The following is a 109,408-nucleotide window of genomic DNA, read 5'->3' as shown; positions in this document are numbered from 1 at the left end:
GTCGTACCGTCGGCGCCGGCGTTGTGGCAAAGATCCTCGACTAAGCACAACCTTTTTGGGGCATGCCTGCGGGCATGTCCCTTATAATCTGGGCGCTTCGCCCATCGCTCTTTTAAGGAACAATCATGCAGAACCAGAAGATCCGTATCCGCCTGAAGGCTTTCGACTATCGCCTGATCGACCAGTCGGCCGCCGAAATCGTGGATACCGCCAAGCGTACCGGCGCGATCGTCAAGGGCCCGGTGCCCCTGCCGACTCGTATCCAGCGCTTCGACATCCTGCGTTCGCCGCACGTCAACAAGACCAGCCGCGATCAGTTCGAGATCCGCACCCACCAGCGCCTGATGGACATCGTCGATCCGACGGACAAGACCGTCGACGCGCTGATGAAGCTCGATCTGCCGGCAGGCGTGGACGTCGAGATCAAGGTATAAGTATGTGTCGGGCCAGGCTTCTGGCCTGATTCAGCAAGACGGCGAACGCAAGTTCGCCGTTTTTGTTTTCCAAATCGTCGCATGGTGTGCGAATAGTACGGAAAGCTACAGCATCGGCACGCAAAGTGCCGGATTCGGCGCCGTTTCCGACCCGCAGGCGCAAGACCGTCGAGGAAAAGCGCGCCACCGCTTGCCCTTTCCAAATTGCTGTGGTATGTTGCAAGGCTACCCATTAATCCGGGTAGTGGGGGCCATTTTGGTCACGCGCAATCCTTTTCGCGCAACCCGCACTCACACAGTTTTCGTGTATCAATCAGCCCCGGCCAATCGCAGCTGGGAATGGAGCAAACCATGAGCCTTGGCCTTGTAGGTCGCAAGGTTGGCATGACCCGTATTTTCACGGACGACGGTGATTCGATTCCCGTTACCGTGGTCGAGGTCGGCGACAACCGCGTGACGCAAATCAAGACGGACGAGACCGACGGTTATACCGCGGTTCAAGTCACTTTTGGCAGCCGACGCGCAAGCCGTGTCACCAAGCCGCTGGCGGGTCACCTCGCCAAAGCCGGCGTGGAAGCTGGCGAAATCATCAAAGAATTCCGCATCGATGCAGCCAAGGCTGCCGAGCTGCAAGCTGGCGGCTCGATTTCTGTCGACCTGTTCCAGGTTGGTCAGAAGATCGACGTGCAGGGTGTGACGATTGGTAAGGGCTATGCCGGTACCATCAAGCGCCACCACTTCGCATCCGGTCGTGCCACCCACGGTAACTCGCGTTCGCACAACGTGCCGGGTTCCATCGGTATGGCGCAGGATCCGGGCCGCGTGTTCCCGGGCAAGCGCATGACGGGCCACCTCGGTGACGCTACCCGTACCGTGCAAAACCTCGAGATCGCCAAGATCGACGCAGAGCGCAAGCTGCTGCTGGTCAAGGGCGCCATCCCCGGTTCCAAGGGCGGCAAGGTCATCGTGACCCCGGCCGTCAAGGCCAAAGCTTAAGGAGCGCATGTAATGGAACTCAAGCTCCTCCAGGACAACGGTCAGATCGGTGCTGGCGTTACCGCCTCGCCCGAAGTGTTCGGCCGCGACTACAACGAAGCCCTGGTTCACCAGATCGTCGTTGCCTATCAGGCCAATGCTCGCAGCGGTAACCGCAAGCAGAAGGACCGCGAAGAGGTCAAGCACACGACGAAGAAGCCGTGGCGCCAGAAGGGTACGGGCCGTGCTCGTGCCGGTATGTCGTCCTCGCCTCTGTGGCGTGGCGGTGGCCGTATCTTCCCGAATTCGCCGGAAGAAAACTTCAGCCAGAAGGTCAACAAGAAGATGTTCCGTGCCGGTATGCGCTCGATTTATTCGCAGCTCGCACGTGAAGGTCGTATCAACGTAGTGGACGGTTTCGCTGTCGACGCGCCCAAGACCAAGCTGCTGGCCGACAAGTTCAAGGCCATGGGCCTGGACTCGGTGCTGATCATTACCGACAGCTTCGACGAAAACCTCTACCTGGCTTCGCGCAACCTGCCGAACGTGGCAGTCGTGGAGCCGCGTCATGCTGATCCGCTGTCGCTCGTGCACTACAAGAAAGTGCTGGTGACGAAGGCAGCTGTCGCGCAGATCGAGGAGTTGCTGAAATGACGCAAGTAGCCAAGAACGATCATCGTTTGATGCAGGTGCTGCTCGCGCCGGTGGTTTCCGAAAAGGCAACCCTGGTAGCCGACAAGAACGAACAGGTTGTGTTCGAAGTGGCTCGCGATGCCAACAAGGCAGAAGTGAAGGCCGCCGTCGAACTGCTGTTCAAGGTCGAGGTGCAGTCCGTTCAGATCCTGAACCAGAAGGGCAAGCAAAAGCGCTTTGGCCGCTTCATGGGCCGTCGCAATCACGTCAAGAAGGCATACGTGTCGCTGAAGCCGGGTCAGGAAATCAATTTTGAAGCGGAGGCCAAGTAATCATGGCACTCGTCAAGACCAAGCCGACATCCCCGGGCCGTCGCTCGATGGTGAAGGTCGTTAATCGCGACCTCCACAAGGGTGCCCCGCACGCACCGCTGCTGGAAAAGCAATTCCAGAAGTCGGGTCGCAACAACAACGGTCATATCACCACCCGCCACAAGGGCGGTGGTCATAAGCACCACTACCGCGTGGTCGACTTCAAGCGCAACGACAAGGACGGCATCGCCGCCAAGGTCGAGCGTCTGGAATACGATCCAAACCGTAGCGCGAACATCGCCCTGGTGCTGTTCGTCGACGGTGAGCGTCGCTACATCATCGCCACGAAGGGCATGGTTGCTGGCCAGGCTCTGATGAACGGCTCGGAAGCGCCGATCAAGTCGGGTAACAACCTGCCGATCCGCAACATCCCGGTCGGTACCACGATCAACAACGTGGAAATGCTGCCTGGCAAGGGTGCGCAGATCGCGCGCGCTGCTGGTGGGTCCGCAGTGCTGATGGCTCGTGAAGGCCTGTACGCTCAAGTGCGTCTGCGCTCCGGTGAAGTGCGTCGCGTGCATATCGAATGCCGCGCCACCATCGGTGAAGTGGGCAACGAAGAGCACAGCCTGCGCGTGATCGGCAAGGCCGGTGCAACGCGCTGGCGCGGTATTCGCCCGACCGTTCGCGGTGTGGTGATGAACCCGGTGGACCACCCCCACGGTGGTGGTGAAGGCAAGACTGCTGCTGGTCGTGATCCGGTTTCGCCGTGGGGTACCCCGGCCAAGGGTTACCGCACTCGCAGCAACAAGCGCACGGACAGCATGATCGTCCAGCGCCGCCACAAGCGCTAATCGGTAGGTAGGAGCTAAAGATATGACTCGTTCCGCAAAAAAGGGTCCGTTCTGCGACGACCACCTGCTGAAGAAGGTGGAAACGGCGGTGAGCGGCAAGGACAAGAAGCCCATCAAGACTTGGTCGCGTCGTTCGACCATTCTGCCGGACTTCATCGGCCTGACGATCGCTGTGCACAACGGCCGTCAACACGTGCCGGTGTACGTGACGGAAAACATGGTTGGCCACAAGCTCGGTGAATTTGCGATTACTCGCACGTTCAAGGGCCACGCGGCTGACAAGAAAGCGAAGAGGTAAGGTGCCATCATGGAAGTGAAAGCGATTCATCGCGGTGCCCGCATCTCCGCCCAGAAAACGCGTCTGGTTGCTGACCAGATCCGCGGTCTGCCGATTGAGCGCGCTCTGAACATCCTGGCCTTCAGCCCGAAGAAGGCTGCCGGGATCGTGAAGAAGGTCGTCGAATCGGCCATCGCCAACGCCGAGCATAACGAAGGCGCCGACATCGACGAACTGAAGGTCACTTCGATCTTCGTCGACAAGGCCACTTCGCTCAAGCGCTTCACTGCGCGTGCAAAGGGCCGCGGCAACCGCATCGAGAAACAAACCTGTCACATCACTGTGACGCTCGGCAACTAAGGAGTCACGATGGGACAGAAGATTCATCCGACTGGCTTCCGTCTGGCCGTCAGCCGTAATTGGGCTTCGCGTTGGTACGCCAACAACACGAAGTTCGCCGGCATGCTGAAGGAAGACATCGAAGTTCGAGACTTCCTGAAGAAAAAGCTGAAGAACGCATCGGTTGGCCGCGTGGTCATCGAGCGTCCGGCCCGTAATGCACGCATCACCATTTACAGCTCGCGTCCGGGCGTGGTGATCGGCAAGAAGGGTGAGGACATCGAACTGCTCAAGGCCGAGCTGCAACGTCGCATGGGTGTGCCCGTGCACGTGAACATCGAAGAAATCCGCAAGCCGGAAACCGATGCGCAGCTGATTGCCGATTCGATCACGCAGCAGCTCGAGCGCCGCATCATGTTCCGTCGCGCCATGAAGCGCGCGATGCAGAACGCCATGCGTCTGGGTGCACAAGGCATCAAGATCATGAGCTCGGGCCGTCTGAACGGTATCGAAATCGCACGTACCGAGTGGTACCGCGAAGGCCGTGTGCCCCTGCACACCCTGCGCGCCGACATCGACTACGGTTTCTCGGAAGCCGAAACCACCTACGGCATCATCGGTGTCAAGGTGTGGGTCTACAAGGGTGATCACCTGGGCCGCAATGACGCGCCTGTGGTGGAAGAGCCGCAAGAAGACCGTCGTCGTCGTCCGGGTCGCCCGGAAGGCCGCCGCCGTGAAGGCGAAGGTCGTCCGTCGGGCAACCGCCGCGGTGGTGCCGGTGCTGGTCGTCGTGCTGCGCCAGGCGCAGACGCGAAGAGTGGAGAATAACAATGCTGCAACCGAAGCGTAGGAAGTATCGCAAGGAGCAGAAGGGCCGCAACACGGGTAAAGCTACCCGTGGCAACGCCGTGTCTTTTGGCGAGTTCGGCCTGAAGGCAATGGGCCGTGGCCGTCTGACCGCTCGTCAGATCGAGTCGGCACGTCGTGCGATGACCCGTCACATCAAGCGTGGCGGCCGCATCTGGATCCGGATCTTCCCGGACAAGCCGATTTCGAAGAAGCCTGCCGAAGTCCGTATGGGTAACGGTAAGGGCAATCCGGAATACTACGTGGCTGAAATTCAGCCGGGCAAGATGCTGTACGAAATGGACGGCGTGACGGAAGAGCTGGCACGTGAGGCGTTCCGCCTCGCGGCCGCCAAGCTGCCGATCGCCACGAATTTCGTGGTGCGTCAGGTCGGTACGTAAGGAGATTGGGATGAAAGCATCCGAACTGCGCGGCAAGGACGCCGCAGGCCTGAACCAGGAGCTCTCCGAGCTGCTGAAGGCTCAATTTAGCCTGCGCATGCAAAAGGCCACCCAACAGCTGCAGAACACCAGCCAGCTGAAGAAGGTGCGCAAGGACATCGCGCGCGTGCAAACCGTGCTGAACGAGAAGGCAGACGCGAAATGACTGAAGCTGCGAAGACTGAAACGTCGCTTCGCCGGACCCTCGTGGGCCGTGTCGTGAGCGACAAGATGGACAAGACCGTGACGGTCCTGATCGAAAACCGCGTCAAGCACCCTCTGTACGGCAAGTACGTGCTGCGTTCGAAGAAGTACCACGCACACGACGAAGCCAACCAGTACAAGGAAGGCGACAAGGTCGAGATCCAGGAAACCCGTCCGCTGTCGCGGACCAAGTCCTGGGTTGTTTCCCGGCTGGTAGAAGCTGCACGCGTCATCTAAGTACAACAGTACTGAGTTGACTTGCAAGTCCAGGATTGTGTTGCTATAATCCTGGACTTCCGCTTTATTGCATCCGCCCAAGCAGCATCACCCGGGTGGGTCTGTATAGCGAGCCAGAGCCTGGCATCCTGAAGTCTGGGGTGTCGGCACTACCGACTTCCAAGTTGATCAACCCAAACGGCGCTGGCGCAATGCCTGGCTCCGACGGGACCAAGACTGACCGGCGGCCTTCATTTGAGGGACTGGCGGATTAAGTTGGGAAGATAACACCATGATTCAGACAGAAAGCCGGCTCGAAGTGGCCGATAACACTGGTGCGCGCGAAGTGCTGTGCATCAAGGTACTGGGTGGGTCCAAGCGCCGCTACGCGAGCGTGGGCGACATCATCAAGGTTACCGTGAAAGACGCAGCTCCCCGTGGCCGCGTGAAGAAGGGCGACATCTACAACGCCGTTGTCGTGCGTACCGCCAAGGGCGTGCGCCGCGCGGACGGTTCGCTCGTCAAGTTCGACGGCAATGCTGCTGTCCTGCTGAACAACAAGCTCGAGCCGATCGGCACCCGTATCTTCGGGCCGGTAACTCGTGAACTCCGTACCGAGCGCTTCATGAAGATCGTGTCGCTCGCTCCGGAAGTGCTGTAAGGAGCCGCCATGAACAAGATTCGCAAAGGCGACGAAGTCATCGTGCTGACCGGTAAGGATAAGGGCAAGCGCGGTGTCGTCCAGGCAGTGCAAGGCGACAAGCTCGTGGTTGACGGTGTGAACGTTGCGAAGAAGCACGCTCGCCCGAACCCGATGCTGGGTACCACCGGTGGCGTGGTCGACAAGCTGATGCCGCTGCATATTTCCAACGTTGCGCTCGTGGATGCCAATGGCAAGCCGTCGCGTGTCGGTATCAAGGTCGAAGACGGCAAGCGTGTGCGCGTGCTGAAGACGACCGGTGCCGTCCTGGCCGCTTGATTCTGGGCACAGATAGGAGTTGAGCATGACAGCACGTCTGCAAGAGTTTTACAAAGAACAAGTTGTGCCGGCGCTGATGAAGCAGTTCGGCTACAAGTCGGTCATGGAAGTGCCGCGTTTCACCAAGATCACCCTGAACATGGGTCTGGGTGAGGCCATCAATGACAAGAAGGTCATTGAACTGGCCGTTGGCGACCTGACCAAGATCGCGGGTCAGAAGCCCGTGGTGACGAAGGCCAAGAAGGCCATCGCCGGCTTCAAGATCCGTCAGGGCTACCCCATCGGTGCGATGGTGACCCTGCGCGGTGAGCGCATGTTCGAATTCCTCGATCGTTTCGTGACCGTGGCCCTGCCGCGCGTGCGTGACTTCCGTGGTGTGTCGGGCCGTTCGTTCGACGGTCGTGGCAACTACAACATCGGTGTGAAAGAGCAGATCATTTTCCCCGAAATCGAGTACGACAAGATTGACGCACTGCGTGGTCTGAATATCAGCATCACGACGACGGCTAAGAACGACGAGGAAGCCAAGGCTCTCCTGAATGCGTTCAAGTTCCCGTTCCGTAATTAAGGGGTAACCGTGGCTAAATTGGCTCTGATTGAACGTGAGAAGAAGCGCGCAAAGCTCGTGGCGAAGTACGCCGACAAGCGCGCAAACCTCAAGGCCATTATCGACGACCAAGAGAAGTCGGAAGAAGAGCGTTATCTGGCGCGTCTCGAGCTGCAAAAGCTCCCGCGCAACGCTAACCCGACTCGCCAGCGTAACCGCTGCGCGATCACCGGTCGTCCCCGCGGTACCTTCCGCAAGTTTGGCCTGGCGCGTAACAAGATCCGCGAGATCGCCTTCAAGGGCGAAATTCCGGGTCTGACGAAAGCCAGCTGGTAATTACGCACAGGCTACAGGAGAAACAGTATGAGCATGAGCGATCCTATCGCCGATATGCTGACGCGCATCCGCAACGCTCAAGGCGTGCAGAAAGCGTCGGTGGCCATGCCCTCGTCGAAGCTGAAGGTTGCGATCGCCAAGGTCCTCAAGGACGAAGGCTATATCGACGACTACTCGGTGGCGGAAGATGGCGGCAAGGCGCAATTGACCATTGGTCTGAAGTACTACGCCGGTCGTCCGGTTATCGAACGCATTGAACGCGTCTCGAAGCCCGGCCTGCGCGTGTACAAGGGCCGCAGCGACATCCCCCAAGTGATGAACGGCCTGGGTGTGGCGATCATTTCGACCCCGCAGGGTCTGATGACCGACCGCAAGGCACGTGCCACTGGCGTGGGCGGTGAAGTTCTCTGCTACGTCGCGTAAGGAGCAAACATGTCCCGTGTAGGTAAGGCTCCCATCGCGCTGCCGAAAGGCGCTGAAGTGAACGTGGCGGCTGGCGTGCTCTCCGTGAAGGGCCCGCTGGGTACGCTGTCCCAGCCGATTCACAGCCTGGTGAAGGTCAACGTTGCCGAAGGCAACCTGACGTTCGAACCGGCCGACGAATCGCGTGAAGCTAACGCCCTGCAAGGCACCATGCGCGCCCTGGCGGCAAACATGGTCAAGGGTGTGACCACCGGTTTCGAGCGCAAGCTGAACCTGGTTGGCGTGGGTTACCGCGCTCAACTGCAAGGCTCCGCGCTGAAGCTCCAGCTTGGTTTCTCGCACGATGTGATTCACGAAATGCCGGAAGGCGTAAAGGCTGAAACGCCGACGCAGACCGAGATCGTGATCAAGGGTGCTGACAAGCAGAAAGTCGGTCAGGTTGCCGCGGAAGTTCGCGCATACCGTCCGCCTGAGCCCTACAAGGGCAAGGGTGTTCGTTATGCCAACGAGCGCGTCATCCTGAAGGAAACCAAGAAGAAGTAAGGGGTCCAATGATGAACAAGAAAGACGCTCGTTTGCGCCGTGCACGTCAGACCCGCGCCAAGATCGCGGAACTGAAGATCAATCGTCTGACCGTGTTCCGTACGAATTCGCATATTTACGCTCAGGTGTACTCGCCGTGCGGCACGCAAGTGCTGGCTTCGGCTTCGACCGCCGAGGCAGAAGTGCGCAAGGAACTGACTGGCAGCGGTGCTACCGTTGCCGCCGCCACCCTGGTGGGCAAGCGCGTTGCCGAGAAGGCAAAGGCCGCTGGCGTGGAAACCGTTGCGTTCGATCGCGGCGGCTTCCGCTTCCACGGTCGCGTGAAGGCCCTGGCTGATGCCGCGCGTGAAGCCGGCCTCAAGTTCTAAGCGCTCAGAGAGAGATACGTCATGGCAAAGATGCAAGCAAAAGTCCAACAGGACGAACGCGACGACGGCCTCCGCGAGAAGATGATTTCGGTCAACCGTGTCACCAAGGTGGTGAAGGGTGGTCGTATCCTCGGTTTCGCTGCGCTGACCGTGGTTGGTGACGGCGATGGCCGCATCGGCATGGGCAAGGGCAAGGCCAAGGAAGTTCCGGTAGCCGTGCAGAAGGCAATGGACGAAGCCCGTCGCAAGATGGTCAAGGTCTCGCTGAAGAACGGCACGCTGCAGCACGAAGTCGTTGGCAAGCACGGCGCCGCAAAGGTGCTGATGATGCCCGCCAAGGAAGGTACCGGTGTTATCGCTGGTGGTCCGATGCGCGCGATCTTCGAAGTAATGGGTGTGACGAACGTTGTGACCAAGTCGCACGGTTCGACGAACCCTTACAACATGGTTCGCGCCACCCTCGATGGTCTGCAAAAGATGAGCACGCCGGGCGAAATCGCCGCCAAGCGTGGCAAGTCGGTTGAAGACATCCTCGGCTAAGGTGAACGAAATGTCGCAGAAAACCGTAAAAGTGCAACTCGTGCGCAGCCTCATCGGCACGCGCGAGGATCATCGCGCCACCGTACGTGGCCTGGGCCTGCGTCGCCTGAACTCCGTTTCGGAGCTGCAGGACACGCCCGCCGTGCGCGGCATGATCAACAAGGTCTCGTACCTGGTGAAGGTTCTGGCCTGATCAGGACTCGGAGAGCAACATGCAACTTAACAACCTGAAACCGGCCGACGGTTCGAAGCACGCCAAGCGTCGCGTCGGCCGCGGTATCGGCTCCGGCCTGGGCAAGACGGCTGGTCGCGGTCACAAGGGTCAGAAGTCGCGTTCGGGCGGCTTCCACAAGGTCGGCTTCGAAGGCGGTCAAATGCCGCTGTATCGTCGTCTGCCGAAGCGTGGTTTTACCTCGCTGACCAAGGCCTTCAACGCCGAAGTGACCCTGCGTGACATCGAACGCCTGGAAGCTGCTGAAGTGGACCTGCTGGTCCTGAAGCAAGCTGGCCTGGTGGGCGAACTGGTCAAGAACGCAAAGGTCATCAAGGCCGGCGAGCTGACGCGCAAGGTAACGATCAAGGGTCTGGGTGCCACCGCTGGTGCCAAGGCTGCGATCGAAGCCGCGGGCGGCCAAGTCGAAGCGTAATTTACGCATAGCATTCGCAGCATAGGCGAAGTCACAGTCGGAGCATCGTTTGGCCACGGCGAAACCCAATGCAAGCTCGCAGGCCAGGAACACAGCTAAGTACGGCGATCTCAAGCGTCGGCTGATGTTCCTGGTGCTGGCTCTGATCGTCTACCGCATCGGTGCACATATTCCGGTGCCGGGGATTGATCCGGACCAGCTTGCGAAGCTTTTCCAGAGTCAGTCGGGTGGCATCCTCGGGATGTTCAACCTGTTTTCGGGCGGTGCGCTGTCGCGCTTTACCGTCTTCGCGCTCGGCATCATGCCGTACATCTCGGCGTCGATCATCATGCAATTGCTGACGATCGTGTTGCCGCAGCTGGAAGCGCTGAAGAAGGAAGGGCAGGCGGGGCAACGCAAGATCACGCAGTACACGCGTTACGGTACGGTGATCCTCGCTACGTTCCAGGCGCTGTCCATCGCGGTAGCGCTGGAGTCTCAGCCGGGTCTGGTCATCGATTCGGGGCTGATGTTCCGGGCGACGGCCGTGATCACGTTGGTGACCGGTACGATGTTCCTGATGTGGCTGGGTGAGCAGATCACCGAGCGAGGTCTGGGCAACGGTATCTCGATCATCATCTTCGGCGGTATCGCGGCGGGGCTTCCCAATGCGATCGGCGGGCTGTTCGAACTGGTTCGTACGGGGTCGATGAGCATCATCGCGGCAATTTTCATCGTCGCGATCGTGATCGGTGTGACATTCGCTGTGGTCTTCGTGGAGCGCGGCCAGCGAAAGATTCTGGTGAACTATGCCAAGCGTCAGGTCGGCAACAAGGTGTACGGCGGTCAGTCGTCGCACCTGCCGCTGAAGCTGAACATGGCAGGGGTGATTCCGCCGATCTTTGCATCGTCGATCATTCTGTTCCCGGCGACGATTGCAGGCTGGTTCACGTCGGACTCGACGGGGTCGGTGGGGCGGGTCATCAAAGACCTCGCCGCAACGCTGTCTCCCGGCCAGCCGGTGTATATCCTGCTGTATGCGACTGCGATTGTTTTCTTCTGCTTCTTCTACACGGCTCTTGTGTACAACAGTCGGGAAGTGGCAGATAACCTGAAGAAAAGTGGAGCCTTCATTCCGGGCATCCGTCCGGGCGAGCAAACGACGCGCTATATCGACAAGATCCTGGTGCGCCTGACGCTGGCTGGTGCGATTTACATCACACTGGTCTGCCTGTTGCCGGAATTCCTGGTGCTGCGCTGGAACGTTCCGTTCTACTTTGGCGGAACCTCGCTGCTGATCATCGTGGTCGTCACGATGGACTTCATGACGCAGGTACAGTCCTATGTCATGTCGCAGCAGTACGAGTCGCTGCTGAAGAAGGCGAATTTCAAGGGTAACCTGACCTTGCGCTGATAAAGCCGAGGTTGGTGGATTGCACCAGGTATGGCAAAAGACGACGTCATCCAGATGCAAGGGGAGGTCCTGGAAAATCTCCCCAACGCGACGTTCCGCGTCAAGCTTGAGAATGGCCATGTAGTACTCGGCCATATCTCCGGCAAGATGCGAATGAACTACATCCGGATTCTTCCGGGTGACAAGGTGACGGTTGAGCTGACTCCATATGATCTGTCACGCGCACGGATCGTCTTCCGGACGAAGTGAAGCGAACAGGAATTGAAGGAAGAGGAAAATCATGAAAGTGCTGGCTTCTGTGAAGCGCATTTGCCGCAACTGCAAAATCATCAAGCGCAACGGTGTCGTGCGCGTGATCTGCTCGTCGGATCCCCGCCACAAGCAACGCCAAGGCTAATCGGAAAGAGGATTGACGAATGGCACGTATCGCAGGGGTTAACATCCCGAACCATAAGCACACCGAAATCGGTCTGACGGCCATTTATGGTGTCGGCCGCTCGCGCGCCCGCAAGATTTGCGAGGCTACCGGTGTACCGTTTGACAAGAAGGTCAAGGATCTGACCGACGCCGACCTGGAAAAGCTTCGTGACGAAGTGGGCAAGGTCACGGTCGAGGGTGACCTGCGTCGTGAAACCACGATGAACATCAAGCGTCTGATGGACCTTGGTTGCTATCGTGGCATGCGTCACCGCAAGGGTCTGCCGATGCGCGGTCAGCGTACCCGCACCAATGCACGCACTCGCAAGGGTCCGCGCAAGGCCGGCGTGGCACTGAAGAAGTAAAGCCGAAGGCATAGGAAGAATCGAATGGCAAAAGGTCCGAATAACGCCGCTCAGCGCGCGCGTAAGAAGGTCAAGAAGAACGTTGCCGACGGCATCGCACACGTCCACGCTTCGTTCAACAACACCATCATCACGATCACCGATCGCCAGGGCAATGCCCTGTCGTGGGCAACTGCCGGTGGCCAAGGCTTCAAGGGTTCGCGTAAATCGACCCCGTTCGCAGCCCAGGTCGCAGCAGAAAATGCCGGTCGCGTGGCGCAAGACCAGGGTATCAAGAACCTGGAAGTGCGCATCAAGGGCCCGGGTCCGGGTCGCGAATCGGCTGTCCGCGCGCTGAACGCGCTCGGCATCAAGATCGCTATCATCGAAGACGTGACGCCAGTGCCGCACAACGGCTGCCGTCCGCCGAAACGCCGTCGTATCTAAGCGTCGAGGCTAACCGGAGGTGAGGTTGGGGGTTTTCCCCCTAACTCCGGTACTGTGGTAGTATCGCGCGTTGACCTGCTGCAAGTTCATTGCGGCAGGTTTTCGTTTTGCGCTCGCACAACGAAAGCGTAGCTTTCCTGCGGGCGATATCGTCATGCTTTTGCGTTGCCTCCGCTTGCCTTGGTGCTGGCGGATGAAGAACCATAAGCCCACCGTCTGTCACACAAGTGACGGACTCGCGGCGCGTCCTGATGGCGTCGCGATCGATCAAAGGAAGATAAAGTGGCACGTTATACCGGCCCGAAGGCCAAACTTTCCCGCCGCGAAGGCACTGACCTGTTCCTGAAGAGCGCACGCCGCTCGCTGGCTGACAAGTGCAAGCTGGACAGCAAGCCGGGTCAGCATGGCCGCACGTCGGGCGCCCGTACGTCGGACTATGGCAACCAACTGCGCGAAAAGCAGAAGGTCAAGCGCATCTATGGTGTGCTCGAGCGTCAGTTCCGCCGCTACTTTGCCGAAGCCGATCGCCGCAAGGGCAACACGGGTGAGAACCTGCTGCAACTGCTGGAATCGCGTCTGGACAACGTCGTGTATCGCATGGGCTTCGGCTCGACCCGCGCTGAAGCGCGTCAGCTGGTGTCGCACAAGGCGATTCTGGTGAACGGTCAGACCCTGAATGTCCCGTCGGCCCAGATCAAGTCGGGCGATGTCGTGACGATCCGCGAACAATCGAAGAAGCAAGTCCGCATCGCCGAGTCGCTGTCGCTGGCCGAGCAATCGGGCTTCCCGACCTGGGTGAATGTCGATTCGAAGAAGTTCGAAGGCACGTTCAAGCAAGTCCCGGATCGCGCCGATATCTCTGGCGATATCAACGAAAGCCTGATCGTCGAACTGTATTCGCGTTAATCGCGGACCGGTACTCGCACGGTTTAGCGCTTGCCTTTCGTACAAGGCTTCGCTTTCAGCCCGACGCGCTCTGTGGCGCGTCGGGCTTATTGCCCATCATGCGATGGGCTTTTTCAGGTTCCAAACGTCAGCCTTATCGGTGTAACGAGCCGAGGGTATTGAAAAGGACAACCTAATGCAAACAGCACTCCTCAAACCTAAAATCATCGCCGTCGAACCGCTGGGCGACCACCACGCCAAAGTCGTGATGGAGCCGTTTGAGCGCGGTTATGGGCATACGCTTGGTAACGCCCTGCGTCGCGTCCTGCTGTCGTCGATGGTCGGCTATGCCCCGACTGAGGTCACGATCGCTGGGGTGGTCCACGAGTACTCCACTATTGATGGCGTGCAGGAAGACGTCGTCAATCTGCTCCTCAATCTGAAGGGCGTGGTATTCAAGCTCCACAACCGCGACGAAGTCACGGTCTCGCTGCGCAAGGACGGTGAAGGCATTGTTACGGCTGCCGACATCGAGCTGCCGCACGACGTCGAAATCATCAACCCGGGTCATGTCATTGCTCACTTGTCCGCAGGCGGGAAGCTGGACATGCAGATCAAGGTCGAGCAAGGCCGCGGCTATGTGCCGGGCAACGTGCGCAAGTTTGGTGACGAATCCGGCAAGGTTATTGGCCGCATCGTCCTGGACGCATCGTTCTCGCCGGTTCGCCGTGTTTCGTACGCCGTGGAATCGGCGCGTGTGGAACAGCGTACCGACCTGGACAAGCTCGTGATGAACATCGAAACCGACGGCGTCATCTCGCCGGAGGAAGCGATTCGTCAATCGGCACGTATCCTGGTCGACCAGCTGTCGGTGTTTGCCGCACTGGAAGGCACGGAATCGGCTGCCGAGGCTGCTTCGAGCCGCGCACCGCAGATCGATCCGATCCTGCTGCGCCCGGTGGACGATCTCGAACTGACGGTGCGCTCGGCCAACTGCCTGAAGGCCGAAAACATCTACTACATCGGCGACCTGATCCAACGTACCGAGAACGAACTGCTCAAGACCCCGAACCTGGGTCGCAAGTCGCTCAACGAGATCAAGGAAGTCCTGGCTTCGCGTGGTCTGACACTCGGCATGAAGCTCGAGAACTGGCCGCCCGCAGGTCTGGAGAAGTAATTGACGGTGCGGAACGGCCGCGAGGCGGTTCCGCATGTCATTCGCGTCCCGTGCAATGTCGTACGGGGCTGGGAAGCACTACCGGCCCGCGCCGTAGCTGCGTTGTGCATGCGGCGGCGATAGAAGAGCTGGTCAAACACTGTAATCGAAAGGAATCATCATGCGTCACCGTCATGGTTTGCGGAAACTGAACCGCACCTCGTCGCACCGTCTCGCGATGCTGCGCAACATGTCCAACTCGCTGTTCCAGCACGAGCTGATCAAGACCACGCTTCCGAAGGCCAAGGAACTGCGCAAGGTTGTCGAGCCGCTCATCACGCTGGCCAAGAAGGACACCGTTGCAAACCGCCGTCTGGCATTTGCCCGTCTGCGCGACCGCGACATGGTCACGAAGCTGTTCAACGAACTGGGCCCGCGTTACAACGCTCGCCCGGGCGGCTACACCCGTATCCTGAAGTTCGGCTTCCGTCAGGGCGACAATGCGCCGATGGCACTGGTCGAGCTGGTGGATCGTCCGGAAATCACGGAAGCTCCGGCTGACGAAGCCGCAGAGTAAGTGAACGCCGCAGCCCGTCGCTGACGGGTTATCGGACACCGCACTACAATCGAGCCAGGCAATTGCCTGGCTCGATTGTTTTGTGCGCACCACACGACCCACTCGTCATGAAAGATTCAGAATCTGCTCATGTTGCATCGGCTGCGGCCCCTTCAGAATCGGTCTGGATGGCGATGACCAACCTGCCCGATGAAGCCTCTGCGGCGCGGGTAGCGCGCGCCGTGCTCGAGGCTCGCGTGGCGGCGTGCGTGAACCGGCTGGCGCCCTGCCAGTCCCAATACTGGTGGCAGGGCAAGCTGGAACAGGCGCAGGAGTATCCGCTGCTGATCAAGACGACGGCAGGCCAATACGAGGCGCTTGAAGCCGTCATCAGCGCCGTGCATCCATACGACGTGCCAGAGGTCGTCGCGTGGCCGCTGGCGGCTGGCTTGCCAGCCTATCTGGGCTGGGTCCGGGGCGAGGCCGCCGGCAATGCGGCAGTGCCTCCTACAAACTGAACGGAATGATTCATGGGAATGTCGGGTAACTGGGTCGATGCAGACATGCCGAAGGCTGCGACGTCATTCTTCGCATGGCGAAGCCTGCGTCATATCACCGCACCATCGGCTGCGTTGCTGATCGCGATATTGGCGATGCTGGTCTGCCTGTTCGCATGGAGCCCGGCACACGCAGCGAGCGAGGATGATTTCCTGCCACCCGATCAGGCATTCCGTTTTTCAGCGAAGCCGCTCGATACGAAGACCGTCGAGATCCGTTTCGACGTCGCCGATGGCTACTACCTGTATCGGGAGCGCTTCGCGTTTGCCGCAAAGCCACAGGATGTCAGGCTCGGCATACCGGAATTGCCGCAGGGAAAGGTCCATTTCGACGAGACGTTCGGCAAGGACATGGAAACCTACCGCGGCACCGTGGTGATCAAGGTGCCTGTGCAGCAGATTCCCGCCGACGGGCAATGGAGCCTGGTCGTGACGTCGCAAGGCTGTGCCGACAAGGGCTTGTGCTATCCGCCGATGGAAAGCGTCTACAAGGTTGGCGGCTCGGTACTTGGCAAGCTGTTTGGTGATCGCAGTGCGGCGCCTCAGTCCAACCCCGGCGAGTCCAGCGCAGACGCCGCAGTTGGCTCTGCCGTCCCGCCGGATGTACCCGGATCAGCGGCGGCACCGGTGAGGCGCAACCTGACGGCTGACGACGGTGACCGTATTGCCGGAGCACTGGCTACACGCAACCTTGCCTTGATCGCCGGCCTGTTCTTCGGCCTTGGCCTATTGCTGACCTTTACGCCCTGTGTGTTGCCGATGGTGCCAATCCTGTCGTCGATCGTCGTCGGGGAACATGTGACGCGTGGCCGGGCCTTCGTCGTGTCGCTGGCGTATGTGCTCGGCATGGCCGTCGTCTATACGGCGGTGGGCGTGGCGGCAGGGCTGGCGGGTGAAGGACTGTCAGCCGCGCTGCAGACACCCTGGATACTGGGCGCATTTGCCTTGCTGATGGTCGCGCTGTCGCTGTCGATGTTTGGCCTCTACGAATTGCAGTTGCCGCAACGCTGGCAGAGTGGGCTTACAGCCAGTTCGAACCGGCGCCAGAGCGGACAGATCGCCGGCGCAGCGGCAATGGGCGCTATCTCCGCGTTGATAGTCGGACCTTGCGTCACCGCGCCGCTGGCCGGTGCGCTGGCCTACATCGCACAAACGGGGGACGCGTTGACTGGCGGTGCCGCACTGCTGGCCATCGCCCTTGGTATGGGTGTGCCGTTGATCCTCGTAGGCGTGGGTGCGGGCAATCTGCTGCCACGCGCAGGGAGGTGGATGGAGGCGACCAAGCGCTTCTTCGGATTCATGCTGCTGGGTCTGGCGATCTGGATGGTGACGCCGGTACTTCCGTCGTGGATCGTAATGCTCGCGTGGGCCGCGTTGTTGATCGTGGCGTCTGTATATCTCGGTGCGTTCGATGCGCTGGCGCCGGACGCGCGCGGCTTACTGCGGCTGGGCAAAGGGCTTGGTCTCGTTGCTGCACTGGCCGGTGCGATCCAGGTTGTGGGTGTAGCGTCAGGTGGGCGCGATCCGCTGCAGCCGCTCTCGCATATCGGCGCAGTGACGGGAGCGGTGGGTAGTCGACAGTCCAAAGATGAAGTGCGCTTCGAGCGCGTGCGCAGCGTAGCGGAGCTCGATGCCCGCGTGGCACAGGCTGCAATTGCGGGTCGACCAGTGTTGCTAGATTTCTATGCGGACTGGTGCGTCAGTTGCAAGGAAATGGAGAAACTGACGTTCCCCGATCCCAAGGTGCGAGCCCGACTGGCGAACGTCGTGTTGTTGCAGGCCGATGTGACTGCAAACAACGCCGATGACAAGGCGCTGCTGAAGCGCTTTGGTCTGTTTGGGCCACCCGGCATCATCCTGTTCGGTGCGGATGGCCGGGAGCGACCCGTTCGGGTGATTGGCTACCAGTCGGCGAATCGCTTCCTCGATAGTCTTGAGCGCGCCCTCGGCAAAGCGCCGCAGACCTGAGCCTGAGCTCGGGCTATCGCTCCAGCCAGCGGTTGAGTGCCCAGATCCCGCCAATTGTGGCAACCACGCCGCCCATCAGTCCGATGGTCCACCAGAAGCCATTGGTTTCCTGCAGCCATGGCATTCGCGCGAAGTTCATTCCGAAAATGCCGGTAATCAGCGTCAGCGGCATGAACAGGGCCGTGATGACGGTGAGTGCGCGCATCGTCCGGTTGGTGCGGTGCGCCACGGCGGAGAAGTGAATCTGCACGGCCGATTCGATGGAGTCTTCAAGCCGACGTGCGTGGGCGAGTACACGCAGAATGTGCTCCATCAGATCGGTCAGACGGACGAGCAGCACTTCATCGCGACTGGCCGTTGTGGCGTTCTCGCCATCCTCGGTGCTGTAGCGATTGTCCAGCAGGCTGTCGCGAAACTCCTGTAGCGCATCGCGTTGCTCCTCGCTCAGGTGCTCAAGCCGGCGTAGCTGGATGCGGGCGTCGAGCAACCCTTCCCAACTGGAGAAGCTCCGGCGCGTGCTGAGCAGCGCGCGCTGCCAGCGATCGAGTTGGCGGGTCAGTGGCGCCCGCAGATCCAGGTAACGATCGACCATGGCATTGAGCAGCCGCAGCATCAAGTCTTCAGGCCGCGTAGGCGGGCGCACGCCATGCACCAGCGCACTGATACCGTTGGCACGCGGTGCGGCGATGCGTGGCGCACCGCAGGTATCGAGCAGCCGTTGCCGGACCTGATCGACCGTACGCGACGGCGACGGCCGTACGGTCACCAGCACGGTGTCGAATACGAAGAAAGTGATTGGCTGGGTGTCGATCCTCGCCAGCGCGGGCAGGAAGCCGGGTGCGTACTTGCGAGCTGCCTTCTGAGGCGCCGGCATTGGCGTTACCGGTGTTCCTGACGGCTCGACCGCGGTGGGCGTGGCGCCCGAAGATGCCTGCGCGGCGGCATCGCCTGCATGCTCCGCTTCCTCTTCCGCAAACTGCCGACTGGTTTCAAACGTCAGCTTGCGGAAGATGACCATGTCGTACGCATTGGTCGTATCGAAGAATGACGGATGCGCCGGATTGGTGGCGTCGGAGAGGTGCAGGTCGAGGATCGGTGCACCTGTCAGCGCCACAAGGTTGTCACGCCACGCCGCAGGCGCAGCAGTGACTTCTTCCGTGGCGAAATCCGCCCAGACAAAGCGCGCGGCCGCATTGTCAGCCAGGAAGTCACGCGCCGCGTCCAGGGTGGCCAGCGGATGCACCTGGCTGGCCGAGAACCCAAGTAGTTGCATGCAGGCGATATCGGGGCCGGAGCCTCAGGCCGTCAACAGACGCGCCGCATCGCGGGCGAAATAGGTGAGGATGCCATCGGCACCGGCTCGGCGGAATGCGAGCAGCGACTCCATCATGACCTTGTCGTGATCGAGCCAGCCGTTCTGCGCAGCGGCTTTCAGCATCGCGTATTCGCCGCTGACCTGATAGACATAGGTCGGATAGCTGAACTCGTCCTTCACACGGCGGACGATATCGAGATACGGCATGCCCGGCTTCACCATCACCATGTCCGCACCTTCCATGATGTCCTGGGCCACTTCGCGCAGGGCTTCATCGGTGTTGGCCGGGTCCATCTGGTAAGTCATCTTGTTGCCCTTGCCCAGATTGGCGGCCGAGCCTACCGCATCGCGGAACGGGCCGTAGAACGCGGAGGCATACTTGGCCGAATACGCCATGATGCGCGTATGGATGTGGCCCGCCTCCTCGAGCGCGGTACGGACTGCGCCGATGCGGCCGTCCATCATGTCGGACGGTGCCACGATGTCCACGCCGGCTTCGGCCTGGACCAGTGCCTGTTTCACGAGAAGCTCGACGGTGATGTCGTTGATCACGTAGCCGTTCTCGTCGAGCACGCCGTCCTGGCCGTGGCTCGTGTACGGGTCGAGCGCCACATCGGTCAGCACGCCCAGTTCGGGGAAACGATCCTTTAGCGCGCGCACGGCGCGGGGCACCAGGCCGTCGGCGTTGGTGGCCTCGATGCCGTCCGGCGTCTTCACGGACGGATCGATGACGGGGAACAGGGCGATCACGGGGATGCCGAGCTTGACGCAATCTTCGGCCACGGGCAGCAGCAGGTCCACCGAGACGCGCTCGACACCGGGCATCGACGCCACCGCTTCGCGCTTGTTCTGGCCTTCCAGGATGAACACCGGATAGATCAGATTGTCAGGCGACAGGCGGTTTTCTCGCATCATCCGGCGCGAAAAATCGTCGCGGCGCATGCGGCGCGGGCGGTACTCGGGGAAAGTGGACATGGCTGAATCTAGGGGAGTGAGTCGGGGGACAAATGCGCGACGCAAGTCACCAGAACCTCTCGCGGCCGGTGACCCGGAAACAGCGTCGAAAGAAAAAAGAACTTTTGTGCCTGCCCGCTATCATACTCGCGGACACCTTGTGTTGCTTCGCGCAGCGCGGTGTCCCCCGCTACTCCTCCCTGAGCGGGTACCCGCCCTGAACCGGTGGGAAAGTTTGTCCCCGTTGCTTGCAACGGGGCTTTTTTTTGTCCGGCCAATGCGGGGATGGCTGCGGGAATATGCGCGAGGGAATCAGGGTTGCGGCGTGACCGTGCCCTGCTCGGGCGGCTGGGCTTCCGGTAGCGCCAGCCATCCGGCTACTACGCGCTGGGCTTCCTCGATACCGCGCCTTTTAAGGCTGGAGAACAACTGCGCAGTCAGAGGCGGCGGGTTGTCCATCTGCTGGGAATAGTTCGCCAGGATGCGCCGCGTTTCCCGAAGCGCATTGGTGTTGTCGTTTTGCGTCAACTTGTCGGCCTTGGTCAACAGCACGTGGATCGGCTTGCCCGTGGGCAGGAACCACTCGACCATCTGGCAATCGAGGTCCGTGAAAGGGCGTCGCGCGTCCATCATCAAGATCAGGCCCATCAGTTGCTGTCGCGTCTGGACATAGTCCGACAGCAGTCCCTGCCAGTGGAACTTGGCACTCCCCGACACCTGCGCATAGCCATAGCCGGGCAGGTCCACGAGGAAGGCAAGCGGATCGGTGGCCTTGACCGGTGCCACCGTGAAATAGTTGATGTGCTGCGTGCGGCCAGGCGTGCGCGACGAGAAAGCCAGGCGCTTCTGGTTGCACAGCGTGTTGATGGCCGTCGATTTGCCGGCATTGGAGCGGCCGGCAAACGCCACCTCGGGCACTGCCGTGGCGGGCAGGTCGCGCAGATGGTTGACGGTATCGAAGAAGCGGGCCTGATGAAGAAGGGACATGCGCGAATGCGGTAAGGAGGGCGAAAAGCCGGACTTGGCAAGCTGCCAGTGCAGACGTCGCCACAGAGAATGACCTAAGTCAATCCGGAAAGCGATTTATTGTACAATAACCCGGTTTACGGTCTCCTGAGCAGGTGGCGTGTGGCATTCTTGCCGGATGTCATCGGCAATGCTTTAAATCGATCGCTTGAGCTTGAAGTTGTTCGCGATCAATTCAAAGGCTTGCGCATACGCGGTACCAGGCTCTCTGTTTTTTCTGCTCACATAGGCGCTTCCTCACCGCCAGGCAGGACAAAGGCAGGGGTCAGGAAAGGGACGACCGGCGGCATGCATTACGGTGTTCATAACAAATCTGACAAGGTGTACTAATGAACCGCATTGCGAAACTTTTGGGTGTCATGGCGCTGGCTGTTCCGCTTGGCGCAATGACTGGGCTGGCAACTGCCGCAGAGCAGGCCGCCACCACGAAAGCTGATCCCGCCAAGGGCGAAACGCTTTACACACAGGGCGTCCCTGATCGCAATGTTCCCGCCTGCTTCTCCTGCCACGGCGCCGCTGGCAACAGCAGCGCCGCAGTCAATCCCAAGCTGGCTGGCCAGCAGGCCGACTATACACACAAGCAGCTTGTCGATTTCAAGGCCAAATCGCGCGACAACCCGATCATGTCGCTCTACGCTGGCGCGCTGTCGGATCAGGACATGCGTGATATTGGCGCCTACCTGGCCAAGCAGCCACTGAAGCCTGCCACGGCCAAGAACAAGGATACGATCGAACAGGGCCAGAAAATCTACCGTGCGGGTATTGCCGCGAAGGGTATCCCGGCTTGTGCCGGCTGCCACGGACCGACCGGCGCCGGGATTCCGGCGCAGTATCCCCGTATCGGAGGCCAGTATTCCGAGTACACCGAAGCACAACTGGTGGCATTCCGCCAGGGCACCCGCAAGAACAATTCGGTCATGACCACGATTGCCGCCAGGATGTCGGATGCCGAGATCAAGGCGGTGGCGGATTACGTCGCCGGCGTCCGTTAAGTCGTATCGCGCGCGATCCGGTATATCCCGTAGTGGGATGAACCGGAGACGCGGGCAACAATCGAAGAGGGTGGCCTGCTTGCCGAAGCATGTCCACCCTTTTTCATTTTTTGCGCCGCACCGTGGCGTCACACCGGCGCGAGAGACTCGCGCCACATGGATTTCAGGCGTTTCCGCACATGTCGAACCCTTCCACTTCAGGGCTGCACCTGAAGACCTCCCACCGCGTCCTGCGCGATACCGTCGAGTTGCTGTCCTCGATGCGGTTCGCCATCACGCTGCTGACGGTGATTGCCATCGCCAGCGTGATCGGCACGGTGCTCAAGCAGAACGAGCCGTATCCGAATTACGTCAACCAGTTCGGACCGTTCTGGGCTGATCTCTTCCACACGCTGTCGTTGCAGAAGGTGTACGGCTCGTGGTGGTTCCTGTTGATCCTGGCCTTCCTGGTGATTTCCACATCGCTGTGCATCTCCCGCAACGCCCCGAAGATGCTGGTCGAGATGCGTTCGTGGAAAGACCATGTGCGCGAGCGCAGTCTCCGTGCGTTCCATCATCGCGGGGAATATGACGCGCCACGCGGTCGTGCGGAAGCGGTCGGCCGCGTGGCCGCACTGCTACGCAATCGGGGTTATCGCATCAAGCCGGTGGAGCATGAGGGTGCCACGCTGCTGGCGGCGAAGGCCGGGGCTGCGAACAAGCTTGGCTACATTCTTGCCCATACAGCCATCGTCGTGATCTGTATCGGCGGTTTGCTCGATGGCGATATGCTGATTCGCGCGCAGATGTGGTTTGGCGGCAAGTCGCCGATCAGTGGCAACGCCCTCATCAGCGAAATCGGGGCCCAGCATCGTTTGTCGACGAGCAACCCGGGATTCCGTGGCAATGCGTTCGTGCCCGAGGGCGCTACCGTGTCGACGGCCATTCTCAACGTCGCGGACGGCGCGCTGGTGCAGGACCTGCCGTTCACGATCATGCTCAAGAAGTTCACGGTCGACTACTACTCGACCGGCATGCCCAAGCTGTTTGCGTCCGATGTCATTGTGACCGACCGTGCAACAGGCAAGCAGACTGAGGCGACGATCAAGGTCAACGAGCCGCTGACGATCGATGGCATTGCGATTTACCAGTCGAGCTTCGAGGATGGCGGCTCGCAATTGAAATTCGTGGGCTATCCGATGGCCGGTAGCAGCCATGCCACCTTCGCGCTCGGTGGCACGGTGGGCGGTAACGTGCAGCTTGCGGGTACGGGTCCCGACGTCGACGGCCTGACCGTCGAGTTCAGCGATTTCCGGCAAATCAATGTCGAGACGGTGACCGATGGCTCGGGCAAGGCCGATGTGCGCGGCGTCGCGCGCAAGCCGCTCGGCACGCTGGATCAGCACCTGGGCTCTGCGGTAAATCTCGACAAGGAAAAGAACCTGCGCAACGTCGGCCCCTCGGTCCAGTACAAGCTGCGTGATCGCAACGGTCAGGCGCGCGAGTTCAACAATTACATGCTGCCGGTGCAACTCGAAGGACAGACGGTATTCCTGGCTGGCATGCGCGAATCCCCTAGCGAGTCGTTCCGTTACCTGCGGATTCCCGCGGATGACCAGCGCAGCCTGAATGACTGGATGCGGTTGCGTGCGGCACTGCAGGACAAGGCGATGCGTGAACAGGCCGCACGCCGGTTTGCGGAAGCCTCGATGCCCGGGGCCGGCAAGGAAGCGCTGCGTGGCCAGCTTGCCGAAAGCGCCTTGCGTGCGATGGATCTGTTTGCCGGTGCCACGCGTCCTTCGCCGGACTCTCCGCCGGGCGGCTTCACGGCCATTGCGGCGTTCCTGGAGAAGTCCGTGCCGCAGGGCGAGCAGCAGAAGGCCGCCGATGTATTGCTGAAGATTCTGAATGGTTCGATGTGGGAATTGTGGCAACTGTCGCGTGAGCAGGCCAAGCAGCCGACGATCCCGAATGATGCGCAAAGTGCGGCATTCCTGCAGCAGTCCATTAACGCGTTGTCAGACAGCTTTTTCTATCTGGCACCGGTATTTTTGCAGCTTGATGACTTCAAGGAGGTCAAGGCAAGCGTGTTCCAGATGACCCGTGCGCCGGGCAAAAACATCGTGTATCTTGGCTGCCTGCTGTTGACGCTGGGCGTGTTCGCGATGTTCTACATTCGCGAGCGCCGGGTCTGGGTCTGGGTGCGCGACAGGCGCGAAGACGAGAGCGACGCGACAGGCAGTCACGTCATGATGGCGATGTCCACGCAGCGACGCACGCTCGACTTCGAGAAGGAGTTCACGGCACTGCGCGACGATATCGGACGCGCGGTAGGTGCCGGCGCCACGGTAGCGATGCCGTCCGCAGCACATCGATCCGAAGCATCAGCGCACGATGATCAACGCGGCGCGTCGCTATAGTAGAAAGTCAGCAGAGTCAGCAGATATAACAGGCGCGCAAGCGTCGCATAGCAGGAATGCCATGTCCTCCAATCTGAACCACGCCAATCCCGGGCTGCCCGCGCGACAGAACGTCGCAGCCCACGATATCCCTCCGGCCGATGCATCGTTCGATGCCGAATATCTGGAGCCGTCGTTCCTTCGCCGGCTGACCTGGGTTGACTGGGCCTTTGCGCTGCTGCTGGTCGTGGGTGCCGGCTTCGCGCTGGCGCAGTACGGACACTGGATGAACGTCTACGACAAGGCCGTGCTGATTGCGTCGGTGCCGACGTTCGCGCTGCTTGGCTGGCACTGGAAGGCGGTGCGGCCGTTGATGGTAGGCATCGCCGTACTGTCGCTGCTGGCGATCCAGATGTACCAGGGCAACCTGGCGCGTGCCGAAGAGGCATTTTTCCTGAAGTATCTGCTGTCGAGCCAGTCGGCCATCCTGTGGATGAGCGCGCTGGTGTTTCTCTCGACGGCGTTCTACTGGGTGTCGTTGATCACGCGATCCGAAACGGGCGCGAGCATCGGCAGCAAGCTCTGCTGGGCCGCCGTGGTCCTCGGTTTTACCGGTTTGATGGTGCGCTGGTACGAGTCGTATCTGATCGGCGCAGACATCGGTCACATTCCCATCTCGAACCTCTACGAGGTCTTCGTCCTCTTCACGCTGATCACGTCGCTGTTCTACCTTTACTACGAGCGTCGCTACGCCACGCGCGCGCTGGGCGCCTTCGTCATGCTGGTAGTGTCGGCAGCGGTGGCGTTCCTGCTTTGGTACACGGTGTCGCGCAATGCGCAGGAGATCCAGCCGCTGGTACCTGCGCTGCAAAGCTGGTGGATGAAGATCCACGTGCCGGCGAACTTCATTGGCTACGGCACGTTTGCACTGGCTGCAATGGTGGCGGTGGCCTACCTGCTCAAGCAGCGCGGCATCATGGCGGAGCGCCTGCCATCGCTCGAACTGCTCGACGACGTGATGTACAAGGCGATCGCCGTGGGCTTCGCGTTCTTCACGATTGCGACGATCCTGGGCGCACTGTGGGCGGCCGAAGCGTGGGGTGGCTACTGGAGTTGGGACCCCAAGGAAACCTGGGCGCTGATCGTGTGGCTGAACTATGCGGCATGGCTGCACATGCGCCTGATGAAGGGGCTGCGCGGCACCATGGCGGCGTGGTGGGCGTTGGTGGGCCTGTTGGTCACGACCTTTGCGTTCCTGGGCGTCAACATGTTCCTTTCGGGGTTGCATAGCTACGGCGAACTCTGAGACGCGCCGACGCTGGACCCGAGCTTGTCGATCGAAGAGCCCGTCCAATACGACGGGCTCTTTTTCGTTGGTTTTGTCGAGTAGCGCCCGCATCACAGGCGACATTTATTTGAACTCGACGGCGACAAACGCATCACATTCGGTGTTTACTGAGGGTGAACGGCACCGGTTGTCGGCGCCGACCGAGAAGGGAGACTTGAAGATGACTATTCGTCACAACGCCATGTCTGCATTGCGACCGGCTGCCTTGGCACTGGGTACGGCAGCGCTGCTGCTGGGCGGTTGCGCGAGCATGGGAATGGGAGGTGGAAACATGCCGCCGACCGTCAAGGTCACCAACGGCGTACTGACCGATCCGCAGGGCCTGACGCTTTACACGTTTGACCGCGACACGGCGAGCAGTGGCAAGAGCGTCTGCAACGGCGCGTGTGCCACCAACTGGCCGCCGCTGTTGGCAGAGCCCGGCCGTACGGCATCGGGCGATTATTCGATCATCACGCGCGACGACGGCGCACGCCAGTATGCGTACAAGGGCAAGCCGCTCTATCGCTTTGCCAAGGACGCCAAGGCTGGCGATCGTGCAGGCGACAACCTGAACAACGTCTGGCACGTCGCAAAGCCCTGAGCGGGCACGGCGACCCGCCAGAAGGCCGCGCCGGCTCCCGGGTAGAAGGGGCGGGCGCGGCCTTTTGTCGCAATGTCGGGGGCGGCATCGCACGTTTGAGACCGTTTTCGTGTCCAATGCAGCATTGTCCAGAATAAATGCTGCCCATCATGCTGATTCCTTCCCCCAAATGGCTGCGCGGTGATGACATTGCCGCATCCGAGATCACGCCTCGGGAGACATATCTTTCGCGTCGGCAGTTGCTGGCGCTCGGCGGCGCTGGGATGGCGGGTACGTGGCTCTCGCGTTCAGCGCTTGCGCAAGGCGCGCCCGGCAAACTGGCGCGGCTGCCCGCCACGCCGAACAACGCCTATGTCGTGACCGAGAAGCGCACGCCCTACGAGGACGTCACCACCTACAACAACTTCTACGAGTTCGGCACGGACAAGTCCGATCCCGCCCGCAATGCCGGCACGTTGCGCCCGCGTCCGTGGCAGGTGGCAGTGGAAGGCTTGGTCAAGCATCCCAAGACCTACGACATCGACGAGCTACTGAAACTCGCGCCGATGGAGGAACGTGTCTACCGGCTGCGTTGCGTGGAAGGTTGGTCGATGGTGATCCCGTGGATCGGATATCCGCTGGCGGAACTGATCAAGCGCGTGGAGCCGCAGCCCGGCGCGAAATTCGTGCAGTTCATCACGCTGGCCGACAAGAAGCAGATGCCGGGCTTGGGTAGCAGTGTCCTCGATTGGCCGTACAGCGAAGGACTGCGCATGGACGAGGCGATGCATCCGCTGGCGCTGCTGACCTTCGGGCTGTATGGCGAGGTGCTGCCCAATCAGAACGGCGCACCCGTGCGGATGGTGCTGCCGTGGAAATACGGATTCAAGAGCGCAAAGTCGATCGTGAAGATTCGTTTCGTCGACAAGCAGCCGCCGACGAGTTGGAACCTTGCCGCCGCCAATGAGTATGGCTTTTATTCCAACGTGAACCCGGATGTCGATCATCCGCGCTGGAGCCAGGCCACGGAGCGTCGCATTGGTGAGGACAAAGGCGGTGGTGGTTTCTCCGCGCTGTTCGCGCCCAAGCGCAAGACGCTGCCGTTCAACGGCTATGGCGCGCAAGTGGCATCGCTCTATCAGGGCATGGATCTGAGGAAGAACTTCTGATGGATGGGCGCGGTCCGTCGGCTACCCCGACGCGTGCGGGCGAGGCGCGCGGGCTGGCGATGCCCACGCCAGCGCAACTGCGTGCCGTGAAGGTCGTGGTGTGGTTGCTGGCATTGCTGCCGTTCGCGCGATTGATGTACCTGGGCGCGACCTCGCAGTTCGGCGCCAATCCATTGGAATTCGTGACGCGGTCCACTGGGACGTGGACGCTGGTGATGCTCTGCGTGACGCTGGCTGTCACTCCGCTACGCAGGCTGACCGGTTGGAACTGGTTGCTTCGGCTGCGTCGCATGCTGGGCCTGTTCACGTTCTTCTACGCGCTGCAGCACTTCCTGCTGTGGCTGGCCGTGGATCGAGGATTCGAACTGGCGGCCATTCTCAAGGACATCGGCAAACGCCCGTTTATCACGGTCGGGTTTGCGGCGTTCGTGCTGATGGTGCCGCTGGCTGCCACCTCGGCCAATGTTATGGTGCGATGGCTCGGCGGCAAGCGGTGGCAGAGCCTGCATCGGGCAATCTATGCCATCGCCGTGCTGGCGATCCTGCACTTCTGGTGGCACAAGGCCGGCAAGAACGATTTTGGTGAAGTGTCGATCTATGCTGCCGTGGTGTTTGTGCTGCTGGCAGCGCGGGTGTGGTGGCGGGGCAAGCGGGCATAGCGGCTTCTGCACGTCGTCCCGGAGTGCCATGAAAAAACGGCGACGTGCGGTAGTCGCAGCATCGCCGTTTTTGGCGTGCCGATGCAGGGCGCATCGGGATGTCTGAGGCGTCTTCAGTCTTTCAGGAGGCACTCATTGGCGAACAGGTCCGCCGGCAGTTCGCGCTCGCGCACGAGGTGCACGGTGTTGCCATCGACCATGACTTCGGCGGCGCGGCCACGCGTGTTGTAGTTCGAGCTCATGACGAAGCCATAAGCGCCAGCCGACATCACCGCCAGCAGATCGCCCGGCTGCACAGCCAGCGCGCGATCACGGCCCAGCCAGTCACCTGATTCGCACACGGGGCCGACCACATCGTAGGTGCTGGCGGCGTCGTCGCGCGGCGCCACGGGTTCGATGCGATGGAACGCCTCGTACATTGCAGGGCGGGCCAGATCGTTCATGGCGGCATCGACAATGCAGAAATTCTTTGCCGCGCCCGGCTTCAGGAACTCCACTTGGGTGAGCAGCACGCCAGCATTGCCAACTAGCGAACGGCCCGGTTCGAACAGCACTTCGCGGTGACCGTGACCTCGCGCCGCCACGCGGTCGATCAGCGTCGTGGCGAAGCCGGTGATGTCCGGCGGCGTCTCGTCGTCGTACGTGATGCCGAGACCACCGCCTACGTCGATGTGTTCGAGCTTGATCCCTTCGGCTTCGAGCGCTTCCACTACGTCCAGCACCTTGTCCAGTGCTTCAAGGTACGGGGCGACTTCCGTGATCTGCGATCCGATGTGGCAATCGATACCTGCCACGTCGATGTGCGGAAGTGCGGCGGCGCTGCGGTAAGTCGGCAGCACGTCTTCAAATGCGACACCGAACTTGTTGCCTTTCAGCCCCGTGGAGATGTAGGGGTGGGTCTTGGCATCGACGTCGGGGTTGATGCGCAGCGACACGCGCGCGCGCTTGCCCAGGCGTCCCGCCACGGCGTTGAGCCGGTCGAGTTCGGGAATCGATTCGACATTGAAGCCACGCACGTCATGTTGGAGTGCCAGCGCCATGTCGGCCTCGCTCTTGGCGACGCCGGAGAAGACCACCTTGCGTGGGTCGCCGCCAGCGGCGATCACGCGCAGTAGTTCACCGCCCGAGACGATGTCGAAGCCCGCGCCCAGCTTTGCGAAGACCTGCAGCACGGCCAGATTCGAGTTGGCCTTGACCGCGTACTGCACGTGCGCATTGCGGCCCTTGCAGGCAGCGGCGTAGGCATTGTAGGCGGTGGTCAGCGCGGCGCGCGAATAGATGTAAGTCGGCGTACCGAACTCGGCGGCGATACGGGCCAGCGGCACCTGTTCGGCGGCGAGGGTGCCGTCCGGACGGCGGGAGAAGAATTCAGTCATGTTCGTGGCGTGCAGCACTCAGCGTGCGGAGGGGGCGGAAGCGCCGGTGGCCGGCTGGACGGGTACTGGCGAGGTGGCCGGTTCGCCCATGGGTTGGGCCGGCGTCACGGCACCCGGCTTGCCCAGGCCCGGATCGGGCACGGTCGGCGGGGTGGGTTCGCCCGGCACCCGGGGCATGTACAACGGGCCGCGGATGCCGCAGCCGGCGAGGGTCATCGCGAGAACGGCGGCAAACGCCGATACAATCGCACCACGACGCAGCATCGGGGAGTCCTTCATTTGTCTGGATGGGCTTTCGGATGGCTGGGGGAGGCGTGCTGCTTCCCTGATTTCCATCAATTGATGCCGGCCCAAAGCCTGTCGGAAACGGGCCGCCGGCGGTCTTGGAGTGTAGCATGCCCCCCCTCAATGAAACGGAGTTCCTGGCGCTGGCCGGGGCCGCGCTGGACAAGCTGGAAGCCGACATCGAGTCCGCCGCGGACGCGGTCGACGCCGATGTCGAAATCAACCGCACCGGCAATGTCATGGAGCTCGAATTCGAGGATGGCTCCAAGATCATCGTCAACAGCCAGGCGCCGATGCAGGAATTGTGGGTGGCGGCCAAGGCAGGAGGCTTCCACTTTCGCCATGACGGCGCCAAATGGATCGATTCGCGCAGCGGGGCGGAGCTGTACGCGGCGCTGTCGGGTTACATGAGCCAGCAGGCCGGTGCGACGCTGACGCTGAAGTAAGCGCTGGGGCGCTTCGGCGCCATGATAAAAAAACCGGCCGCCAGGGCCGGTTTTTTTCGTTTTGAAGCTGGAGGCCGCACATCATGCGCCGCCGAACATCTCCAGGATCTTCTTCTTTTCCTGCTCGGTGTCCTGGATCGGACGCGAGCTTTCCTCGGGCTTGCCCGGCCACGGATCGCCCAGGCCCACGGAGGCCACGCCAGCGCCGCCCGCGTTCTCCTCAAGCGTCCAGTCGCCAGCCACGTTGACCACGCCTTCCGGCGCCTGGCGATCCGGGCTTTCCGGTACGCCCTTCAGCGCCTTGCTCATGTACCCCACCCAGATCGGCAGGGCCAGCCCGCCGCCGGTTTCGCGCACGCCCAGGCTCTTGGGCTGGTCATAGCCCATCCAGGCGATGGCCACGAGCTTCGGTGTATAGCCTGCGAACCAGGCATCGACCGCGTCGTTGGTGGTACCGGTCTTGCCGGCCAGATCGTTGCGGCCCAGCCGCTGCTTGGCCGGATTGGCCGTGCCACTGCGCACCACCTCCCGCAGCATACTGTCGGCGATAAAGGCGGTCCGCGCATCCAGCACACGCACCGCATCGGCACCGGCCGTCTGCGGATGGGTTTCCGAGATGACCTTGCCGCGCGAATCTTCCACACGCTGGATCAGGTACGGATTCACGCGGTAACCGCCATTGGCGAAGACCGAGTAGGCGCCGGCCATCTGCAACGGCGTCACGCTTCCCGCGCCCAGTGCCATTGGCAGGTAGGCCGGATGCTTGTCGGCTTCGAAGCCGAAGCGTGTGATGTAGTCCTGGGCGTACTGCGTGCCAATGGCGCGCAGGATACGGACGGAAACGAGGTTCTTCGATTTGGCCAGCGCGCGGCGCATCGTCATCGGACCTTCAAACTTGCCGTCGTAGTTCTTCGGTTCCCATACCTGGCCGCCAGTGTCCGGGCCAATCGTCAGCGGCGCGTCATTGATCACCGTCGCCGGCGAGAAACCCTTTTCCAATGCGGCCGTGTAGATGAACGGCTTGAAGCTCGAGCCGGGCTGGCGCCACGCTTGCGTGACGTGGTTGAACTTGTTCCGGTTGTAGTCGAAGCCGCCCACCATGGAGCGAATCGCACCGTCCTCCGGATTCAGCGAGACGAATGCCGCGGCTACCTCGGGCAGCTGCGTCACGGACCACGAGTTGGACTTCTCGTCCTGCGTCACGCGGATGATTGCGCCCGGGCGGATCTTGACCTTGGGCTGGGCATTGGCCGACAACGACGGCGCGATAAAGCGCAGCGCGTTACCTTCGATCGTTGCCACCTCGCCGGACAGCAGCGTGGCCTTGACCTGCTTGGCCGTCACGCTGGTCACCACGGCGGAGCGCAGGTCGTCACTGCCCGGATGCTCGACGAGTGCATCGTCGATGGCCTGCTCGCGCTCGGCGGAGTCCGACGGCAGGTCGATGAATGCCTCCGGACCGCGGTAGCCGTGCTTGCGCTCGTACGTCATGATGCCGCTGCGCACAGCCTCGTATGCGGCGTCCTGGTCGGTCTTGTTCAACGTGGTGTGGACCGTCAGGCCGCGCGTGTAGGTTTCCTCACGATACTGCGCGTACATCAGTTGCCGCACGATTTCAGCCACGTACTCGGCGTGGGTCGAGAACTCGTTGCCCTCGCTGCGTACCTTCAACTCCTCGCGTACCGCCTGATCGTACTGTTCGGGCGTGATGTAGCCGAGGTCGCGCATGCGCTGGAGAATGTATTCCTGGCGCACCTTGGCGCGGCGCGGATTGACCACCGGGTTGTACGCCGACGGTGCTTTGGGCAGCCCGGCCAGCATCGCGGCTTCGGCCGGCGTCACGTCCTTGATCGACTTGCCGAAATACACGCGTGCGGCGCTGGAGAACCCGTAGGCGCGCTGGCCCAGGTAGATCTGGTTCATGTACACCTCGAGGATCTGATCCTTGGTCAGATTGGCCTCGATCTTGTACGCGAGGAGCATCTCGTAGATCTTGCGCGTGTAGGTCTTCTCGCTGGACAGGAAGAAGTTGCGTGCCACCTGCATCGTGATCGTCGATGCGCCTTGCGACAGGCCGCCGCGCAGGTTGGCCAGGCCAGCCCGCAGCACGCCTACGAAGTCCACGCCGCCGTGTTCGTAGAAGCGGTCGTCCTCGATCGCGAGCACGGCCTTCTTCATCACGTCGGGAATTTCGCCGATCGGCACGAAGTTGCGGCGCTCCTCGCCGAACTCGCCAATGAGGATGTTGTCGGCCGTGTAGATCCGCAACGGGATCTTGGGACGGTAGTCGGTGATGGTGTCCAGCGACGGCAGGTTCGGGGCTGCCACAACCAGCGCATAGCCTACCAGCAGCGCCACCGCAACCATGCCGGCAACAAGCAGTCCGAGCACCCAGAACATGATGCGCGTCCAGAGCGGACGGCGGACGGGGAGGGACGGCTTCTGTTGTGCTGTGGCCATAAGGGGTTTACCTGACAAGAGTGCCCGGATTATATCGTCGGCGCCTGGCCACACAGCGCGCCCGGTGGCGCGGAAGGCGCTATCGCGCTGTTACAAGATGTAATGACGTTGAGGTCTGCCTGTCACGCGGTGCAGATCGCTGACGCAGCGCGGGTCAGCGGGAGGTCTCGCAGCGTTGGTGAAAACGACCCGTCTGACGTGACGTCGGAAGGGGCGCGTTGCCGGGAAACGACGCCCTGCGACGGCGATGTTTCGGAGCGTCGGATTTTGGCAACGGATTCGCGACGACCTTCTGAAAATGGATGCGTGGTCAAACCGGCACATTGCCAGCGCCCATGGTTTGAGTGAGAATCCACGAACATAAAAGAGCAAACGTTTCATCCAAGAAACTGGCTCGCACCATTAGAGCAAACAAGCCGTGGGCGAGTTCAAATGTCAGGGGGTCAACCTTGCGACGGGGCATCTTGTCGGGTCTTCTACGCCGTACTACGGTCGGCGTAGATATTGGGTCGTCTAGCGTCAAGGTCGTCGAACTGTCCGTCGGGGCAGGGAAGAACGACTTCAGGCTGGAGAAATGCGCCAGCGAACTGCTGGATCGCAATGCCGTTGCCGATGGCAACGTGGTCAACATCGAGGCCGTGGGGATCGCGCTGAAGCGTGCCCTTGGCAAGGCCGGCATCCGCACCAAGGACGTAGTCCTGGGTGTGCCGTCCATGCTGACGGAATCCCAGACGGTCAGTCTTCCGGACAACCTGTCCGAGGACGAACTCTATTCGCAGGTCGAATCGGAGGCGCACCGCCTCTATCCGCCTTCCCAAGCGGTGAATTTCGACTTCGCGGTGATTGGTCCCAGCGAAACCGAAGGTGGTATTGGCGTACGCGTCACGGCCGCCAACAGCGATCGTGTGCAGGAGCGCGTGACGGCTGCCGAAATGGCCGGCCTCAAGCCGCAGGTCATGGACGTGGAGGAGTACGCCGTACAGCGTTCGGTCGTGCAGATGCTTGGCGTTCCGGTGGGTGTGACGGAAACCGACGCCAAGGATCTGCCGGTCGTGGCGGTCGTGCATCTTGGCGGCAGCCGTTCCAAGGCCATCTTCTACCAGGGCTGGAAGGAACTGTACGAGCAGCCTCTGAACAGCTACGGCGACCAGCTCACGCAGAGCGCCGCTCGCATGTTCACACTGGACGCGCTCAAGGCCGAGATCAAGAAGCGCAAGAACACGCTTCCCGAAGCGTGGCGTGCGCAACTGCTCAAGCCGTCGCTCGATGCACTCGCCATGGAAGTGCAGGGTGCCATCGGCAACTTCATCGCCAGTTCCAGCCTGGGACGTGTCGACGAGATCCTGCTGTCCGGCGGCCACGCTTCGCTGCTGGGTGTCCAGGCGGCGATCCAGCAGCAGACGCAGATCACGACCACGCTGGCCAATCCCTTCGCCAACATGATGACCGCAGGCAAGGTCAACGAACGCTATCTCCAGCGTGACCTGCCTGCGTACATCGTCAGTGCGGGACTGGCGCTGCGCGGACTGCAATAACCCACCTTGGGGGACACGCATGTCCACGACGACGAATACCATTCCGTCGGTCAACCTGCTGCCTTATCACGAGGCGCGCAAGGCAGCCCGACGCAAGAAGGTCTACACGATGCTGGGCGGTGCGGCGGGCGCAGGTGCGCTCGTGGTGCTGGCTGGCGGCTTCTACATTGACGCGCAGATCGAGGATGTCAGCCGTCTGAATCAGACGCTTTCGACCGAGAACGCCCGCATGGACGGGCAGATCAAGGAAGTCAACTCGCTCAAGAAGGATATCGAGGCACTGCTCGACCGGCAGCGCGCCATCGAAAGCTTGCAGGCCCAGCGCAACCTGCCGGTGCAGTTGCTCGAGGAACTGGTTCGCCAGGTACCCGAAGGCGTGTACCTGACAAGCCTCAAGCAGACGGGCGACAACTTTGTCATGGCCGGCATCGCGCAATCCAACGAGCGTGTCTCCGAACTGCTTCGCAACATCGACCAGGTGCAATGGCTCGATCGAGCCGAGTTGGTCGAGTCGAAGGCCACCGTGATGACGAACAACCTGAAGGAGCAACGCAGGCTGTTCGACTTCTCGATGCGCTTCTCGTATCGCGTGGAAGAACCCGCCGTCAAGAAGGGCGCCGGCGGCGCATCGGCGGCCGCGGCCAAGCCCGCGAAAGGCAAGGTCTGACCATGGCGCTGAATTCCGATATCTCCCTGCAGGATCTGACCGCGCAGTTCCGCGGCCTGAACCTGAACGAGCCCGAAACGTGGCCTACCGCCCCGCGCCTACTGTTCTCGGTTCTGGCCGCGGTGATCGTGCTGGTACTCGGCTGGCAGTTCTATTGGAGCGACAAGACCGCCGATCTTGATCGCCGTCATGCCGAGCACGAGACTCTCAAGACACAGTTCCGAAGCAAGGTGGCGCAGGTGGCCAACCTTGAAGCATTGCGCAAGCAGAAGGTGGAAGTGGAAAAGCGCGTAGCGCTTGCCGAACGCCAGTTGCCCAACAGTACCGAGATGGACGCGCTGCTCGCGGACGTGAACCACGCTGGTGTGGCGCGCGGCCTGCAGTTCGAACTGTTCAAGCCACAGGCGGCCATCATCAAGCCGTACTTTGCCGAGATTCCGGTCAACCTCAAGGTCACCGGCCGCTACCACGACGTTGCGTTGTTCAATGCGGACGTGGCGGCCCTGTCGCGGATCGTGTCGATGCGTAACCTGAACATGTCGGTGGCCAAGGACGGCACGCTTTCGATGGAAGGTGTGGCGATGGCCTATCGTGCGCTGGACCCGGACGAGCAGGCTGCACAACGCAAGGCGGCTGCCGATGCCGCGGCGAAGAAGAAGGGAGGTGCCAAGTGAGTCGCCTTCTCGAACGACGCCCCCCGGTTGCGCTGCATACCTTGGCGGCCGCGGCACTGGCGGTGCTCGCGCTGACCGGATGCGGTCCCAGCGAGGACGACGGCCTGAGGCTGTGGATGGACCAGACGCGTGCCGCGAAGGCGCCAGCGCCCGAGCCGCTGCCCGACGTCAAGCCTTACACGCCGCGCGAGTATGCCGGCCGCAGTTCGCCGGAGCCATTTGCGCAGACCAAGATCGGCGAGCTGAACAAGTCGATGACCGAGTCGCCGGAGGCCGGACGGCGACGCGAGCCGCTTGAAGACTATCCGCTGGAGAACTTCAAGATGCTCGGCATGCTGAAGAAAAACGGCGAGACCTACGGTGTCGTACGCGTAGATAACAAGATCCACCACGTCAAGGTGGGTCAATATCTCGGCCAAAGCTATGGCCGGGTCGTCCGCATCAACGATCAGGAGATCGTGTTGCGCGAATTGGTTCGGGAAGGGGTCTCAGATTGGAAAGAGAAAATGACCAGCCTGAAGCTGGAGGCATCCGCATGATCACCGCACGTTGGGTCAGGACGCTTTCGGGCGCGTCCGCTATGGCGCTGATGCTGGCCGCTCCGGCCGCATTTGCACAGAACAACCAGCTCAAACAGGTGGACGCCAACGTGGTTGGCGAGCAGACCGTGTTCACGGTCGACCTCAAGAGCCCGCTGGCGCAGAAGCCGGTGGATTTCACGACGCAGAATCCGTCGAAGATCGCGATCGATTTCTTCGATACCGGGTTTGTAGGGGGCCGGGCACAGTATGAGTACGCCGGCAAGCTGCTCAAGAGCGCCAACGTGATGCAGATCGGGGACCGCACCCGCGTGGTGCTGAACCTGAGTCGCAACGCGACGTATCGCACGGAAATTCGGGGCACGCAGTACGTGGTGTTGATGGACAACGTCACGCAGTCGGCTACCGCCGCCGCACCGACGTTCGCGCCATCGCCGACCGTGACCGCCGCCGTGGCGGCGAACCGTCCGTCGGTACGCAATATCGATTTCCGTCGCGCTGGCGAGAGTGCAGGCCGCGTGGTGGTGGACTTGTCCTCGCGCGATACCGGCATCAACATCCAGCAGCAGGGCCAGAACCTGGTCGTGGATTTCATGGGCACCTCGCTGCCGGCCGATCTGCGCCGCCGCTTCGATGTGACGGATTTCGGCACGCCGGTGCAAGGTCTGCGTGCCAACGATGCCAACGGCAGCGCTCGCCTCATCATCGAGCCGCGCGGCAACTGGGAATACAGCTCTTACCAGACCGACACCCAGTTCGTGGTGGAGGTGCGGCCGGTCAAGAACGATCCGAACAAGCTGATCGCCGGTCAGGGATATCGCGGCGAGAGGTTGTCGCTGAACTTCCAGAACATCGATATCCGGTCGCTGCTGCAGGTCTTTGCGGACTTCACGAACCTGAACATCATCACGAGCGACACGGTTCAGGGCAACCTGACGCTGCGCCTCAAGGATGTGCCGTGGGACCAGGCGCTCCAGATCGTGATGGACTCGAAGGGGCTGGCGTCGCGCCGCAACGGCAACGTGCTGTGGGTGGCGCCGAAGGCCGAGCTGGCCACGAAGGAAAAGCTCGAGCTTGAGTCGATGCAGCAGATCAACGAACTCGAGCCGATCCGCAGCCAGGTGTTCCAACTCAACTACCAGCGTGCCGACGATGTGCGCCGCATGCTGCTGGGGTTGCCGGTTGCGGGCAGTGGCGGCGGTGCTGCACCGGCGGGTGGTGCAGCGGGTGCCGCGAGCGTGACGCGCATGCTGTCGAAGCGCGGCTCGCTGACGGCGGATCCTCGTACGAACCAGCTGTTCGTGTCGGACATCGGCAGCAAGCTGGAAGAAGTGCAAGGCTTCCTGCAGAAGATCGACATTCCTGTACGCCAGGTCATCATCGAGGCGCGCATCGTCGAGGCGAGCGATACGTTCAGCCGCAATCTCGGTGTGAAGCTGGGTTTTGCCCTGCCGCGCTCGGGCAGCGCAATCGGCAATTCCTATCAGAACGTGGCCTCGCCATTCACGGCCGACAGCAAGTGGACCAACGCGCCGGCGCTGAGTTTGCCGGCAGCGGCGATCAATGGCGTGGACCCGGCATCGGTGGCGTTCAGCATCTTCAACGCCGGCGCAGGCCGCTTCCTGGATCTGGAAATCTCGGCGCTGGAAGCTGACGGCAAGGGCAAGATCATCTCCAGCCCGCGTGTCGTGACGGCAAACAACATCAAGGCGCTGATCGAGCAGGGTACCGAACTGCCGTACCAGTCGGCTACGTCGAGCGGCGCCACGTCGATCCAGTTCCGCAAGGCCAACCTGAAGCTGGAAGTCACGCCGCAGATCACGCCCGAAGGCAATGTGCTGCTGGACGTCGATGTGAACAAGGACAGTGTCGGTATCCAGACCGTCAACGGCTTTGCCATCGACACCAAGCACGTGCAGACCCAGGTGCTGGTCGACAACGGCGGCACGGTGGTGATTGGCGGTATCTACAGCCAGGACGAAAGCAACAACGTCAACAAGGTGCCCTTCCTGGGCGATATCCCGGTGATCGGCAACCTGTTCAAGAACAACGCCAAGGTCAACAACCGGACCGAGCTCCTGGTGTTCCTGACGCCGCGCATCCTGAACGATAACGTCTCCCTGAAATAGCCCGGTCCGGGTGCAGCACCAAGCCCGGATGCAGTAAACTGGCAGGCCGCGTCGCAACCCGACGCGGCCTTTTTCCTTTTGGCGGCGTCGTGGGCGGTATCGATGGCTGGCCGGGACGGGAGCCATGCAATGATGCACAATGGCGTTTGCATCACGTCGCGTCCCCTCCCAGGCGACCGCGCGTGCCCCGAGCCTTATCGTGCAAGACAGTCTCCTGTGACAGCCAATCGCCCGAACCTATTCTTTGTTGGCCTGATGGGCGCCGGCAAGACCACCGTGGGCCGCGCCGTAGCCCGACGCCTGAACTATCCGTTCTTCGATTCGGACCATGAACTCGAAGCGCGGTGTGGCGTGCGCATCCCGGTAATTTTCGATCACGAAGGTGAAGCCGGATTCCGGGACCGCGAGGAACACGCCATTGCAGAACTGACGTCGCGCAGCGGCATTGTGCTGGCAACCGGCGGCGGCGCCGTGCTGCGCGAGGCCAACCGGGCGGCCCTGAAGGCCAATGGCACGGTCGTCTACCTGCGCGCCAGCCCGCATGACCTGTGGCTGCGCACCCGGCATGACCGCAACCGTCCACTGCTGCAAACCGCCGATCCCAAGGGGCGCCTGGAAGCGCTCTACGCCGAGCGCGATCCGCTCTATCGGGAAGTGGCGGACTTCATTATCGAAACCGGCAAGCCGACCGTGGCACAGCTTGCTAATATGGTTCTCATGCAACTTGAAATGGCCGGCTTCACGCTTCCGCCCGTCGATACTGCCGCCGATTCGATTTCGGAAACGGACGAGCCAGACGGGCGCCCGGCCCAGGACACCCATTCATGATCACGCTGGAAGTCGATCTCGGGACGCGTAGCTACCCGATCCATATCGGCGGCGGCCTGCTGGACCGCGCCGAACTGCTGCAACCGCATGTGCGGGGGCAGCACGCTGTCATCGTCACCAACGAAACCGTGGGGCCACTGTACGCGGCGCACGTCGAGGCCGTGCTGGCGAAGCTCGGCAAGACCGTACGGACGGTGGTACTGCCCGACGGCGAGCGCTTCAAGCAGTGGGAAACGCTGAACCTTATCTTCGATGCGCTATTGCAGGCTGGCGCCGATCGCAAGACGACACTGATCGCACTGGGCGGCGGCGTGGTGGGCGACATGACGGGGTTTGCAGCCGCCTGCTATATGCGTGGCGTGCCGTTCGTGCAGATGCCGACTACGCTGCTGTCGCAGGTGGACTCGTCCGTGGGCGGCAAGACTGGTATCAACCACCCGCTCGGCAAGAACATGATCGGCGCGTTCCACCAGCCGAATGCTGTGATCGCCGATATCGACACGCTGCGAACGCTGCCGCCGCGGGAACTCGCAGCGGGGCTGGCCGAGGTCATCAAGCATGGTGCCATCGCCGATGCGGACTACTTCGGCTGGATCGAATCGAATATCGCCGGACTCAATGACTGCGACGTCGTGCTGATGGCCGAAGCCGTGCGCCGCTCGTGCGAGATCAAGGCAAGTGTGGTGGCGCAGGACGAGCGCGAAGGCGGCCTGCGCGCCATCCTCAATTTTGGGCACACGTTCGGCCATGCCATCGAAGCCGGCATGGGCTACGGCGAATGGCTGCACGGGGAGGCCGTGGGCTGCGGCATGGTGATGGCAGCGGACCTGTCGCATCGGCTGGGCTTCATCGACGTGCAGACCCGCGCGCGCATCCGCACGCTGACGCAAGCGGCCATGCTGCCCGTGGTGGCGCCGGACCTGGGCGTGGATCGCTATGTCGAACTGATGAAGGTGGACAAGAAAGCCGAAGCCGGCAGCATCAAGTTCATCCTGTTGCGCAAGCTGGGCGAAGCATTCATTACCACGGTGCCGGACCCCGATCTGCGCGATACGTTGCGCCACGCCGTCCTGAAACCGCCTACCGAGGCACCGGTCGCGTGAGCGACAGGTTATGCCTTGCAACCCCGAACCAGCCACGGATTAACGGATTGCCCGCATGACCACCGCTCCCCTGAAAGTCACACCCGCCGACCTCGACGCCCACCTCGCCCCGTATGCCGCGCTCTCTGCGCGGTCGCGCGGGCGCGTGCATGCGGAGCCGGCCTCGTCGTCGCGCAGCGAATTCCAGCGCGACCGCGATCGCGTCATCCACAGCACGGCCTTTCGCCGGCTCGAATACAAGACGCAGGTTTTCGTGAATCACGAGGGCGACCTGTTCCGCACGCGGCTCACGCACAGCCTGGAGGTGGCACAGATCGCGCGATCCATCGCCCGCAACCTGCGGCTGAACGAGGATCTGGTCGAGGCCATTTCGCTGGCGCACGATCTTGGGCACACGCCATTTGGGCACGCCGGACAGGATGCGCTCAATGGTTGCATGAAGAACCACGGAGGCTTCGAGCACAATCTGCAGAGCCTGTTGGTGGTGGACGAGCTGGAGGAGCGCTACGGGGGCTTCAACGGGCTGAACCTGACGTTCGAAACGCGCGAGGGCATCCTGAAGCATTGTTCGCGCGTGAACGCCGCTGCGCTGGGTGAGCTGGGGCGCCGCTTTCTGGAGGGGGCGCAGCCCTCGCTGGAGGCGCAACTGGCCAACCTGGCCGACGAGATCGCCTACAACAACCACGATATCGACGATGGCCTGCGGTCGGGTTTGCTGACCCTGGAGCAACTCGACGAGATCCCGATGTGGGGACGCCATCGCGCGGAGGTGATGGCGGCGTTCCCGGGTATCAACGGCAGGCGTGTGATCAATGAGACGGTGCGCCGTATGATCAACACGCTGATCGTCGATCTGATCGAGACCACGGGGCGCAATATCGTGGCGGCCAACCCGAAGACGATCGATGACGTACGCGCCGCCGGCCCGCTGGTGTCGTTCAGTCCGAAGGTGCATGAAGAGGCCCAGGCACTCAAGCGTTTCCTGTTCCGCCATTTGTATCGCCACTACCTGGTGATGCGGATGTCGGCCAAAGCCCAGCGCATTATTACCGACCTGTTCGGCGCATTCATTCAGGATCCGCGCCTCCTGCCGCCGCAATACCAGGCGGCGGGCCACGGCACCGATCAGCCACGGTTGATCGCGCACTATATCGCCGGCATGACGGACCGCTATGCCATCCGCGAGCATCGCCGCATCTTCGCAGTCAGCGAAAGCAACTGACTCGCCGGGGATGCATTGAAATAAACGGGGACAGATCAGGCTATCATTGGGGCCACCCAAGATCAGATAGCCGGATTGCCCCATGGCTCGCCTTCCCCGATTCTCTCCCCCTGACATGCCTGTGCTGGTGTTGCAGCGCGGGAACAACCGCCAGCCGGTGTTCCTCGGCACAGACGACTACCTGCATTACCTCGATTGCCTGCGCATGGCAGCCCGCGAACACGAGTTGTCGATCCACGCCTATGCATTGCGGCCCAACCATATCCACCTGGTCGCCACGCCCAAGGGGGCTGATTCGCTGAGCTTGACGATGCAAGCGGTGGGCCGGCGCTACGCTCGGCATTTCAATCGGGTGGCAGAGCGTACTGGCACCCTCTGGGAAGGACGGTTTCGCTCGGCGGTCATCGAACCCGGCCTCTGGATGATGCCCGCCATGCTCTATGTCGAGGGGAATGCGGTTCGTTCTGCCGATGTCTTGACGCCTGACGCCGACCGCTGGAGCAGCTATCGCCATCATGCCGGCATCGAAGCCAGTCCGCTTGTAAGCGATCACTCCGTGTATTGGGATCTCGGTAACACGCCATTCGAGCGTCAATCCAACTACCGGGCGCTGATGGCTGACGGCCTGTCCGGCAAGGCGCTCGCCACTCTGCAAAAACATGCCCATAGCGGCTGGCCGCTGGGTAGCGATGCGTTCCTGGCGCAGTTGGAGCGGCAGTCCACCCGGCGCGTGCAACCCCTTCCCAAAGGCCGGCCGCGCAAGGTGGGGGGCGAGGACGCGTTGACGGCGCCGTCGGAGCACGCACCAAGTTGAGGCATTTGTGCGCGAAATTTAATGTGTCCCCATTAATTGACCCTACAAAAATGGTGCGATTTTTAATGTGTTCTGACCCCATTTAAAAAATCTGCACGGTTAAGTCGATTCTCTTATAGTTGCCCCACCCACACAGTCATTGTGCGGCGCGTCACGCTCGTGTACGCCGCTGCGGTGCCTGCTTGCCACGCCCGATAAAGAGGCCCTGCAGCAGCCACCCCTACGGTCTGCACGCGCGCTGATTGCGCAGCCTTCACCGGAATTCAGCCCGTGGACCATACGCAACACCCCACCGCTTCTGATGCACTCGCCGCCCGCCCGCAGGCCCAGGGCCTGTATGACCCGACCAACGAGCACGACGCCTGCGGCGTCGGCATGGTCGCGCACATCAAAGGCAAGAAGTCCCACGAAATCGTTTCGCAGGGCTTGAAGATCCTGGAGAACCTGGATCACCGGGGCGCCGTGGGCGCTGACCCGCTGATGGGCGACGGGGCCGGCATCCTGATCCAGATTCCGGACCAGTTCTACCGCGAGGAAATGGCCAAGCAGGGCGTGACCCTGCCGCCGAACGGCGAGTACGGCGTGGGCATGATCTTTCTTCCGAAGGAACACGCGTCGCGTCTGGCCTGCGAGCAGGAACTCGAACGCACGGTGCGCCTGGAAGGCCAGGTCGTGCTGGGCTGGCGCGATGTGCCGGTGGACGCCAACATGCCGATGTCGCCGACGGTGCGCGAGACCGAGCCGGTCATCCGCCAGATCTTCATCGGTCGCGGCCGCGACATCATGACCACCGACGCGCTGGAACGTAAGCTCTACGTCATCCGCAAGACGGCCAGCCACGCCATCCAGGCGCTGAAGCTCAAGCACGGCAAGGAATACTTCGTGCCGTCGATGTCGGCCCGTACCGTGGTGTACAAGGGTCTGTTGCTGGCCAACCAGGTGGGCGAGTACTACCTGGACCTGCAGGATTCGCGCGCCGTGTCGGCACTGGCCCTGGTTCACCAGCGCTTCTCGACGAACACCTTCCCGGCCTGGGAACTGGCCCACCCGTACCGCATGGTTGCCCACAACGGCGAAATCAACACGGTCAAGGGCAACGTGAACTGGGTGAACGCGCGGACTGGCGCGATCTCGTCGCCCGTGCTCGGCGATGACCTGCCCAAGCTCTGGCCGCTGATCTATCCGGGCCAGTCGGACACGGCATCGTTCGACAACTGCCTCGAACTGCTGACGATGGCCGGCTACCCGCTCGTCCACGCCATGATGATGATGATCCCGGAAGCCTGGGAACAGCACACCATGATGGACGACAACCGTCGTGCCTTCTACGAATACCACGCCGCGATGATGGAGCCGTGGGACGGCCCCGCCGCCATCTGCTTTACCGATGGCCGCCAGATCGGCGCCACGCTGGACCGTAACGGCCTGCGTCCGGCCCGCTTCTATGTGACCGAGGACGATTTCGTCGTGCTGGCTTCGGAAGCTGGCGTGCTGCCGTTCCCGGAATCGCGCATCGTCCAGAAGTGGCGCCTGCAGCCGGGCAAGATGTTCCTGATCGACATGGAGCAGGGCCGCATCATCGACGACAAGGAACTCAAGGACAACCTGGCCAACGCCAAGCCGTACAAGAGCTGGATCGACGCCGTCCGCATCAAGCTGGACGAGATCGACGCCAAGCCGGAAGACGTGGCGGCCGAGAAGAAGCCGGTGTCGCCGCTGCTGGATCGCCAGCAGGCATTTGGCTACACGCAGGAAGACGTCAAGTTCCTGATGGCGCCGATGGCGCTGGCCGGCGAGGAAGCCACGGGCTCGATGGGCAATGACTCGCCGCTGGCCGTGCTGTCGTCGAAGAACAAGACGCTGTACCACTACTTCCGCCAGCTGTTCGCACAGGTGACCAACCCGCCGATCGACCCGATCCGCGAGAACATGGTGATGTCGCTGGTGTCGTTCATCGGTCCGAAGCCGAACCTGCTGGAACTGAACAACATCAACCCGCCGATGCGCCTCGAAGTGTCCCAGCCCGTGCTGGACTTCAAGGACATCGCCAAGATCCGCAACATCGAGCACTACACCGGTGGCAAGTTCCGTTCTTACGAACTGAACATCTGCTACCCGGTGGCGTGGGGCAAGGAAGGCATTGAAGCCCGCCTGGCATCGCTGTGCGCGGAAGCCGTGGACGCCGTGCGCTCGGGCTTCAACATCCTGATCGTGACGGACCGTCGCGTGGACGGTGGCGAGGTGGCGATTCCCGCGCTGCTGGCCACGTCGGCTATCCACCATCACCTGGTGGAGAAGGGCCTGCGTACGTCCGCCGGTCTGGTCGTGGAAACGGGTTCGGCCCGTGAAGTCCACCACTTCGCACTGCTGGCCGGCTACGGCGCGGAAGCCGTGCACCCGTACCTGGCGATGGAAACGCTGGCCGACATGGCCGCGGGCCTGTCGGGCGACCTGTCGCCGGAAAAGGCAGTCAAGAACTTCGTCAAGGCGATCGGCAAGGGCCTGTTCAAGGTGATGTCGAAGATGGGCATCTCCACGTACATGTCGTACACGGGCGCCCAGATCTTCGAAGCCATCGGTCTGTCGCGCGAACTGGTGCAGAAGTATTTCCACGGCACGCCGTCGAATGTCGAAGGTATCGGCATCTTCGAGGTGGCCGAGGAAGCGCTGCGCCTGCATCGCGATGCATTCGGCAACAACCCGGTGCTGGAGAGCATGCTCGACACGGGCGGCGAATACGCCTACCGCGTGCGCGGCGAAGAACACATGTGGACGCCGGACTCTATCGCCAAGCTGCAGCACTCGGTGCGTGCGGACGATGGCAAGGGCCAGTACCAGACGTACAAGGAATACGCGAACATCATCAACGACCAGAGCCGTCGCCACATGACGCTGCGCGGCCTGTTCGAGTTCAAGGTTGACCCGGCCCGCGCGATTCCGCTGGAAGAAGTGGAGTCCGCCAAGGAAATCGTGAAGCGCTTCGCCACGGGTGCGATGTCGCTCGGTTCGATCTCGACCGAAGCGCACGCAACGCTGGCCGTGGCGATGAACCGCATCGGCGGCAAGTCCAACACGGGCGAAGGCGGCGAGGACGAGAAGCGCTATCGCAACGAATTGCGCGGCATTCCCATCAAGCAGGGCGACACGTTCAAGAGCCTGCTGGGCGATCACGTCATCGAGAAGGACCTGGAACTGAAGGCTGGCGACTCGCTGCGCTCGAAGATCAAGCAGGTGGCGTCGGGCCGCTTCGGCGTCACGGCCGAGTACCTGGCTTCCGCCGACCAGATCCAGATCAAGATGGCGCAGGGCGCCAAGCCGGGCGAAGGCGGCCAGTTGCCGGGCCACAAGGTGTCCGACTACATCGGCAAGCTGCGTTACTCGGTGCCGGGCGTTGGCCTGATCTCGCCGCCGCCGCACCACGACATCTACTCGATCGAGGATCTGGCACAGCTGATCCACGACCTGAAGAACGTGAACCCGATGTCGGACATCTCGGTCAAGCTCGTGTCCGAAGTGGGCGTGGGCACCGTGGCGGCCGGCGTGGCGAAGGCCAAGGCTGACCACGTGGTGATCGCCGGCCATGACGGTGGCACGGGCGCATCGCCGTGGTCGTCGATCAAGTACGCCGGATCGCCGTGGGAACTGGGTCTGGCCGAAACGCAGCAGACGCTGATGCTGAACGGCCTGCGCAACCGCATTCGCGTGCAGGCTGACGGCCAGATGAAGACGGGCCGCGACGTGGTGATCGGCGCGCTGCTGGGCGCCGACGAGTTCGGCTTTGCCACGGCACCGCTGGTGGCCGAGGGCTGCATCATGATGCGCAAGTGCCACCTGAACACCTGCCCGGTGGGCGTGGCCACGCAAGACCCGGCGCTGCGCAAGAAATTCCAGGGCAAGCCCGAGCACGTGGTGAACTTCTTCTTCTTCGTTGCAGAGGAAGCCCGCGAGATCATGGCGCAACTGGGTATCCGCACGTTCGACGAACTGATCGGCCGCGCTGACCTGCTCGACACGCGCGGTGGCATCGAACACTGGAAGGCACGCGGCCTGGACTTCAGCCGCATCTTCTACCAGGCACCGTTCCCGGCGGATGTGCCGCGTTACCACACCGACGTGCAGGACCACGGCCTGTCGGTGGAAGCCGGCAAGGCGCTGGACCACACGCTGATCGCCAAGGCGCGTCCTGCCATCGACAAGGGTGAGCGCGTCTCGTTCATTCAGCCGGTCAAGAACGTGAACCGCACGGTGGGCGCGATGCTGTCCGGCGTGATTGCCAAGCAGTACGGTCACGAGGGCCTGCCCGACGATACCGTCCACATCCAGTTCCAGGGCACGGCCGGCCAGTCGTTCGGCGCGTTCCTGGCGCACGGTGTGACGATCGACCTCGTCGGCGATGCCAATGATTACGTGGGCAAGGGCCTGTCCGGCGGCCGCGTGATCGTGCGTGCCCCGCACGAGTTCCGTGGCGACCCGACGCGCAACATCATCGTCGGCAACACGGTGCTGTACGGCGCGCTGGCTGGAGAAGCATTCTTCAACGGCGTGGGCGGCGAGCGTTTCGCGGTGCGTAACTCGGGCGCCACGGCAGTTGTGGAAGGCACGGGCGACCACGGTTGCGAGTACATGACCGGCGGCACGGTGGTGGTGCTGGGTGGTACGGGCCGTAACTTCGCGGCTGGCATGTCGGGTGGCCTGGCCTACGTCTATGACGAGGACGGCCTGTTCGACAAGCGCTGCAACACGGCGATGGTGGCACTCGATCCGGTGCTCGCCTCGGCGGACCAGCAGAAGGAGCAGCCGGAATCGCAGTGGCACAAGTTCGATGGCAAGCGCCAGCTGGACGAAGTGATCCTGCGCAACCTGATCGAGCAGCATTTCCGCTACACCGGTTCGGAGCGCGCCAAGGCGCTGCTGGCCGACTGGGCAACGGCACGCCGCAAGTTCGTCAAGGTCTTCCCGACCGAGTACAAGCGCGCGCTGGGCGAGATGTACGCCAAGGAGCAGGCCGCACGCGACAACGATCGCGAAGCGGTAGCCGCCTGATCGGGCAGCCCCACGAGAGGGCGCCTGCGGCCACGGGCCGCGGCGCCGACAAGATACTGACCCCACGCGAGGCTGGCCCGGCCGCCTCGCGCCAAGCAAGACCAAGGATGCAACATGGGTAAGGCGACTGGCTTTCTCGAATTTCCGCGCCAGAACGAAGGCTACGAACCGGTAGTCAAGCGGGTGAAGCACTACAAGGAGTTCGTGTTCGCGCTGTCGGACAACGAAGCGAAGCTCCAGGGTGCGCGCTGCATGGACTGCGGAATTCCGTTCTGCAACAACGGCTGCCCCGTCAACAACATCATTCCCGACTTCAATGACCTGGTGTATCGCCAGGACTGGAAGTCGGCGATCGAGGTGCTGCACCAGACCAACAACTTCCCCGAGTTCACGGGCCGCATCTGCCCGGCACCGTGCGAGGCAGCCTGCACGCTCGGCATCAACGAACTGCCGGTGGGCATCAAGTCGATCGAGCACGCGATCATCGACAAGGCCTGGGAAGAAGGCTGGGTCGCACCGCAGGTAGCCAAGCACAAGACCGGCAAGACCGTGGCCGTGGTGGGTTCGGGCCCGGCGGGCATGGCCGCTGCGCAGCAACTGGCGCGCGCCGGTCACGACGTGACCGTGTTCGAGAAGAACGACCGCGTGGGTGGCCTGCTGCGGTATGGCATCCCCGACTTCAAGATGGAAAAGACGCTGATCGACCGCCGCATCGAGCAGATGCAGTCGGAAGGCGTGACGTTCCGCACGGGCGTGATGGTGACCGATGGTGACAAGCTGCCGGCCGGCATCAAGAACTACGCTCGCGAAACGGTGACTGCGCAGGCGCTGATGGACCAGTTCGACGCCGTGGTGCTGGCGGGCGGCTCCGAAGTGCCGCGCGATCTGCCGGTGCCGAACCGCGATCTGGATGGCGTGCACTACGCGCTGGAATTCCTGATTCCGCAAAACAAGGAAGTGGCCGGCGACGGCGCCAACGAGATCCGTGCCGAAGGCAAGCACGTGATCGTGATCGGTGGCGGCGATACGGGCTCTGACTGCGTGGGTACGTCGAACCGCCATGGCGCGGTGTCGGTGACGCAGTTCGAACTGCTGCCGCAGCCGCCGGAAGAAGAGAACAAGCCGCTGGTGTGGCCGTACTGGCCGATCAAGATGCGCACGTCGTCGTCGCACGACGAAGGCTGCTCGCGCGACTGGTCGGTGGCCACCAAGGAATTCATCGGCGAGAACGGCAAGGTCACGGCGCTGAAGGCGTGCCGCGTGGAATGGAAGGACGGACGCATGCAGGAAGTGCCGGGCAGCGAGTTCGTGCTCAAGGCCGATCTGGTGCTGCTGGCAATGGGCTTCACGAACCCGGTAGGTTCGGTGCTCGAAGCGTTTGGCGTGGATACCGACGCTCGCAAGAACGCCAAGGCATCGACCGAAGGCGAGCGCGCGTATCACACCAACGTGCCGAAGGTCTTCGCCGCCGGCGACGTCCGTCGCGGCCAGTCGCTCGTGGTCTGGGCCATCCGCGAAGGCCGTCAGGCCGCGCGTTCGGTGGATGCGTTCCTGATGGGATATTCGGAACTGCCGCGGTAAGCATCAACCGGTGCCTCCGGTTTTCGCCCCTCTCCCACCGTGTGGGAGAGGGGAGCCAGACGGCGGGTGATGAATTTACAGCCCACACTCCATCAACACCGCCCCCTCCCCATACGTCGCCAGCTTCGCGCCAAGCGAATGCCTCGCCACCGGCGCGTACCCAAGCTTGCGCCAGAATCCATCGGCATCCTGTACGGCGACCAGCCGTGAAGACCGCAGGCCCGCATTCCACGCCACCTCGCGCGCCGCCTCGTAGAGCTGCGCCGCCAGACCCGCCCCACGCCCGATCGGCGCTACGGCCATGTCATGCACGAACCACGTCAGCGATTCGCTATCGCGCCAGTCCCGCGCGAGTGCGCCATTCCATGGCGGCAACGATGTCTCGGGCCAGGCGTGCGTGAACAGATAGGCGGCCAATGTCCCATCGGGCAATCCGGAGATCCAGCAAGTGGAGGGCGAGAGGTCCAGTCGGCTCGCCAGCGCCGCGGCAGTTTCCACGAGCGCGGCGCCATAGCATTGCGCCTGGATATCGAGCACGGCGGGCAAGTCGGCGGCGCGCATCGGCCGCAGCGTGAATTCTGACTTCGGATGCATCGGCGGATTATACGAGCGCTCACATTGGGGTCCGCCCTGAGAGCGTTTACGTGTCTGTGCCGCGCCCGCTCTTCTTCTTAGAATTTCCACAGAACATAACAAAAGAAACTGCCTCGAGAATCCCTTTCAGCCGAACTGGTGCCGCTGCGGTGGGCTGCGGCCCGGAGGAAATTGATGACCGAAGTACGCGTTTGTATGCGGCTTTGGCGAGGTCAAGCGAAGTTGCCAATACTCGCTGCCAAGTGGTTGGGGTGTGCAGTTGTCTGCCTGAGCGGCATGACGACGGTCCTCGCTCAGCCTCCTGCTTTCGCCCAGCTTGCGAGCATTCCGCACAGCTCCCGCGCGGAATTGCAGAATCGCCAGATATCTTTCCCGGCGCGGTCGCTGCGCATGATCGTGCCATTCCCGGCCGGCAGTGTGGCCGATGCCGTCGCGCGCCTGCTCGCCGAGCGGCTGGAGGTACGGCTGGCGGTGCCTGTCGAAGTGGATAACCGTCCGGGTGCATCGGGCACCATGGCCGGCGACCTCGTGGCCAAGGCCAGTTCCGATGGGCACACGCTATTGTTCCATCAGGCCAACATGCTGATCCAGCCAGGGCTGGAGCCCGTGCCTTACGACGTGATGCGCGACTTCACGCCCGTGGCCCGGGTGGCTGCCACGCCGCTGTTTCTCGTCATCGACGGACGGCTGCCGATGACGACGTCGCAGCAGTGGGTTACCGCTGTGCGCTCGAATCCGGCGTCGTACAGCTACGGCTATGGTCAGCCCGGGAGTCCATCCCATCTCTATGCCGAGTACGCGGTGCGCAGCGTCTCGAACGGTGTGCCGCTGGTCACCGCCAAGGGCGAGAATGCCGTCGTCCAGGAAATGCTGGCGGGCCGCATCAGCGCCTGTTTCTGTTCGTGGACGGCCGTGCAGAGTCATGTGCGATCAGGCGCACTCAAGATACTTGGCGTGGCTGGGCCGCTGCGGTCGCCGCTGGCGCCGCAAGTGCCCACGCTGCAAGAGTCGGGCCTCGATGGCTATGGCGCCCTGGCGTGGTACGGCGTCATGGCCCCTGCCAAGACGCCACGAGCCATTGTCGCCCGCCTGGCCGGCGAGTTGGACAACGTGACAAACGAGCGGGACGTGCAGACCCAGTTGCTGGCTGCCGGGCTCACGCCGGTGCGGGATTCGCCCGAGGCTTTCGCCACGGCCATCCGGTCGGAATCGGTACAGTGGCAGGTCATCATGAGGCAAGGCGGGACACGCGCTGAACCCTGAATGCGGCCCGGCTGGTACGCCTCCCGAGGGCAGGTGGCGCGTAGTCCGCATCTGCAGATGCCACCTCGTTTCCCACCGGATGCCGATTGTTGTCGTGCTGGCAATGGTGAGATCACCACACGGGACAGTGACCGGTAGGTAGTAGCCCTTATAATGGCGACCTGCCTAAAACCGGTGACATTGTGAGCGCTACCGTGCCGAACCCTGCTGGCCAGCTTGCTACCGGCCCGAACATCGTCGAACTCACGGACGTCGATTTCGCGTATGCCGATGGCGCCACGCCCATACTTTCCGGGCTTTCGATGCGTTTTCCGCGTGGAAAGGTCGTAGCGGTCATGGGCGGATCGGGCTGCGGCAAGACCACCGTGATGCGGCTGATCGGCGGCATGGTGCGCCCCCAACGAGGCCGTGTGACGTTCAATGGCGCCGATATCGACACCATGGATCAGCCCGGTCTCTATGCCGTGCGGCGTCAGATGGGCATGCTCTTTCAGTTCGGGGCCCTGTTCACTGACCTCTCCGTCTTCGATAATGTGGCGTTTCCACTACGCGAGCACACTGATCTGCCCGCGTCGATGATTCGTGATCTGGTGCTGATGAAGCTGAATGCCGTAGGGCTGCGCGGTGCGCGGGACCTGATGCCGGCACAGATCTCGGGCGGTATGGCACGGCGGGTGGCGCTGGCCCGGGCGATTGCCCTGGATCCGGCGCTGCTGATGTACGACGAGCCGTTCGCCGGACTCGACCCGATCTCGCTGGGCCTGACGGCCAACCTGATCCGCAACCTGAATGACGCGCTGGGCGCCACCACGATCATCGTCTCGCACGATGTGCAGGAGACGTTCCAGATCGCGGACTACGTGTATTTCATTGCCAACGGCGGTATCGCGGCCGAAGGCGTGCCAGAGGAGCTGCGCCGGTCGGAAGATCCGTTCGTGCGCCAGTTTGTCCGTGCCGAGGCGGACGGCCCGGTGCCATTCCACTATGCCGGCCCCTCGTTGGCCGAAGATTTTCTCGCCGGAGGCTCGCGTTGACCGGCTTCTTCATCTCCATCGGCGCCGCGCTGCGCCAGTTCGTGGGTGGCCTGGGCCGAGCGACGCGCATGTTCGTGGCATTGCTGGCGCTATCGCCTGCGCTCTTCCGCCGTTTCCGGCTGGTGACCGATCAGGTGTTCTTCGTGGGCAACCTGTCCCTGCTGATCATCGCGGTGTCGGGGCTGTTCGTCGGATTCGTGCTGGGCTTGCAGGGCTACTACACGCTGAACCGGTACGGCTCGGAACAGGCGCTGGGGCTGCTCGTGGCGCTCTCGCTGGTGCGCGAGCTGGGTCCGGTGGTGTCGGCGCTGCTGTTTGCGGGCCGCGCCGGTACGTCGCTGACGGCCGAGATCGGCCTGATGAAAGCGGGCGAGCAACTTACGGCCATGGAAATGATGGCCGTGAATCCGCTGCAACGCGTGATAGCGCCGCGCTTCTGGGGTGGCGTGATTGCCATGCCGGTCCTGGCGGCCATTTTCAGCGCCGTGGGCATCCTGGGCGGCTATGTCGTGGGTGTGCAGTTGATCGGCGTGGATGCCGGCGCGTTCTGGTCGCAGATGCAGGGCGGTGTCGATGTGCGCGCCGACGTGCTCAATGGCGTGATCAAGAGCTTCATCTTTGGTGTCGCGGTGACGTTCATTGCGTTGTACCAGGGGTTTGAGGCCAACCCGACGCCTGAAGGGGTATCGCGCGCCACGACGCGCACCGTGGTGATGGCGTCGCTGGCCGTGCTGGGGCTGGATTTCCTGCTGACCGCGCTGATGTTCAGCTAAAGCATTCCAAAAGAGACTCGCATGAAGAAAAATTCGCTCGATTACTGGGTGGGGCTGTTTGTGGTGGTGGGCTTTGCTGCACTGCTGTTCCTGGCGCTCAAGGCCGGCAACCTGAGCAGCTTTTCGTTCCAGGACACCTATACGGTAACCGCCAACTTCGACAATATCGGCGGCCTGAAGCCGCGCGCACCGGTCAAGAGCGCGGGTGTGGTGGTGGGCCGTGTGTCGTCGATCACGTTCGACGACAAGGAATACCTGGCCAAGGTGACGATGCACCTGGACAAGCGCTTCGAATTCCCGAGAGATACCTCGGCCAAGATTCTGACCTCGGGCCTGCTGGGCGAGCAGTACATCGGGCTCGAAGCGGGCGGCGACGACAAGATGCTGGCGCAGGGCAGCAAGATCACGATGACCCAGTCCGCCGTGGTGCTCGAGAACCTGATCGGTCAGTTCCTCTATAACAAGGCCGCGGATGCGGGCGGCGGCAGCTCGCCGGCCCCCGCCTCGACGCCGGCCACCCCTTCTTCTTCGACGGATACGTCCGGCTCGGGCGCGGCAGCCTTGCCTGCGGCGCCGGGGCTTGGCGGCAGCAAATGAGTTCCTATCAACGCCTGATCGCGGCCTCCGTTGCCGCCTTTGCCCTGGCGGGTTGCGCCACGGGTCCCCAAGCCAACCCGGCCGATCCGCTGGAACCCTTCAATCGCGGCGTCAGCACGTTCAACGACAACCTCGACCGCTACGCGCTGAAGCCGGTGGCCGAGGGTTACCAGAACGTCGTGCCTTCGCCGGTGCGCACGGCAGTAGGCAATTTCTTCTCCAACATCAGCGATGTCTACTCGGCCGGCAACAACCTGCTGCAGGGCAAGCCGACGCGTGCGATGGAAGACACGATGCGCGTGGCCATCAACAGCGTGCTGGGTATCGGTGGCCTGATCGACATCGCCACGCCGGCTGGCCTGCCCAAGTACAAGGAAGATTTTGGCCAAACACTGGGGGTCTGGGGTGTGCCGACGGGCCCATACCTGGTGCTGCCGCTGTTCGGGCCGAGCAGCGTGCGCGACGCGTCGGGCATGGTGGTGGACCGTTTCATGGATCCCACCTTCTATATCTCGCCGTGGACCGCCAGCCTTGCAGTATCGGGGGTTCGCGTGGTCGACGGCCGGGCACAGTTGCTGGGTGCGTCCAACCTGATCGAGGCCGCGGCGCTGGACAAGTACTCGTTCCTGCGCGATTCGTACCTGCAGCGCCGCCAGTACCTGATCTATGACGGCAATCCGCCGAAGTCCAAGGACGACGAGGATGACGGAGACGACAAGCCGGCACCGAAGGACGATGGCGCGGCACCCACCACGACGAGCGCTGGCTGATCCGGCGCCAGCCCAGTCTAGTCAAGGACGTGCGGCGCTGTGAGCGCGCTGTCAGCCCTGAAACAAAGTGTTTGAAAGTGGTGTCTCAGGCATGATTCGGGCAGCGCCCCGACGGCGCCTATGTTTCAATGAGCCCGTCCCGGCGCCGTGTCTGGTGTACCGGGAGGGCGTGGCCCTGCCGATATTGCAGTGTCACCACAATGAAAAGAGGAAAATTCACATGCTCAAGCGAGTTCTGCTTCCATTCCTGACTGTCCTGGCATTCTCGGGCGCCGCACAGGCCCAGGCCATCGACACTGCCACGCCGGACGGTCTGGTCAAGACCGTCGTGAACGACGTGATGGCGACCGTGCAGGCCGACAAGGACATGCAGGCTGGCAACATCGGCAAGATCACGCAACTTGTGGAACAGAAGATCCTGCCGCATGCCGATTTCACGCGCACCACGCAGATCGCCATGGGCCGTAACTGGTCGAAAGCGTCGCCCGAGCAGCAAAAAGTGATCGCCGACGAGTTCAAGACGTTGCTGATCCGTACCTACGCAGGCGCCATCGCGCAGATCCGCGACCAGAAGGTGCAGTTCCGTCCGTACCGTGGCACCGCAGAGGACACCGACGCGACGATCCGTACGCAGGTCATCAACAAGGGCGAGCCGATCCAGATGGATTACCGCCTTGAGAAGACCGCTGCAGGCTGGAAAGTCTATGACATCAACGTGCTGGGCGCGTGGCTGACCGAAGCCTACAAGGGCAGCTTCAACACGATTGCTACCCAGCAGGGTATCGACGGCATCATCAAGACGCTGCAGGACCGCAACCGCCAGTTGGCCAACGCCAAGGGCTGACTGTCCATGTGACGCTGGAAACCGTTGCGCCGCAACATGGCGCGCGGATCTGGTCTACAATGGCCGCTCGCTCCCGCCTGTTGCACTTTTTTGTTTGCAGGCGGGAGTTTCGATTCCTCTCCCGAAGCCTCCCTGATCCCATGCCAGCCTTTGGCTCCTCGCTGACCAACCGCAACGCCGCCGACGTGCTGCGTGACGGGCTGTCGCATGTGCGGCAGGGCGACGTGACGGTGGATTGCAGTGCGCTGACCCACGTCGATTCGTCGGCCGTGGCCGTGCTGCTGGCGTGGCAGCGTGCTGCCGAGCAACGTGGCCAGACACTGGCGCTCCAGGGTGTGCCACCGCAGTTGCAGTCGCTGGCCAGCCTTTACGGCGTCGACACCCTGCTGGGTCTGTCCGCCGGCGCCACCCTCCCGCAGCACCACCACCACCGACATTGAACCGGCATCCGTTGCCGTGCGCGGACTCAAGCGCGCGGTCATGCGATGCCACGGCGTCGGGCCTGGCCCGCCGTCGCGCAGGTCAGAGCGGGAGAACCCCCGCATCCCCTATAATTCCGGGTTGTTCGTCCCCAAGTCGCCCCCAACTGCCCTGAGACCGTTCCCTCAGGTGCTTCGCGGCTAACCTCAGGGTCGCTTCCCAACTCCAAGAGAGGCCCGGCCGTGCAAGCGGCCCCGTCCCAACATCTGGCCATGAAAGCCATCGAAATTACCGATGTCCGCAAGCGCTACCGCAACTTGCAGGCGCTCAAGGGCGTCAGTTTCAGCGTCGAGCGTGGCGAGTTTTTCGGCCTGCTCGGTCCCAACGGCGCCGGCAAGACCACGCTGATCTCGATCCTCGCGGGCCTGAATCGCGCCGATTCGGGGGCGGTCAGCGTGCTGGGTCACGATGTGGTGGACGATTACCGCATGGCGCGGCGCATGCTGGGCGTGGTACCGCAGGAACTGGTGTTCGACCCGTTCTTCACCGTGCGCGAGACGCTGCGGCTGCAGTCGGGCTATTTCGGGTTGTCGCGTAACGACGACTGGATCGACGAGATCATGGCCAACCTGGATCTCACCAACAAGGCCGACAGCAACATGCGCCAGCTCTCGGGCGGCATGAAGCGCCGCGTGCTGGTGGCGCAGGCGCTGGTGCATCGCCCGCCCGTGATCGTGCTCGACGAGCCGACGGCCGGCGTGGACGTGGAACTGCGCCAGACCCTGTGGAAGTTCATCTCGCGCCTGAACCGCGAAGGCCACACGATCATCCTGACCACGCACTATCTGGAAGAAGCCGAGGCGCTGTGCGATCGCATCGCGATGCTCAAGTTCGGCGAGGTGGTGGCGCTGGACCGTACCAGCAGCCTGCTGAACCAGTTCGCCGGGTTGCAACTCGTCCTGACACTTTCGAAGGGTACGCTGCCGGCGGAACTCGAAGCACTGCGCACGCAGGGCAACCCGGGCGAGCGGGCGCATCGCCTGCGCCTGTCGGGCTATGAGGCCGTGGAGCCGATCCTGGGCGCGCTGCGCGCCGCCGGATGCGAAATCGAAGACATGGAAATCAGCAAGGCCGACCTGGAGGATGTATTCGTGCAGATCATGCGCCGTGAGGGCGAGATGCCCGGCAGCCTGCCGAATTCCGCCATGGAGGCCGCGGCATGAAGAACCCCGTCGACGTGGATGTGACCCAGCAGCAACGGCTGGATGCGATGGCCGTGGGCGGGCTGGTGGGCTTCCGCACGCTGCTCTACAAGGAAGTGCTGCGTTTCTGGAAGGTCGCCTTCCAGACCGTGGCCGCGCCGGTGCTGACCGCCGTGCTGTACCTGCTGATCTTCGGCCATGTGCTCGAAGGCCGCGTGCGCGTCTATGACCAGATCAGCTACACCGCATTCCTGGTGCCTGGCCTGGTGATGATGAGCGTGCTGCAAAATGCGTTCGCGAACAGTTCTTCGTCGCTGATCCAGTCCAAGATCACCGGCAATCTCGTATTTATCATGCTGCCGCCGCTGTCGCACTGGGAGATGTTCGGCGCCTATGTGGTGGCGTCGATCATCCGCGGACTCAGCGTGGGCCTGGGCGTGCTGCTGGTGACGGCATGGTTTGCCAACCTGCACTTCGCCCATCCGTTCTGGATCCTGCTTTTCGGTCTGGGCGGTGCGGGCATCCTGGGCACGCTGGGGCTGATCGCCGGCATCTGGGCGGAGAAATTCGATCAACTGGCCGCGTTCCAGAACTTCCTGATCATGCCGGCAACGTTCCTGTCCGGCGTGTTCTATTCGATTCATTCCCTGCCGCCGTTCTGGCAGGCGGTGTCGCACGCCAATCCGTTCTTCTACATGATCGACGGATTCCGCTACGGCTTCTTCGGCGTGTCCGACGTGCCGCCGATGTACAGCCTGGCCGTGGTGGCGGTGGCATTCGTCGTGCTGGCCGCGCTGGCGCTGCACCTGCTGCGCAAGGGTTACAAGCTGCGGCATTGATCGACGTCGATCCGCCGCCATTCACTGATTACATTTGAGACAGACATGCTGCCTACACCGGAACAAGTCAGGGATTACATTGCCCAAGGGTTGCCCTGCGAACATCTGCAAGTGGAAGGCGATGGCCAGCACTTCTTCGCCACCATCGTGAGCGCGGAGTTCGATGGCAAGCGCCTGATCCAGCGTCACCAGCGGGTCTACGCGGCCCTGGGCGACCGTATGCGCGCGGAGATCCATGCGCTGTCGATGAAGACGCTGACGCCTGCCGAGTGGCAGGCCGGGGCCGACAAGTAAGCGGCGCCACACAACAGATCAACTGCCGCCTGGACGTGTGTCGGGGCGGTGAACCAGACAGAACATGGACAAATTCCAGATCCAGGGCAATGGCCCCCTCAAGGGCGAGATCCGCGTATCGGGCGCCAAGAACGCCGCGCTGCCGATCCTCTGCGCGAGCCTGCTGACCGCCGACACGGTGACTATCGACAACGTGCCTGACCTGCAGGACACGCGCACCATGCTCAAGCTGCTGCGCCAGATGGGCATGCAGGCGGAAATGGTGGATGGCGTGGCCACGCTGACCGGGGCCGATATCAACGCGCCGGAAGCTTCGTACGAACTGGTGAAGACCATGCGCGCGTCGATCCTCGTGCTGGGTCCGCTGGTGGCGCGCTTCGGCGAGGCACGTGTCTCGCTGCCGGGTGGTTGCGGCATCGGCGCACGCCCCGTGGACCAGCACATCAAGGGCCTGCAGGCGATGGGCGCAGAGATCACCATCGAGCATGGCTTCATCCATGCCCGCGCCAGCCGCCTGAAGGGCGCGCGCGTGGTGACGGATATGATCACAGTGACCGGCACCGAGAACCTGCTGATGGCCGCCACGCTGGCTGATGGCGAGACCGTGCTGGAGAACGCCGCACGCGAGCCCGAGGTGACCGACCTCGCCGAACTGCTGGTGAAGATGGGCGCGAAGATCGAGGGCATCGGCACCGATCGGCTGGTGATCCACGGTGTGGACCGCCTGCACGGCGCGCGTCACAGCGTAGTGGCCGATCGCATCGAGGCCGGCACGTTCCTGTGCGCGGCCGCTGCCACGCTGGGTGACCTGACGCTGCGCGATATCCCGCCGCAGATCCTCGACGCCGTGCTGATCAAGCTGCGCGAAGCCGGCGCCCAGATCGAGACGGGCGACAACTGGATTCGTCTGGCGATGCCAAAGCGCGCGCAGGCCGTGAGTTTCCGTACGTCCGAGTACCCGGCGTTTCCGACCGATATGCAGGCGCAGTTCATGGCATTGAATGCCGTGGCCGAAGGCACCGCGCGCATCACCGAAACGATCTTCGAGAACCGCTTCATGCACGTTCAGGAACTGAATCGCCTGGGCGCGAGCATTACGGCGGAAGGCAACACGGCGGTCGTGACGGGCGTGCCGCGCCTGTCCGGCGCCACCGTGATGGCCACCGACCTGCGCGCGTCGGCCAGTCTCGTGATCGCCGGCCTGGTGGCCGATGGCGAAACGACGATCGAGCGGATCTATCACCTGGATCGTGGCTACGACCGCATGGAAGACAAGCTGTCGGCCGTGGGCGCGAAGATCCGCCGCATCGCCTGAGCCACGTACACCATCGACTATCGAACATCGACGAAGATCGTATCGAGTCGCCCCCTGAACGCGTTTGAAGAATCTACGATGAGCCCCGCTTTCAATGCCTCGCCCAACCAGCTGACGCTGGCGCTCTCCAAGGGCCGCATCTTCAAGGAAACGCTGCCGCTCCTGGCCGCTGCCGGCATCGAGGTCACCGAGGACCCGGAAACCTCGCGCAAGCTGATCCTGCCCACGACCGATCCCGCCGTGCGCGTGATCATCGTGCGCGCTTCGGACGTGCCCACGTACGTGCAGTACGGCGCCGCGGACTTTGGCGTGGCGGGCAAGGACGTGCTGATGGAACATGGCATGACCGGCCTGTATGCACCGATCGATCTGAACATCGCTCGCTGCCGCATGTCGGTGGCGGTGCCGGCCGGTTTCGACTACGCCAATGCCGTGCGTCAGGGTGCGCGGCTGGCAGTGGCCACCAAGTATGTGCAGACCGCGCGTGAGCACTTCGCCAAGAAGGGCGTCCACGTGGATCTGATCAAGCTCTATGGGTCGATGGAACTGGGTCCGCTGGTAGGACTGTCCGACGCCATCGTCGATCTGGTCAGCACAGGTGGCACGCTGCGCGCGAACAACCTCGTCGAGGTGGAGGAGATCGTGCAGATCTCGTCGCGGCTGGTGGTCAACCAGGCGGCATTGAAGCTCAAGCGGGAACGGCTGACGCCGATTCTGGACGCATTTGAACGGGCCTCGGCGGCAATCGCCTGAGGTGGAGTTGATCGGGGACCCGCAAGGAACGAAGTCATGAACGAATCCGAAATGGACAACCTGTCGATCCGCAGGCTCGATTCGACCGAGCCCGGTTTCGCTGAAGCGTTGCGGCAGGTGCTGGCCTTCGAAGCCTCGGAAGATGAGGCGATCGACCGCGCCGCGGCCGACATCCTGGCCGACGTGCGCCGTCGCGGCGATGAAGCCGTGCTGGAATACACACGCCGCTTCGACCGCGTGGAAGCCGCATCGATGGGCGCGCTGGAAATCCAGCAGTCGGCACTCGAAGCCGCGCTCGAAGAGCTGGAACCCAAGCGCCGCGCCGCGCTGGAAGCCGCCGCTGCCCGCGTGCGCGCCTATCACGAGAAGCAGAAGATCGAGTGTGGCAGCCATAGCTGGGAGTACACCGAATCGGACGGCACGATGCTGGGCCAGAAGGTGACCCCGCTGGACCGCGTGGGCCTGTATGTGCCCGGTGGCAAGGCCGCGTATCCGTCGTCGGTGCTGATGAACGCGATTCCGGCACGTGTGGCCGGTGTCAAGGAAGTGATCATGGTCGTGCCCACGCCCGGTGGCGTGCGCAACGAACTGGTGCTGGCGGCCGCGCAGATCGCCGGCGTGGACCGCGTGTTCACGATCGGTGGCGCACAGGCCGTGGGCGCGCTGGCCTACGGTACGGCCACGCTGCCGCAGGTGGACAAGATCGTCGGCCCGGGCAATGCCTATGTGGCGGCGGCCAAGCGCCGCGTGTTCGGCACGGTCGGTATCGACATGATCGCCGGGCCGTCCGAGATCCTGGTGATCTGCGACGGCACGACTGATCCGGACTGGGTGGCGATGGATTTGTTCTCGCAGGCCGAGCACGATGAACTGGCGCAATCGATCCTGTTGTGCCCGGACGCCGACTATCTGCGTCGCGTGGAAGACAGCATCCGTCGCCAGTTGCCGACGATGCCGCGCCGCGAGGTGATCGCCGCGTCGATCTCCGGCCGTGGCGCACTGATCAAGGTGCGCGACATGGAAGAGGCGTGCGACATCGCAAACGCCATTGCACCGGAGCACCTGGAGATTTCGGCCGAGAACCCGCGCCAGTGGAGCGAGAAGATCCGCCATGCTGGCGCGATCTTCCTGGGCCGCTACACGAGCGAGTCGCTGGGCGACTACTGCGCCGGTCCCAACCACGTGCTGCCGACCTCGCGCACGGCGCGCTTCTCGTCGCCGCTGGGCGTGTATGACTTCCAGAAGCGTTCAAGCCTGATCGAGGTCAGCGAGGGCGGGGCGCAGATGCTGGGCCAGATCGCCGCCGAACTCGCCTATGGCGAAGGGCTGCAGGCCCACGCGCGCAGCGCCGAGTATCGCTTCAAACGTTAAGTCAATTTCAGAGCCGCCTCCATAAGGATCGATATGTCAGCCGTAGACCCATCCCTGATCGAACGCATCATCCGTGACGACGTACGCGCCATGGGCGCCTATCATGTCGCCGATTCGCACGGACTGGTGAAGCTCGACGCGATGGAGAATCCCTACCGGCTGCCGCCCGCGCTGCGCGACCAGCTGGCCGCGCGGCTGGCCGAGGTGGCCCTGAACCGCTACCCGGTGCCCAGCAGCGAGGCACTGCGTGCCAAGCTGAAGACAGTGATGAACGTGCCGGCTGGCATGGACGTCATCCTCGGCAATGGTTCGGACGAACTGATCAGCATCCTGTCGCTGGCGGCTGCAAAGCCTGGTGCGAAGGTGCTGGCGCCGTTGCCGGGTTTCGTCATGTATGCGATGTCGGCGCAGTTTGCAGGACTGGAGTTTGTCGGCGTGCCGCTGCGTGCCGATTTCTCGCTGGACCGTAGCGCGATGCTGGCAGCGATGGCCGAGCACAAGCCCGCCATCATCTATCTGGCTTATCCGAACAATCCGACGGGCAACCTGTTCGATGCCGCCGACATGGAAGCCATCGTCCGCGCCGCACAAGGCGAGGTGTGCCAGAGCCTGGTGGTCGTCGACGAGGCCTACCAGCCGTTCGCGCAGGAAAGCTGGATGCCGAGACTGAAGGATTTCGGCAACCTGCTGGTCATGCGCACGGTATCCAAGCTCGGGCTGGCTGGTATCCGCCTGGGCTACATGGCTGGTTCGCCCGATTGGCTGGCGCAACTCGACAAGGTGCGCCCGCCGTACAACGTCAACGTGCTGACCGAGGCCACCGCGCTATTCGCGCTCGAACATGTGGATGTGCTCGATGATCAGGCCGCGCAACTGCGCGCAGAACGCGCGAAGCTGGCCGATGCGATGGCGGCGCTGCCGGGTGTGACGGTGTTCCCGAGCGCAGCCAACTTTCTGCTGGTCCGTGTGCCGAACGCTACACAGGTATTCGACCGGGTGCTCGCACGGAGGGTATTGATCAAGAACGTGAGTAAAATGCACGCATTGCTGGCCAACTGTCTGCGCGTGACGGTCAGCACCCCCGAAGAAAACGCGCAGTTTCTTGAAGCATTCCAGGCTTCATTGCAGGATTAACCCCACCATGCGTGTTGTAGAGGTCACTCGCGATACCTCGGAAACGCAGATTCGCGTTTCGCTGAACCTTGATGGCACGGGCCGCCAGAAGCTGGCGTCCGGTGTGCCGTTCCTCGACCACATGCTGGACCAGATCGCCCGCCATGGCATGTTCGATCTCGAGGTCGAAGCCAAGGGCGATACCCATATCGACGATCACCATACGGTGGAAGACGTGGGCATCACGCTGGGCCAGGCCGTGGCGCGCGCCATTGGCGACAAGAAGGGCATCACCCGCTACGGCCACAGCTACGTGCCGCTGGACGAGTGCCTGTCGCGCGTGGTGATCGACTTCTCGGGCCGTCCGGGCCTGGAGTTTCACGTGCCGTTCACGCGCGCCCGCGTGGGTACGTTCGACGTGGACCTGCTCATCGAATTTTTCCGCGGCTTCGTGAACCATGCCGGCGTGACGCTCCATATCGACAACCTGCGCGGCATCAATGCCCACCATCAGTGCGAGACCGTGTTCAAGGCTTTTGGCCGGGCACTGCGCATGGCGGTGGAGCTTGACCCGCGCGCGGTTGGCCAGATTCCATCGACCAAGGGAACGCTCTGAACGATACTGGGTACTGACCTGCGCCCCTTGCAGGCGAGCCGGCTGGTTGCGGCGACGCTGACACGCCACCACCGCTACTCACCCGCATCCGATGGATACGCTGAAGTCTTTCATCTCGCTGCTAGCGCTGATCAACCCGATCGGGGCCATCCCGTTCTTCATCAGTCTGACCAGTCAGCAGACCGAGGCGGAAAAGCTGAAGACGATCAAGACGGCGTCGATTGCCGTGGCGATCGTGGTGGGGTTGTCGGCGTTGCTGGGCCAGCAGATCATCGCGTTCTTCAATATCTCGGTGGCATCGCTGCAGGTTGGCGGCGGACTCATCATGATCATGATGGCGATGAACATGCTGAACGCGCAGGCCGGTCGGACCAAGGCCACACCCGAGGAAGAGGACGAGGCCGAAGCCAAGACGAGTATCGCGGTGGTGCCGCTGGCGTTGCCGCTGCTGACGGGGCCGGGATCGATCAGTACCGTGATCGTGTATGCAGGCAAGACGGATCACTGGTACGAATTGCTGATCCTGGTGGCGATTGGCGTGGTGCTAGGGTGCGTGGTGTATGGAACGTTCCGGGCCGCTGATCCGATCGCACGGGTGATCGGGCGGACCGGGATCAATATCGGTACGCGCCTGATGGGTCTGATCCTGTCGGCGCTGGCCGTTGAATTCATTGTGGACGGGCTCAAGACATTGTTGCCTGTTTTGAAATCATGACTACCATAGCAATTGTGGATTACGGCATGGGCAACCTGCGCTCGGTGGCGCAGGCGCTTCGCGCCGCGGCGCCGGAAGCGGATGTCCAGGTCGTGGATCGCCCGGAAGCGATTCGCGCGGCGGACCGCGTGGTGTTGCCGGGGCAGGGTGCGATGCCGGACTGCATGGGTGCGCTCGGCGAATCGGGCCTGCAGGAAGCAGTGATCGAAGCCGCAGCCTCGAAGCCGATGCTCGGTGTGTGTGTTGGCGAACAGATGCTGTTCGACCGTAGCCACGAAGCTCGCATCGGCCAGGACGATACGCCTGCGCTGGGACTGATGCCAGGCGAGGTGATCCGCTTCGAGCTGGATGGCATGACGCAGGCAGACGGCTCGCGCTTCAAGGTGCCGCAGATGGGCTGGAACCGTGTTCGCCAGACGCGGGCCCACCCGCTGTGGAACGGTATTCCGGACGAGAGCTGGTTCTATTTCGTCCACAGCTATTATGTGCGGGCGCAAGACGCGGCCCATGTGGCTGGCGAGACGGATTACGGCGTTGTGTTTACCAGCGCAGTGGCACGCGATAATATTTTCGCCACGCAGTTCCACCCGGAGAAGAGTGCCGCGATGGGTTTGCAGCTGTACCGGAACTTCGTGCACTGGAATCCGTGAAGCCTCGAAAGCGGCCTCACGAGCAGAAGCACGTTAGCAGCACCTTTTTGCCAGACACACCAAGAATTGTCCCAAGCGATATCGATACCGATCGTTCAGAGCCGACGACCCAGACTGCATTCCTTGCAAAACTGACATGACCTGAACGCCAGCGTCCGCGCCGGCATCGCTACCTTTCCCTTTTTACACAACCACCACGCTCGTTACGCTATGTTGCTCATTCCGGCCATCGACCTGAAGGACGGTCAGTGTGTACGCCTCAAACAAGGCGACATGGACCAGGCCACCGTCTTTTCCGAAGATCCCGCCGCCATGGCACGTCATTGGGTCAATCAGGGCGCGCGGCGCCTGCATCTGGTTGATCTGAACGGCGCGTTTGTCGGCAAGCCGCGCAACGAGGCGGCCATCAAGTCGATCATCGCCGAGGTGGGCGACGAGATCCCCGTGCAGCTTGGCGGCGGCATCCGCGACCTGAACACGATCGAGCGCTGGCTCGACGATGGCCTCTCGTACGTGATCATCGGCACGGCTGCCGTCAAGAACCCCGGCTTCCTCAAGGATGCGTGCTCGGCCTTCGGCGGCCACATCATCGTGGGACTCGACGCCCGCGATGGCAAGGTCGCCACCGATGGCTGGAGCAAGCTGACCGGCCACGAAGTGGCGGATCTGGCGCGCAAGTACGAGGACTACGGCGTGGAAGCCATCATCTACACCGACATCGGCCGCGACGGCATGCTGCAGGGCATCAATATCGATGCCACGGTCAAGCTGGCCCAGTCGATGTCGATCCCGGTGATCGCCAGCGGCGGCCTGTCCAACATGGCCGATATCGACCAGCTCTGCGCGGTGGAGCATGAGGGCGTGGAAGGTGTGATCTGCGGTCGCGCAATCTACTCCGGCGACCTCAACTTCTCGGAAGCCCAGGCGCACGCCGACAAGCTGGGCGCGGAGTAACGTCGCCGGCAGGGTGCCCCAATGGCACCCCAACCAGCCGCTGCCCCAGGCGGGCGGCGGCAGGCAAGGAATCTCATGCTAGCCAAACGTATCATCCCCTGCCTCGACGTCACGAACGGGCGGGTGGTCAAGGGAGTCAACTTCGTCGAGTTGCGCGACGCGGGCGACCCTGTGGAAATCGCGCGCCGCTACGACGATCAGGGCGCCGACGAAATTACATTCCTCGATATCACCGCTACCAGCGATGGCCGCGACCTGATCCTTCACATCATCGAAGCGGTTGCCTCGCAGGTGTTCATCCCGCTGACGGTGGGTGGCGGCGTGCGGACCGTGGAAGATGTGCGGCGCCTGCTGAATGCCGGCGCTGACAAGATCAGCGTCAATTCCTCGGCCATTGCCAATCCCCAACTGGTTTCTGACGCTACCGGGAAATATGGCTCGCAGTGCATCGTCGTGGCCATAGACGCCAAGCGCACATCGGCGCCCGGTGAGCCGGCCCGCTGGGAAGTCTTCACACATGGCGGCCGCAAGGCCACGGGCCTTGACGCCGTGGAGTGGGCCAGCGAGATGGCAAGGCGCGGCGCCGGCGAGATCCTGCTGACCAGCATGGACCGCGACGGCACCAAGAGCGGCTTCGACCTGGAGTTGACGCGCGCCGTGAGCGACGCCGTGCCCGTGCCGGTGATCGCCTCGGGTGGCGTGGGTGGATTGCAGGACCTGGCCGACGGTATCAAGCTGGGCCGTGCGGACGCGGTGCTCGCGGCCAGCATTTTCCATTACGGCCAGCATACCGTTGGCGAAGCCAAGGCTTTCATGGCCCGCGAGGGCATTCCGGTCCGGATCTGATCATGGCGAACAAGTGGTTGAACAAGGTGAAGTGGGACGATAACGGGCTCGTGCCGGTGATCGTCCAGGAGACGGGCTCCAACGATGTGCTGATGTTCGCATTCATGAACCGCGAGGCGCTGCTGCGCACCGCGGAACTGGGGGAGGCGGTGTTCTGGTCACGTTCGCGCAAGCGCCTGTGGCACAAGGGCGAGGAGTCGGGGCACGTGCAAAAGGTGCATGAGATGCGCCTCGACTGCGACGAAGACGTGGTACTGCTCAAGGTCACGCAGGTCGACAGCATTGCGTGCCACACCGGCCGCCACTCGTGCTTCTTCCAGAAGTTCGAAGGTGATGCCGAAACGGGCGACTGGAAGACCGTGGAGCCGGTGCTCAAGGATCCCTCCAAGATCTACACTTCGAAATCATGAGTCAGGAACTGTCCTCCGCCGATGTGCTGGCGCGCGTGGCCGCCACGCTGGAATCCCGCAAGCCGGAGAACGGTGGCGATCCGGAATCGTCCTATGTGGCCAAGCTGTTCAGGAAGGGCGACGACGCCATCCTGAAGAAGATCGGCGAAGAAGCCACCGAGACCGTGATGGCCGCCAAGGATGCACGTGCGGCCAATCTGGACGCCGCAACTGTCGACAAGATGGTCTACGAAGTGGCCGATCTGTGGTTCCATTCGATGGTGTTGCTGGCGCACGTGGGCAGGTCTCCCGCCGACGTCATCGACGAACTGGCGCGCCGCGAGGGATTGTCGGGGCTGGCGGAGAAGGCAAGCCGCAAGGAGTAGGATGACGCCATGCCACCCGGAAATGGTCCGGAGCGGCGAATGCGCTACGTTGGAGGTCACGATGGCGACGGACTACACCACGCAGGTCACGACAACGGTCGATTCGGACAAACTCGATGGACTACGCAAACTCACGCATATCCTCTATGCGCTCTATGCGATACATTGGCTGACTGGCGGGATCACAGCGCTGATTGCGATTGTCGTCAACTACGTGAAGCGTGACGACACACGGGGTACGCTCTACGCTTCGCACTTCGCGTGGCAGATCCGCACTTTTTGGTGGTCGATCCTCTGGTTCGTGGTGGGCGGCGCCATGTTTGTGACGGTATTGCTGTTTCCGGTGGCCATCGGGCTCTGGAGCGTGCTTTCCCTGTGGATGCTATACCGTATTATCAAGGGCTGGCTCTATCTGAATGACCGCAAGCCGATGTACCCGGGCGAGCAGTTCTGAGACAGCTAGGGCGCGTTGGACACGTTGCAACGAAAATTTCATGAAATCCCAGGACAATTGCCTTTTCTGCAAGATCGTGGCCGGCCAGATCCCGTCGAACAAGGTTTACGAGGATGACGACCTGCTGGCATTTCACGATATTCATCCCAAAGCGCCGGTACACTTTCTGGTTATTCCGAAATCGCATGTCGATTCGCTGGCCGATTGCGGGCCCGGCGATGCCGAGGTGCTTGCTAGAATAATGCTCAAGGTGCCTGAACTGGCGCGCCTTGCCGGCTGCACTAACGGGTTCCGCACGGTGATCAACACCGGCACGGACGGTGGACAGGAGGTTTTCCACCTCCATCTGCATGTGCTCGGCGGCCCGGGCGACCAGTGGAAGACGCCGGCGTTCTGAGGACTTTCGTCAGATTGCCTGGGTATGAAGAGTGATCGGTGCAGCGATGCACCGATTGGATGTTGCGCCGGCCACCGTCGACCGGCGCGGCCTTTGAGGGACGGAACTACTGGCGGGGCGGCTATTCCATCCGACGCCGCAGCTACATCAGGAGCAAGAAATGGGTTCGTTTAGCATTTGGCACTGGCTGATTGTGCTGGTGATCGTCATGCTCGTCTTCGGTACCAAGAAGCTGCGCAATATTGGCAACGACCTGGGCGGTGCCGTGAAGGGTTTCAAGGACGGCATGAAGGACGGCAATGGTGAAGCGGCGGCAGATGGCCAGCCGGCACCGGCCAAGGAACTGCGCGACACCACCACGATCGACGTGGAAGCCAAGGAAAAGTCGCGCCAGCAATAAAGTCCGGGCGGCTGTTTTCCTCCCTCCACATGGCGGCTGCGTGAATCGCGGCCGCCTGTCACGTGTTACTGTCCCGATGTCCGCATGATCGATCTCGGCATTTCCAAGCTGGCACTCATTGGCGCTGTTGCGCTGATCGTGATCGGCCCCGAGCGTTTGCCGAAAGTGGCGCGCACGGTTGGCGCACTGGTCGGCCGTGCGCAGCGCTATATCAATGACGTCAAGGCTGAAGTCAGCCGTGAGGTGGAACTCGAGGAACTGCGCAAGATGCGCACGGAATTCGAGACTGCCGCGCGCGATGTCGAGCAGACCATCCACAAGGAAGTCAACGAGCACACGCAGTCGCTGAATGAAGCGCTGAACGGTGCGGAGTCGGCCGACAATTCGGCTGGGATGGACTCCGGCGTTTCCGCTGGCTACGTGCCCAGTTGGGACAGTGCTCACAAATCGCACAACGGCCGGAAGAGCTGGCGTGTGAAGCAGGGCGCGCGGCCTATCTGGTTCAAGCGTCAGCAGAATACCCGCGTGTGGGTGCAGTCCGGCGCTGCGCGCGTCAAGCGCCATCGCCCGGCCACCGGTCGTAATCGTTCCTTTTTCGAGTAAGCATGGCGGGCACCCCAGATCCTCTCGACCCCAACGCCGAGTCCCAGCAAGAGACGTTCATTTCCCACCTGGTCGAGCTGCGCGAACGACTGGTCAAGGCCGTGGGTGGCGTGATCCTCGTCTTTGTCTGCCTGGTTTACTGGGCGGCTGAGATCTTCAACCTGTTTTCCGCGCCGCTGACCGCCTCGCTGCCCAAGAATGGCCGGATGATCGTGACCGATGTCACCGGCTCGTTCTTCGTGCCCATGAAGGTCACGATGCTGGTGGCGTTCCTGATCGCGTTGCCCTGGGTGCTCTACCAAATATGGAAGTTCGTGGCGCCGGGCCTTTACCAGCATGAAAAGAAGCTGATCGTACCGCTGGTTACCAGTACCTATGTGCTGTTCCTGTGCGGCGTGGCGTTTGCCTATTTCCTGGTATTTCCAACCGTTTTCCATTTCATGGCGCATTACAACGCGCCACTCGGGGCCGAGATGTCCACGGACATCGATAAATACCTGAGTTTTGCCATGACCACGTTCCTTGCCTTCGGCATCACGTTCGAAGTGCCGGTGGTAGTCATCGTGCTCGTCAAGTTCGGCGTGGTGGAACTGGAAAAATTAAAGCAGATCCGCCCATATGTGATTGTGGGCGCTTTCATTATTGCGGCAGTGGTCACACCTCCCGATGTGATGTCGCAACTCCTGTTGGCCGTGCCGCTCGTGCTGTTGTACGAACTCGGCCTGCTTATGGCGCGTTTTGTGACGCGTCAGCCTCTTGGTAGGCCCGCAGAAGGCGAAACCCAGCCTGACTGAGTTCCCCGCGAGTTGTTAACGACCTGTATATCCCGGGTCTTTATGCCTTTTTTGCACCAAAATGGTGAAAATATTCGGGTTTGCTGTTGCTTCATCACAACAAGAAGCGTCGGTAAACTCGGTTTACGGCGAAAAAGACTTCTGACGGGCAGGGGGGGTGACACATAATACGACGCAGACGTGAAGCTAAATGCGTCGCCCAAGCACTTGGGCAACCAAGATTTCCCAATCAGTTGACAAGGAAAGTGTCGATATGAAGATGAAACTGTTTGCTGCTGCCGTTGCCGCTCTGGCCGCCGGTGGCGCCTATGCCCAATCGAGCGTGACCCTGTACGGTGTCGTTGACGCCGGTATCGAATACCAAAACCATCAGCCGGGCGTTTCGGGCAGCCACGACGTCGTGCGCCTGAACTCGGGCAACATGTCCGGCAGCCGTTGGGGCCTGCGCGGCGTGGAAGATCTGGGCGGCGGCCTGAAGGGCGTGTTCGTCCTGGAAAGCGGTTTCAACGTTGATAGCGGCACGATGGGCCAAAGCAACCGCCTGTTCGGTCGTCAGGCTTTCGTCGGTCTGCAAAGCAACTACGGCACGCTGACCCTGGGTCGCCACCAGACGCCGTTCTATGACTTCGGTCTGGCCTTCGACCCGATGGCCATCGCTTCGAACTACTCGATCACTGGCCAAGCTCCGGAATTCCAGGCTCGTGCTGACAACTCGCTGAAGTACATCGGCAAGTTCGGCGGCCTGACCGGCTCGCTGCTGTATAGCCAAGGCACGAACACTGGCGGCGCAGCCAACACCATCGGCGGCGTGACCTACCAAGGCACCGCTGGCGAAGTTCCGGGCAACTACAAGCTGGGCCGTGCTTACACTGCCAGCCTGATCTACGCAGCAGGTCCGTTCTCGTTCGGTGCCATTTACGACGAAACGAACCAAGGTATCAACGTTGCTGGTCTGACCGACGCCAAGATCCGTCGCGCATCGGCAGCCGGTACGTACGCCTTTGGCCCGGCCAAGGTGTTCGCTGGTTACCGTTGGGCCAAGGCTCTGGACGGCGCAGTGCTGCCGGGCGCCGTGGCAATCGGTCAACCGAACAACTCGTCGACCTCCAACCTGTACTGGCTGGGCGTGGGTTACCAGCTGACCCCGGCGTTCTCGCTGACGGGCGCTGCGTACTACCAAGACTTCCGCAACAGCGGTGCAGATCCGTGGAGCTTCGTGGCTTCGGCTGACTACGCGTTCTCGAAGCGTACCGACGCGTACTTCAACGTCGCCTACACGAAGAACAAGGACGGCTCGCAACTGGGTCTGTCGGGCACGGGCGCTGGTGGTTCGGCCTTCGGCGCGACCAACAACGGTGCCAACCAGTTCGGCGCTGTGGTTGGTGTTCGCCACAAGTTCTAATTTGACGCGGGTGTAAGCCCGCTTCAGATTCGGCTTGTCCAAAACGCCGGTATCCGCAAGGATGCCGGCGTTTTGTTTTGTGGCCTGGGTTGTGGGTTTCAAGTTGCGCGCCTTGGACTCCGTCGTATCCCTTTCGCTCGCCGGTGCGAATCGGTGGTCTGTTCGGAGACATGGATGGCACATTGAATCCGGCGGCGCAGACGATGCGAGAGGCTGGATTCGAGCGTGGCGCCATGTACCGCCTCTGACTCCGGGGTGGTGAGGGAGTATCCAGCAGCATCGACGGGAAAGCGCCTGTCGTCGCCCCATTCCTGTGTTGTTTGCATCGGTGCAGCATCGGTGACCCTCAAAAAGCAAAACCCCCGTCTGAAGAGGCGGGGGTTTTGCTTTCTGCGTTGAGACCTTCTACTGCACTATCGATTGCTGCTCAGCGATCACTCTTCGTCCAACGGCATCGCGCGCCGCGGCGGCGGAGGTCGCTTGCCAATGGTGACAGTCAGTTCAGACGCCTTGCCGCGTCGGATCATCTTCATTTTTACCTCGGCACCGGGTTTGAGCTGGGCGATGGCGTTAAGCAGTGCGGTCGTATCCGAAATGACCTGGTTATCGACCGAGACCAGCACATCGCCAGGCTTCATGCCTGCCTTGTCCGCAGGTCCGTCCTGCACGATGGCGGCGATCAGCGCACCTTCCCGGGCGTCGAGACCAAAGGATTCGGCAATTTCAGGCGTCAGATCCTGTGGCTCCACACCGATCCAGCCTCGTGTGACGCTGCCAGTCGAGATGATCGACTCCATCACCTGCTTGGCCGTCGAGACAGGGATGGCGAAGCCGATACCCAGCGAGCCGCCCGAGCGCGAATAGATCGCCGTGTTGATGCCGAGCAGATTGCCTTGCGCATCGACCAACGCGCCGCCGGAGTTACCGGGATTGATTGCAGCGTCGGTCTGAATGAAGTTCTCGAAGGTATTGATGCCCAGATGGCTACGGCCGAGCGCCGAGACGATACCCATCGTCACGGTCTGGCCGACACCGAACGGGTTGCCGATGGCCAGCACCACATCGCCCACCTTGACGTTCTCGATTCGACCGAGCGTGATTGCAGGCAAATCCTTCAGCGTGATCTTCAGGACTGCCAGGTCTGTTTCGGGATCGGACCCCACGACCTTGGCGTTGGCCTTGCGACCGTCGGTCAGCGCTACCTCTATCTCATCGGCGCCGTCCACCACATGGTGGTTGGTTAGAATGTAACCCTCGGCGCTGACAATCACTCCGGAACCCAGGCTGGATACGGGCTCCTGCCGCTCAGGCAGCCGATCGCCAAAGAAGAACCGGAACCACGGATCTTCCGCCTGCGGGTTGGGCGTCCGCTTTGAGCCGTTTTTGCTGGTGAAGATATTGACCACCGCGGGCATCGCTTCGCGAGCAGCGTCGCTGTACGACCCCTGCGCTGCGGAACCGGCCACGCTGGGCACTACTTCCTTCAATGCGACGATGGGAGACCCGGATTGCACGGCCACCCGCCCGCGCTGCAGCCACTCGGGTTTGAGCGTGGCTATCACGAACCACACGGCCAGCACGACCGTGACGGCCTGGGCGAAAAACAGCCAGAAGCGGCGCAACATATTGGAGTTTTGACCAGAAAATGAAAACAAAAGAGCTTGAATTGTACTTGAACGACCTTCTGGAAGTTCCGCGTTTCAAGGACTATTGCCCGAACGGGCTACAAGTGCAAGGTCGACCCGAAGTCACGCATATCGTCACCGGTGTCACGGCGAGCCTGGCACTGATCGACGCCGCGATCGAGGCCGGTGCCGACGCGATCCTCGTCCATCACGGCTACTTTTGGAAGAACGAGGATGCACGGGTCATCGGTCAAAAGCACGCGCGCTTGAAAAATCTGCTGGCCGCCGATCTCAACCTGATGGCCTACCATCTGCCGCTCGACAACCACCCCGAACTCGGCAACAACGCGCAACTCGCGTTGCAACTGGGGCTGTCTCCCATCGGACGTTTCAGCGACGATCAACTCGGCTGGACGGGCACATTGCTGCAGCCGATGCCGCTGAAAGCATTTGCCGCCCACGTGGGAGGCGTGCTGGATCGGGAACCGCTGACGATTGGCGATCCGGACCAGATGATCCGTTCTGTTGGCTGGTGTACGGGCGGTGCGCAGGGCTATTTTGCGGCGGCTGTAGATGCCGGCGTGGATGTCTATATCAGCGGTGAGGTCTCCGAGCCGACCACTCATCTGGCGCGCGAGAGCGGGGTGGCCTACATCGCGGCGGGGCATCACGCCACGGAACGGTATGGCATCCGCGCCGTCGGAGAACATCTGGCACAACGTTTCGAGCTGCGCCACACGTTCATCGATATTCCGAACCCGGTCTGATCCGGATTCGGAATATGGTTGCAAACCGAAGGAGCCTCAGGCGCGCGGGGCTTGCAGGCTGTCGCGGATTTCACGCAGCAGCTTGATGTCCTCGGGCGTCTCGGCGGGCTTCGGCGCTTCCTCACTCTTCGCGCGCATCTTGTTCACCGCGCGCACCATCATGAAGATGATGAAGGCCAGGATCACGAAATTGACCACGATGGTCAGGAAGTTACCGTAGGCAAAGACTGGCACGCCCGCCTTCTTCAGGTCCGCCAGCGTGTGCGGCACATTGGGCGGAGGGTCCGCCAGCACGATGAAGAGGTTCGAGAAGTCCAGCTTCCCGATGATCCGGCCCACCAGCGGCATGATCAGATCGTTGACGATGGAATCCACGATCTTGCCGAAGGCCGCACCGATGATGACCCCGACCGCCAGGTCCACGACATTGCCGCGCATTGCAAAAGTTCGGAACTCGCTCATCATTCCCATTGGTTATTCTCCATTTTGTTGTTCCAGATTAACGTTTGAGTTTGACAAAGACTGCATCATCGCAACCTCGAGTGCAAGTCGGGAATCAGCGCCAGAACCGCCCCCAAGCGGTCACACCCGCGATCCCATGACGGATTATCGGCGCCGCGGCTATCAGTAGTTCGCCTATCGTCGCCAGATGTGCCTCAGGTATAATTTTTTGTTGACGCAGGATTCAATTGATGACATCCCCTGGGGTTTGGAATGAGTGACCAGCAAAACGTGAAGAACGTGGACAAAGGTCGCCGCAATTGGTTGATCGCGACTTCAGTCGCGGGCGGCGTAGGAGGCGTAGCAGTAGCAGTACCTTTCGTCAGTACCTTTGCACCGTCGGAGAAGGCCAAGGCCGCCGGCGCGCCCGTCGAGGCCGACATTGGTGCCTTGAAGCCTGGCGAAATGATGACGGTGGAATGGCGTGGCAAGCCGGTCTGGATTCTCCGCCGTACCCCGGAAATGCTGGCTTCGCTTCAGAAGACCGACGCTGAAGTAGCGGATCCCAAGTCAGACGTTCCCTTTACGATGGCGACGCCCGACTATTGCAAGAACGAGACCCGCTCGCGTGCCGAGCACAAGGATCTCCTCGTTGTCGTGGGCATCTGCTCCCACCTTGGATGTTCCCCCTCCGGTCCCTTTGCCTCGGGTGCCAACCCGCAGCTCGGCGCCGATCCTGGTTTCCTCTGCCCGTGCCACGGGTCAACGTTCGATCTGGCTGGCCGCGTGTTCAAGAACAAGCCTGCCCCGCAGAACCTTGACGTCCCCCCGTACCAGTTCCTCTCCGACACCAAGATCGTGATCGGCAAGGACGAGAAAGGAGAAGCGTGATCATGGCGGCCGAAAAAGAAGTCAAGACTACCGGGCTGCTGGGCTGGATCGACGCCCGTTTCCCCGCGACCCAACTCTGGGAAGATCATCTCTCCAAGTACTACGCGCCGAAGAATTTCAACTTCTGGTATTTCTTCGGATCGCTCGCGCTGCTGGTGCTCGTGATCCAGATCGTCACGGGCATCTTCCTCGTGATGAACTACAAGCCGGATGGCACCCTGAATGCCGCCGGCATTCCCGTGGCGTTTGCCAGCGTCGAGTTCATCATGCGCGAGGTGCCATGGGGCTGGCTGGTCCGCTACATGCACTCCACTGGCGCCTCGGCGTTCTTCGTGGTCGTGTACCTCCACATGTTCCGCGGGCTGCTGTACGGCTCGTATCGCAAGCCGCGCGAACTGGTCTGGATCTTCGGCTGCCTGATCTTCCTGTGCCTGATGGCCGAGGCGTTCATGGGCTACCTGCTGCCATGGGGCCAGATGTCGTACTGGGGCGCGCAGGTGATCGTGAACCTGTTCTCGGCGATTCCCGTGATCGGCCAGGACCTGTCGCTGTTCATCCGCGGCGACTACGTGGTGAGCGATGCCACGCTGAACCGCTTCTTCTCGTTCCACGTCATTGCAGTGCCGCTGGTGCTGCTGGGCCTGGTGGTGGCGCACATCATCGCGCTGCACGAAGTGGGCTCGAACAACCCGGACGGCGTGGAGATCAAGGCGAAGAAGGACGAGAACGGTGTTCCGCTCGACGGCATCCCGTTCCACCCGTACTACTCGGTGCATGACCTGGTGGGCGTGGCAGGCTTCCTGATCTGTTTCTCGGCGGTGATCTTCTTCTTCCCGGACGTGGGTGGCTACTTCCTGGAAGCCAACAATTTCTTCCCGGCGGATCCGCTCAAGACACCGCCGCACATCGCACCGGTGTGGTACTTCACGCCGTTCTATTCGATGCTGCGCGCCACGACCACGAACTTCCTGCCGATTCTGTGGCTGTTCTTCGCGTTCGTGCTGGGCATGGTGTTCCTTCGCACGAAGGATGCGCGCATCCGCATTGGTTCGGTTGCGGTGCTTGTGATCCTGGCCGTTGGCTTCTATTTCATCGACGCCAAGTTCTGGGGGGTGCTGGTGATGGGCGGCTCGGTAATCGTGCTGTTCTTCATGCCGTGGCTCGACTGCTCGCCGGTCAAGTCCATCCGTTACCGTCCGGGTTTCCACAAGACAATTCTCACGGTCTTCGTGGTGGTGTTCCTGGTCCTGGGTTACTTGGGTGTCCAACCGCCGTCGCCGGTCGGCGAGAAGGTGTCGCAGCTCGGTACGCTGCTGTACTTCGCCTTCTTCCTGACCATGCCGTTGTGGAGCCGTGCCGGCACGTTCAAGCCGGTGCCGGAGCGTGTCACGTTCCATCCGCACTAAGACGCCGCGCGACCCTACAAGAGGACAAGGACACAAGATGAAAAAGTTGCTTTCGATCTTCGCACTGGTCGGCGCGTGCCTTGCCGCGCTGCCCGCGATGGCCGCAGAAGGAGGCTATCCGCTGGAGCCGGCGCCGCTGGATACCAGCGATGTATCGTCGCTGCAGCGTGGCGCCAAGCTGTTCGTCAACTACTGCCTGAACTGCCACGGTGCATCGATGATGCGCTACAACCGGCTCAAGGACCTGGGTCTGACTGACGACCAGATCCGTCAGAACCTGTTGTTCACCGGGGACAAGGTGGGCGATACGATGACTGTGGCGATGCCGCCGAAGGATGCCAAGGCGTTCTTCGGCGCAGCTCCGCCGGACCTGTCGGTCATCGCCCGCGCACGGGGCAATGACTGGCTCTACACCTATCTGCGTACCTTCTACCGTGACGACACCCGCGCGACGGGCTGGAACAACCTGGTTTTCCCGGCCGTCGGCATGCCGCACGTGCTGTGGGAATTGCAAGGTGTTCGCGTGCCGAAGTTCGCCGAAGTGGAGGAGCACGGCCACAAGGTGCAGAAACTGGCTGGCTGGGAGCAGGTTACTGCTGGCAAGATGAGCACGCAGGAGTATGACCAGGCTGCAGCCGACCTGGTGAACTACCTCAACTGGATGGCTGAGCCGGCGCAGAGCCACCGCAAGCGGCTCGGCGTCTGGGTGCTGCTCTTCCTCGGCGTTTTTGCCATCTTCGCCTGGCGCCTGAATGCGGCGTACTGGAAGGATGTGAAGTAAGCAGGGGAGGTTTGCTCCGTTAGCTTTGTAACGGTGTTTGTAACAACGCAGGATGCCATCCCCAGGGGTCGGCGCGGAAGTTGCAGCAATGCACCGCCGCGCCGACCCTTTTGCTTGGGGCGTTTCGGGTTACCGATGCCGGCCTGGTGGTTTCAGTGATCCATGGATCATTTGTAACTAATTTGCTTTTCGATGGGCCGTTCCGGCAGAATGTTTGCCCTGTCTGAGCTAGCACTGCTAAGTTCGTCAAATTGCTACGAATTTGGCGCACTTCCCACCCAAGGAATTCAACCATGATGGTGTTGTATTCGGGTACCACTTGCCCGTTTTCCCAACGTTGCCGCCTTGTCCTCTTCGAAAAGGGCATGGATTTCGAAATTCGCGACGTTGACCTGTTCAACAAGCCGGAAGATATTTCGGTGATGAATCCGTACGGCCAGGTGCCGATTCTCGTCGAACGCGACCTGATCCTGTACGAATCGAACATCATCAACGAGTACATCGACGAGCGCTTCCCGCATCCGCAGCTGATGCCGGCAGACCCGGTGCAACGCGCCCGCGCCCGCCTGTTCCTGTTCAACTTCGAAAAGGAACTGTTCACCCACGTGTACGTGCTGGAGAACGAGAAGGGCAAGGCCGCCGAGAAGAACCACGAGCGTGCCCGCGCCGCGATTCGCGACCGCCTGACCCAGCTCGCCCCGATCTTCGTCAAGAACAAGTACATGCTGGGCGAAGAGTTCTCGATGCTCGACGTCGCCATCGCGCCGCTGCTCTGGCGCCTGGACCACTACGGCATTGAACTGTCGAAGAACGCCGCACCGCTGCTGAAGTACGCAGAACGTATTTTCAGCCGCCCGGCCTACATCGAAGCACTGACTCCGTCCGAAAAGGTCATGCGTCGCTAAGACGGCCGCGACGCCACCGCAAAGCTAATGTCTGAAACTTCCACCAAGCCCTACCTGATCCGCGCCATCTACGAGTGGTGCACGGATAACGGCTTCACGCCGTACATCGCCGTGTTCGTCGACAGCCAGACCAACGTGCCGCGCGAGTTCGTGAAGAACAACGAAATCGTGCTGAACGTGAGCTTCGACGCAACCAGCGGCCTGGACATGGGCAACGAATGGATTGCTTTCAGCGCCCGCTTCGGTGGCGTATCGCGCAAGATCGATGTGCCCATCGAAAACGTGCTGGCCATCTACGCACGCGAAAACGGGCAGGGCATGGCGTTCCCGGTAGAACGCAGCGTCCCCGAAACCCAGGCTGCTACAGAACGCGAAAACAACCCGCCTCCGAAGCTGGCCCCGGTGGACATCGACACGCCCGCGCCGGTTACCGCCGACGCTGGCGGCGTCGATTCGGACGACGAACCGACCCCACCGCCTGTGCCCCGCATCGGCGGCAAGAAGCCATCGCTGAAGGTTGTCAAATAGACATCCACAAAGCCGACCGCATGCAGTAGAATCGCGGTCTGCACCAAACATGCCGGCTTAGCTCATCAGGTAGAGCAGTTGATTTGTAATCATCAGGTGGCGGGTTCGAGTCCTGCAGCCGGCACCACCTTACTGTCCGATACGGTCCGGATAGATCCAAAAAACAAATAAAATCAAAGACTTGGGCGCTTCTCGGTGTCTAGGTTGATCCGGCAAGGGCCAAAGAGAGCCGGAAAAAATGTTGGTATGATGGTTGGTATCAGCTCCATGGAGCACATCAGATACCAACATGCCGCTTACCGATCTCCAGATTCGGACCGCAAAGCCTCAAGACAAGACATATCGCAAGGCCGATGGCGGCGGGCTTTTCCTCGAAGTTCGCCCGAACGGCTCCCGGTACTGGCGACTCGCATATCGCCATCTCGGCAAGCAGAAGCTGCTTGCCATCGGCGTATATCCAGTCACGTCGCTCAGCGAGGCACGGGAGGCGAGGGATGCAGCCAAGAAGCTGTTGGCCGCCGGTGAGGATCCCTCCGCGCAAAAGCGGTTAGCGAAGCAAGCCGCTGTAACTGCCGCTGCGACCACGTTCGAAGCCGTTGCCAAAGAGTGGCATGAAACCAAGTGCGGCGGCTGGACGCCAAAGCATGCCATCAAGATTCTTGAGTCGCTCCGAGCAAACATCTTCCCTAGCTTGGGTGATCGACCCATTGCTGAAATCACGGCGCAAGAGCTTCTAGCGACACTTCGGAAGATTGAGCAGCGCGGCGCCTTGGAGACTGCTGCCCGGGTGCTACAGCGCAGTAGCGCCGTGTTTCGCTATGCGATTGTCACTGGTCGCTGCGAGAGAGATCCGGCGGCAGATCTGAAAGGGGCGCTGAAGCCGCCAGTTGTACAGCACCACACCGCGCTCACAGCGAAGGAGCTGCCCGAGTTCTTGCGCTTGTTGGATGCATACGACGGCGAAGAGCTCACCAGGTTGGGGTTGCGCTTGCTGATGCTGACCTTCGTGCGGACTACCGAGTTGCGTGGCGCGGAGTGGTCCGAGATAGACCTTCCTGCCGCAGAATGGCGCATCCCTGCCGAGCGCATGAAAATGCGCGATCCTCACATCGTCCCCCTGTCAACCCAGTCTATTGCCGTTCTAGAGCGATTGAAGCAGTTGTCCGGTCATTCGACGTTTGTGTTCCCGAATTCCCGTACCCCACAGAAGATCATGAGCGAGAACACCTTGCTCTATGGCCTATATCGAATGGGCTATCACGGGCGGGCGACTGGTCACGGTTTCCGCGCTACAGCGTCGACAATCCTCAATGAATTGGGGAAGCGCGCCGACGTCATTGAGCGCCAACTCGCTCATGCAGAGCGAAATAAGGTTCGTGCTGCCTATAACCGAGCCCAATATCTTCCAGAAAGGCGAGAGTTGATGCAGTGCTGGGCGGACTATCTTGATCGGTGCGTGGCGGGAACGTCCGTCATTCTTCCGCGAGAGGAAGCCGCATGACGATGGACCCGACGCTTCGCGATCTGGCGCTGCGCACGCTGAAACAGGAACTTCCCGGCATCGATATCGTTTCACGAGAGTTTCTGTTCGATCGTCGGCATGCAGCCGACCGCAGCCAATTGCTGATGATCGCCGGGCCCTTTGGCGCGATGAGCCGTCTGTCGTTCCTGCTCCGAGAAGTCTTGGCCCATGATGATGACCTTCGCCAGAAAGTGTTCGGAGACTACGATCTTGGTAATCGACGAGTCTTGCCAGCGGAATTTTGTGTCACAGAACAAGTGCGTAGCGAAAACGAAAACGTGCGCAGCCTCGTGGCCGAATTGGAAGCGGACTGGAAGCGCGACTGGGGCGAGGAAAAAAGCATCGATGCCGGTCACCTCAAGAAGATCAAGCAGGACCTCGCCACGCTCACAGGCCGCAGCATGGAGCAGCATTACATCTGCAACAAATCAACGGCGCTCAAGGTCGTAAAACTGCTGTACTGGCTCGGCCGGGACGACTCCGTACACGAAAACGCCGGGGCTGGAAAATTCCAGATATTCGATTGGCTGAAATGGCCCGAAGGCGACGGGCGCCGTCGATTCTCGTTGTCGTTTCGGTCTGCATACCCTTATCAAAGCCAGACATCCAAGACGTCGTACAAAACTAGCGATGAACGGTCTGCGCTTCTAGCCGACCTGAAAGGCTACCTGAGTGCCGAGCTGCCCGATGAAACCTACACGGCCATCGTCTGCGTACCGGAGGAACTGCACTGGCACCTCAACAGCATCGAGTACAACGTCGAAAAGCTGCTGATCGATACGGGGCGCACAGGATACGAGGATGCAGTCAAGACCTACGACTATCTCGCTGATCGAATGGAACTGCTGGCGTTCTCTGTCGAGGATACCGACGTTCCGCTCGATGAAGCACTCTTTCTGTACCTGCACACCTTGGAATTCGCGCATTTCGCGGAAGGCTATCCCAAACTTCTGGACAAGGCCGATCCCGGCTGCACGCTCTTGCCTGTCGCATCGGCTATCGACGAGCTTGCGAAGGACAGCACGAACGGCACGCTTGGGATGTATGAGCCGATCATTCCAGACGATGAATGGGTCGAATTTGTCCACGACAAGAAAGAATTGCTGCGCCTGATCGTCAGCGCGGCGCTACGTGAAGCAATTAGTCCTACCGCACTGGAAAAGGCAATCAAACCAGCGCGACGCCTGGCCGGGACCTATGTCGTCTTTCGGGCAGCGAGGCTTTTTGATGACGAGGATTGCTTAGTTTTCAGTGTCCTGGATGTTGTTGCCGCACTCTGTTGTGTCTGCCATGAGCAGCGTAAGTCGGCCGGCGAGCGTACCAAGCACAAGCCCTACTGGAAAGGCCAGCAAGCACAGGGCGGCAGCATCCTTACCTCGCTCGATCTCCCTATCCTCGGGGACCAGCCGTTCGCGTTCTACGATCGCATCCCCGAAGAACATCGGTTGATCTGGAGCAGCCGTTTTGAGTGGTTTCGGGATGCCTTGCAAGGCCATACCGAACTGGCCGTCCAGCGGTTTCGATTTCGCAGCGCCGCAATGCGTCAGGCCAAGGCTATCGTCAAAACGAACAACCGCGCCGGAATGCGCGACGCTATGGAGCGGCTGAACTGGGCGACGTTTGAGTTGGGGCTTCACTTCATCGGCGGCTAGCCTGCGCATTTATCGCGGTCGGTTGCTGCGTTTAAAAAACTGACCTGCAAACAAAACCTGCAAGAACCGACACTGCTCCGACTCCCGCCGAAATGGTTCGGCGGAGTTTCAGGAGTGACGGATGAGCACGATTAAACCGCCTCACATGTGCGGTGCCGAAGTCGATGCGTGGATCGGTATCGGCAAAAGCACGCGCCACGAGTGGCAAAATCCCAAATCCCCATACCACGATCCGACGTGGCCACTGCCTATCAGGCTTGGCGCTCGTAAGACCGTCTATATCACCGAAGAAATTGAAGCGTGGCTGAAGTCGCGTCCTCGCGCTCGTGACCTTCACGGCGAGAAGGGGGCGGCGTGAGTCAACGAAATCCTCCACCGCTTCATGCCTTGGCGCGCGGGATACGCGAAGTCATCGAAGAACAGGCAAAGACTCCGGCGACTCAGATACTTCTCGCCGGCTTTCTGGATGGATACATTTCCCAGACTGCTGGGCCGTGCACTCAAGTACTTGGACTTTACGGGGAAACGATCCCGACGATTGGGTACTTTGTCATCATCGGCCCCCGTGGTGCGGGCAAATCGCCAATGGGCGCTTACACCCGCCAGCATTTCGATACCTGGCACGACAGCTATATCGCTCAGACTGCTGAAGCATGGCAGGAGTACCACAGCAAACTGGAGGTCAGGAAAGCCGAAAAGGCGGGCATTCTGAAGACGATCAAGAAGCATGCTGCTTCTGGTCTGGAGACCGATTCGAATCTGCAACAACGCTTAATCGAACTCGAAAAAAATCCACCGCAAACGCCTCCATCGCCACCAGAGAGATTCGAGAACACGACCGTCACACCTTGGATCGCGTCCGCCGCAAAACATCCAGCCACCTTCTTCTGTGCGGAGGAGGGCGGCCCGATATTGGACTCAATGGACAAGGATCTGGTCGGTGCCCTGTGCGGGAGCTGGTCCGAAGTGCCCCCCAGCCGCGCACGAAGCCATACGGGCGTGCAGGTCGTGCGCGTCATGCCGACCTTTGTGCTATCGGTGCAAAACGATATCTGGCTGAGCTTCCAGTCAAAGCCCAAAGGCAAGCATTTCATGGAGATCGGGATGGGCAGCCGCCCGCTCTACTACGTTGTGCACCAATCGGATTTCGCTTTGCAATCCGCAAATGTCTCCGGCGAACCCGACCGCATCGCCTTGCTGAGATTTCTAGATCGGGCAACACACTTTTTAGGTGTCCAGGATCAATTGAACCAGCGTGGCTGGACGGATCGGAAGGACGTGACGTTGTCGCAGGCCGGGAAGCGGGAGGCTCGCGATAACGAAAAATACCTGAACAGCATCCGTGGCGGCGCTGCCAGTCCAGACGAACTGTCACTCATCGACAAGGCTATGGGAAACATCCTTCGGCACGCCGGCCGCCATCACGAGTTCAATGGCATCGATGGCCCCATCCAGGCGGAGGAAATCGCCAATTCGGCGGAGTGGGTCTTGTGGAGCCTGGAAAACTACGTTCGTCTGAGCGAGAGCGGGCAAACCAGCGGACGCAATGTCGAAAAAGACGCGGAAACCCTCTGGAACTTGATGCTCGACCTGCGCGTGCGCGACTGCAAGATGACGAAGCGCCGACTGGCGGAAGAAGCCTTCAACGTCGGTCTGGCTCGCTCCACGCACTTCGTCGACGCTCTGAGCCTGCTTTGCCAGGAGGACGTGGCGACCGTCAGGGATGGGTACGTGTACTGGGATAGACCTGACCGTGTAGGCCACCTCATCAGGAGAGGCGGCGAGCGATAATTTGCCTCTGCTTGTGCGGGTGTGAGCCGGCATGATTACGTACATCCTATGCGAGGCAGAATAATTAACGAAAAGCAAGACGTTTGTCGATCACTGATTGATTAATCGTCTTGCTTTTTTGTCTTCCATATTTCTGGTTCTAACGTGGTTAGATATAAATATCAGATATTGAATCAGAGAAGATGGCGTAGATGGAAATGATTAAGAAGTGATTATGAGCTACCAAAATCAATCGCAGAGTGTTGTCGATGGTGATCTGGATCGCATGAACGAAATTGAACATGAAAACAACCAGCAAGGTATCGATGAAACAACTCTAAAAAAAATATCGATTGGACTAAACCGGATATACGGTCATAACGGAGAGAGCTACTACATCCCCATCCCCGCAGCACACCTCAGTGCGCTTGAATCATTCAGTAAGAGGTTGTTCGAAACAGACGATCTACCATATCGCATAACGAGACGCGATGGCGTCGACTGCGTTGTCGCACTGAGGATGGCCTATGACATTAGGTTGCTGCCAGCGTATGCTCGAATCTACAGTCCGTCATTAGCATTCCCGCCAGACTTCGATCTGTTCTTCGAGGAGTATCGCCAACACGAAATCTGTCAGTACGGACACATTGAATGGCTCCCTTCCGACGATGGGAATCGCGTAGCTATGGTCATCAACGATATAGAACCCAAGCATGCGAGGATGGCGAACAACTTCGTACTGATGATACGTGAAGCGGCTAGGAAGAAACAGCTGGCCAAGCGCATGCGTGACTGGCTGAGTGGTTGCCGCCGGAACCGGAGATACTTGCGATCGTTCCTGATCCGGATCCTTGAGGAGCACGCTCGCATTATGGTCGTTGACGTCGTCTTCCTTTACAGGCGAAGCGCTTGCGCAAATCAGACCGAAGCAATCGCTCGTGGTATCAAGTTGCGGGAGCAGTCAGAACATGAGTATCTGGCATACCTGGGCGCCACCGAGACCAATGAAGTATCCGAACGAGTGATCGGCCTCGACGAGTTGAAGGACGATCTGAAGATGTTCTTCAACAATGCTCGTCATAAGCCATCACTCTTTGGAAAGGAGAAGTTCATCGACTATTTCGGTCGTATCGAATATTCACGTGACGTTGGCTATCATGCTCATATTTGCTTCTTTTACAAGGGCTCGGAAGCACAGCGGCACATTTGGTATTCACACGAAATCGGTAAGTACTTCGAAAAAATAACCGAAGGGCGTGGATACTACTTCAGCGCCAATGCTAAGGCTGCGGAAGGCAAGTATCGCAATGTCGGTATCGGTATCGTTGAGCATGATGATTTCGAGAAGATACGTCACCTTTGGACGGCAGTCAGCTACTTTGTCAAGGCGTCGCAGGTCGTCCGCGTAAAAAACACGGGCAAAGAGCAGATGGTGTTGCACGGGAAGCGCCGGGAGCGCCATGGCGTGAAGTTGGGGCGTCCGCGCGACACTGGTCTCTGTGGCCAAGAATATCGGTCGATGCTCGAAGGAATCTTCGTGTAGCGAATGAACGGGGCTTGGTGGCATGTACAAAACGATCCGCTAGCCCTTCCGGGAGCGTTTTGTACATCGCGCAAGGCAGGGGAGATTCTCGAAATCAGCGGCCGTTCAGCGCGTGTTTAAGAAACTCCCCTGCACAGCACTAGGCCATCTAGGGATGATCAGCAATGCCTATGCACATTGCGCAGCGGCATTTCATCAACCCATCCTACATGAGGAATGAACCCGTGATGCAACTCACCCCGAACCTGACGAATAGTTCACAGGCAGGCCAGCAGCAATCGCACGGCACGCAAGCCGATATCGATGAGCTACGCACGCTGTTGACGCAGCAGCAGCGCATGGATCCAAGAAGGCAACGTTTTCGCAATATGTATGACACCATCCTGGAACTCATTGCAGCAGGACTATCGCATGCCGCGATTATCAGGAAGCTCAAGAGCATGGAGCTCAGCATCTCGCCAGTGACATTCAAAAGCTGGCTGGCAGAAATGCAGCGGGAGCGTGACCGTACGGTAGTAACCAATCAGCCGGGAGAAGATGTATCGCAAGTGCGAGAAGCAATGCGGCGTAGCGCGGCTTAATCGGGCGTCACTAAGGCAGCATGTCGCCCGAAATGGGGGCTGGCTCGCATAAGTACGAAACGAACTGGCCCAACCCGCTCGTGGCAAAACTGGGGTGGTCTGCTATGTATTACATTAGCTCAAACGGAGAGAGCACGCCGGCCAGGCCTCCGTGGCCATCGTCTACCAGCCAAAGAGTTTGGACACTTGCATCCGCATCCGCCAAAAGAGCGTCGACCGCTGCTGCTTCACTCACGAGACGGGCACGAACAAGTTCGAGCTCTGCGCCACTCTCCTTGAGTCCGCCGACTTCCTGTATTTCTTTCGCTAGCAGTTCCTTTCTCTTTTCTTTCCGATGCAGAAACTTTGCGACAGAGACTTCAGGCAACAGAAGCCAGTCCTGGTCAAGCTTGACGGGAAGGAACGAAAACGAATGCGTAAGCATAAGCTGCCGAGCATACGCGACCGGTTGCCAAGGCTGAACAGCCACTGGAGATCGGACCATAAAATCGCCGACCGTTACTCGCTTAAAATCTTGCTCTTTCATTAGCGCCTCCTCAAGGGCAATGCATAGCGCGATTGATGCATCCGTCGCGTGGCGAGCATAAACGCCACTATGCATTGCATCATTGCGAGCGTTCTGGACCGTCTTGTACAACGCGGAAAAGCTTGCAAACAAGGTCGGAAATCCCGTCGCAACATGATGCAGAACATCGGAATCCTTCGCGAGCTCATAAAGTTCGCTGATATAGGAGCCCAGTTGGCCTTCCTGCCGCCGTAGTCGCATACCAATAGCTTCTAATGCGAAGCACACTTCGCCAAAGCCTTCGGCATCGGCCAATGCCGAGTAGCGTGCTTCGCGTAGGCGGTCGCGGTAATGGCATCGCTCAAGCCATGAAAGCGTAGGTCCCATTATTCTGCGCAGCTCAATACAGTCAAGTTATTCGGAAGGTCGCGCCTAGAGACTCTTCATCTGCCCGCCCTGCTCCTCGATCGCTGTGCGCACGATGCTGTGTACAGACTTCAAGAAGGCCAATGCGGGCTCTGAGTTTACGGTGCCAGGGACAGGCGCAGCCAGTTCATAGATACCACGGATGTCCACTGCGCGACGTGTCGCCGAACCCTTGCCCTTATGGTCGTTGCCACGGCGCCAGTCAGCCAGATGCTCACCTACCAGTCGTGCCACAGCCAAGGAGTGCAACTCGCGGAAGACAGCCTGCCGAATCGGTGCAATGGCTTCTTGCGCTTCGGTGTCATCCTTAGGAACTCGCGTCCAATGCACCGGGTGATCCAGAAAGTTCGAGATCTCCTCGGTGATGCGACCCACGAAGTCTGCCACGGGACGCAGTGAGTCGTATTCGACGTCCAGTTCATTCGCGATTCGGCGGTTCAAGGCCTTGACTCGCGTCCAGTGCTCGGTACTTACCTCTGCGCTGTGCGCAAAACCAAGGCGGAAGCTCCAAGCACGTTGGAAGCTGTCTGCGGCGCGTTGCACCGCGAAGCCCAGACCCGATGGGTCGTAGGACGGCTTCGCGTCGGGCTGCGGTGGTGGCGTGATCGAGCGATCAAACTGGTCGAGCAACTGCCCCAGTTGCACCCGCACCCCGCCGGGCAACTTCTCCGACGCGGCATCCAGACCGCCGAGCATGAAGCACTGCGTGTCGATGGTCCGCTCCATCGCGGTGACAATGGGGCCGTTCAGGACGTCCCGCAGCCGCCCCAGATAGTTGTAGACCGAGGCCAGCACGTGGGCACGCTTGGCGGCAAAGCCGGGCAAATTGAGGCCCTTCACTTGATCGAAATGCGTGAAAGCGATGGCAAGCTTGCCGTAGTTGCCACTGGCGGCAACGGCGCGAAGTACCGCCTGTGCGGCGGCCTGCACGGGTTGCTCCGCGTTGTCCACCAGCATGATGGTGTCCACATCGGCGAACCGCTGCGTCACGTGCGTGGTGACGCTGCTGGACGAGTCTGGTGTGTGTCCCAAGCCCTGGCCATCTAGATACACGACCTTACTGCGGCGATCAGTAAAAACTGGGTACAGCGGGCCACGCACGCGGATGCCATCTACCAGCGGTGTCAGTAGCCGCCCGAAGGCCGGTGCATAGTTGCTGGAGAACCAGCGAACCTGACGCAGGAAGTCATCCCGATCTTCTGTTTCGTAAGTCCACAACTCAGGCCAGCGCGCGGTCTTGCTGCGCTTGGTGAGCGTGCCAACATCCAGGCGGTCAAACCGCAGTTGGATGTCGTCCATTATGTCCAGCACCAAATCGCGGAAGGCATCGTCGTCGAGCAGCTCGCTCTGGAAGATTTCTAGCGCAGCCTGCAGGTCTTCAGGCTGGATCGTGGACGGCTCAGGCAGGAGTTCCGCCTTGATCGCCACGGCTTTCGCAACCGCAATTACCTTAACGCGCTCGACATAGCCGGCAAGCTTCACTTGCAGCGCAGCAGCTTCTGCGGCTGAAATAGCCTCTCGATCGTCCGCTGGAGGGGCGACCGACTCGCTGTCGCCACCAAAGTCCCAGTCATCGTCCGCCACATCATCGCCGGTGGCTTTCCAAGCGCCGAGCAGATAGCTCAGGCGGAAACGTTGGTCAGCATGGTGCAGCAGCTTGTCGGCGACTTTTTCGTCGCCCATGGTATCCCACACCGCCGAGCAGGCCGCAACTACGCAGTCCTCGACGTTGGCCCGAATCGCGTGTTCGGAGAAAAACGTCACTGCCGCACGATAAGCGCCGTCGTCAGGGATCACCTCGATGTCAGACACCGTGGTCTTGGCAGTCGAGGTTGAGGGGAAGCGGTCCTTGTCAGGGTTAGAGCCGATCAAGTGCCGCAGCAGCGAAGTCTTGCCGGCTCCTGTGGTGCCCACGAAAAGGACACGAGCATAACCTTCGTCCCTACCGGGCAGGGGAATGATGTTGTCGCGCAACGCTACGGGGTTTGCCACGCTGGCCTGTAAGCCGTCGAAGAAGGCATCGACGACGATTGGGCTGAAAGCCAGGAGAGCGTCGTTGTATCGGCTGGCATTCCACCAAGACTCGTCGGCCAACAGTTCGTTCATCTGCGCAACGAGCACATCGGCTTCATCCGGATTGGCCGTTCCGAGGCCGCGGCGCACCTTCAAGCCTGGCTTGCCTTTGGAGTCAGATCGGCAGGGATGCCGGAAGCTGATGCTGAAGCCGGGGCGGTCTTTGGTGGGGGACTTGGATGCAGTGTAGCTCATGCGACCTCACGTTGTTCCATGATGTACCAAAATGTAAATGACATCATTTCTGTTGTCAAGGGTTTGGAACAACGCGGAACAACGGCGGGTATGCTGCTTGCCCGAGCGGACACGGTCTGGACCGTGCCTGTCTGCCCGCAAGAACAAGTCCTTCGCGCGAGCCAGCACTAGCCGGCCACGCGTAAGCCCTGAAGTCGTACTGGCTCAGCCACACTTTCTCCACTTGCCACGCAAATGTAGATCGCCTATAGTCGCTCCCGGCTTCTGGCCTCGGTCCCGCTTCCGAGAGTTTCCATCGACTCGTAATTGCGACGCGCCGCTCGGCACGTTTCGTTGTGCACTACCTCCCTTTGGCCGGCCTGTGCAATTTGTAAATCGATGGGTAAGACATTGCAGGCTGCAACCATGAGAGGCACTCGATGCACAATCACGATATCCGCAAGGCGATTCTCGCCCACGCTGCGACGCTGAAAGCAGTCGCACATCACACCAGCATCTCCCAGAACCATCGTCTCGAAGCGCTAACCGCAGGCTACGTCGATACAAAATTCGCATCCGTTTCCGCCAAGTACGGCGATGGCGTTGCGCACTTGGACATGTTTGATCAAGAGCGCATGGCCAAACGGATGATCGAGCTCACGGATCAGGCTACCTCCGACGTCGTCGAGCTGCAGGCCGATGGCGTCTCGGTCAACGTGGAAATCGTCAAAGATCGCGTGCAGCCGGCACGCTATTCCGACGTGTCATACCGTGTGAACGTCCAAGTCAATGGCCTGGGCGCATTCAAACCGGAGCCGATCTTCCTGATGCCGCAGAAGCTCCTCGCGAACGGTCATGAGCCGTTCCGCGTGGATTCGGCCCACGATCGTCGAGTAGATCGCGGCGAAGACGCTCCGGTCGGCCTGTCGGGGCAATTGCTTGAGGCTAAGCTCGTTAAAGGCCACTGGCACGGCGGCCTTTACATCTACGACCTGCCCCTGCAGGAGAAGGACGCAGATTGTCTGGCCTGGGTTCGTCACAGCCTCACCCGTGCGATCCACCGTAGCCTGACGCCGATTGTTCGTTGCGATGCGTTCCGCCCAATCCAGCCGAGTCCGTATGAGGCTGGCGTTTGGCGCGTTCGCCTGCGTGTGCACCCCGATGCAGCGCTGCCCCGTACGAAGTTTGCGTTGCCGGCGTTGCCGCACCACATCATTCCGATGAATGCGGATTACTTTGCAGACATCGACGTTGGGCTGATGCACGGCGGCCGCTGGGAGGCTGATGTCTACCCGAGTGGCCAGAAGGGCATCGACAACATGATGACGGCGCGGGAGGTGCAGTCGGCATTCCTGCGCGCGATTGAACCTGTGGTTCAGCAATTTCTTGCGATGTCGCCGTACTCGATCAAATACCGCCCCGCAGTGCAATTTGCCAGCTCCGGCGCGCCCCTCTAACTTTGGGCGGTTTTGAAGAAAGCTGCGCCGCCATGCCCCGGTCTGATAACTCAGGGTATGACGACACAAACGCCGGTTCATCTCGATCTTGATACCGTGCTTGGCAATAACGCTTTGGTCGATATCGTGTTAGCCCGTCCTCATGGCCTTTCTGCGACCTTCAACAAGGCCGTGGTCGGTTAAGAAGCCAAAAAAAATGATGCCACCACACTCACGTGGGTGGCATCACAATGCAAGAGGTTCATCAGGCTTCGGGTAGGCTACATTGGCCACGCCATTCGTTAATCATGTCGTTGCTTACAGGGGCCTCCTCCCCCATACCGTTCCGAAAGTCCTTCAGCTTGGCGTCGTAGCAGGCTTCGCCTTGATTGGCTGATTGCTGGCGAGAGTGCGAGCGTGTCGCCGGCGAAGTCGGTTCAGAGGACATATTGGCTCGGCCAAGCGTGATGTTGGCGGGCACACTGAGCACGTATCGGACATGATCTTCACCTCGGTAGTGAAGTAGGTCCCGCACGGTCAGCTTCCAATCCTTGTTCCAGTGCGCGACGGTGCCATCTTGCTTCATCAGTTCAACGCCCGACCAAGCAGGGACGACATGACTATCCCGCACAAACCACCGAAACACCTCGCTGGCCTTTGTGATGCCGCCATAGGTCTTGTCGATCTGTGAGAGGGCGTCTTTCTCGGCGCGCTCGAAACGGGCGCGTTCCCGCTGAAGACTGGCAAGATCTCTCTCGAGGTTGGCCTTGGCGCTGGTCAGAAGCCGTTGAGCTTGTTCGACGGCGAACTTTGCGCTGGCGCCAGCTCCCATCTCGTTGTTGACCGCAGCACGGCGCAGGGCCTGTGCGGGATCCTCATCGCCCATCTGTGTGTGGTTCTGTGCGCCGTTACTGTTAGCCTGCAGATGGGCGAGCTTGTCCTGCGCCTCTGCCAGTAGTCTTTCGCTGGTGGCGGGACCTTGTTTTGTGCTTTCGATACTCTGATCGAGGCCGCGATAGTACTTCTGATACTCGTCCTGCGTTTCGCGGATCTTCTGTTGGCGCAGTGCCGAGAGCAAGTCGGTGCCGTTCTTCAGCGTGCAGCGGTACTCGACCACGAGCCGGCTAGCGTCATCGTTGAACGTGCGCCACTCGTCCTGTGCGCAGGATTCGCGGTTTGACAGAGCGGACCCGTATGCATGGGTCTGGTCCTCAGGGACCGTAGTTGCCTTGACTGCTGCAGCTTCCGGTTGACCGCAACCGGTCAGAGCCAGGCCCAGTACTGCCATCGACGCCAGGATTGAGGATTTCATGTTCATGACTTGGGATTGTTGGATGGGGGATGGGGAACGTGCGAGGCATGAGAGGATGCTTCCGCCGCCAAAGAAAAGGCGCAGGACCTGGGCGAACCCTGGCCGCTGCGCCTGACAAATGCGCTACCGACCCTATGGGGTTCGGTAGCGCGAGTTGAAACTGCCGTATTACCTCGATACACCGATCAGGACATAGTCGGACTCACCGTCAATGGCAGGCGCCGTCTTACCCTTCTTCGTGGCGACCATCAGATAGACGTAGGTGGTTACGCCATCAGCCGTGTACTTGAAGGCCTTGGCGCGCACCACGCTGTCGTCATGTTCACGCCCCTGATCGGTGAAAGCCTGTGCGATGTTCGTGATCGGTTCATCCGGTACGCCGCCGTTGTCATCGCCGGTAAACACGAACGAGCCGTCGGGGTTGAAAACCGACGTACCAGTACCCCCCGTCACACAATTTTCGTGTTCGAGGTAGGTCTTCCCCTGAAGCTCGGTTGGATCGGTGACCGGAACCAGATCCTCCGACACGAAGACGTACTGGCTGAGTTGCTCGCCAGCGGTCGTCGTACATAGCTCGCCGATACGGTTACCTGCCTTGCTCACGAAGCCTGAGAACGGACCATCTGCGGCGAGGGCAACAAGATTGCCGTCCGCATCGATCGTCCCCTTAGTCACCAGGTTCCCCCGATTGGGATCAGGGATGGAAAGCACATAATCGCCGCCCAGAGTCTTGGCCGCACCGACCCGGAAGGTGGTGAGGTTCGGCGTAGTGAAGGCCGTTCCGGCGTATGCCTCTTGCGTCAGGGCTTCGCCAGCAGCTGCATGGGTTGCAGCTTCGGCCTGAGTAATGCCCGCTGCCGCCAGTGCTGCGCTGTAGCTTTCGAGCAGGTCGTCACCGATATCCCCCTTTTCCGCGCTGAATTTAGCGGTCAAGGGATCGAAGCCGTCGGGCAGAGCCGGTTTGCCCGGCAGCGTGGCAAGCGTGGTCTTGAGCTTGCCTTGGGCGGTGGACAGTGCGCCCGAGGTTATCGCGCCGCTCAAGGTGCCATTCGTCGCGCTGGCGTACCACGTGGCGGGGTTCTGGCCGCTGAGGATACCGACGATCAGATCGGTGAGCGGGGTGATATTGGCCGTGCCAGGCCCCGATACCACCGAATGGAGGGGCGATGCCAGCGCCTGGCTGTTGGCCTGGCCGCCAGCGACGCGGGTAACACACGGATAGTCAGTCGCCTTCAGTGAGGCCGTCCAAACGCCGTTCGCGTCGGTCGCCGCGGAAGCCGTTGCACCTGAAGCGCATTTCAGTTCCACGCTGCCACTGACGATCGGGGCGCCGATAGCGGCCACACCCGTCGCGGTCGTGAGGGCGGGGGCGGGGCTGCTGCCCGTGCTGGAATCGTCTCCCCCGCCACCGCCGCATGCCGCCAGCGCCCCGACCATTAGGGCGCCGAGGGCCAATTGGGCCATGTGTTTGTTCCGAATGTTTTTCATTTGTTTCGTCCTTCCTGGGTGTTGTGAAAATCACTTCGTCATCGAGTTGGCAAACTCTATTTTGTAGTGTTTACTCAACAACGCGCGTCGCAATGTGGCCTACAACTAAGGCTTATCGACCACTTAGCGGCGAATTGTAGAGTAAACACGACTAAATTTGACGTATGTAAAGCGTCGTGAACCAGTCGTCAGGTGGGCATCCTGCACGCCATGACTGTCAAGCGCTCAGACACCTCTCCTGCTCGTCCGGCCCCAATCTCGGTTGCGCTGGGCAAACGCATCAAGCAGTGCCGGCATGCGGCGGACAAGTCTCAGGAGACCTTGGCGTTCGAAGCGCACGTCGATCGCACCTATATCTCGGCGATCGAGCGTGGCATTGCCAACCCATCGGTGGAGACGCTGGCAAATATCTGCTACTGCCTCGGCGTGACGCTGGCCCAACTCTTCTCGCCGCTCGATGGTGTATCGCTGGCGCCCACGGGAGCGCGCCGCGCGAACACGGCTACACCGCCCGAAATCAAGCGCAGCCGGTTACGGTAACTACGGTGCCGACGGGGCCGGATCGACATCCCCCCCTCGATTACTAACGGGAAGGTCGATGCTGCCGTGACGAAGGACAGCCGTCCCTTCTCGCCAAACTCCAGTCGCGCATTGAAGCCGGCCAACTCGGGTTCGGCTTCGGCGGGATCGAGGAGCAGCAACGTGTGAGGCAGGACGCGGCGGGCATGTCGCCGGCTTTCAACACCGATTGCGAGCGCCGCGTGAGTTCGCTGCGAATGTCGGCTGCGCCAGCCCATAATGAGTGGCCAGCCCTTCGCTGACTCCCTGCCACAGAAGCGCAGCACTGTGGCAGGCTTGCCGACGGCTATCACGGGTCGCAAGCCACAGTTCAATTGCCAGAGGAAGGCCGCCAGCTCCGACAGGGTCGGACCGTGCAGGTAGTGCGGCCAGGCCTGGTCCCAGAAATGAGCCTCAGGACCCGCAGTGTGGCGCCAGACCGGAATAGGATCGGACAGCTTGCCCAGCAGGGCAAGTGCCATCGCGGCACAGTGCAGCGGGTACTGCCGCCGTCCCAGTCACCTTGCCGGCTGAAGATCGCCGTGCGGGAGTTCGGCAGCATTACCCGCTGGTGGGACAACGCTGGGGGAATTGGTGCGGACATGGAATTGCCCAATGTGGTGTTCTCCAGGTAAAGGGCGTGCACAAGCCTCCGGAGCCCGGATGGACAGCACGTCGAATTGGAAATGAGAAAAGACGGCGACCGGGCGCGAGCCCGGCCTATGCCGTCAGATTGAGCGAGACGAGCTGGCGGCGTACTGCGGCAGCACGCCCCTGCGAGCAACCCAGGTGGCGACGGATATCGGCCACCGTCGGACGGACGTGACCCGCGGCGATAGCCTGCGTAAGCTGTGCCACGGCGAGATCGGCTGACTCGGCTATTGGCGACGGCGTGACGGGATCGCTGGCAGCGATGCGACGGTTGGACTTCCGTTCGCGACGAGCCGACGTCGGCGTGGCACTCGTCATGACTGGTGCTGAAATCGGCGTGACGGGCGCGACTGCTGGTAGTGGCCGCAGCGTGACCGTCCACAACAGACAGGCCACCCCCTCCAACACTGCTGCGAATGCTAAGCCAGATAGCAGATCAATGTGCGCAACGGTCGTACCGAACAATGCAGCGAGCCGCACCGTTACCGGGTCAGCGGTCAGCCCGTCACGCTCCGCCGTGACTCGGTCGCCCGCGGCTTGTGACCGTCGAATGTCGTCAGCTTCGGCGTTCAGCGCGTCGAGTCTGGCGGCAAGCGTCAGCCGACGGGCGTCCAACGTCAGACAGTCACGCTGGCAATGACGAATATTCGCTGTTGCCAGCTGCGCCGCCACCATTGCCCGGTCTGCCATGACCGCCGTCAAGCCGCGGTTGGCTGGCAGAAGGGCGTGCGAGGCAATCGAACCCGCCCGTAATTCCCCCGCATGCCGCTGGGCTAGCAGAAAGAATGTCAGATGGCCGTAGCAGGCTGTGGCCATACAGGCGAGCCACAGGACGCCAGCCACTCCACGCACGACCAACGGCGCGCTCCGCACCAGCGAGGGCAGCAGGTGTCCACCGACCACCAGCACCATGCCGATCGCCACCCACACCAGCCGCTCCGCCAACGGGCCTCCGCGCTGCCAGCCGGCCAGGACCGACAGGCAGATCGCGGTGCCCGTCGCCGTGACCGCCAGTAGCAGCGCTCCACGGAATGGCCGGGTCATGCTGCCGCGCCTCCCAACAGCGCAGCCTTACGCTCCAGCTTGTCGAGCAGCGTGGGCGAGCTGCTCGGATCGGCTTTCCCGGTGTCGCCAGCCTCCAATTCGCCAGCACCGGCATCAGGATAGAACTCCTCAACGACAGCGGCGGCCTCCTCCGGGCTGTCCTCGAATGCCCCGTTGCTGAAACCCAGTCTCGCAGCGACGTCCAATGCCGCCTGGTCAAAGCCGGCCGCCTTGCGCCGCGCGTCCAACTCACGCGCCTCGGTGATGACATCTTCCAGCGTGCTGCCTGACCGGATGCCGAGATCCACGTAGTAAATGGCCGAGCGGTAGCTCTGCGTCGTGGACTTGCCGCGCAGCTTCAGCTCTAGCGACAGGCAGGCCAGCAGATTGCCCGACACCGCGCTGAAATAATGCAGCCGCGCTGCGAGCGTCCTGATGCTGTTATAGGAGGTCGTTCTAAAGATGAACGCCGCCAGGTCATCGTCGTCACCGATTTTGACATTCAGCCGGCCGTACGGCTTGCAGCCGGAGTTGCCAAAACTGCAGCCGTCTGGGGACGGGCAGGGCAGCGACACGATGCCATCCCGCTCCACGCGCCGGCACTGCTCGCCGTTGCCGACACAGACCGGCCGGCCGGTTTCCCGGTCGAACAGGCTGTACTCAGCGCGCAGGTTCAAGTCTGGCTCGTTGAACAACAGCCGTATCGGAATCGAGCGTAGCTTGCCAGCGGTGGCTTTGCGTAGCGATTCATTGAGCGGGTGCAAGATCCACCCGTCTCGGTTCTGCAGCTGGGTGGTCAACGTGAACTGATCGTCTTTTTCAGGCAATTTCTTGCCATTCTTTTCTACTACCCTGCCGATAGAGATCCGACCTACCACGGGGGGCGTCAGGGCGAGTCCTTTCAACATGAAGTCATCTCCTAAGTGGGTTCAGACGGAAATGCGGAAGCGGCGAGAGCCGGCTTTGGAAATGGCGTACTGCTGTGCCAGGTGCGGGTGATCGGCCAGCAGCCGGTCGAGGTCGGTGCCGCTGCTGTCCTTGCTGCGCTTGAAGGTGACTTCCCCGGTCTCGAACAGCGCCCGCGATGCATCGCCCATCGCCCGCTGGATGCCTTGCTTGAGCTTCGCCGCGGCCTGCTCCAGCGACTCGATCTGTCCCCGTACAGCAACCAGGTCCGCGAACGTCCCGGACAATTGCCGATCCTCCGAGAAATCCACTGTGGCGCCGGTATCCCGTGGGTACAGGCAGCGCAGCGCGCCGTCGGCCGACTCGGAGCCGTCTCCAGACGGTGGGGTGTCGGTCTCGACGTAGCGCCAAAACTGGCCTTCCAGCTCGATCAACTGAGCAATCAGCGCATCGTCCCGCTCGATCCGGTGGACATCCAGCGCCTGCCCACACAGCAGCACGGCAACGTCAGCAGCCTGCTTGCCCGTGACTGCCAACTGGTGTTGTACTTGCAGCTGCACGTATTCGGGTACGCCGTCTTGCCAATGTCGGACGCCGAATTCTCCCGCGGTCTTGCATTCGAGGATCTGCACGTCGGGAACACCAACGACTTCTCGATCCAGGTTGGCGAGCATGAATGGGTGAACAGCGTGCTGCAGGATGGCATTGACCCTGCGCACGCGGTGGCCGGTCTGCTGTGTGTACGCTGCAGCGACGATGGGTTCCAGCAGCGTTCCCCAATAGACTGGCTCACGGGTGTCGTTGGGGTCGGGTTTCGATAGCTCGGCATCCCGACCGGTCTTTTCGAGCCAGAGTTCAAGTTGCGACTTGTACGGATTCAGGCCCACGGCTGCGGCGGCATCCGATCCGCCGATTCCGCGTTTCCGCACCTCAAGCCAATCTTCGCGGGGCAAGTTTTTGGTATCCACCAGCCGTAATGCAGGCCGGCTGCTGCGGCGCCCGCTGGACTCGGGTAAAGACATATCAACCTCCATCAATGAAAAATGCCCGGTGGGAGCAATCCCGCCCGGGCATTTATGTGGTTGTGAAAGGAGTTCATGCGACGAGCTTCATGGCCTCCTCGAATGCCTTTTGCTTTAGGATGGCCCCCACGCCGAACCAGGCGGCATCACGTCGATGATCGTCGCTGCGAGCACGACGCTGGTGGTCCACAAACTCAGTGATGCTGTTGAGTAAGCCCCATGCAGTGCCAGCTGCGGATGCCATGTCGGCTCCTTTGCCACGACCGGCGAACAGCTCGTGCACCGCCTTGACAGCACGCTCGTTGGTGGCCAGTACGGGCGTTCCGGTTCCGGTTCCGCTTCCGGTTGTCGGATAGGTCAAGACGCGACGGAAGAAGGCGTCCACAGCGCAATCGTTGACCTTGCATTCGGAAAGGGCTTTCATTCGAGCCATAAAGCCGTCCCAGGAAGAGATGGCGATACCGAGCTGGCGTTTCACGGCCTGCGCGTTGAACTGGCTGCGGTGAGGCACCTTGACGGCTCCCTGACCGTCGCCCAAGGCAATCGCTAGCGTGTTATTGCAGACCACACGGACAGAAGTGAATTGTGCGGTCGTCGCCAATGTGCCGTCGCATGAGGTCGAGAGCAGCAGATAGCCGTAGACACGATCACGACCCTTCAGCGTTGAGCTCTGACCGGTCTTGGCAAGCGCCCATAGCTTCTTGCCCTCTTTCAGGACTCCAGCGGTTTCCAGTTCGAAGCCTCCGATTTCGGTCAGGTCGCGATAGAACTCGAGAATCTCAGCGGGTTGCACAACGTTGTAGCGAGCAGACACTACGGACAGCGGTACCCTTGTGTCCGAGCGGTAAAGGACTTTTTGCTCGGGAAATGCGTGAATTGAACCGAGGGCCGATCCGACGGCGCCGGAGACAAATCGTACTTCGGCTTCCTCGATGCGCCAGTTCATACCGGCCTGCCTTGCCCAGACCTCAAGCGGTTGATTGGCGGCAAGCTGATTGCCCAAGCCGTGCCAGGGTGTTTGGTTGACATAGGCCATCGATTGAACGAGATGCATGGCTTGCTCCTTGATAGATATACGGATTGAGAAAACAGACAGCAAAAATGCCTACAGCCCCGAAGGGCTGTAGGCATGGCTTGTCTAGCGAGGAGTAGCAGGGCGCGAACTTCAGGGGCGCTTGCCAAAGGTATGGCCGCACTCCTGACACTCATGGTTGTCGAGTACGAAGGTATCGATCTGCTCGCCTACGGCGGAACCTGCGGCGCAGCCGGCCGCGCCACCAATCAGCGCGCCCATAAGCGCTCCGGCCAGGCCGCCAACGATTGCGCCAACAGGCCCGGCGACCATGCCAAGCGTTGCACCGGCCTCAGCACCGCCGAGCGATGCGGCGGCGCTACTTGCGGCACCTGCAGTAGCACCTACTACAGTGCCCGTCTTGCGGGCGTAGTCGCGGGTGGTGATGCGTGTGGAGTCACAGCGGGGGCAGCAAAGGGAAGTGGTCATATCAGCCTCATCAGGATTCAGGCAGCAGCGTGCTGTCCGAGCACACCGGAAGGGTGTGTCGATGTGGTGATATATGAGCGAATATTTTTTGAATTCGATTATCGATACCTATTAGCGATTCCGCTGTGCCAGGCGAGAGGCGTCGACAAAATGACCAAAGGATGCACCAGCGATATTCCGTATTGATGTATTAGCGAATAATCCGGATTGTGGTGTTTCTGATGAAATGTATTAATGGGGTTTTGCGAGTACATCCAATTTCAGGTTTCTTGGGAACGAATGAGCTGAGTTCGCATGATCGGTTTCGCACACATGTTTGTGTCAACGTTTTGTGCCGCAGCGAAGCATGTTGCCGGAGACAAGACTTAGCCCATTGGAAACTATGCATGACGTATTCAGCACGCACGGCGTCACTCAGACGCCACTGTGATCGTGACGGCGCCCGCTCAGACTGGTAAGATTCGCCAGTCCGGCAGCCCCCCTGGGGACCTTCACCAGTGCGACGATTGTGATCCGATATCCTCAAGACCTTAAGCCCATCTTCTCGGGCCACGAAACTTTTCCTCTCCGGCAACTATGGCTTCGCAAGGCCTATGATCAAGTTGCTCTTCATGGCATCTCGGCTCCTAAGACTGTCTTCTCGGCCGATGATGCGATAGAGCGGTTCGGTGTCGGCAAGAACATGGTTGCGGCGATCCGACATTGGGGCCTAGCCTGTGGCGTCATTACGGAGGCAAGCGCAGGCGAGTATTCCCCCGGATCAATTGGGCGCTTTCTATTTGGTGAAGAGGGCGCAGATCCATTTTTGGAGCGGCCCGGATCCCTTTGGCTTGTACACTGGCTACTAGCGGGTAGGGCACCCCGCTCGGCAACGTGGTTTTGGGTTTTTAATTTCATCCAAAATCACATCTTCACAGCTTCCCATGTGGCGGAGTCAATTCTCGCATACGCGCAGGATGCCGGTCTAAGGCTATCACCGACTACGATACGTAGAGACGTCGATGTTTGCCTGCGATGCTACTCCACTCCTAGCGAGAGAAATATAACTGAAGACTTGGCTGAGCCGCTCCTCGTTGAGCTGGGGATCCTTTCACAAGGCGAAGGGAATACGTTTCAATTTCACCGCGGCGCGCAATACTCTTTGCCGGACGAGATTTTTGTGTATGCGATTTTAGATTTTTGGGCCCGGTGGCGCAAAAATAGTGGGACGTCGCAAGCCACGCTGTCGTTTAACGCTATTGCGCATGAATATGGATCTCCGGGCAGGGTATTTAAGCTCGATGAGGATTCAGTGGCTGATCGGCTTTCCAAAATTGAAGACATTACCCGCGGAGCACTTAAGTGGACGGATACCGCGGGTGTTCGGCAAGTGGCCCTGTCGAACGATGAGCTATTGGAAGAAGAAAACATACTCGGAATTTTGGTGCGTGCATATGCCTGAATCTCTATCAGACCTGATTTCAGTTAATCGCCAGTTCCTTAGGTCCGTGAGATTGGACTCGGACCTCGGTCGCGCGGATGCGATCCAAGGCTACGTCCTTCAACCGTCTGCAAAGAACGTGCTGGACACAATGGCAAAGCACATTCTTCACACGCAGCAGCGCGCGTTTACGTGGACAGGGCCCTATGGCGGCGGCAAATCTTCATTAGCCTTAACTGTAGCTTCATTGGCGGCTGGGGATCCGAAGTTGCGACGAGTTGCGAAAGATGCTCTCGGACTTGACCAGGGTAGTGCCCTAGGCAAGATATTTGCGACGCGGAATCCCTGGGTTGTACTGCCGTTGGTAGGCAAAAGGGCCTCCATAGTGGATGAGATTGGACGCGAAATTGATTCCAAACTGCCAACTCGCGGGCCCAAGCCTAAGAATCAGGGGGAGCGGGACGTTATCGCAGAACTGCAGCGTGCGGCAGAAAATAGAACTGACATTGGCGGCGTTCTCCTAATAATCGACGAGCTCGGAAAATTTCTTGAACATACATCGAGTGCTGGGGGCGACGTAGGCTTCTTTCAGGATCTGGCTGAGGCGGCAAGCCGCACAAAGGGAAACTTAGTAGTTGTCGGGATCCTGCATCAGTCTTTCGAACAGTATGCTCAACGTCTTGGAAAGACTGCTCGCGATGACTGGGCGAAGGTCCAGGGGCGATTTGTCGATATTCCGTTGGTTGCTGGTAATGATGAAGTTGTCTCACTGATCGGCCGCGCGTTGGATGTTCGCGTCAAACATCCTAGCTCCGCTCAGATTGCGGATCGCATAGGTAAGGTAATCCAAAAGAGAAGACCTAGCACTTCCAGTGACATAGGTGTTCTCTTGGACAAATGTTGGCCATTGCACCCGGTCACTGCGGCGTTGCTGGGCCCCGCATCTCGAAGGCGCTTTGGGCAGAATGAACGTAGCGTCTTCGGATTCCTTGGGTCCGCGGAAAATCTTGGTTTCCTCGACGTGCTAGGAGGAATGAAGGGCGCCGTAAACAGCTACTATTGGCCAGCGCAATTCTGGGATTATTTGCGCTCGAATTTTGAAGCGGCAATTCTGTCGTCGCCGGATGGGCACCGCTGGGCAGCTGGCGCAGAGGCTGTAGACCGAGCTGAAGCACGATTTTCGAGTCTGCATCTCTCTCTGGTGAAGACAATCAGTCTGATCGAGTTGCTTCGGAATGGCTCTGGTCTTGCGGCGGAGGACCGACTGCTTGAGTGCTCTGTGGAGGCAAGCTCCTCTGCTGTGCGTTCTGCATTGTCCGAGTTGGCGAGTGCATCCATTCTAATTTATCGGAAGCATTTGGATGCATGGGGAATCTATGCAGGAAGCGACTTCGATATCGATGGTGCTATTCGCGAGGCGCGCTCAAGACTTGGCGAGAGGCCCTTGAATGAATTGCTGGGCGAGCTGGTTTCACTTGCCCCGGTCACTGCACGTAGGCACTACTGGGCAACTGGAGCTATGCGTTGGTTCTCGCGCAGGATCCTTCGTCACGGGGAAGCACGGCAGTATATTAAGGAGTTCTCACCGGCGCCGAATCAATGCGGAGAATTCCTCCTCGTATTGCCGGCTAGGGACGATGACGACTCCGCCAGGAAGCGTCATGCGCGCCAGTTTTCCAAAGCAGCAGAAGGTAGCGGAATGCTTATAGGCACTCCGTCGAACGGCGAGCGAATTGAAGAGTTGATTCAGGAGCTAGAAGCAATAGAGCATGTGAAGTCCCACCGTAGAGAGTTGCACGGTGACAGCGTTGCTGTGCGCGAAATTAGCGCTCGTATCGCAAGCCTTCGAGGGGCATTGAGTGAGGAGATAAGGGACGCTTTTAACGCTGCATCCTGGTATCTCGATGGAGCACTGTGCAAGCGCGACGCCGCTGAAGGTCTACCGAAGCTAGCGTCGGATCTTGCGGACCAGACCTTTACGTCCGCACCGCATATCTTTAGCGAACTCGTGAACCGCGATGCGCTGTCTAGTAGTGCAGCCAAAGCGCAAAGAGAGTTATTGCACTCAATGCTGTCGAAGGTGGATCAGCCATTGCTCGGGTACGACTCGTTTTCTGCAGACGCTGGTCTGTACCACACTGTTCTCAGAAGCTCCGGTGTTCATCGTGCCGTAGATGGCCGGTGGCAATTCGCATCACCTAGCGGAACGCCAAGGAGTGCATCTGTTCAGCCGTTATGGAAACGCCTAAATGATGTCGTCTTCCGGGGCAAGCAGGATTCCGTAAATCTGCAGGAGATCTATGAGGATCTCTCGCAGCCGCCGTACGGGGTAAAGAAAGGCGTTATGCCAATTTTTGCCTTGGCATTTTTTCTAGCCAACCGGAGCCGGCTTGCCCTTTACATCGATGGCGTTTTCACACCAGAGGTGGTCGATGCGCATGTTGATGAATGGTTACAGGATCCGACGCGAATAGACTGGCGAATTGTAAGGATTGAGGCTAACGAAAAGGAGATGCTGCGATTGCTGGCAACAGCCCTCGCTCGAAAGCTTGGAAAGCCTGTCGCTGACGATGTGTTGGATACCGCAAGAGCGTTAGTCGCGCTTGTCTACCAATTGCCTCACTGGACGAGGCGTACAAACTCTCTTTCAAAGGACGCCCTCGAAGTTCGCAAATTGCTCCTCCATGCGTCGGACCCGCATAAAGTGATATTTGCAGATCTGCCCTTGATTTTGAAGACGGCAGCCGCTGCACCCATTGCAGAGAAGGTCGCTACAACGGTCGAGGAACTTCTCGACGCGTATCCTATACGCCTCCGGGCCGTCGAGGAGCGGTTGCTGAGTGCGCTAGATCATGAGGGTGAACTTGGCACGTTAAATGGTCGGGCACGAACCGTAGCTGGAGTTGGGGCAGATCTAAAGCTCGATGCTTTTGCCATTCGCCTTGAACAATTCAACGGACAGCTCCCCGATGTCGAAGGGCTGCTAATGCTAGCAATCGGACGCCCTGCAAGGGATTGGTCAGACCACGATATTGATGCAGGAGAAATCCAGCTATTGTCCTGGGCGATGGAATTCCGTCGCGTAGAGACGCTTGCCTTTGTGCGGAATCGGCCCGTATCGCGTCGCGCATTTGCAGTGATATTTGGCGGGAGCGGAACAGTATCAGGCACATTTGATGTAGCAGATGCTGATGTGGATCGCATTGAAAAGCTCAAAAGACATATTCTGACCGATGCCGCCAAGAGCGGAGTCAAAGCCCACGTCTACCTAGCGGCGCTGGCCGAAGCCGGAGCAGCGATTTACACAGATCTGGTGGAAGTAAAAGGAGAGAAAATTGGCTGAGCATCACGTGCTGGGCCTGTCTGGTGGAAAAGACAGTGCTGCCCTTGCGATATTCATGCGTCAACACTATCCCGAACTTCCAATCAAGTATTTTTTCACCGATACCGGAAAGGAGTTGCCGGAAGTATATGATTTTCTAGCTAAACTCGAGGGGTTTCTAGGCCGCCCAATCGAGAGATTGAATCCGCATCGAGATTTTGATTTCTGGTTGCGCGAATATGGAAATTTCTTGCCTAGTCCTCGAACGAGATGGTGTACGAAGCAGCTTAAATTATTGCCATTTAAAAATTGGATTCGCCCTTGGCTCGTGAGCGGAGATAAGGTATACAGTTATGTAGCCATTCGAGCCGATGAGGACCATCGAGAGGGTTTGGTCTCTCAGCACGATGGCCTCCAAGTAAAACTTCCGTTTCGTGAGCACGGAGTGGACAAGCAGGGGGTCTTCGATCTCCTGGATGCGTCTGGCGTGGGACTACCGAGGTACTATGATTGGCGGTCTCGCAGCGGCTGTACATTCTGCTTTTTTCAGCAAAAGATTGAATGGGTCAGGTTGAGGGAAGAGCATCCGAAAGCATTTGAAGATGCAAAGACATACGAAAAAGATGCACTGACGCACGGTTCTCCGTTTACCTGGAGCCAAGGGGAGTCATTGGAGCAACTCGAGAGGCCGGAGCGTGTTGCTCAAATTAAAGCCGATTTCGAGATCAGGAAAAGCCGCGAGATGACGAGGCGACGACTTAATCCGTTAAGGCCGTCGGCGGAGGAAATTCTTGATATTGACGATCTATATCTGGAAGATGAAGGCGGTGGTGCATGCCTTGTTTGTCATAAATGATGGGTGTGGGTGTAATTTAAAGTGAGCCAAGAAAAATGATTGATATCTCGAAGGCATTTTCCCAAACGAGCGAGCCGGTATCCGGTTTTTTTCAGCAGCCCGGGGCCGGTTACTACATTCCGCTCTATCAGCGCGAGTATAGTTGGGAGGCGGAAAATGTCGAGCAGCTTATGGAAGATGTCTTCAACGGCGTCAAGTCATTGGTTCATGATGACAAGGAAGCGAGGGATCGATCAATCCATTTCTTGGGCACTGTGATCCTGTTTCAGGAGTCGAGCCCGAAACAGAACATTCAACCACGCGATGATCGGGCACTTCCAACTCGTATTGACAACGTGATCGACGGGCAGCAACGCCTATCCACTATAGCCATCATTGCCTGTGTTCTCTTGCAGCATCTCGTCGCGCTAGGCAGAAAGCTACCGAAAGATGAGCGATTTGATGCGCTTCGGACAGAGGTGGACGCTAAGAGAGAGTTGCTCTTGGAATTGTTCTCCGTTGACATTAAGCGAGGCGCTCCAAGCAGAAAACCTATTATTCTACGAGGCTCCGTGGACGGTTGGACATTCGATGGTGCGGATGATCAAAATTACAGATCGGGCGTGGCATCTTATCTGGCGGAAAATATTCGTGCTTACGTTGAAGATAAAATTACGACCGTTTCGAGGCCAAGCGACAAGCGCGTGAATCGGAATGTTCGCGAGATAAAAAAATGGCTCGCTAAAGTCGAGCAAGTTGAGCCATCGGAAAATAACGACTATCCATCGGCGAAGTCCATTTTGGAAGCAATTCCAGAAGAGCTCTTGTGGTCATATCCGAGGCCTGAACTCATTGAATTGCTGAAAGACGATGGGGCTGTTGCTAATAATGACCGACGCGCACTAATTCCCCTGGTTCAACTGTTTGCTTTTCTTCATTACTTTACGGAGCGTTGCTGCTTTACTGTCATCAAGCCAGTTTCAGAGGAGTGGGCGTTCGATATGTTCCAGTCTCTGAATGCATCGGGCACACCTCTGACCGCTCTTGAGACGTTTAAGCCTCTTGTGGTAAACCATCTTGCCCAAGAAAATAAGATATTTAAGGATACGAAGTCAAACGAGTATTTCGGCTACGTGGATGAGTTAATTGGGGACACCGGGCCGACTGCGAAGAAGAATAAACTGACAGACGAATTTTTGACTGCCTTCGCATTGTCGTATGATGGCCACGCGCTATCGACACAGTTCAGCTTACAAAGACGATATCTGAATGATCGTTTCAATAAATGCACAACGCCCGCGGAGCGTGAAGAGTTCGTTCGTAGGATGGGCGATTTGGCCGTATATTGGCGCGACGTCCTCAGCTTTGAGCCCAACAACGATCTCGCAATTGCTGGACTTGAGAACTTAAATGCCGAGTTGAAGGCGAGATGTGGACTTGCGGTGCTATTTTTGTCCGAATCCGGTCATAAAATGGCAAACACCATTTTGAGTCGATTTTATTCTCGTGTAATTCGCGATAAGGACGATGCAGCGGCCATGGCTTTCGCCGAGGCTTGTCTGGCCGTAGCCGCGTTTTACGCGTTGTGGCGAGCGGCGCAATCCAATTCAGGACTGGACGATGTATATCGTAAGCTCATGCGACATGGCGAATTGTCGGAAGATGTTCCGGCTATGTCATGGGCTGAAGGAAACGACGCGCTTACCGTAGACAAATTGAAGGCCTATTTGAAATTTTCACTTGGCGAGCTTTTTGAACGTGACAAGTGGATGGCAAAGGCAAAGCTCAATTTACGATTCGATTTGGCGAAGCCGGTTTGTAAACTCGCGTTGTTCGTTAGTTCGCATGACACGATAGCAGATCCGGAAAATATAGGCTTGATGAAGGTCGCCGCTTCCGGTACGCGCGCTTATTTGGAGCCGTCGAAATGGGTTTCTGCCGACTTCAAGACTATCGAGCATATCGCCCCAGTCAAAGGGCAGGGACAATGGGATGAAGCTCTTTACGATAGCAGTGAGCCATACCACTCAGTTGGAAACTTGACTTTGCTGCCTGGAGATATCAACAGTTCCGCGGGCAATCAGACGTGGCAGGTGAAGTCCATCTATTTTCGCCATTTAGCGGAAACAGACTTGGGGCAACTAGCCGCACTGGAACACGAAGCGAAGAGCATTGGTGTGATGCTGCAGCCACACACGATCGATCTCCTGAAGAGTGCATCCTATAAGCACCATCTTGAATCGATCGTAAACGTGCCGGCAACACAGCCTTGGAACCTAGCACTGGTTCAACGGCGCGCCGAGCGCATTTGTTCGATCCTCTGGGAGCGCGCCAGCGCGTGGCTTAACTAGAAGACCGCGTAGTAACGCCCGAGCGCTAGGTTCGGGTTTCGACAAGCATGCACGGTTGTCAGTTGTTGGTACATGTGTTGGTACCAAATCCATCGGGTGGCTATTTCACCATTGATTTTAAAGGATTTTGTTTCCAATAGTGGTTGCTGCAGCCGCACCAATTTCCAGTAAAAAAGCCACGCGAAAGCGTGGCTTTTTTACTTCTTCCCTCGTGGATATCACCCCCCCACCGGCTTCCCATCCTTATGCCGCACCACCACCGTCGAAGACCTCGACGGCAGGTTCGCATCCGGCCAGTTCCCACCAGCCACCCCCGTCCCCGTCGGATGCTGGATATTCACAAAGAACGTCGTCAGATCCGGCGTGTAGGCCAGGCCGGTGATTTCGCACCCTTGCGGTCCGACCAGCAGGCGTCGCACTTCCTTCGTCACCTGGTCGACGTAGTGCATCGAGTTCGCGCCGAAGATGTTCGTGACGGATGTACCGGTGCCGGCGTCGGTTTGCACCCAGAGGCGGCCTTTCGGGTCCACGCGGATGCCGTCGGGGCTGCTGAAGGTGGCGCCAATCATGTTGCCCTTCAGGTTGGGGGCGGCGATCGAGGGGTCGCCGGCTAGCAGCAGGATTTCCCACTTGAACTTGGTGGCGAGCGGGGAGTCGCCGTCTTCGCGCCAGCGGATGATGTGGCCGTGCGAGTTGTTGTTGCGCGGGTTGGCTGCGTCGATTTGCACGCGGCTGCCGTTGTTGGTCAGCGTGCAGTAGATGGTCTTGTCGAGGCCCACCGTGATCCACTCGGGGCGATCCATCAGCGTGGCGCCTGCCACGCGGGCGGCGGCCTTGGTGTTGATCAGGACGTCTGACTGGGTGTTGAAGTCGACGTTGACCGGCACTACCACGCCCGGGGCGGCCTGGGTCCAGTTGCCCGGGTCCGAGGCGCCGGCGGTGAGGCCGTTCTTGCCCTGGGTCAGTTCGATCCAGTCGCCGGTGCCGTCGGCATTGAACTTGGCCGCGTAGAGCGTGCCGTTGTCGAGCAGGCTGGCGTTGTTCAGGCGATTGGTGGCGTCGAACGCGGCGCTCGGGATGAATTTGTAGATGCAGCCAGGCGTGCCGTCGTCGCCCATGTAGAACGCCACGCGATTGTCTGCGGTGGTCATGAACGCGGTGTTCTCGTGGTCGAAGCGGCCCATGGCGGTGCGCTTCACGGGCAGGCCGCTGATCTGCTGGAGCGGGTCGATCTCGACCACCCAGCCGTAGCCTTCGTCGGCGTGCGTCGGGTCGAGGTAGTTGTCGGTGGTTTCCTCGCACGTCAGGTACGTGCCCCACGGCGTATGGCCGCTGGAGCAGTTGTTGAGCGTGCCGATGACCACGGGGCCCACGGCGGCTGCGGCCGGGCCGGACACGCGGTAAGACGTGTTGCCGGAGTAGCGCTTGTTGTAGAGCGAGTTGCGCTTGACTTCCCACTTGCCGGCCACGAGTTCGATCTCGATGACGGACACGCCTACCGACGACAGCACGATGCGTTTCTGCTCGGGCGTGGCGGTGGCGGGGTCGTATGAGCCGGACATCAGGATGGCGGCATCCGGTGCTTCGTGGTTCATCACGAGCAGGCCGCCCTTTTGCGGATCGACGCCGGGGATTTCATAGAAGTGCATGCCGTCGTGATTGCCGCCGGCCTGCTGCTCCGTTTCCATCGACGTCTGGAACGCCCCCTTGTAGCCGGCTGCGCCCGGAGCGACCGGGTCGCCTGCCGAGAATATCGTGTAGGTCTCGTAGTTCTCGGCTACGGTCACCTTGTTGGCCGTGATCTTCGAGTCCAGGCCCTTGAAGTTGACGCTGTAGTCGAGCGGCTGCTGGCCGGGCGTCGGTGCAGGGGCCGGAGCCGGTGCAGGGGCGGGCGCCGGTGCGGCGGTGTTGTCGTCGTCGCCACCGCATGCGGCGAGGAGTGTGCCGCCGCCGAAGGCGGACAGCAGCGACATGCCGAGACTGCCGCGCAGTACGCGGCGACGGGCCGGGTTGGCGGCTACGAGTTCTTCGAGCGTCTGGCCCGGTACTGTCTTGTTGCCTTCTGCTTCGCGGCGCGGTGCGCGCAGCTTGTCGGTGATGTACGACATGATCGTTCCTCCAGTCTTTTGCGGGAAGGCGCGCGTTGCGTGACGCGCGCCGGTTCAGGGACAGCCGCAGATACTAGGGAAGCGATATGTCTTTTTCGTTACACAATGACTGCACAATCGGCGATCTTCGATCTGGCTTGGGAGGACTTCGGCATCCCCCTTCAATCTCCAGAATCCTCAACCGATAACTTCTAAGCGAACAAGTCCCGTAAGGGTGGCGGAGTTCGATGACAGTCCTGTGGCGTGTCGACAGGGCGGTGAGTTGTCCAGTCATCGACGCTTGTCTCGCGCATAATCGGTGCCACACCGTACTGACCCTTCCTGAAAAGGGCATCCCCGCGCCGGTGGCTGGCCACGCGGGGGACAAACAATCCGGCCGATTTTTTTTCTGTTGGGTACAACTGGAGAGGTCAATCTATGGAACGCAGGAAAGCAGGCCGGGGGCTTGCGCGCGTGGCAATGGCGGCGATCGTCGGAACAGTGGCCGCATGCGGTGGCGGTGGTGACGACGATGGCAATTCGGTGGTGCGCGTGTCGGAGGCAACAACGTTGTCACCTACGGCAACGTCGAGCGCGGTGACACCGGCGCGGTGGATTCCATCGCTGACCGATACGTGGCAACTGCAGTTGCAGGGCACGATCAATACGAGCTACAACGCGGCGGTGTTCGACATCGACCTGTTCGATACGCCGCAGGCCACCATCGATAACCTGAAGGCGCAGGGCAAGCGCGTGGTCTGCTACTTCTCGGCAGGCAGCAGCGAAAACTGGCGCCCGGATTTCTCGAAGTTCAAGGCCGCCGATATGGGTAATGCACTCGATGGCTGGGCGGGCGAACGTTGGCTCGACACGCGATCGGCCAACGTGCGTACGATCATGAAAGCGCGCATGGACCTCGCCAGGGCGAAGGGCTGCGATGGGGTCGATCCCGACAATGTCGACGGCTACACCAATAAGCCGGGCTTGCCGCTGACAGCAGCCACGCAGCTCGACTACAACCGCTTCCTGGCAACCGAAGCGCATGCGCGCGGACTGGCCGTGGGATTGAAGAACAGTGTGGACCAGTTGGGTGATCTGGCTTCGTCGTTCGATTTCGCGGTGAACGAGTCGTGCTTCAGGTACAACGAATGCGCGGGTTACTCGGCGTTCACCGTACAGGGCAAGCCTGTGTTCAACGTGGAGTATCAGACGAAGTGGAAGGACGCCACCACGCGCAAGACGCTATGCGCGAAGGCCAAGGCGTTGAACCTGCGGACGTTGGTGCTGCCGTTGGCGTTGAATGACAAGTATCGGTATAGCTGCGATTGAGGACTACAGCGCGCGATCCATGCGCTGT

Annotated in this window: 116 protein-coding genes and 1 tRNA gene; 98 read left to right on the top strand and 19 right to left on the bottom strand. The window is 60.6% G+C overall.

Annotated features, from left to right (window positions below):
* Window positions 1-125: 125 nt before the first annotated feature.
* From rpsJ to dsbD, 32 genes are all read left to right on the top strand, one after another.
* The gene (rpsJ, locus tag ABDB81_RS15500) at window positions 126-434 is read left to right on the top strand and encodes a 30S ribosomal protein S10 (RefSeq protein ID WP_006160488.1); all 309 of its coding nucleotides are present in this window, start codon (window positions 126-128) and stop codon (window positions 432-434) included.
* Between the two features lie 4 nt (window positions 435-438).
* Complete coding sequence (locus tag ABDB81_RS15495) at window positions 439-789, top strand: hypothetical protein (RefSeq protein ID WP_346811927.1); 351 nt, start codon at window positions 439-441, stop codon at window positions 787-789.
* On the top strand, window positions 786-1,430 hold the full coding sequence (rplC, locus tag ABDB81_RS15490) for a 50S ribosomal protein L3 (protein ID WP_137925256.1): 645 nt from the start codon (window positions 786-788) through the stop codon (window positions 1,428-1,430). Before ABDB81_RS15495 ends, rplC begins: the two co-directional genes overlap by 4 nt.
* A gap of 12 nt (window positions 1,431-1,442) precedes the next feature.
* Window positions 1,443-2,063, top strand: coding sequence for a 50S ribosomal protein L4 (rplD, locus tag ABDB81_RS15485; protein WP_346811925.1), 621 nt, complete (start codon window positions 1,443-1,445; stop codon window positions 2,061-2,063).
* On the top strand, window positions 2,060-2,374 hold the full coding sequence (gene rplW / locus ABDB81_RS15480; RefSeq protein ID WP_006576245.1) for a 50S ribosomal protein L23: 315 nt from the start codon (window positions 2,060-2,062) through the stop codon (window positions 2,372-2,374). Before rplD ends, rplW begins: the two co-directional genes overlap by 4 nt.
* Before the next feature lie 2 nt (window positions 2,375-2,376).
* The gene (gene rplB / locus ABDB81_RS15475; protein WP_137925257.1) at window positions 2,377-3,207 is read left to right on the top strand and encodes a 50S ribosomal protein L2; all 831 of its coding nucleotides are present in this window, start codon (window positions 2,377-2,379) and stop codon (window positions 3,205-3,207) included.
* A 22-nt stretch (window positions 3,208-3,229) separates the two neighbouring features.
* The gene (gene rpsS / locus ABDB81_RS15470; RefSeq protein WP_137925258.1) at window positions 3,230-3,505 is read left to right on the top strand and encodes a 30S ribosomal protein S19; all 276 of its coding nucleotides are present in this window, start codon (window positions 3,230-3,232) and stop codon (window positions 3,503-3,505) included.
* 9 nt (window positions 3,506-3,514) lie between these two features.
* Window positions 3,515-3,844, top strand: a complete 330-nt coding sequence (gene rplV, locus ABDB81_RS15465) for a 50S ribosomal protein L22 (protein WP_137925259.1) — start codon at window positions 3,515-3,517, stop codon at window positions 3,842-3,844.
* Between the two features lie 9 nt (window positions 3,845-3,853).
* Window positions 3,854-4,651 (top strand): 30S ribosomal protein S3, encoded by a 798-nt coding sequence (gene rpsC, locus ABDB81_RS15460; protein ID WP_092602196.1) that lies wholly within the window; start codon window positions 3,854-3,856, stop codon window positions 4,649-4,651.
* A 2-nt stretch (window positions 4,652-4,653) separates the two neighbouring features.
* The gene (gene rplP / locus ABDB81_RS15455) at window positions 4,654-5,070 is read left to right on the top strand and encodes a 50S ribosomal protein L16 (RefSeq protein ID WP_006160465.1); all 417 of its coding nucleotides are present in this window, start codon (window positions 4,654-4,656) and stop codon (window positions 5,068-5,070) included.
* A gap of 10 nt (window positions 5,071-5,080) precedes the next feature.
* On the top strand, window positions 5,081-5,275 hold the full coding sequence (gene rpmC, locus ABDB81_RS15450; protein ID WP_137925260.1) for a 50S ribosomal protein L29: 195 nt from the start codon (window positions 5,081-5,083) through the stop codon (window positions 5,273-5,275).
* Window positions 5,272-5,550, top strand: a complete 279-nt coding sequence (gene rpsQ / locus ABDB81_RS15445) for a 30S ribosomal protein S17 (RefSeq protein ID WP_008642939.1) — start codon at window positions 5,272-5,274, stop codon at window positions 5,548-5,550. Before rpmC ends, rpsQ begins: the two co-directional genes overlap by 4 nt.
* Window positions 5,551-5,821: 271 nt before the next feature.
* Window positions 5,822-6,190 carry a 50S ribosomal protein L14 gene (gene rplN / locus ABDB81_RS15440; RefSeq protein WP_006576237.1) on the top strand — a complete coding sequence of 123 codons (369 nt, stop codon included), beginning with the start codon at window positions 5,822-5,824 and terminating at the stop codon, window positions 6,188-6,190.
* 9 nt (window positions 6,191-6,199) lie between these two features.
* Window positions 6,200-6,508, top strand: coding sequence for a 50S ribosomal protein L24 (gene rplX / locus ABDB81_RS15435; RefSeq protein ID WP_137925261.1), 309 nt, complete (start codon window positions 6,200-6,202; stop codon window positions 6,506-6,508).
* A gap of 25 nt (window positions 6,509-6,533) precedes the next feature.
* Complete coding sequence (gene rplE / locus ABDB81_RS15430) at window positions 6,534-7,076, top strand: 50S ribosomal protein L5 (RefSeq protein ID WP_019451027.1); 543 nt, start codon at window positions 6,534-6,536, stop codon at window positions 7,074-7,076.
* A 9-nt stretch (window positions 7,077-7,085) separates the two neighbouring features.
* Complete coding sequence (gene rpsN, locus ABDB81_RS15425; protein WP_008642942.1) at window positions 7,086-7,391, top strand: 30S ribosomal protein S14; 306 nt, start codon at window positions 7,086-7,088, stop codon at window positions 7,389-7,391.
* 27 nt (window positions 7,392-7,418) lie between these two features.
* On the top strand, window positions 7,419-7,814 hold the full coding sequence (gene rpsH / locus ABDB81_RS15420) for a 30S ribosomal protein S8 (protein WP_130393148.1): 396 nt from the start codon (window positions 7,419-7,421) through the stop codon (window positions 7,812-7,814).
* Between the two features lie 9 nt (window positions 7,815-7,823).
* Window positions 7,824-8,357 (top strand): 50S ribosomal protein L6, encoded by a 534-nt coding sequence (gene rplF, locus ABDB81_RS15415; protein WP_137925262.1) that lies wholly within the window; start codon window positions 7,824-7,826, stop codon window positions 8,355-8,357.
* Between the two features lie 11 nt (window positions 8,358-8,368).
* Window positions 8,369-8,725 (top strand): 50S ribosomal protein L18, encoded by a 357-nt coding sequence (gene rplR / locus ABDB81_RS15410; protein WP_061956591.1) that lies wholly within the window; start codon window positions 8,369-8,371, stop codon window positions 8,723-8,725.
* 21 nt (window positions 8,726-8,746) lie between these two features.
* On the top strand, window positions 8,747-9,265 hold the full coding sequence (gene rpsE, locus ABDB81_RS15405) for a 30S ribosomal protein S5 (protein WP_006160449.1): 519 nt from the start codon (window positions 8,747-8,749) through the stop codon (window positions 9,263-9,265).
* Between the two features lie 10 nt (window positions 9,266-9,275).
* Entirely contained in the window at window positions 9,276-9,458 is a 183-nt protein-coding gene (gene rpmD, locus ABDB81_RS15400) for a 50S ribosomal protein L30 (RefSeq protein WP_008642953.1), read from the top strand.
* Window positions 9,459-9,477: 19 nt separating this feature from the next.
* Complete coding sequence (gene rplO, locus ABDB81_RS15395) at window positions 9,478-9,912, top strand: 50S ribosomal protein L15 (RefSeq protein WP_137925263.1); 435 nt, start codon at window positions 9,478-9,480, stop codon at window positions 9,910-9,912.
* Between the two features lie 49 nt (window positions 9,913-9,961).
* Window positions 9,962-11,305: a preprotein translocase subunit SecY gene (gene secY / locus ABDB81_RS15390; RefSeq protein WP_137925264.1), complete on the top strand. Its 1,344-nt coding sequence runs from the start codon at window positions 9,962-9,964 to the stop codon at window positions 11,303-11,305.
* Between the two features lie 30 nt (window positions 11,306-11,335).
* Entirely contained in the window at window positions 11,336-11,554 is a 219-nt protein-coding gene (gene infA, locus ABDB81_RS15385; protein WP_010812378.1) for a translation initiation factor IF-1, read from the top strand.
* A 31-nt stretch (window positions 11,555-11,585) separates the two neighbouring features.
* Entirely contained in the window at window positions 11,586-11,702 is a 117-nt protein-coding gene (gene rpmJ, locus ABDB81_RS15380; protein WP_008642959.1) for a 50S ribosomal protein L36, read from the top strand.
* A 19-nt stretch (window positions 11,703-11,721) separates the two neighbouring features.
* Entirely contained in the window at window positions 11,722-12,087 is a 366-nt protein-coding gene (gene rpsM, locus ABDB81_RS15375; RefSeq protein ID WP_010812377.1) for a 30S ribosomal protein S13, read from the top strand.
* 24 nt (window positions 12,088-12,111) lie between these two features.
* A complete protein-coding gene (gene rpsK / locus ABDB81_RS15370; RefSeq protein ID WP_130393144.1) occupies window positions 12,112-12,513 on the top strand; it encodes a 30S ribosomal protein S11 in 402 nt (133 codons plus the stop codon).
* Window positions 12,514-12,795: 282 nt separating this feature from the next.
* Window positions 12,796-13,419 carry a 30S ribosomal protein S4 gene (gene rpsD / locus ABDB81_RS15365; RefSeq protein WP_137925265.1) on the top strand — a complete coding sequence of 208 codons (624 nt, stop codon included), beginning with the start codon at window positions 12,796-12,798 and terminating at the stop codon, window positions 13,417-13,419.
* 175 nt (window positions 13,420-13,594) lie between these two features.
* Complete coding sequence (gene rpoA / locus ABDB81_RS15360) at window positions 13,595-14,575, top strand: DNA-directed RNA polymerase subunit alpha (RefSeq protein WP_019451037.1); 981 nt, start codon at window positions 13,595-13,597, stop codon at window positions 14,573-14,575.
* 160 nt (window positions 14,576-14,735) lie between these two features.
* Complete coding sequence (gene rplQ / locus ABDB81_RS15355; RefSeq protein ID WP_137925266.1) at window positions 14,736-15,131, top strand: 50S ribosomal protein L17; 396 nt, start codon at window positions 14,736-14,738, stop codon at window positions 15,129-15,131.
* A gap of 167 nt (window positions 15,132-15,298) precedes the next feature.
* A complete protein-coding gene (gene cutA, locus ABDB81_RS15350) occupies window positions 15,299-15,628 on the top strand; it encodes a divalent-cation tolerance protein CutA (RefSeq protein ID WP_346811918.1) in 330 nt (109 codons plus the stop codon).
* 12 nt (window positions 15,629-15,640) lie between these two features.
* Window positions 15,641-17,635 carry a protein-disulfide reductase DsbD gene (dsbD, locus tag ABDB81_RS15345; protein ID WP_346811916.1) on the top strand — a complete coding sequence of 665 codons (1,995 nt, stop codon included), beginning with the start codon at window positions 15,641-15,643 and terminating at the stop codon, window positions 17,633-17,635.
* A 13-nt stretch (window positions 17,636-17,648) separates the two neighbouring features.
* Here the strand turns inward: dsbD and ABDB81_RS15340 are convergent, their stop codons facing one another.
* The 3 genes from ABDB81_RS15340 to yihA form a co-directional block, all read right to left on the bottom strand.
* Complete coding sequence (locus ABDB81_RS15340) at window positions 17,649-18,908, bottom strand: magnesium transporter CorA family protein (protein ID WP_160473072.1); 1,260 nt, start codon at window positions 18,906-18,908, stop codon at window positions 17,649-17,651.
* Between the two features lie 24 nt (window positions 18,909-18,932).
* The gene (gene hemB, locus ABDB81_RS15335) at window positions 18,933-19,925 is read right to left on the bottom strand and encodes a porphobilinogen synthase (RefSeq protein WP_137925270.1); all 993 of its coding nucleotides are present in this window, start codon (window positions 19,923-19,925) and stop codon (window positions 18,933-18,935) included.
* A gap of 291 nt (window positions 19,926-20,216) precedes the next feature.
* Complete coding sequence (gene yihA, locus ABDB81_RS15330) at window positions 20,217-20,891, bottom strand: ribosome biogenesis GTP-binding protein YihA/YsxC (RefSeq protein WP_137925271.1); 675 nt, start codon at window positions 20,889-20,891, stop codon at window positions 20,217-20,219.
* A 368-nt stretch (window positions 20,892-21,259) separates the two neighbouring features.
* On the opposite strand from yihA, the gene ABDB81_RS15325 reads away from it, so the two are divergent.
* The 6 genes from ABDB81_RS15325 to msrQ all read left to right on the top strand — a co-directional run bounded on the left by ABDB81_RS15325 (window position 21,260) and on the right by msrQ (window position 28,038).
* Window positions 21,260-21,922, top strand: a complete 663-nt coding sequence (locus tag ABDB81_RS15325; RefSeq protein ID WP_137925272.1) for a c-type cytochrome — start codon at window positions 21,260-21,262, stop codon at window positions 21,920-21,922.
* Between the two features lie 179 nt (window positions 21,923-22,101).
* Window positions 22,102-24,321, top strand: coding sequence for a cytochrome c biogenesis protein ResB (locus tag ABDB81_RS15320; protein WP_346811913.1), 2,220 nt, complete (start codon window positions 22,102-22,104; stop codon window positions 24,319-24,321).
* A gap of 61 nt (window positions 24,322-24,382) precedes the next feature.
* Window positions 24,383-25,606, top strand: coding sequence for a c-type cytochrome biogenesis protein CcsB (ccsB, locus tag ABDB81_RS15315; protein WP_346811911.1), 1,224 nt, complete (start codon window positions 24,383-24,385; stop codon window positions 25,604-25,606).
* Between the two features lie 202 nt (window positions 25,607-25,808).
* Window positions 25,809-26,231, top strand: a complete 423-nt coding sequence (locus tag ABDB81_RS15310; RefSeq protein WP_346811909.1) for a hypothetical protein — start codon at window positions 25,809-25,811, stop codon at window positions 26,229-26,231.
* Window positions 26,232-26,380: 149 nt separating this feature from the next.
* Window positions 26,381-27,379: a protein-methionine-sulfoxide reductase catalytic subunit MsrP gene (gene msrP, locus ABDB81_RS15305; protein ID WP_346811907.1), complete on the top strand. Its 999-nt coding sequence runs from the start codon at window positions 26,381-26,383 to the stop codon at window positions 27,377-27,379.
* 59 nt (window positions 27,380-27,438) lie between these two features.
* Window positions 27,439-28,038: a protein-methionine-sulfoxide reductase heme-binding subunit MsrQ gene (msrQ, locus tag ABDB81_RS15300; RefSeq protein WP_346811934.1), complete on the top strand. Its 600-nt coding sequence runs from the start codon at window positions 27,439-27,441 to the stop codon at window positions 28,036-28,038.
* A gap of 113 nt (window positions 28,039-28,151) precedes the next feature.
* Here the strand turns inward: msrQ and lysA are convergent, their stop codons facing one another.
* Together lysA and ABDB81_RS15290 are read right to left on the bottom strand one after the other, a co-directional pair.
* Entirely contained in the window at window positions 28,152-29,414 is a 1,263-nt protein-coding gene (lysA, locus tag ABDB81_RS15295) for a diaminopimelate decarboxylase (RefSeq protein ID WP_346811905.1), read from the bottom strand.
* 18 nt (window positions 29,415-29,432) lie between these two features.
* On the bottom strand, window positions 29,433-29,693 hold the full coding sequence (locus ABDB81_RS15290; protein ID WP_237380192.1) for a lipoprotein: 261 nt from the start codon (window positions 29,691-29,693) through the stop codon (window positions 29,433-29,435).
* 116 nt (window positions 29,694-29,809) lie between these two features.
* Between ABDB81_RS15290 and cyaY the strand changes: the two genes are divergently transcribed.
* A complete protein-coding gene (cyaY, locus tag ABDB81_RS15285; protein ID WP_137925279.1) occupies window positions 29,810-30,145 on the top strand; it encodes an iron donor protein CyaY in 336 nt (111 codons plus the stop codon).
* Between the two features lie 81 nt (window positions 30,146-30,226).
* Here cyaY and ABDB81_RS15280 read toward each other — a convergent pair whose 3' ends face one another.
* The gene (locus tag ABDB81_RS15280; RefSeq protein WP_137925280.1) at window positions 30,227-32,605 is read right to left on the bottom strand and encodes a penicillin-binding protein 1A; all 2,379 of its coding nucleotides are present in this window, start codon (window positions 32,603-32,605) and stop codon (window positions 30,227-30,229) included.
* Window positions 32,606-33,069: 464 nt separating this feature from the next.
* Between ABDB81_RS15280 and pilM the strand changes: the two genes are divergently transcribed.
* The 11 genes from pilM to ABDB81_RS15225 all read left to right on the top strand — a co-directional run bounded on the left by pilM (window position 33,070) and on the right by ABDB81_RS15225 (window position 48,740).
* Window positions 33,070-34,140, top strand: a complete 1,071-nt coding sequence (gene pilM / locus ABDB81_RS15275) for a type IV pilus assembly protein PilM (RefSeq protein ID WP_171020406.1) — start codon at window positions 33,070-33,072, stop codon at window positions 34,138-34,140.
* Window positions 34,141-34,159: 19 nt separating this feature from the next.
* Window positions 34,160-34,807: a PilN domain-containing protein gene (locus ABDB81_RS15270; protein WP_137925282.1), complete on the top strand. Its 648-nt coding sequence runs from the start codon at window positions 34,160-34,162 to the stop codon at window positions 34,805-34,807.
* Window positions 34,808-34,809: 2 nt separating this feature from the next.
* A complete protein-coding gene (pilO, locus tag ABDB81_RS15265) occupies window positions 34,810-35,481 on the top strand; it encodes a type 4a pilus biogenesis protein PilO (RefSeq protein WP_137925283.1) in 672 nt (223 codons plus the stop codon).
* Entirely contained in the window at window positions 35,478-36,020 is a 543-nt protein-coding gene (locus ABDB81_RS15260) for a pilus assembly protein PilP (RefSeq protein ID WP_346811902.1), read from the top strand. The genes pilO and ABDB81_RS15260 overlap by 4 nt, the downstream gene beginning before the upstream one ends.
* Window positions 36,017-38,149, top strand: coding sequence for a type IV pilus secretin PilQ (pilQ, locus tag ABDB81_RS15255; RefSeq protein ID WP_346811900.1), 2,133 nt, complete (start codon window positions 36,017-36,019; stop codon window positions 38,147-38,149). The genes ABDB81_RS15260 and pilQ overlap by 4 nt, the downstream gene beginning before the upstream one ends.
* Window positions 38,150-38,365: 216 nt before the next feature.
* Complete coding sequence (locus ABDB81_RS15250; protein ID WP_137925286.1) at window positions 38,366-38,977, top strand: shikimate kinase; 612 nt, start codon at window positions 38,366-38,368, stop codon at window positions 38,975-38,977.
* Window positions 38,974-40,080, top strand: a complete 1,107-nt coding sequence (aroB, locus tag ABDB81_RS15245) for a 3-dehydroquinate synthase (protein WP_346811898.1) — start codon at window positions 38,974-38,976, stop codon at window positions 40,078-40,080. Before ABDB81_RS15250 ends, aroB begins: the two co-directional genes overlap by 4 nt.
* 55 nt (window positions 40,081-40,135) lie before the next feature.
* A complete protein-coding gene (locus ABDB81_RS15240) occupies window positions 40,136-41,302 on the top strand; it encodes a deoxyguanosinetriphosphate triphosphohydrolase (protein WP_137925288.1) in 1,167 nt (388 codons plus the stop codon).
* An 82-nt stretch (window positions 41,303-41,384) separates the two neighbouring features.
* Window positions 41,385-42,116: a transposase gene (locus ABDB81_RS15235; protein ID WP_137925289.1), complete on the top strand. Its 732-nt coding sequence runs from the start codon at window positions 41,385-41,387 to the stop codon at window positions 42,114-42,116.
* A gap of 375 nt (window positions 42,117-42,491) precedes the next feature.
* On the top strand, window positions 42,492-47,159 hold the full coding sequence (locus ABDB81_RS15230) for a glutamate synthase-related protein (protein WP_202126800.1): 4,668 nt from the start codon (window positions 42,492-42,494) through the stop codon (window positions 47,157-47,159).
* Between the two features lie 114 nt (window positions 47,160-47,273).
* On the top strand, window positions 47,274-48,740 hold the full coding sequence (locus ABDB81_RS15225; RefSeq protein WP_137925291.1) for a glutamate synthase subunit beta: 1,467 nt from the start codon (window positions 47,274-47,276) through the stop codon (window positions 48,738-48,740).
* Window positions 48,741-48,815: 75 nt separating this feature from the next.
* On the opposite strand, the gene ABDB81_RS15220 is transcribed toward ABDB81_RS15225, so the two are convergent.
* Window positions 48,816-49,334: a GNAT family N-acetyltransferase gene (locus tag ABDB81_RS15220; protein ID WP_346811897.1), complete on the bottom strand. Its 519-nt coding sequence runs from the start codon at window positions 49,332-49,334 to the stop codon at window positions 48,816-48,818.
* A gap of 174 nt (window positions 49,335-49,508) precedes the next feature.
* On the opposite strand from ABDB81_RS15220, the gene ABDB81_RS15215 reads away from it, so the two are divergent.
* From ABDB81_RS15215 to ABDB81_RS15085, 27 genes are all read left to right on the top strand, one after another.
* Entirely contained in the window at window positions 49,509-50,597 is a 1,089-nt protein-coding gene (locus ABDB81_RS15215; protein ID WP_160473061.1) for a tripartite tricarboxylate transporter substrate binding protein, read from the top strand.
* Between the two features lie 194 nt (window positions 50,598-50,791).
* Complete coding sequence (locus ABDB81_RS15210; RefSeq protein ID WP_346811895.1) at window positions 50,792-51,631, top strand: ABC transporter ATP-binding protein; 840 nt, start codon at window positions 50,792-50,794, stop codon at window positions 51,629-51,631.
* Window positions 51,628-52,404, top strand: a complete 777-nt coding sequence (gene mlaE / locus ABDB81_RS15205) for a lipid asymmetry maintenance ABC transporter permease subunit MlaE (protein ID WP_137925294.1) — start codon at window positions 51,628-51,630, stop codon at window positions 52,402-52,404. Before ABDB81_RS15210 ends, mlaE begins: the two co-directional genes overlap by 4 nt.
* A gap of 21 nt (window positions 52,405-52,425) precedes the next feature.
* Window positions 52,426-53,001, top strand: coding sequence for an outer membrane lipid asymmetry maintenance protein MlaD (gene mlaD / locus ABDB81_RS15200; RefSeq protein ID WP_137925295.1), 576 nt, complete (start codon window positions 52,426-52,428; stop codon window positions 52,999-53,001).
* On the top strand, window positions 52,998-53,771 hold the full coding sequence (locus ABDB81_RS15195) for a VacJ family lipoprotein (RefSeq protein WP_137925296.1): 774 nt from the start codon (window positions 52,998-53,000) through the stop codon (window positions 53,769-53,771). Before mlaD ends, ABDB81_RS15195 begins: the two co-directional genes overlap by 4 nt.
* A gap of 220 nt (window positions 53,772-53,991) precedes the next feature.
* Window positions 53,992-54,615 carry an ABC transporter substrate-binding protein gene (locus tag ABDB81_RS15190; protein ID WP_137925297.1) on the top strand — a complete coding sequence of 208 codons (624 nt, stop codon included), beginning with the start codon at window positions 53,992-53,994 and terminating at the stop codon, window positions 54,613-54,615.
* 140 nt (window positions 54,616-54,755) lie between these two features.
* Window positions 54,756-55,055, top strand: coding sequence for an STAS domain-containing protein (locus ABDB81_RS15185; RefSeq protein WP_137925298.1), 300 nt, complete (start codon window positions 54,756-54,758; stop codon window positions 55,053-55,055).
* A 252-nt stretch (window positions 55,056-55,307) separates the two neighbouring features.
* Complete coding sequence (locus tag ABDB81_RS15180) at window positions 55,308-56,258, top strand: ABC transporter ATP-binding protein (RefSeq protein ID WP_346811893.1); 951 nt, start codon at window positions 55,308-55,310, stop codon at window positions 56,256-56,258.
* A 47-nt stretch (window positions 56,259-56,305) separates the two neighbouring features.
* A complete protein-coding gene (locus ABDB81_RS15175) occupies window positions 56,306-57,076 on the top strand; it encodes an ABC transporter permease (protein WP_346811932.1) in 771 nt (256 codons plus the stop codon).
* Window positions 57,077-57,121: 45 nt separating this feature from the next.
* The gene (locus ABDB81_RS15170; RefSeq protein ID WP_137925300.1) at window positions 57,122-57,370 is read left to right on the top strand and encodes a BolA family protein; all 249 of its coding nucleotides are present in this window, start codon (window positions 57,122-57,124) and stop codon (window positions 57,368-57,370) included.
* A gap of 64 nt (window positions 57,371-57,434) precedes the next feature.
* Complete coding sequence (gene murA, locus ABDB81_RS15165; protein WP_137925301.1) at window positions 57,435-58,685, top strand: UDP-N-acetylglucosamine 1-carboxyvinyltransferase; 1,251 nt, start codon at window positions 57,435-57,437, stop codon at window positions 58,683-58,685.
* Window positions 58,686-58,763: 78 nt separating this feature from the next.
* Window positions 58,764-59,438, top strand: coding sequence for an ATP phosphoribosyltransferase (gene hisG / locus ABDB81_RS15160; protein ID WP_137925302.1), 675 nt, complete (start codon window positions 58,764-58,766; stop codon window positions 59,436-59,438).
* Window positions 59,439-59,474: 36 nt separating this feature from the next.
* The gene (hisD, locus tag ABDB81_RS15155) at window positions 59,475-60,809 is read left to right on the top strand and encodes a histidinol dehydrogenase (RefSeq protein ID WP_346811890.1); all 1,335 of its coding nucleotides are present in this window, start codon (window positions 59,475-59,477) and stop codon (window positions 60,807-60,809) included.
* A 33-nt stretch (window positions 60,810-60,842) separates the two neighbouring features.
* Window positions 60,843-61,943 carry a histidinol-phosphate transaminase gene (gene hisC, locus ABDB81_RS15150; protein ID WP_137925304.1) on the top strand — a complete coding sequence of 367 codons (1,101 nt, stop codon included), beginning with the start codon at window positions 60,843-60,845 and terminating at the stop codon, window positions 61,941-61,943.
* Between the two features lie 7 nt (window positions 61,944-61,950).
* Window positions 61,951-62,538 carry an imidazoleglycerol-phosphate dehydratase HisB gene (gene hisB, locus ABDB81_RS15145; RefSeq protein ID WP_137925305.1) on the top strand — a complete coding sequence of 196 codons (588 nt, stop codon included), beginning with the start codon at window positions 61,951-61,953 and terminating at the stop codon, window positions 62,536-62,538.
* A gap of 91 nt (window positions 62,539-62,629) precedes the next feature.
* Window positions 62,630-63,253, top strand: a complete 624-nt coding sequence (locus ABDB81_RS15140) for a YchE family NAAT transporter (protein ID WP_137925306.1) — start codon at window positions 62,630-62,632, stop codon at window positions 63,251-63,253.
* Window positions 63,250-63,903: an imidazole glycerol phosphate synthase subunit HisH gene (hisH, locus tag ABDB81_RS15135; RefSeq protein WP_160473057.1), complete on the top strand. Its 654-nt coding sequence runs from the start codon at window positions 63,250-63,252 to the stop codon at window positions 63,901-63,903. Before ABDB81_RS15140 ends, hisH begins: the two co-directional genes overlap by 4 nt.
* A 210-nt stretch (window positions 63,904-64,113) precedes the next feature.
* A complete protein-coding gene (hisA, locus tag ABDB81_RS15130; RefSeq protein WP_137925308.1) occupies window positions 64,114-64,857 on the top strand; it encodes a 1-(5-phosphoribosyl)-5-[(5-phosphoribosylamino)methylideneamino]imidazole-4-carboxamide isomerase in 744 nt (247 codons plus the stop codon).
* 75 nt (window positions 64,858-64,932) lie between these two features.
* Window positions 64,933-65,703 carry an imidazole glycerol phosphate synthase subunit HisF gene (gene hisF, locus ABDB81_RS15125; RefSeq protein ID WP_137925309.1) on the top strand — a complete coding sequence of 257 codons (771 nt, stop codon included), beginning with the start codon at window positions 64,933-64,935 and terminating at the stop codon, window positions 65,701-65,703.
* A gap of 2 nt (window positions 65,704-65,705) precedes the next feature.
* Complete coding sequence (gene hisI / locus ABDB81_RS15120) at window positions 65,706-66,113, top strand: phosphoribosyl-AMP cyclohydrolase (protein ID WP_346811887.1); 408 nt, start codon at window positions 65,706-65,708, stop codon at window positions 66,111-66,113.
* Window positions 66,110-66,478: a phosphoribosyl-ATP diphosphatase gene (locus tag ABDB81_RS15115; RefSeq protein WP_137925311.1), complete on the top strand. Its 369-nt coding sequence runs from the start codon at window positions 66,110-66,112 to the stop codon at window positions 66,476-66,478. The genes hisI and ABDB81_RS15115 overlap by 4 nt, the downstream gene beginning before the upstream one ends.
* Before the next feature lie 61 nt (window positions 66,479-66,539).
* The gene (locus tag ABDB81_RS15110) at window positions 66,540-66,932 is read left to right on the top strand and encodes a hypothetical protein (protein WP_160473056.1); all 393 of its coding nucleotides are present in this window, start codon (window positions 66,540-66,542) and stop codon (window positions 66,930-66,932) included.
* A 40-nt stretch (window positions 66,933-66,972) separates the two neighbouring features.
* Window positions 66,973-67,329, top strand: a complete 357-nt coding sequence (locus tag ABDB81_RS15105; RefSeq protein ID WP_346811885.1) for a histidine triad nucleotide-binding protein — start codon at window positions 66,973-66,975, stop codon at window positions 67,327-67,329.
* A 160-nt stretch (window positions 67,330-67,489) separates the two neighbouring features.
* Window positions 67,490-67,729 carry a Sec-independent protein translocase subunit TatA gene (tatA, locus tag ABDB81_RS15100; protein ID WP_130393095.1) on the top strand — a complete coding sequence of 80 codons (240 nt, stop codon included), beginning with the start codon at window positions 67,490-67,492 and terminating at the stop codon, window positions 67,727-67,729.
* An 84-nt stretch (window positions 67,730-67,813) separates the two neighbouring features.
* On the top strand, window positions 67,814-68,332 hold the full coding sequence (gene tatB, locus ABDB81_RS15095; RefSeq protein ID WP_137925314.1) for a Sec-independent protein translocase protein TatB: 519 nt from the start codon (window positions 67,814-67,816) through the stop codon (window positions 68,330-68,332).
* Between the two features lie 2 nt (window positions 68,333-68,334).
* A complete protein-coding gene (gene tatC / locus ABDB81_RS15090; protein WP_137925315.1) occupies window positions 68,335-69,126 on the top strand; it encodes a twin-arginine translocase subunit TatC in 792 nt (263 codons plus the stop codon).
* A gap of 253 nt (window positions 69,127-69,379) precedes the next feature.
* Window positions 69,380-70,528: a porin gene (locus tag ABDB81_RS15085; RefSeq protein ID WP_249359362.1), complete on the top strand. Its 1,149-nt coding sequence runs from the start codon at window positions 69,380-69,382 to the stop codon at window positions 70,526-70,528.
* 434 nt (window positions 70,529-70,962) lie between these two features.
* Here ABDB81_RS15085 and ABDB81_RS15080 read toward each other — a convergent pair whose 3' ends face one another.
* Window positions 70,963-72,153, bottom strand: coding sequence for a Do family serine endopeptidase (locus ABDB81_RS15080; RefSeq protein ID WP_137925317.1), 1,191 nt, complete (start codon window positions 72,151-72,153; stop codon window positions 70,963-70,965).
* A gap of 20 nt (window positions 72,154-72,173) precedes the next feature.
* Here ABDB81_RS15080 and ABDB81_RS15075 point away from each other — a divergent pair, with 20 nt between their 5' ends.
* The gene (locus ABDB81_RS15075) at window positions 72,174-72,920 is read left to right on the top strand and encodes a Nif3-like dinuclear metal center hexameric protein (protein WP_137925318.1); all 747 of its coding nucleotides are present in this window, start codon (window positions 72,174-72,176) and stop codon (window positions 72,918-72,920) included.
* Window positions 72,921-72,956: 36 nt separating this feature from the next.
* Here ABDB81_RS15075 and mscL read toward each other — a convergent pair whose 3' ends face one another.
* Window positions 72,957-73,391 carry a large conductance mechanosensitive channel protein MscL gene (gene mscL / locus ABDB81_RS15070; RefSeq protein WP_137925319.1) on the bottom strand — a complete coding sequence of 145 codons (435 nt, stop codon included), beginning with the start codon at window positions 73,389-73,391 and terminating at the stop codon, window positions 72,957-72,959.
* A gap of 243 nt (window positions 73,392-73,634) precedes the next feature.
* Between mscL and petA the strand changes: the two genes are divergently transcribed.
* The 12 genes from petA to ABDB81_RS15010 all read left to right on the top strand — a co-directional run bounded on the left by petA (window position 73,635) and on the right by ABDB81_RS15010 (window position 84,940).
* Window positions 73,635-74,252, top strand: a complete 618-nt coding sequence (gene petA, locus ABDB81_RS15065; protein ID WP_137925320.1) for a ubiquinol-cytochrome c reductase iron-sulfur subunit — start codon at window positions 73,635-73,637, stop codon at window positions 74,250-74,252.
* A 2-nt stretch (window positions 74,253-74,254) separates the two neighbouring features.
* Window positions 74,255-75,658: a cytochrome bc complex cytochrome b subunit gene (locus tag ABDB81_RS15060; RefSeq protein WP_137925321.1), complete on the top strand. Its 1,404-nt coding sequence runs from the start codon at window positions 74,255-74,257 to the stop codon at window positions 75,656-75,658.
* A 37-nt stretch (window positions 75,659-75,695) separates the two neighbouring features.
* On the top strand, window positions 75,696-76,439 hold the full coding sequence (locus ABDB81_RS15055) for a cytochrome c1 (protein ID WP_160473052.1): 744 nt from the start codon (window positions 75,696-75,698) through the stop codon (window positions 76,437-76,439).
* Window positions 76,440-76,732: 293 nt separating this feature from the next.
* Window positions 76,733-77,344, top strand: coding sequence for a glutathione S-transferase N-terminal domain-containing protein (locus ABDB81_RS15050; protein WP_008643086.1), 612 nt, complete (start codon window positions 76,733-76,735; stop codon window positions 77,342-77,344).
* 27 nt (window positions 77,345-77,371) lie between these two features.
* The gene (locus tag ABDB81_RS15045; protein ID WP_137925323.1) at window positions 77,372-77,872 is read left to right on the top strand and encodes a ClpXP protease specificity-enhancing factor; all 501 of its coding nucleotides are present in this window, start codon (window positions 77,372-77,374) and stop codon (window positions 77,870-77,872) included.
* A 51-nt stretch (window positions 77,873-77,923) separates the two neighbouring features.
* Window positions 77,924-77,999, top strand: a tRNA-Thr gene (locus ABDB81_RS15040).
* Window positions 78,000-78,161: 162 nt separating this feature from the next.
* On the top strand, window positions 78,162-79,373 hold the full coding sequence (locus ABDB81_RS15035; protein ID WP_346811880.1) for an integrase arm-type DNA-binding domain-containing protein: 1,212 nt from the start codon (window positions 78,162-78,164) through the stop codon (window positions 79,371-79,373).
* Entirely contained in the window at window positions 79,370-81,046 is a 1,677-nt protein-coding gene (locus ABDB81_RS15030; RefSeq protein WP_346811878.1) for a hypothetical protein, read from the top strand. The genes ABDB81_RS15035 and ABDB81_RS15030 overlap by 4 nt, the downstream gene beginning before the upstream one ends.
* Window positions 81,047-81,167: 121 nt before the next feature.
* Window positions 81,168-81,404 (top strand): AlpA family phage regulatory protein, encoded by a 237-nt coding sequence (locus ABDB81_RS15025; protein WP_346811875.1) that lies wholly within the window; start codon window positions 81,168-81,170, stop codon window positions 81,402-81,404.
* Window positions 81,401-82,837: a DUF3987 domain-containing protein gene (locus ABDB81_RS15020; RefSeq protein ID WP_346811873.1), complete on the top strand. Its 1,437-nt coding sequence runs from the start codon at window positions 81,401-81,403 to the stop codon at window positions 82,835-82,837. Before ABDB81_RS15025 ends, ABDB81_RS15020 begins: the two co-directional genes overlap by 4 nt.
* A 214-nt stretch (window positions 82,838-83,051) precedes the next feature.
* Entirely contained in the window at window positions 83,052-84,359 is a 1,308-nt protein-coding gene (locus tag ABDB81_RS15015) for a hypothetical protein (RefSeq protein ID WP_346811871.1), read from the top strand.
* 224 nt (window positions 84,360-84,583) lie between these two features.
* On the top strand, window positions 84,584-84,940 hold the full coding sequence (locus ABDB81_RS15010; protein WP_346811869.1) for a hypothetical protein: 357 nt from the start codon (window positions 84,584-84,586) through the stop codon (window positions 84,938-84,940).
* Between the two features lie 109 nt (window positions 84,941-85,049).
* On the opposite strand, the gene ABDB81_RS15005 is transcribed toward ABDB81_RS15010, so the two are convergent.
* Entirely contained in the window at window positions 85,050-85,760 is a 711-nt protein-coding gene (locus ABDB81_RS15005) for a hypothetical protein (protein ID WP_346811867.1), read from the bottom strand.
* Between the two features lie 117 nt (window positions 85,761-85,877).
* On the bottom strand, window positions 85,878-88,139 hold the full coding sequence (locus ABDB81_RS15000) for a hypothetical protein (RefSeq protein WP_346811866.1): 2,262 nt from the start codon (window positions 88,137-88,139) through the stop codon (window positions 85,878-85,880).
* Between the two features lie 419 nt (window positions 88,140-88,558).
* Here ABDB81_RS15000 and ABDB81_RS14995 point away from each other — a divergent pair, with 419 nt between their 5' ends.
* The gene (locus ABDB81_RS14995) at window positions 88,559-89,575 is read left to right on the top strand and encodes a hypothetical protein (RefSeq protein WP_346811864.1); all 1,017 of its coding nucleotides are present in this window, start codon (window positions 88,559-88,561) and stop codon (window positions 89,573-89,575) included.
* Window positions 89,576-89,819: 244 nt separating this feature from the next.
* Here ABDB81_RS14995 and ABDB81_RS14990 read toward each other — a convergent pair whose 3' ends face one another.
* A complete protein-coding gene (locus ABDB81_RS14990) occupies window positions 89,820-90,872 on the bottom strand; it encodes a hypothetical protein (RefSeq protein WP_346811862.1) in 1,053 nt (350 codons plus the stop codon).
* A gap of 162 nt (window positions 90,873-91,034) precedes the next feature.
* Window positions 91,035-92,354, bottom strand: coding sequence for a hypothetical protein (locus ABDB81_RS14985; RefSeq protein ID WP_346811860.1), 1,320 nt, complete (start codon window positions 92,352-92,354; stop codon window positions 91,035-91,037).
* A 198-nt stretch (window positions 92,355-92,552) separates the two neighbouring features.
* Here ABDB81_RS14985 and ABDB81_RS14980 point away from each other — a divergent pair, with 198 nt between their 5' ends.
* Entirely contained in the window at window positions 92,553-92,894 is a 342-nt protein-coding gene (locus ABDB81_RS14980; RefSeq protein WP_346811930.1) for a helix-turn-helix transcriptional regulator, read from the top strand.
* 425 nt (window positions 92,895-93,319) lie between these two features.
* On the top strand, window positions 93,320-93,547 hold the full coding sequence (locus tag ABDB81_RS14975; protein WP_346811858.1) for a hypothetical protein: 228 nt from the start codon (window positions 93,320-93,322) through the stop codon (window positions 93,545-93,547).
* 85 nt (window positions 93,548-93,632) lie between these two features.
* On the opposite strand, the gene ABDB81_RS14970 is transcribed toward ABDB81_RS14975, so the two are convergent.
* The 5 genes from ABDB81_RS14970 to ABDB81_RS14950 form a co-directional block, all read right to left on the bottom strand.
* Entirely contained in the window at window positions 93,633-94,607 is a 975-nt protein-coding gene (locus ABDB81_RS14970) for a hypothetical protein (protein WP_346811856.1), read from the bottom strand.
* Window positions 94,604-95,515: a phage capsid protein gene (locus ABDB81_RS14965; RefSeq protein ID WP_346811854.1), complete on the bottom strand. Its 912-nt coding sequence runs from the start codon at window positions 95,513-95,515 to the stop codon at window positions 94,604-94,606. Before ABDB81_RS14965 ends, ABDB81_RS14970 begins: the two co-directional genes overlap by 4 nt.
* Window positions 95,516-95,536: 21 nt before the next feature.
* Entirely contained in the window at window positions 95,537-96,535 is a 999-nt protein-coding gene (locus ABDB81_RS14960) for a lambda-exonuclease family protein (RefSeq protein ID WP_346811853.1), read from the bottom strand.
* A gap of 73 nt (window positions 96,536-96,608) precedes the next feature.
* Window positions 96,609-97,589 carry a DUF932 domain-containing protein gene (locus tag ABDB81_RS14955; protein ID WP_346811851.1) on the bottom strand — a complete coding sequence of 327 codons (981 nt, stop codon included), beginning with the start codon at window positions 97,587-97,589 and terminating at the stop codon, window positions 96,609-96,611.
* 111 nt (window positions 97,590-97,700) lie between these two features.
* On the bottom strand, window positions 97,701-98,036 hold the full coding sequence (locus ABDB81_RS14950) for a hypothetical protein (RefSeq protein ID WP_346811849.1): 336 nt from the start codon (window positions 98,034-98,036) through the stop codon (window positions 97,701-97,703).
* A gap of 508 nt (window positions 98,037-98,544) precedes the next feature.
* On the opposite strand from ABDB81_RS14950, the gene ABDB81_RS14945 reads away from it, so the two are divergent.
* From ABDB81_RS14945 to ABDB81_RS14930, 4 genes are all read left to right on the top strand, one after another.
* Window positions 98,545-99,477 (top strand): DUF4007 family protein, encoded by a 933-nt coding sequence (locus ABDB81_RS14945; RefSeq protein WP_346811847.1) that lies wholly within the window; start codon window positions 98,545-98,547, stop codon window positions 99,475-99,477.
* Between the two features lie 130 nt (window positions 99,478-99,607).
* Complete coding sequence (locus ABDB81_RS14940; protein WP_346811845.1) at window positions 99,608-102,799, top strand: ATP-binding protein; 3,192 nt, start codon at window positions 99,608-99,610, stop codon at window positions 102,797-102,799.
* On the top strand, window positions 102,792-103,634 hold the full coding sequence (locus tag ABDB81_RS14935; protein ID WP_346811843.1) for a phosphoadenosine phosphosulfate reductase family protein: 843 nt from the start codon (window positions 102,792-102,794) through the stop codon (window positions 103,632-103,634). Before ABDB81_RS14940 ends, ABDB81_RS14935 begins: the two co-directional genes overlap by 8 nt.
* Before the next feature lie 35 nt (window positions 103,635-103,669).
* Window positions 103,670-105,964: a DUF262 domain-containing HNH endonuclease family protein gene (locus tag ABDB81_RS14930; RefSeq protein WP_346811841.1), complete on the top strand. Its 2,295-nt coding sequence runs from the start codon at window positions 103,670-103,672 to the stop codon at window positions 105,962-105,964.
* 218 nt (window positions 105,965-106,182) lie between these two features.
* On the opposite strand, the gene ABDB81_RS14925 is transcribed toward ABDB81_RS14930, so the two are convergent.
* A complete protein-coding gene (locus ABDB81_RS14925; RefSeq protein WP_137925324.1) occupies window positions 106,183-108,072 on the bottom strand; it encodes a PhoX family phosphatase in 1,890 nt (629 codons plus the stop codon).
* A gap of 459 nt (window positions 108,073-108,531) precedes the next feature.
* Here ABDB81_RS14925 and ABDB81_RS14920 point away from each other — a divergent pair, with 459 nt between their 5' ends.
* Window positions 108,532-109,380 carry an endo alpha-1,4 polygalactosaminidase gene (locus ABDB81_RS14920; RefSeq protein ID WP_237380352.1) on the top strand — a complete coding sequence of 283 codons (849 nt, stop codon included), beginning with the start codon at window positions 108,532-108,534 and terminating at the stop codon, window positions 109,378-109,380.
* Window positions 109,381-109,408: the final 28 nt, after the last annotated feature.

Source organism: Cupriavidus sp. DL-D2 (genome assembly GCF_039710735.1).
In the GTDB taxonomy this organism is placed as follows: Bacteria; Pseudomonadota; Gammaproteobacteria; order Burkholderiales; family Burkholderiaceae; genus Cupriavidus.
The sequence above is the reverse complement of the archived record's forward strand: the minus strand, read 5'-3'. Positions and strand labels throughout refer to the sequence as shown.

What these genes read in the sequence shown, in the direction of transcription:
- rpsJ (WP_006160488.1), top strand. Translation starts at nt 126, where the DNA reads ATGCAGAACCAGAAGATCCGTATCCGCCTGAAGGCTTTCGACTATCGC.
- rplC (WP_137925256.1), top strand. Translation starts at nt 786, where the DNA reads ATGAGCCTTGGCCTTGTAGGTCGCAAGGTTGGCATGACCCGTATTTTC.
- rplD (WP_346811925.1), top strand. Translation starts at nt 1,443, where the DNA reads ATGGAACTCAAGCTCCTCCAGGACAACGGTCAGATCGGTGCTGGCGTT.
- rplW (WP_006576245.1), top strand. Translation starts at nt 2,060, where the DNA reads ATGACGCAAGTAGCCAAGAACGATCATCGTTTGATGCAGGTGCTGCTC.
- rplB (WP_137925257.1), top strand. Translation starts at nt 2,377, where the DNA reads ATGGCACTCGTCAAGACCAAGCCGACATCCCCGGGCCGTCGCTCGATG.
- rpsS (WP_137925258.1), top strand. Translation starts at nt 3,230, where the DNA reads ATGACTCGTTCCGCAAAAAAGGGTCCGTTCTGCGACGACCACCTGCTG.
- rplV (WP_137925259.1), top strand. Translation starts at nt 3,515, where the DNA reads ATGGAAGTGAAAGCGATTCATCGCGGTGCCCGCATCTCCGCCCAGAAA.
- rpsC (WP_092602196.1), top strand. Translation starts at nt 3,854, where the DNA reads ATGGGACAGAAGATTCATCCGACTGGCTTCCGTCTGGCCGTCAGCCGT.
- rplP (WP_006160465.1), top strand. Translation starts at nt 4,654, where the DNA reads ATGCTGCAACCGAAGCGTAGGAAGTATCGCAAGGAGCAGAAGGGCCGC.
- rpmC (WP_137925260.1), top strand. Translation starts at nt 5,081, where the DNA reads ATGAAAGCATCCGAACTGCGCGGCAAGGACGCCGCAGGCCTGAACCAG.
- rpsQ (WP_008642939.1), top strand. Translation starts at nt 5,272, where the DNA reads ATGACTGAAGCTGCGAAGACTGAAACGTCGCTTCGCCGGACCCTCGTG.
- rplN (WP_006576237.1), top strand. Translation starts at nt 5,822, where the DNA reads ATGATTCAGACAGAAAGCCGGCTCGAAGTGGCCGATAACACTGGTGCG.
- rplX (WP_137925261.1), top strand. Translation starts at nt 6,200, where the DNA reads ATGAACAAGATTCGCAAAGGCGACGAAGTCATCGTGCTGACCGGTAAG.
- rplE (WP_019451027.1), top strand. Translation starts at nt 6,534, where the DNA reads ATGACAGCACGTCTGCAAGAGTTTTACAAAGAACAAGTTGTGCCGGCG.
- rpsH (WP_130393148.1), top strand. Translation starts at nt 7,419, where the DNA reads ATGAGCATGAGCGATCCTATCGCCGATATGCTGACGCGCATCCGCAAC.
- rplF (WP_137925262.1), top strand. Translation starts at nt 7,824, where the DNA reads ATGTCCCGTGTAGGTAAGGCTCCCATCGCGCTGCCGAAAGGCGCTGAA.
- rplR (WP_061956591.1), top strand. Translation starts at nt 8,369, where the DNA reads ATGAACAAGAAAGACGCTCGTTTGCGCCGTGCACGTCAGACCCGCGCC.
- rpsE (WP_006160449.1), top strand. Translation starts at nt 8,747, where the DNA reads ATGGCAAAGATGCAAGCAAAAGTCCAACAGGACGAACGCGACGACGGC.
- rpmD (WP_008642953.1), top strand. Translation starts at nt 9,276, where the DNA reads ATGTCGCAGAAAACCGTAAAAGTGCAACTCGTGCGCAGCCTCATCGGC.
- rplO (WP_137925263.1), top strand. Translation starts at nt 9,478, where the DNA reads ATGCAACTTAACAACCTGAAACCGGCCGACGGTTCGAAGCACGCCAAG.
- infA (WP_010812378.1), top strand. Translation starts at nt 11,336, where the DNA reads ATGGCAAAAGACGACGTCATCCAGATGCAAGGGGAGGTCCTGGAAAAT.
- rpmJ (WP_008642959.1), top strand. Translation starts at nt 11,586, where the DNA reads ATGAAAGTGCTGGCTTCTGTGAAGCGCATTTGCCGCAACTGCAAAATC.
- rpsM (WP_010812377.1), top strand. Translation starts at nt 11,722, where the DNA reads ATGGCACGTATCGCAGGGGTTAACATCCCGAACCATAAGCACACCGAA.
- rpsK (WP_130393144.1), top strand. Translation starts at nt 12,112, where the DNA reads ATGGCAAAAGGTCCGAATAACGCCGCTCAGCGCGCGCGTAAGAAGGTC.
- rpoA (WP_019451037.1), top strand. Translation starts at nt 13,595, where the DNA reads ATGCAAACAGCACTCCTCAAACCTAAAATCATCGCCGTCGAACCGCTG.
- rplQ (WP_137925266.1), top strand. Translation starts at nt 14,736, where the DNA reads ATGCGTCACCGTCATGGTTTGCGGAAACTGAACCGCACCTCGTCGCAC.
- cutA (WP_346811918.1), top strand. Translation starts at nt 15,299, where the DNA reads ATGGCGATGACCAACCTGCCCGATGAAGCCTCTGCGGCGCGGGTAGCG.
- dsbD (WP_346811916.1), top strand. Translation starts at nt 15,641, where the DNA reads ATGGGAATGTCGGGTAACTGGGTCGATGCAGACATGCCGAAGGCTGCG.
- ABDB81_RS15340 (WP_160473072.1), bottom strand. Translation starts at nt 18,908, where the DNA reads ATGCAACTACTTGGGTTCTCGGCCAGCCAGGTGCATCCGCTGGCCACC.
- hemB (WP_137925270.1), bottom strand. Translation starts at nt 19,925, where the DNA reads ATGTCCACTTTCCCCGAGTACCGCCCGCGCCGCATGCGCCGCGACGAT.
- yihA (WP_137925271.1), bottom strand. Translation starts at nt 20,891, where the DNA reads ATGTCCCTTCTTCATCAGGCCCGCTTCTTCGATACCGTCAACCATCTG.
- ABDB81_RS15325 (WP_137925272.1), top strand. Translation starts at nt 21,260, where the DNA reads ATGAACCGCATTGCGAAACTTTTGGGTGTCATGGCGCTGGCTGTTCCG.
- ABDB81_RS15320 (WP_346811913.1), top strand. Translation starts at nt 22,102, where the DNA reads ATGTCGAACCCTTCCACTTCAGGGCTGCACCTGAAGACCTCCCACCGC.
- ccsB (WP_346811911.1), top strand. Translation starts at nt 24,383, where the DNA reads ATGTCCTCCAATCTGAACCACGCCAATCCCGGGCTGCCCGCGCGACAG.
- ABDB81_RS15310 (WP_346811909.1), top strand. Translation starts at nt 25,809, where the DNA reads ATGACTATTCGTCACAACGCCATGTCTGCATTGCGACCGGCTGCCTTG.
- msrP (WP_346811907.1), top strand. Translation starts at nt 26,381, where the DNA reads ATGCTGATTCCTTCCCCCAAATGGCTGCGCGGTGATGACATTGCCGCA.
- msrQ (WP_346811934.1), top strand. Translation starts at nt 27,439, where the DNA reads ATGCCCACGCCAGCGCAACTGCGTGCCGTGAAGGTCGTGGTGTGGTTG.
- lysA (WP_346811905.1), bottom strand. Translation starts at nt 29,414, where the DNA reads ATGACTGAATTCTTCTCCCGCCGTCCGGACGGCACCCTCGCCGCCGAA.
- ABDB81_RS15290 (WP_237380192.1), bottom strand. Translation starts at nt 29,693, where the DNA reads ATGAAGGACTCCCCGATGCTGCGTCGTGGTGCGATTGTATCGGCGTTT.
- cyaY (WP_137925279.1), top strand. Translation starts at nt 29,810, where the DNA reads ATGCCCCCCCTCAATGAAACGGAGTTCCTGGCGCTGGCCGGGGCCGCG.
- ABDB81_RS15280 (WP_137925280.1), bottom strand. Translation starts at nt 32,605, where the DNA reads ATGGCCACAGCACAACAGAAGCCGTCCCTCCCCGTCCGCCGTCCGCTC.
- ABDB81_RS15270 (WP_137925282.1), top strand. Translation starts at nt 34,160, where the DNA reads ATGTCCACGACGACGAATACCATTCCGTCGGTCAACCTGCTGCCTTAT.
- pilO (WP_137925283.1), top strand. Translation starts at nt 34,810, where the DNA reads ATGGCGCTGAATTCCGATATCTCCCTGCAGGATCTGACCGCGCAGTTC.
- pilQ (WP_346811900.1), top strand. Translation starts at nt 36,017, where the DNA reads ATGATCACCGCACGTTGGGTCAGGACGCTTTCGGGCGCGTCCGCTATG.
- aroB (WP_346811898.1), top strand. Translation starts at nt 38,974, where the DNA reads ATGATCACGCTGGAAGTCGATCTCGGGACGCGTAGCTACCCGATCCAT.
- ABDB81_RS15240 (WP_137925288.1), top strand. Translation starts at nt 40,136, where the DNA reads ATGACCACCGCTCCCCTGAAAGTCACACCCGCCGACCTCGACGCCCAC.
- ABDB81_RS15235 (WP_137925289.1), top strand. Translation starts at nt 41,385, where the DNA reads ATGGCTCGCCTTCCCCGATTCTCTCCCCCTGACATGCCTGTGCTGGTG.
- ABDB81_RS15230 (WP_202126800.1), top strand. Translation starts at nt 42,492, where the DNA reads ATGGTCGCGCACATCAAAGGCAAGAAGTCCCACGAAATCGTTTCGCAG.
- ABDB81_RS15225 (WP_137925291.1), top strand. Translation starts at nt 47,274, where the DNA reads ATGGGTAAGGCGACTGGCTTTCTCGAATTTCCGCGCCAGAACGAAGGC.
- ABDB81_RS15220 (WP_346811897.1), bottom strand. Translation starts at nt 49,334, where the DNA reads ATGCATCCGAAGTCAGAATTCACGCTGCGGCCGATGCGCGCCGCCGAC.
- ABDB81_RS15215 (WP_160473061.1), top strand. Translation starts at nt 49,509, where the DNA reads ATGACCGAAGTACGCGTTTGTATGCGGCTTTGGCGAGGTCAAGCGAAG.
- mlaD (WP_137925295.1), top strand. Translation starts at nt 52,426, where the DNA reads ATGAAGAAAAATTCGCTCGATTACTGGGTGGGGCTGTTTGTGGTGGTG.
- ABDB81_RS15195 (WP_137925296.1), top strand. Translation starts at nt 52,998, where the DNA reads ATGAGTTCCTATCAACGCCTGATCGCGGCCTCCGTTGCCGCCTTTGCC.
- ABDB81_RS15190 (WP_137925297.1), top strand. Translation starts at nt 53,992, where the DNA reads ATGCTCAAGCGAGTTCTGCTTCCATTCCTGACTGTCCTGGCATTCTCG.
- ABDB81_RS15185 (WP_137925298.1), top strand. Translation starts at nt 54,756, where the DNA reads ATGCCAGCCTTTGGCTCCTCGCTGACCAACCGCAACGCCGCCGACGTG.
- ABDB81_RS15180 (WP_346811893.1), top strand. Translation starts at nt 55,308, where the DNA reads ATGAAAGCCATCGAAATTACCGATGTCCGCAAGCGCTACCGCAACTTG.
- ABDB81_RS15175 (WP_346811932.1), top strand. Translation starts at nt 56,306, where the DNA reads ATGGCCGTGGGCGGGCTGGTGGGCTTCCGCACGCTGCTCTACAAGGAA.
- ABDB81_RS15170 (WP_137925300.1), top strand. Translation starts at nt 57,122, where the DNA reads ATGCTGCCTACACCGGAACAAGTCAGGGATTACATTGCCCAAGGGTTG.
- murA (WP_137925301.1), top strand. Translation starts at nt 57,435, where the DNA reads ATGGACAAATTCCAGATCCAGGGCAATGGCCCCCTCAAGGGCGAGATC.
- hisG (WP_137925302.1), top strand. Translation starts at nt 58,764, where the DNA reads ATGAGCCCCGCTTTCAATGCCTCGCCCAACCAGCTGACGCTGGCGCTC.
- hisD (WP_346811890.1), top strand. Translation starts at nt 59,475, where the DNA reads ATGAACGAATCCGAAATGGACAACCTGTCGATCCGCAGGCTCGATTCG.
- hisC (WP_137925304.1), top strand. Translation starts at nt 60,843, where the DNA reads ATGTCAGCCGTAGACCCATCCCTGATCGAACGCATCATCCGTGACGAC.
- hisB (WP_137925305.1), top strand. Translation starts at nt 61,951, where the DNA reads ATGCGTGTTGTAGAGGTCACTCGCGATACCTCGGAAACGCAGATTCGC.
- ABDB81_RS15140 (WP_137925306.1), top strand. Translation starts at nt 62,630, where the DNA reads ATGGATACGCTGAAGTCTTTCATCTCGCTGCTAGCGCTGATCAACCCG.
- hisH (WP_160473057.1), top strand. Translation starts at nt 63,250, where the DNA reads ATGACTACCATAGCAATTGTGGATTACGGCATGGGCAACCTGCGCTCG.
- hisA (WP_137925308.1), top strand. Translation starts at nt 64,114, where the DNA reads ATGTTGCTCATTCCGGCCATCGACCTGAAGGACGGTCAGTGTGTACGC.
- hisF (WP_137925309.1), top strand. Translation starts at nt 64,933, where the DNA reads ATGCTAGCCAAACGTATCATCCCCTGCCTCGACGTCACGAACGGGCGG.
- hisI (WP_346811887.1), top strand. Translation starts at nt 65,706, where the DNA reads ATGGCGAACAAGTGGTTGAACAAGGTGAAGTGGGACGATAACGGGCTC.
- ABDB81_RS15115 (WP_137925311.1), top strand. Translation starts at nt 66,110, where the DNA reads ATGAGTCAGGAACTGTCCTCCGCCGATGTGCTGGCGCGCGTGGCCGCC.
- ABDB81_RS15110 (WP_160473056.1), top strand. Translation starts at nt 66,540, where the DNA reads ATGGCGACGGACTACACCACGCAGGTCACGACAACGGTCGATTCGGAC.
- ABDB81_RS15105 (WP_346811885.1), top strand. Translation starts at nt 66,973, where the DNA reads ATGAAATCCCAGGACAATTGCCTTTTCTGCAAGATCGTGGCCGGCCAG.
- tatA (WP_130393095.1), top strand. Translation starts at nt 67,490, where the DNA reads ATGGGTTCGTTTAGCATTTGGCACTGGCTGATTGTGCTGGTGATCGTC.
- tatB (WP_137925314.1), top strand. Translation starts at nt 67,814, where the DNA reads ATGATCGATCTCGGCATTTCCAAGCTGGCACTCATTGGCGCTGTTGCG.
- tatC (WP_137925315.1), top strand. Translation starts at nt 68,335, where the DNA reads ATGGCGGGCACCCCAGATCCTCTCGACCCCAACGCCGAGTCCCAGCAA.
- ABDB81_RS15085 (WP_249359362.1), top strand. Translation starts at nt 69,380, where the DNA reads ATGAAGATGAAACTGTTTGCTGCTGCCGTTGCCGCTCTGGCCGCCGGT.
- ABDB81_RS15080 (WP_137925317.1), bottom strand. Translation starts at nt 72,153, where the DNA reads ATGTTGCGCCGCTTCTGGCTGTTTTTCGCCCAGGCCGTCACGGTCGTG.
- ABDB81_RS15075 (WP_137925318.1), top strand. Translation starts at nt 72,174, where the DNA reads ATGAAAACAAAAGAGCTTGAATTGTACTTGAACGACCTTCTGGAAGTT.
- mscL (WP_137925319.1), bottom strand. Translation starts at nt 73,391, where the DNA reads ATGGGAATGATGAGCGAGTTCCGAACTTTTGCAATGCGCGGCAATGTC.
- petA (WP_137925320.1), top strand. Translation starts at nt 73,635, where the DNA reads ATGAGTGACCAGCAAAACGTGAAGAACGTGGACAAAGGTCGCCGCAAT.
- ABDB81_RS15060 (WP_137925321.1), top strand. Translation starts at nt 74,255, where the DNA reads ATGGCGGCCGAAAAAGAAGTCAAGACTACCGGGCTGCTGGGCTGGATC.
- ABDB81_RS15055 (WP_160473052.1), top strand. Translation starts at nt 75,696, where the DNA reads ATGAAAAAGTTGCTTTCGATCTTCGCACTGGTCGGCGCGTGCCTTGCC.
- ABDB81_RS15050 (WP_008643086.1), top strand. Translation starts at nt 76,733, where the DNA reads ATGATGGTGTTGTATTCGGGTACCACTTGCCCGTTTTCCCAACGTTGC.
- ABDB81_RS15045 (WP_137925323.1), top strand. Translation starts at nt 77,372, where the DNA reads ATGTCTGAAACTTCCACCAAGCCCTACCTGATCCGCGCCATCTACGAG.
- ABDB81_RS15035 (WP_346811880.1), top strand. Translation starts at nt 78,162, where the DNA reads ATGCCGCTTACCGATCTCCAGATTCGGACCGCAAAGCCTCAAGACAAG.
- ABDB81_RS15030 (WP_346811878.1), top strand. Translation starts at nt 79,370, where the DNA reads ATGACGATGGACCCGACGCTTCGCGATCTGGCGCTGCGCACGCTGAAA.
- ABDB81_RS15025 (WP_346811875.1), top strand. Translation starts at nt 81,168, where the DNA reads ATGAGCACGATTAAACCGCCTCACATGTGCGGTGCCGAAGTCGATGCG.
- ABDB81_RS15015 (WP_346811871.1), top strand. Translation starts at nt 83,052, where the DNA reads ATGAGCTACCAAAATCAATCGCAGAGTGTTGTCGATGGTGATCTGGAT.
- ABDB81_RS15000 (WP_346811866.1), bottom strand. Translation starts at nt 88,139, where the DNA reads ATGAGCTACACTGCATCCAAGTCCCCCACCAAAGACCGCCCCGGCTTC.
- ABDB81_RS14995 (WP_346811864.1), top strand. Translation starts at nt 88,559, where the DNA reads ATGCACAATCACGATATCCGCAAGGCGATTCTCGCCCACGCTGCGACG.
- ABDB81_RS14990 (WP_346811862.1), bottom strand. Translation starts at nt 90,872, where the DNA reads ATGAACATGAAATCCTCAATCCTGGCGTCGATGGCAGTACTGGGCCTG.
- ABDB81_RS14985 (WP_346811860.1), bottom strand. Translation starts at nt 92,354, where the DNA reads ATGAAAAACATTCGGAACAAACACATGGCCCAATTGGCCCTCGGCGCC.
- ABDB81_RS14975 (WP_346811858.1), top strand. Translation starts at nt 93,320, where the DNA reads ATGAGCCTCAGGACCCGCAGTGTGGCGCCAGACCGGAATAGGATCGGA.
- ABDB81_RS14970 (WP_346811856.1), bottom strand. Translation starts at nt 94,607, where the DNA reads ATGACCCGGCCATTCCGTGGAGCGCTGCTACTGGCGGTCACGGCGACG.
- ABDB81_RS14965 (WP_346811854.1), bottom strand. Translation starts at nt 95,515, where the DNA reads ATGTTGAAAGGACTCGCCCTGACGCCCCCCGTGGTAGGTCGGATCTCT.
- ABDB81_RS14960 (WP_346811853.1), bottom strand. Translation starts at nt 96,535, where the DNA reads ATGTCTTTACCCGAGTCCAGCGGGCGCCGCAGCAGCCGGCCTGCATTA.
- ABDB81_RS14955 (WP_346811851.1), bottom strand. Translation starts at nt 97,589, where the DNA reads ATGCATCTCGTTCAATCGATGGCCTATGTCAACCAAACACCCTGGCAC.
- ABDB81_RS14950 (WP_346811849.1), bottom strand. Translation starts at nt 98,036, where the DNA reads ATGACCACTTCCCTTTGCTGCCCCCGCTGTGACTCCACACGCATCACC.
- ABDB81_RS14940 (WP_346811845.1), top strand. Translation starts at nt 99,608, where the DNA reads ATGGCAAAGCACATTCTTCACACGCAGCAGCGCGCGTTTACGTGGACA.
- ABDB81_RS14930 (WP_346811841.1), top strand. Translation starts at nt 103,670, where the DNA reads ATGATTGATATCTCGAAGGCATTTTCCCAAACGAGCGAGCCGGTATCC.
- ABDB81_RS14925 (WP_137925324.1), bottom strand. Translation starts at nt 108,072, where the DNA reads ATGTCGTACATCACCGACAAGCTGCGCGCACCGCGCCGCGAAGCAGAA.
- ABDB81_RS14920 (WP_237380352.1), top strand. Translation starts at nt 108,532, where the DNA reads ATGGCGGCGATCGTCGGAACAGTGGCCGCATGCGGTGGCGGTGGTGAC.